The organism is Marinovum sp. (genome assembly GCF_048263515.1).
In the GTDB taxonomy this organism is placed as follows: domain Bacteria; phylum Pseudomonadota; class Alphaproteobacteria; order Rhodobacterales; family Rhodobacteraceae; genus Marinovum.
In genome coordinates this window covers 110,074-223,425 of sequence record NZ_JBLXEC010000001.1, presented here as the reverse complement: position 1 = coordinate 223,425, position 113,352 = coordinate 110,074, and the positions used below count along the sequence as shown (strand labels likewise).

General features: G+C 66.4%; 99 protein-coding genes and 2 pseudogenes (2 of these 101 cut by a window edge). 46 read left to right on the top strand and 55 right to left on the bottom strand.

The features are described from left to right. Nucleotides 1–1,208, top strand: the 3' portion of a protein-coding gene (locus ACN0SE_RS01080; RefSeq protein ID WP_417522616.1) for a trimethylamine methyltransferase family protein. Its footprint begins 313 nt before the window's first position; 1,208 of the gene's 1,521 nt are visible here — the last part of the coding sequence; its start codon lies beyond the left edge, outside the window; its stop codon occupies nucleotides 1,206–1,208. A gap of 6 nt (nucleotides 1,209–1,214) precedes the next feature. Here ACN0SE_RS01080 and ACN0SE_RS01075 read toward each other — a convergent pair whose 3' ends face one another. The 8 genes from ACN0SE_RS01075 to ACN0SE_RS01040 form a co-directional block, all read right to left on the bottom strand. Further along, complete coding sequence (locus ACN0SE_RS01075) at nucleotides 1,215–2,189, bottom strand: LysR family transcriptional regulator (protein WP_417522615.1); 975 nt, start codon at nucleotides 2,187–2,189, stop codon at nucleotides 1,215–1,217. A gap of 213 nt (nucleotides 2,190–2,402) precedes the next feature. Continuing rightward, nucleotides 2,403–3,140, bottom strand: a complete 738-nt coding sequence (locus tag ACN0SE_RS01070) for an amino acid ABC transporter ATP-binding protein (RefSeq protein ID WP_417522614.1) — start codon at nucleotides 3,138–3,140, stop codon at nucleotides 2,403–2,405. Further along, complete coding sequence (locus ACN0SE_RS01065) at nucleotides 3,137–3,502, bottom strand: RidA family protein (RefSeq protein ID WP_417522613.1); 366 nt, start codon at nucleotides 3,500–3,502, stop codon at nucleotides 3,137–3,139. Before ACN0SE_RS01065 ends, ACN0SE_RS01070 begins: the two co-directional genes overlap by 4 nt. Continuing rightward, nucleotides 3,499–5,412: an AMP-binding protein gene (locus tag ACN0SE_RS01060; RefSeq protein WP_417522612.1), complete on the bottom strand. Its 1,914-nt coding sequence runs from the start codon at nucleotides 5,410–5,412 to the stop codon at nucleotides 3,499–3,501. The genes ACN0SE_RS01065 and ACN0SE_RS01060 overlap by 4 nt, the downstream gene beginning before the upstream one ends. 14 nt (nucleotides 5,413–5,426) lie before the next feature. Further along, nucleotides 5,427–6,176, bottom strand: coding sequence for an SDR family NAD(P)-dependent oxidoreductase (locus tag ACN0SE_RS01055; protein WP_417522611.1), 750 nt, complete (start codon nucleotides 6,174–6,176; stop codon nucleotides 5,427–5,429). A 4-nt stretch (nucleotides 6,177–6,180) separates the two neighbouring features. Beyond that, entirely contained in the window at nucleotides 6,181–7,827 is a 1,647-nt protein-coding gene (locus ACN0SE_RS01050) for a hydantoinase B/oxoprolinase family protein (RefSeq protein WP_417522610.1), read from the bottom strand. Further along, nucleotides 7,824–9,911, bottom strand: a complete 2,088-nt coding sequence (locus tag ACN0SE_RS01045) for a hydantoinase/oxoprolinase family protein (RefSeq protein ID WP_417522609.1) — start codon at nucleotides 9,909–9,911, stop codon at nucleotides 7,824–7,826. Before ACN0SE_RS01045 ends, ACN0SE_RS01050 begins: the two co-directional genes overlap by 4 nt. A gap of 3 nt (nucleotides 9,912–9,914) precedes the next feature. Next, complete coding sequence (locus ACN0SE_RS01040) at nucleotides 9,915–11,189, bottom strand: NAD(P)/FAD-dependent oxidoreductase (RefSeq protein WP_417522608.1); 1,275 nt, start codon at nucleotides 11,187–11,189, stop codon at nucleotides 9,915–9,917. Between the two features lie 112 nt (nucleotides 11,190–11,301). On the opposite strand from ACN0SE_RS01040, the gene ACN0SE_RS01035 reads away from it, so the two are divergent. Next, nucleotides 11,302–11,706, top strand: coding sequence for a rhodanese-like domain-containing protein (locus ACN0SE_RS01035; RefSeq protein ID WP_417522607.1), 405 nt, complete (start codon nucleotides 11,302–11,304; stop codon nucleotides 11,704–11,706). A 91-nt stretch (nucleotides 11,707–11,797) separates the two neighbouring features. Here the strand turns inward: ACN0SE_RS01035 and ACN0SE_RS01030 are convergent, their stop codons facing one another. Then, nucleotides 11,798–12,568, bottom strand: coding sequence for an IclR family transcriptional regulator (locus ACN0SE_RS01030; protein ID WP_417522606.1), 771 nt, complete (start codon nucleotides 12,566–12,568; stop codon nucleotides 11,798–11,800). Nucleotides 12,569–12,603: 35 nt separating this feature from the next. Then, nucleotides 12,604–14,913 (bottom strand): molybdopterin-dependent oxidoreductase, encoded by a 2,310-nt coding sequence (locus tag ACN0SE_RS01025; RefSeq protein ID WP_417522605.1) that lies wholly within the window; start codon nucleotides 14,911–14,913, stop codon nucleotides 12,604–12,606. Between the two features lie 101 nt (nucleotides 14,914–15,014). Between ACN0SE_RS01025 and metC the strand changes: the two genes are divergently transcribed. Beyond that, nucleotides 15,015–16,199 carry a cystathionine beta-lyase gene (gene metC, locus ACN0SE_RS01020; protein WP_417522604.1) on the top strand — a complete coding sequence of 395 codons (1,185 nt, stop codon included), beginning with the start codon at nucleotides 15,015–15,017 and terminating at the stop codon, nucleotides 16,197–16,199. Nucleotides 16,200–16,201: 2 nt separating this feature from the next. Beyond that, a complete protein-coding gene (locus tag ACN0SE_RS01015; protein WP_417522603.1) occupies nucleotides 16,202–16,837 on the top strand; it encodes a VOC family protein in 636 nt (211 codons plus the stop codon). A gap of 76 nt (nucleotides 16,838–16,913) precedes the next feature. On the opposite strand, the gene ACN0SE_RS01010 is transcribed toward ACN0SE_RS01015, so the two are convergent. The 4 genes from ACN0SE_RS01010 to ACN0SE_RS00995 all read right to left on the bottom strand — a co-directional run bounded on the left by ACN0SE_RS01010 (nucleotide 16,914) and on the right by ACN0SE_RS00995 (nucleotide 23,781). Beyond that, nucleotides 16,914–17,993, bottom strand: a complete 1,080-nt coding sequence (locus tag ACN0SE_RS01010) for an amino acid ABC transporter permease (RefSeq protein WP_417522602.1) — start codon at nucleotides 17,991–17,993, stop codon at nucleotides 16,914–16,916. Between the two features lies 1 nt (nucleotide 17,994). Continuing rightward, a complete protein-coding gene (locus ACN0SE_RS01005; RefSeq protein ID WP_417522601.1) occupies nucleotides 17,995–19,071 on the bottom strand; it encodes an ABC transporter permease subunit in 1,077 nt (358 codons plus the stop codon). A 130-nt stretch (nucleotides 19,072–19,201) separates the two neighbouring features. Then, nucleotides 19,202–20,233 (bottom strand): transporter substrate-binding domain-containing protein, encoded by a 1,032-nt coding sequence (locus tag ACN0SE_RS01000; RefSeq protein ID WP_417522600.1) that lies wholly within the window; start codon nucleotides 20,231–20,233, stop codon nucleotides 19,202–19,204. 341 nt (nucleotides 20,234–20,574) lie between these two features. Beyond that, nucleotides 20,575–23,781, bottom strand: a complete 3,207-nt coding sequence (locus ACN0SE_RS00995; RefSeq protein ID WP_417522599.1) for a reductive dehalogenase — start codon at nucleotides 23,779–23,781, stop codon at nucleotides 20,575–20,577. 105 nt (nucleotides 23,782–23,886) lie between these two features. On the opposite strand from ACN0SE_RS00995, the gene ACN0SE_RS00990 reads away from it, so the two are divergent. Beyond that, nucleotides 23,887–24,372 carry a MarR family winged helix-turn-helix transcriptional regulator gene (locus ACN0SE_RS00990; protein WP_417522598.1) on the top strand — a complete coding sequence of 162 codons (486 nt, stop codon included), beginning with the start codon at nucleotides 23,887–23,889 and terminating at the stop codon, nucleotides 24,370–24,372. Nucleotides 24,373–24,475: 103 nt separating this feature from the next. Continuing rightward, entirely contained in the window at nucleotides 24,476–25,336 is an 861-nt protein-coding gene (locus ACN0SE_RS00985) for an alpha/beta fold hydrolase (protein ID WP_417522597.1), read from the top strand. A 7-nt stretch (nucleotides 25,337–25,343) separates the two neighbouring features. Here ACN0SE_RS00985 and ACN0SE_RS00980 read toward each other — a convergent pair whose 3' ends face one another. The 4 genes and pseudogenes from ACN0SE_RS00980 to ACN0SE_RS00965 form a co-directional block, all read right to left on the bottom strand. Beyond that, nucleotides 25,344–26,126, bottom strand: a complete 783-nt coding sequence (locus tag ACN0SE_RS00980) for an ABC transporter ATP-binding protein (RefSeq protein ID WP_417522596.1) — start codon at nucleotides 26,124–26,126, stop codon at nucleotides 25,344–25,346. Further along, nucleotides 26,123–26,725: a FecCD family ABC transporter permease gene (locus tag ACN0SE_RS00975; protein ID WP_417522879.1), complete on the bottom strand. Its 603-nt coding sequence runs from the start codon at nucleotides 26,723–26,725 to the stop codon at nucleotides 26,123–26,125. The genes ACN0SE_RS00980 and ACN0SE_RS00975 overlap by 4 nt, the downstream gene beginning before the upstream one ends. Nucleotides 26,726–26,778: 53 nt before the next feature. After that, nucleotides 26,779–27,537 (bottom strand): FecCD family ABC transporter permease, encoded by a 759-nt coding sequence (locus ACN0SE_RS00970; RefSeq protein ID WP_417522595.1) that lies wholly within the window; start codon nucleotides 27,535–27,537, stop codon nucleotides 26,779–26,781. After that, nucleotides 27,534–28,448, bottom strand: a pseudogene (locus ACN0SE_RS00965) (ABC transporter substrate-binding protein). The gene ACN0SE_RS00970 and the pseudogene ACN0SE_RS00965 overlap by 4 nt, the downstream one beginning before the upstream one ends. A gap of 248 nt (nucleotides 28,449–28,696) precedes the next feature. Here ACN0SE_RS00965 and ACN0SE_RS00960 point away from each other — a divergent pair. From ACN0SE_RS00960 to ACN0SE_RS00935, 6 genes are all read left to right on the top strand, one after another. Beyond that, nucleotides 28,697–29,533 (top strand): TolB family protein, encoded by an 837-nt coding sequence (locus tag ACN0SE_RS00960; protein WP_417522594.1) that lies wholly within the window; start codon nucleotides 28,697–28,699, stop codon nucleotides 29,531–29,533. A 93-nt stretch (nucleotides 29,534–29,626) separates the two neighbouring features. Beyond that, nucleotides 29,627–30,364, top strand: a complete 738-nt coding sequence (locus ACN0SE_RS00955) for a dienelactone hydrolase family protein (RefSeq protein WP_417522593.1) — start codon at nucleotides 29,627–29,629, stop codon at nucleotides 30,362–30,364. A gap of 201 nt (nucleotides 30,365–30,565) precedes the next feature. Continuing rightward, nucleotides 30,566–32,392 (top strand): cation:proton antiporter, encoded by a 1,827-nt coding sequence (locus ACN0SE_RS00950; protein ID WP_417522592.1) that lies wholly within the window; start codon nucleotides 30,566–30,568, stop codon nucleotides 32,390–32,392. An 88-nt stretch (nucleotides 32,393–32,480) separates the two neighbouring features. Further along, nucleotides 32,481–32,816: a hypothetical protein gene (locus tag ACN0SE_RS00945; protein ID WP_417522591.1), complete on the top strand. Its 336-nt coding sequence runs from the start codon at nucleotides 32,481–32,483 to the stop codon at nucleotides 32,814–32,816. Nucleotides 32,817–32,999: 183 nt separating this feature from the next. Continuing rightward, entirely contained in the window at nucleotides 33,000–33,284 is a 285-nt protein-coding gene (locus ACN0SE_RS00940; RefSeq protein WP_417522590.1) for a helix-turn-helix domain-containing protein, read from the top strand. After that, nucleotides 33,281–34,612: a type II toxin-antitoxin system HipA family toxin gene (locus ACN0SE_RS00935; RefSeq protein WP_417522589.1), complete on the top strand. Its 1,332-nt coding sequence runs from the start codon at nucleotides 33,281–33,283 to the stop codon at nucleotides 34,610–34,612. Before ACN0SE_RS00940 ends, ACN0SE_RS00935 begins: the two co-directional genes overlap by 4 nt. Before the next feature lie 51 nt (nucleotides 34,613–34,663). Here the strand turns inward: ACN0SE_RS00935 and ACN0SE_RS00930 are convergent, their stop codons facing one another. After that, nucleotides 34,664–35,572, bottom strand: a complete 909-nt coding sequence (locus ACN0SE_RS00930) for a LysR family transcriptional regulator (protein WP_417522588.1) — start codon at nucleotides 35,570–35,572, stop codon at nucleotides 34,664–34,666. A gap of 169 nt (nucleotides 35,573–35,741) precedes the next feature. On the opposite strand from ACN0SE_RS00930, the gene ACN0SE_RS00925 reads away from it, so the two are divergent. The 4 genes from ACN0SE_RS00925 to ACN0SE_RS00910 all read left to right on the top strand — a co-directional run bounded on the left by ACN0SE_RS00925 (nucleotide 35,742) and on the right by ACN0SE_RS00910 (nucleotide 42,257). Beyond that, nucleotides 35,742–37,406: a GMC family oxidoreductase gene (locus tag ACN0SE_RS00925; protein WP_417522587.1), complete on the top strand. Its 1,665-nt coding sequence runs from the start codon at nucleotides 35,742–35,744 to the stop codon at nucleotides 37,404–37,406. Nucleotides 37,407–37,432: 26 nt separating this feature from the next. After that, the gene (locus tag ACN0SE_RS00920; protein WP_417522586.1) at nucleotides 37,433–39,943 is read left to right on the top strand and encodes a CoA transferase; all 2,511 of its coding nucleotides are present in this window, start codon (nucleotides 37,433–37,435) and stop codon (nucleotides 39,941–39,943) included. Between the two features lie 142 nt (nucleotides 39,944–40,085). Beyond that, a complete protein-coding gene (locus tag ACN0SE_RS00915) occupies nucleotides 40,086–41,732 on the top strand; it encodes a BCCT family transporter (protein WP_417522585.1) in 1,647 nt (548 codons plus the stop codon). Nucleotides 41,733–41,927: 195 nt separating this feature from the next. Next, the gene (locus ACN0SE_RS00910) at nucleotides 41,928–42,257 is read left to right on the top strand and encodes a hypothetical protein (protein ID WP_417522584.1); all 330 of its coding nucleotides are present in this window, start codon (nucleotides 41,928–41,930) and stop codon (nucleotides 42,255–42,257) included. Nucleotides 42,258–42,425: 168 nt separating this feature from the next. On the opposite strand, the gene ACN0SE_RS00905 is transcribed toward ACN0SE_RS00910, so the two are convergent. Both ACN0SE_RS00905 and ACN0SE_RS00900 read right to left on the bottom strand, forming a co-directional pair. Then, complete coding sequence (locus ACN0SE_RS00905) at nucleotides 42,426–43,493, bottom strand: ParB/RepB/Spo0J family partition protein (protein WP_417522583.1); 1,068 nt, start codon at nucleotides 43,491–43,493, stop codon at nucleotides 42,426–42,428. A 14-nt stretch (nucleotides 43,494–43,507) separates the two neighbouring features. Beyond that, nucleotides 43,508–44,815 carry an AAA family ATPase gene (locus tag ACN0SE_RS00900; RefSeq protein ID WP_417522582.1) on the bottom strand — a complete coding sequence of 436 codons (1,308 nt, stop codon included), beginning with the start codon at nucleotides 44,813–44,815 and terminating at the stop codon, nucleotides 43,508–43,510. A 469-nt stretch (nucleotides 44,816–45,284) separates the two neighbouring features. Between ACN0SE_RS00900 and ACN0SE_RS00895 the strand changes: the two genes are divergently transcribed. The 9 genes from ACN0SE_RS00895 to ACN0SE_RS00855 all read left to right on the top strand — a co-directional run bounded on the left by ACN0SE_RS00895 (nucleotide 45,285) and on the right by ACN0SE_RS00855 (nucleotide 56,824). After that, complete coding sequence (locus tag ACN0SE_RS00895) at nucleotides 45,285–45,986, top strand: DnaA N-terminal domain-containing protein (RefSeq protein WP_417522581.1); 702 nt, start codon at nucleotides 45,285–45,287, stop codon at nucleotides 45,984–45,986. A 125-nt stretch (nucleotides 45,987–46,111) separates the two neighbouring features. Beyond that, nucleotides 46,112–47,143 carry a LacI family DNA-binding transcriptional regulator gene (locus ACN0SE_RS00890; protein WP_417522580.1) on the top strand — a complete coding sequence of 344 codons (1,032 nt, stop codon included), beginning with the start codon at nucleotides 46,112–46,114 and terminating at the stop codon, nucleotides 47,141–47,143. A gap of 128 nt (nucleotides 47,144–47,271) precedes the next feature. Continuing rightward, complete coding sequence (locus ACN0SE_RS00885; protein WP_417522579.1) at nucleotides 47,272–48,294, top strand: hydroxyacid dehydrogenase; 1,023 nt, start codon at nucleotides 47,272–47,274, stop codon at nucleotides 48,292–48,294. Continuing rightward, nucleotides 48,291–49,076: a sugar phosphate isomerase/epimerase family protein gene (locus ACN0SE_RS00880; protein ID WP_417522578.1), complete on the top strand. Its 786-nt coding sequence runs from the start codon at nucleotides 48,291–48,293 to the stop codon at nucleotides 49,074–49,076. The genes ACN0SE_RS00885 and ACN0SE_RS00880 overlap by 4 nt, the downstream gene beginning before the upstream one ends. Before the next feature lie 36 nt (nucleotides 49,077–49,112). Next, on the top strand, nucleotides 49,113–51,002 hold the full coding sequence (locus tag ACN0SE_RS00875) for an ABC transporter substrate-binding protein (protein ID WP_417522577.1): 1,890 nt from the start codon (nucleotides 49,113–49,115) through the stop codon (nucleotides 51,000–51,002). Nucleotides 51,003–51,071: 69 nt separating this feature from the next. After that, a complete protein-coding gene (locus tag ACN0SE_RS00870; protein ID WP_417522576.1) occupies nucleotides 51,072–52,070 on the top strand; it encodes an ABC transporter permease in 999 nt (332 codons plus the stop codon). Continuing rightward, the gene (locus ACN0SE_RS00865) at nucleotides 52,070–53,260 is read left to right on the top strand and encodes an ABC transporter permease (RefSeq protein ID WP_417522575.1); all 1,191 of its coding nucleotides are present in this window, start codon (nucleotides 52,070–52,072) and stop codon (nucleotides 53,258–53,260) included. The genes ACN0SE_RS00870 and ACN0SE_RS00865 overlap by 1 nt, the downstream gene beginning before the upstream one ends. 10 nt (nucleotides 53,261–53,270) lie before the next feature. Beyond that, nucleotides 53,271–54,944 carry a dipeptide ABC transporter ATP-binding protein gene (locus ACN0SE_RS00860; protein WP_417522574.1) on the top strand — a complete coding sequence of 558 codons (1,674 nt, stop codon included), beginning with the start codon at nucleotides 53,271–53,273 and terminating at the stop codon, nucleotides 54,942–54,944. Next, the gene (locus ACN0SE_RS00855; RefSeq protein WP_417522573.1) at nucleotides 54,944–56,824 is read left to right on the top strand and encodes a DUF2264 domain-containing protein; all 1,881 of its coding nucleotides are present in this window, start codon (nucleotides 54,944–54,946) and stop codon (nucleotides 56,822–56,824) included. The genes ACN0SE_RS00860 and ACN0SE_RS00855 overlap by 1 nt, the downstream gene beginning before the upstream one ends. 76 nt (nucleotides 56,825–56,900) lie before the next feature. Here the strand turns inward: ACN0SE_RS00855 and ACN0SE_RS00850 are convergent, their stop codons facing one another. Next, nucleotides 56,901–57,509 (bottom strand): glutathione S-transferase family protein, encoded by a 609-nt coding sequence (locus tag ACN0SE_RS00850; RefSeq protein WP_417522572.1) that lies wholly within the window; start codon nucleotides 57,507–57,509, stop codon nucleotides 56,901–56,903. Nucleotides 57,510–57,571: 62 nt separating this feature from the next. Between ACN0SE_RS00850 and ACN0SE_RS00845 the strand changes: the two genes are divergently transcribed. Beyond that, nucleotides 57,572–58,276, top strand: coding sequence for a helix-turn-helix transcriptional regulator (locus ACN0SE_RS00845; RefSeq protein WP_417522571.1), 705 nt, complete (start codon nucleotides 57,572–57,574; stop codon nucleotides 58,274–58,276). A 126-nt stretch (nucleotides 58,277–58,402) separates the two neighbouring features. On the opposite strand, the gene ACN0SE_RS00840 is transcribed toward ACN0SE_RS00845, so the two are convergent. From ACN0SE_RS00840 to ACN0SE_RS00800, 9 genes are read right to left on the bottom strand one after another with little or no spacing between them, the layout of a single operon-like run. After that, the gene (locus tag ACN0SE_RS00840) at nucleotides 58,403–59,245 is read right to left on the bottom strand and encodes a fumarylacetoacetate hydrolase family protein (protein ID WP_417522570.1); all 843 of its coding nucleotides are present in this window, start codon (nucleotides 59,243–59,245) and stop codon (nucleotides 58,403–58,405) included. Next, nucleotides 59,242–60,150 (bottom strand): dihydrodipicolinate synthase family protein, encoded by a 909-nt coding sequence (locus ACN0SE_RS00835; RefSeq protein ID WP_417522569.1) that lies wholly within the window; start codon nucleotides 60,148–60,150, stop codon nucleotides 59,242–59,244. Before ACN0SE_RS00835 ends, ACN0SE_RS00840 begins: the two co-directional genes overlap by 4 nt. After that, complete coding sequence (locus ACN0SE_RS00830) at nucleotides 60,147–60,488, bottom strand: L-rhamnose mutarotase (RefSeq protein WP_417522568.1); 342 nt, start codon at nucleotides 60,486–60,488, stop codon at nucleotides 60,147–60,149. Before ACN0SE_RS00830 ends, ACN0SE_RS00835 begins: the two co-directional genes overlap by 4 nt. Continuing rightward, entirely contained in the window at nucleotides 60,485–61,648 is a 1,164-nt protein-coding gene (locus ACN0SE_RS00825; protein ID WP_417522567.1) for an enolase C-terminal domain-like protein, read from the bottom strand. Before ACN0SE_RS00825 ends, ACN0SE_RS00830 begins: the two co-directional genes overlap by 4 nt. Further along, the gene (locus tag ACN0SE_RS00820) at nucleotides 61,645–62,715 is read right to left on the bottom strand and encodes an ABC transporter ATP-binding protein (protein ID WP_417522566.1); all 1,071 of its coding nucleotides are present in this window, start codon (nucleotides 62,713–62,715) and stop codon (nucleotides 61,645–61,647) included. The genes ACN0SE_RS00825 and ACN0SE_RS00820 overlap by 4 nt, the downstream gene beginning before the upstream one ends. Nucleotides 62,716–62,718: 3 nt before the next feature. Next, nucleotides 62,719–63,873 carry an enolase C-terminal domain-like protein gene (locus ACN0SE_RS00815; protein WP_417522565.1) on the bottom strand — a complete coding sequence of 385 codons (1,155 nt, stop codon included), beginning with the start codon at nucleotides 63,871–63,873 and terminating at the stop codon, nucleotides 62,719–62,721. Beyond that, on the bottom strand, nucleotides 63,870–64,727 hold the full coding sequence (locus tag ACN0SE_RS00810; protein ID WP_417522564.1) for a carbohydrate ABC transporter permease: 858 nt from the start codon (nucleotides 64,725–64,727) through the stop codon (nucleotides 63,870–63,872). The genes ACN0SE_RS00815 and ACN0SE_RS00810 overlap by 4 nt, the downstream gene beginning before the upstream one ends. Then, nucleotides 64,724–65,608, bottom strand: coding sequence for a carbohydrate ABC transporter permease (locus tag ACN0SE_RS00805; RefSeq protein ID WP_417522563.1), 885 nt, complete (start codon nucleotides 65,606–65,608; stop codon nucleotides 64,724–64,726). Before ACN0SE_RS00805 ends, ACN0SE_RS00810 begins: the two co-directional genes overlap by 4 nt. Nucleotides 65,609–65,642: 34 nt before the next feature. Beyond that, entirely contained in the window at nucleotides 65,643–66,962 is a 1,320-nt protein-coding gene (locus ACN0SE_RS00800; protein WP_417522562.1) for an ABC transporter substrate-binding protein, read from the bottom strand. Nucleotides 66,963–67,153: 191 nt separating this feature from the next. Here ACN0SE_RS00800 and ACN0SE_RS00795 point away from each other — a divergent pair, with 191 nt between their 5' ends. From ACN0SE_RS00795 to ACN0SE_RS00780, 4 genes are read left to right on the top strand one after another with little or no spacing between them, the layout of a single operon-like run. After that, nucleotides 67,154–68,173 (top strand): LacI family DNA-binding transcriptional regulator, encoded by a 1,020-nt coding sequence (locus tag ACN0SE_RS00795; protein ID WP_417522561.1) that lies wholly within the window; start codon nucleotides 67,154–67,156, stop codon nucleotides 68,171–68,173. Beyond that, complete coding sequence (locus ACN0SE_RS00790; protein ID WP_417522560.1) at nucleotides 68,170–69,243, top strand: Gfo/Idh/MocA family protein; 1,074 nt, start codon at nucleotides 68,170–68,172, stop codon at nucleotides 69,241–69,243. The genes ACN0SE_RS00795 and ACN0SE_RS00790 overlap by 4 nt, the downstream gene beginning before the upstream one ends. Continuing rightward, the gene (locus ACN0SE_RS00785) at nucleotides 69,240–69,983 is read left to right on the top strand and encodes an SDR family NAD(P)-dependent oxidoreductase (RefSeq protein ID WP_417522559.1); all 744 of its coding nucleotides are present in this window, start codon (nucleotides 69,240–69,242) and stop codon (nucleotides 69,981–69,983) included. Before ACN0SE_RS00790 ends, ACN0SE_RS00785 begins: the two co-directional genes overlap by 4 nt. Before the next feature lie 3 nt (nucleotides 69,984–69,986). Next, complete coding sequence (locus ACN0SE_RS00780) at nucleotides 69,987–70,901, top strand: amidohydrolase family protein (RefSeq protein ID WP_417522558.1); 915 nt, start codon at nucleotides 69,987–69,989, stop codon at nucleotides 70,899–70,901. Between the two features lie 61 nt (nucleotides 70,902–70,962). Here the strand turns inward: ACN0SE_RS00780 and ACN0SE_RS00775 are convergent, their stop codons facing one another. The 5 genes from ACN0SE_RS00775 to ACN0SE_RS00755 all read right to left on the bottom strand — a co-directional run bounded on the left by ACN0SE_RS00775 (nucleotide 70,963) and on the right by ACN0SE_RS00755 (nucleotide 75,911). Beyond that, complete coding sequence (locus ACN0SE_RS00775; RefSeq protein WP_417522557.1) at nucleotides 70,963–72,060, bottom strand: ABC transporter ATP-binding protein; 1,098 nt, start codon at nucleotides 72,058–72,060, stop codon at nucleotides 70,963–70,965. A 10-nt stretch (nucleotides 72,061–72,070) separates the two neighbouring features. Beyond that, nucleotides 72,071–72,895, bottom strand: a complete 825-nt coding sequence (locus ACN0SE_RS00770; protein WP_417522556.1) for a carbohydrate ABC transporter permease — start codon at nucleotides 72,893–72,895, stop codon at nucleotides 72,071–72,073. Nucleotides 72,896–72,899: 4 nt separating this feature from the next. Further along, nucleotides 72,900–73,784: a carbohydrate ABC transporter permease gene (locus ACN0SE_RS00765; RefSeq protein ID WP_417522555.1), complete on the bottom strand. Its 885-nt coding sequence runs from the start codon at nucleotides 73,782–73,784 to the stop codon at nucleotides 72,900–72,902. Nucleotides 73,785–73,862: 78 nt separating this feature from the next. Next, a complete protein-coding gene (locus ACN0SE_RS00760; protein ID WP_417522554.1) occupies nucleotides 73,863–75,119 on the bottom strand; it encodes an ABC transporter substrate-binding protein in 1,257 nt (418 codons plus the stop codon). Between the two features lie 36 nt (nucleotides 75,120–75,155). Continuing rightward, nucleotides 75,156–75,911 (bottom strand): helix-turn-helix domain-containing protein, encoded by a 756-nt coding sequence (locus tag ACN0SE_RS00755; protein ID WP_417522553.1) that lies wholly within the window; start codon nucleotides 75,909–75,911, stop codon nucleotides 75,156–75,158. A gap of 38 nt (nucleotides 75,912–75,949) precedes the next feature. On the opposite strand from ACN0SE_RS00755, the gene ACN0SE_RS00750 reads away from it, so the two are divergent. Both ACN0SE_RS00750 and ACN0SE_RS00745 read left to right on the top strand, forming a co-directional pair. Further along, on the top strand, nucleotides 75,950–77,539 hold the full coding sequence (locus ACN0SE_RS00750) for a sulfatase (RefSeq protein WP_417522552.1): 1,590 nt from the start codon (nucleotides 75,950–75,952) through the stop codon (nucleotides 77,537–77,539). Beyond that, the gene (locus ACN0SE_RS00745) at nucleotides 77,539–78,483 is read left to right on the top strand and encodes a DUF4432 family protein (protein WP_417522551.1); all 945 of its coding nucleotides are present in this window, start codon (nucleotides 77,539–77,541) and stop codon (nucleotides 78,481–78,483) included. The genes ACN0SE_RS00750 and ACN0SE_RS00745 overlap by 1 nt, the downstream gene beginning before the upstream one ends. A gap of 6 nt (nucleotides 78,484–78,489) precedes the next feature. Here the strand turns inward: ACN0SE_RS00745 and ACN0SE_RS00740 are convergent, their stop codons facing one another. From ACN0SE_RS00740 to ACN0SE_RS00720, 5 genes are all read right to left on the bottom strand, one after another. Beyond that, nucleotides 78,490–79,287, bottom strand: coding sequence for an N-acyl homoserine lactonase family protein (locus ACN0SE_RS00740; protein WP_417522550.1), 798 nt, complete (start codon nucleotides 79,285–79,287; stop codon nucleotides 78,490–78,492). Beyond that, nucleotides 79,284–79,568 (bottom strand): putative quinol monooxygenase, encoded by a 285-nt coding sequence (locus ACN0SE_RS00735; protein WP_417522549.1) that lies wholly within the window; start codon nucleotides 79,566–79,568, stop codon nucleotides 79,284–79,286. The genes ACN0SE_RS00740 and ACN0SE_RS00735 overlap by 4 nt, the downstream gene beginning before the upstream one ends. Next, nucleotides 79,568–81,079 (bottom strand): tripartite tricarboxylate transporter permease, encoded by a 1,512-nt coding sequence (locus ACN0SE_RS00730; RefSeq protein ID WP_417522548.1) that lies wholly within the window; start codon nucleotides 81,077–81,079, stop codon nucleotides 79,568–79,570. The genes ACN0SE_RS00735 and ACN0SE_RS00730 overlap by 1 nt, the downstream gene beginning before the upstream one ends. A gap of 1 nt (nucleotide 81,080) precedes the next feature. Further along, the gene (locus tag ACN0SE_RS00725) at nucleotides 81,081–81,845 is read right to left on the bottom strand and encodes a tripartite tricarboxylate transporter TctB family protein (protein WP_417522547.1); all 765 of its coding nucleotides are present in this window, start codon (nucleotides 81,843–81,845) and stop codon (nucleotides 81,081–81,083) included. An 80-nt stretch (nucleotides 81,846–81,925) separates the two neighbouring features. Further along, nucleotides 81,926–82,933: a Bug family tripartite tricarboxylate transporter substrate binding protein gene (locus tag ACN0SE_RS00720; RefSeq protein WP_417522546.1), complete on the bottom strand. Its 1,008-nt coding sequence runs from the start codon at nucleotides 82,931–82,933 to the stop codon at nucleotides 81,926–81,928. 129 nt (nucleotides 82,934–83,062) lie between these two features. Here ACN0SE_RS00720 and ACN0SE_RS00715 point away from each other — a divergent pair, with 129 nt between their 5' ends. Genes ACN0SE_RS00715 through ACN0SE_RS00705 form a run of 3 tightly spaced genes read left to right on the top strand, consistent with a single transcriptional unit; the run spans nucleotide 83,063 to nucleotide 85,880 of the window. Continuing rightward, entirely contained in the window at nucleotides 83,063–84,163 is a 1,101-nt protein-coding gene (locus ACN0SE_RS00715; protein ID WP_417522545.1) for an isocitrate/isopropylmalate dehydrogenase family protein, read from the top strand. Beyond that, nucleotides 84,160–85,206: a Gfo/Idh/MocA family protein gene (locus ACN0SE_RS00710; protein ID WP_417522544.1), complete on the top strand. Its 1,047-nt coding sequence runs from the start codon at nucleotides 84,160–84,162 to the stop codon at nucleotides 85,204–85,206. Before ACN0SE_RS00715 ends, ACN0SE_RS00710 begins: the two co-directional genes overlap by 4 nt. Further along, nucleotides 85,203–85,880, top strand: coding sequence for a GntR family transcriptional regulator (locus tag ACN0SE_RS00705; protein ID WP_417522543.1), 678 nt, complete (start codon nucleotides 85,203–85,205; stop codon nucleotides 85,878–85,880). Before ACN0SE_RS00710 ends, ACN0SE_RS00705 begins: the two co-directional genes overlap by 4 nt. Nucleotides 85,881–85,899: 19 nt before the next feature. On the opposite strand, the gene ACN0SE_RS00700 is transcribed toward ACN0SE_RS00705, so the two are convergent. From ACN0SE_RS00700 to ACN0SE_RS00670, 7 genes and pseudogenes are all read right to left on the bottom strand, one after another. Further along, a complete protein-coding gene (locus tag ACN0SE_RS00700) occupies nucleotides 85,900–86,661 on the bottom strand; it encodes a hydroxypyruvate isomerase family protein (RefSeq protein WP_417522542.1) in 762 nt (253 codons plus the stop codon). Beyond that, nucleotides 86,658–87,308, bottom strand: a complete 651-nt coding sequence (locus ACN0SE_RS00695; RefSeq protein ID WP_417522541.1) for an aldolase — start codon at nucleotides 87,306–87,308, stop codon at nucleotides 86,658–86,660. The genes ACN0SE_RS00700 and ACN0SE_RS00695 overlap by 4 nt, the downstream gene beginning before the upstream one ends. After that, nucleotides 87,305–88,573 carry a 3-oxo-tetronate kinase gene (otnK, locus tag ACN0SE_RS00690; protein ID WP_417522540.1) on the bottom strand — a complete coding sequence of 423 codons (1,269 nt, stop codon included), beginning with the start codon at nucleotides 88,571–88,573 and terminating at the stop codon, nucleotides 87,305–87,307. The genes ACN0SE_RS00695 and otnK overlap by 4 nt, the downstream gene beginning before the upstream one ends. Further along, the gene (gene ltnD, locus ACN0SE_RS00685) at nucleotides 88,570–89,478 is read right to left on the bottom strand and encodes an L-threonate dehydrogenase (RefSeq protein ID WP_417522539.1); all 909 of its coding nucleotides are present in this window, start codon (nucleotides 89,476–89,478) and stop codon (nucleotides 88,570–88,572) included. Before ltnD ends, otnK begins: the two co-directional genes overlap by 4 nt. 1 nt (nucleotide 89,479) lies before the next feature. Then, nucleotides 89,480–90,757 (bottom strand): TRAP transporter large permease, encoded by a 1,278-nt coding sequence (locus tag ACN0SE_RS00680; RefSeq protein WP_417522878.1) that lies wholly within the window; start codon nucleotides 90,755–90,757, stop codon nucleotides 89,480–89,482. A gap of 174 nt (nucleotides 90,758–90,931) precedes the next feature. Continuing rightward, nucleotides 90,932–91,474, bottom strand: a pseudogene (locus tag ACN0SE_RS00675) (TRAP transporter small permease subunit); the annotation flags it as partial. A 104-nt stretch (nucleotides 91,475–91,578) separates the two neighbouring features. After that, entirely contained in the window at nucleotides 91,579–92,613 is a 1,035-nt protein-coding gene (locus tag ACN0SE_RS00670) for a TRAP transporter substrate-binding protein (RefSeq protein WP_417522538.1), read from the bottom strand. Between the two features lie 250 nt (nucleotides 92,614–92,863). Between ACN0SE_RS00670 and ACN0SE_RS00665 the strand changes: the two genes are divergently transcribed. Further along, on the top strand, nucleotides 92,864–93,910 hold the full coding sequence (locus tag ACN0SE_RS00665) for a LacI family DNA-binding transcriptional regulator (protein ID WP_417522537.1): 1,047 nt from the start codon (nucleotides 92,864–92,866) through the stop codon (nucleotides 93,908–93,910). An 80-nt stretch (nucleotides 93,911–93,990) separates the two neighbouring features. Here ACN0SE_RS00665 and ACN0SE_RS00660 read toward each other — a convergent pair whose 3' ends face one another. Beyond that, a complete protein-coding gene (locus ACN0SE_RS00660; protein WP_417522536.1) occupies nucleotides 93,991–94,977 on the bottom strand; it encodes a zinc-dependent alcohol dehydrogenase family protein in 987 nt (328 codons plus the stop codon). Nucleotides 94,978–95,270: 293 nt separating this feature from the next. Next, on the bottom strand, nucleotides 95,271–96,080 hold the full coding sequence (locus ACN0SE_RS00655) for an SDR family NAD(P)-dependent oxidoreductase (protein ID WP_417522535.1): 810 nt from the start codon (nucleotides 96,078–96,080) through the stop codon (nucleotides 95,271–95,273). 160 nt (nucleotides 96,081–96,240) lie between these two features. Between ACN0SE_RS00655 and ACN0SE_RS00650 the strand changes: the two genes are divergently transcribed. Both ACN0SE_RS00650 and ACN0SE_RS00645 read left to right on the top strand, forming a co-directional pair. After that, nucleotides 96,241–97,137, top strand: coding sequence for a LysR substrate-binding domain-containing protein (locus ACN0SE_RS00650; protein WP_417522534.1), 897 nt, complete (start codon nucleotides 96,241–96,243; stop codon nucleotides 97,135–97,137). Between the two features lie 269 nt (nucleotides 97,138–97,406). After that, complete coding sequence (locus ACN0SE_RS00645; RefSeq protein WP_417522533.1) at nucleotides 97,407–98,168, top strand: SDR family NAD(P)-dependent oxidoreductase; 762 nt, start codon at nucleotides 97,407–97,409, stop codon at nucleotides 98,166–98,168. Nucleotides 98,169–98,212: 44 nt separating this feature from the next. On the opposite strand, the gene ACN0SE_RS00640 is transcribed toward ACN0SE_RS00645, so the two are convergent. From ACN0SE_RS00640 to ACN0SE_RS00625, 4 genes are all read right to left on the bottom strand, one after another. Then, entirely contained in the window at nucleotides 98,213–99,697 is a 1,485-nt protein-coding gene (locus ACN0SE_RS00640; RefSeq protein WP_417522532.1) for a sulfatase, read from the bottom strand. A gap of 19 nt (nucleotides 99,698–99,716) precedes the next feature. Next, nucleotides 99,717–100,394, bottom strand: a complete 678-nt coding sequence (locus tag ACN0SE_RS00635; RefSeq protein ID WP_417522531.1) for an HAD family hydrolase — start codon at nucleotides 100,392–100,394, stop codon at nucleotides 99,717–99,719. After that, entirely contained in the window at nucleotides 100,391–101,893 is a 1,503-nt protein-coding gene (locus tag ACN0SE_RS00630) for an FGGY-family carbohydrate kinase (protein ID WP_417522530.1), read from the bottom strand. The genes ACN0SE_RS00635 and ACN0SE_RS00630 overlap by 4 nt, the downstream gene beginning before the upstream one ends. A gap of 201 nt (nucleotides 101,894–102,094) precedes the next feature. After that, nucleotides 102,095–102,898 (bottom strand): BtpA/SgcQ family protein, encoded by an 804-nt coding sequence (locus ACN0SE_RS00625; RefSeq protein ID WP_417522529.1) that lies wholly within the window; start codon nucleotides 102,896–102,898, stop codon nucleotides 102,095–102,097. 161 nt (nucleotides 102,899–103,059) lie between these two features. Here ACN0SE_RS00625 and ACN0SE_RS00620 point away from each other — a divergent pair, with 161 nt between their 5' ends. From ACN0SE_RS00620 to tal, 8 genes are all read left to right on the top strand, one after another. Beyond that, nucleotides 103,060–104,424 (top strand): extracellular solute-binding protein, encoded by a 1,365-nt coding sequence (locus ACN0SE_RS00620; RefSeq protein ID WP_417522528.1) that lies wholly within the window; start codon nucleotides 103,060–103,062, stop codon nucleotides 104,422–104,424. A gap of 206 nt (nucleotides 104,425–104,630) precedes the next feature. Then, nucleotides 104,631–105,488 (top strand): carbohydrate ABC transporter permease, encoded by an 858-nt coding sequence (locus ACN0SE_RS00615; protein WP_417522527.1) that lies wholly within the window; start codon nucleotides 104,631–104,633, stop codon nucleotides 105,486–105,488. A 2-nt stretch (nucleotides 105,489–105,490) separates the two neighbouring features. Continuing rightward, nucleotides 105,491–106,378, top strand: coding sequence for a carbohydrate ABC transporter permease (locus ACN0SE_RS00610; protein WP_417522526.1), 888 nt, complete (start codon nucleotides 105,491–105,493; stop codon nucleotides 106,376–106,378). A gap of 4 nt (nucleotides 106,379–106,382) precedes the next feature. After that, entirely contained in the window at nucleotides 106,383–107,441 is a 1,059-nt protein-coding gene (locus ACN0SE_RS00605; protein ID WP_417522525.1) for an ABC transporter ATP-binding protein, read from the top strand. Nucleotides 107,442–107,444: 3 nt separating this feature from the next. Beyond that, entirely contained in the window at nucleotides 107,445–108,851 is a 1,407-nt protein-coding gene (locus tag ACN0SE_RS00600; protein ID WP_417522524.1) for an amidase, read from the top strand. 97 nt (nucleotides 108,852–108,948) lie between these two features. Then, nucleotides 108,949–109,737: a DeoR/GlpR family DNA-binding transcription regulator gene (locus ACN0SE_RS00595; protein ID WP_417522523.1), complete on the top strand. Its 789-nt coding sequence runs from the start codon at nucleotides 108,949–108,951 to the stop codon at nucleotides 109,735–109,737. A 133-nt stretch (nucleotides 109,738–109,870) separates the two neighbouring features. After that, nucleotides 109,871–111,391 (top strand): sulfatase, encoded by a 1,521-nt coding sequence (locus tag ACN0SE_RS00590; protein ID WP_417522522.1) that lies wholly within the window; start codon nucleotides 109,871–109,873, stop codon nucleotides 111,389–111,391. A gap of 110 nt (nucleotides 111,392–111,501) precedes the next feature. Then, nucleotides 111,502–112,449 (top strand): transaldolase, encoded by a 948-nt coding sequence (gene tal / locus ACN0SE_RS00585; RefSeq protein WP_417522521.1) that lies wholly within the window; start codon nucleotides 111,502–111,504, stop codon nucleotides 112,447–112,449. A gap of 46 nt (nucleotides 112,450–112,495) precedes the next feature. On the opposite strand, the gene ACN0SE_RS00580 is transcribed toward tal, so the two are convergent. After that, a protein-coding gene (locus tag ACN0SE_RS00580) for a LysR substrate-binding domain-containing protein (protein WP_417522520.1) crosses the window boundary here: on the bottom strand, nucleotides 112,496–113,352 show its 3' portion. The gene runs 40 nt beyond the window's last position; 857 of the gene's 897 nt are visible here — the last part of the coding sequence; the start codon falls outside the window, past its right edge; the stop codon is at nucleotides 112,496–112,498.

Sequence of the window (113,352 nt, the reverse complement as noted above, 5' to 3'; positions counted from 1 at the left end):
TGCACGGGCGTGACCCCGAACGGTCCATAGAGGTGGGCGGCGCCCGGGTCTATTTCGGAACCGGCGGCGCGGCGGTGCAGACGCTCGATCTGGACAGCGGGCTCTACCGGCCCTCGACCCTCGCGGATCTGCACGACTTCACCCGGCTTCAGGACACTCTGGCGAATGTGAGCTGGTTCACCCGCTGCTGCGTGGCGACCGACGTGCCGGACACGCTCGATCTGGACGTGAACACCGTCTATGCGCTGGTCCGCAACACCTCCAAGCCGGTGGCGACGTCGTTCACCCTGGCCCGACATGTCGCGCCGATCGTCGAGATGCTCGATATCGTCGCGGGTGGGCCCGGGGCGTTCGCGCAGCGGCCGTTCGTGAAGGCGCATATCAGCCCGGTGATCTCGCCGATGCGCTACGGGGCGGATGCGGTGGACGTGGTCTACGAATGCATCCGGCACAATATCCCGATGTCCTGCATCACCGCCGCGCAGGCCGGCGCCACGGCTCCTGCGACCCTGGCGGGGTTCCTTGCGCAATCGCTGGCCGAAACCCTGGCGAGCCTGGTGATGGTGCATGCCATCCGCCCGGGGCATCCGATGGTGTTTTCGAACTGGCCGCTGGTCGTCGACCTGCGGACCGGCGCCTTCTCGGGCGGGAGCGGCGAGACGGCGGTGCTCAACGCCGCCTCGGCGCAACTGTCGAACTGGCTCGGGCTGCCCTCGGGCGTGGCCTGTTCGATGACCGATGCCAAGGCGATCGACGCGCAGCACGGGATGGAGAAAGGCATCACCTCGCTGGCGGCGGCGCTGGCCGGGGGGAACCTGATCTACGAAAGCTCGGGCATGACGGCGTCGCTTCTGGGCGCCAGTTTCGAAGCCTTCGTGCTGGACGACGAAATGCATTCGCAGACCTACCGCGCCCTGCGCGGGATCGAGGTGAGCGACGAGAACCTCGGGTTCGAGGCGATCTGCAGCGCTGTGCTGGGCGAGGGCCATTTCCTCGGCACGCAGCAGACCTTTGCGGCGATGGAGCGGGATTATTTCTATCCCACCCTGGCCGACCGCGATGCGCCCCGGACCTGGGCCGAGAAAGGCGCCGCGGATGCCTGGACCCGGGCAAAGGCGCAGGCGCGCGCGATCCTGCGCGATCACCATCCCGCCTACCTCACCGAGGCGCAGGACCGCGAGATCCGCGCGCGGTTCAACATCCTCTGAGCGGCGTCAGTCGAGCAGGCGGAAGCTGTCCTGCAGCCATGGGTCGCTGTCATGAAGCGGCGCGATGGCATACTGGCGGATCAGGCTCCGGACCTTCCGGTCCACCAGCTCGATCACCGAGCGCGAACAGTCCGGCGTCGTCACCAGCGCCAGGGTCCGGGCAAAGGCCTTGCCGGGAAAGCGGTGCATCTGCAGTTGCGGATGGAACCCCTTGGCGCGGGAAAACAGCAATGGCGTGGTGATCGTCCAGCCGGCGCCAGCAGCAACCATCGCCATCAGCGTCTGGTTGTTGCTGCACTCGAAGCGATGCGGCGAGGTCACGCCGATCCGTCTCAGCTGCGACTCGATCTGGCGGGCAATCATCAGGTTGCCGGAAAACCGCAGGAACGGCAGTTTCGTCCTGCCTTCAACCACATCTGACAGCGATTGCGGCGTGAGGCGCGGCAGCACCACCACGAAGGGGTCGCGCAGCAGCGGGCGATCCTGCAGATCGCTCAACGGCTCGTCCGGAGCCGTGGTGATGCCGAGGTCGAGCTGGCGATTGCGCAGCATCTCGATCAGATCGTGGCTCGATCCGGTGTAATACATGAAGTCACAGGCCGGCATGGTCGACGACAGCGAGACGGCAAGCCCGGGGACGATATCGCTTTCGAAATCCTCGATGGAGCCGATCCGAAGGTAGGAGGCCTCGGCCACGCTGCCGGCAGAGGCCTCGGCCCGGGCCTTGCGGATCGCGCGCAGCGCGTCGTCGATATTGCGCAGAAAGGCCTGCCCCTTCGGGGTCAGCACCATGGGCCGTCGGGCATGGTTGAAAAGCTCGACGCCCAGCTGCTCTTCGAGGCCGCGCAGGTGATGCGAGACGGTGCTGACCGTCAGACCGGATTCACGCGCGGCGGCCTGAAGCGAGCCATTGACGGCGCAGATCTGGAACAGCTCGAGAGACTTGAGGCTGAGATCGCGGGAGCTTGTGGAACGGGCCATCGGAACGTCTCGGCGATTGCATCAACTCCGACAGGTTACTCTCGTTCGTTCAAAGTATGAATATCATATTTTCCAACTCTCGGTACGTCTGTCCGCTCCTGCGACGCGTTAAAAAAACGCGCCTTCTGTCGCCGCCCTTCCGGGAAATTCGTCAGGCCATGGCCATCGCCCGGGGGCCGCCCCGGGCGCGAAACGGCGCGGCGGGACGCTGTGTCAATGCGTCAGGACCTGGTCAAGGAAGGCCCTGGTGCGCGCGCTTTTCGGCGCCGAGAAGAAGGTTTCGGGGTCGTTCTCCTCGATGATCGCGCCGGCATCCATGAACAATACCCGGTCCGCCACCTTGCGGGCAAAGCCCATCTCGTGGGTCACGCAGACCATGGTCATGCCCTCCTGCGCCAGCGTCACCATGACGTCGAGCACCTCGCCGATCATCTCGGGGTCCAGCGCCGATGTCGGTTCGTCGAACAGCAGGATCTGCGGCTTCATGCAAAGCGCGCGGGCGATCGCCACGCGCTGCTGCTGGCCGCCGGACAACTGGCCGGGATACTTCTGCGCCTGGTTGCCGATCTGGACCTTGGTGAGGAACCGCATGGCTGTGTCCTCGGCTTCCGCCTGCGGCATCCGGCGCGCCAGCATCGGCGCGAGCGTGCAGTTCTCGAGGATGCTGAGATGCGGAAACAGGTTGAAGTGCTGAAAGCACATGCCCACCTCGCGGCGCATCGCCTCGATGTTGGGCGCATCGGCGCTGATCGGCTCGCCATTGACGAGGATTTCGCCGGACTGGTGCTCTTCGAGCTGGTTGATGGTGCGGATCATCGTCGACTTGCCCGACCCCGATGGGCCGCAGACAACGATCTTCTCGCCCCTGGCGACCTTCAGATTGACGTCCCGCAGCGCGTGGTAGGTGCCATACCACTTGTTGACGTTGCGCATTTCGACAGCCGGTGTCATTGGCGATCTCCCTCAAGGACGGGTGTCTCTGCCGCGGTGATGATGATCTCCACCTTCAGCGCATCCCGGGCCAGCCGTGCTTCGCCGCAGGCGCGCGCCGGGGCGTGGCCCTCGGGCACCCAGGCATCCCAGACCGCGTTCATCTCGGCGAAATCGGCCATGTCGGCCAGCCAGACGATGGCCTGCAGGATGTGGTTGCGGTCCGAGCCCGCCTCGGCCAGCAGGGCGTCGATCCGCGACAGGCAATCGCGGGTCTGCTCGGTGACGGTGTCGCCGGCACCGACCTGACCGCACAGATAGACGGTGCCGTTGTGCTTGACGATCTTGCTCATGCGGGTGCCGGTGTGAAGACGGTCGATCATGCGGGTTCTCCGATCAGGGCGCGCGCGCGCAGCGCCGCGGCGATTTCCTCGAGGATGGCGGGATCGTCGATCGCCGCCGGCATCTTGTAGCTGGCGCCATCGGCGATCTTCTGCACCGTGCCGCGCAGCACCTTGCCAGAGCGGGTCTTGGGCAGGCGTTTGACCTCGATGGCGGTCTTGAAGGCCGCCACAGCGCCGATCCGCGACCGCACCAGCGCCACCAGTTCGCGCTCGAGCTCGGCCGGGTCGCGGCGGGCGGCGTCGTTGGTCACGAAGAGCCCCAGCGGCATCTGCCCCTTGAGCGCATCGGCCTTGCCCACCACGGCGCATTCGGCGACGTCGGGATGGCTGGCGATGACCTCTTCCATCGCCCCGGTCGACAGCCGGTGGCCGGCCACGTTGATGATGTCGTCGGTGCGCGCCATGATGAAGACATAGCCGTCCTCGTCGACGATCCCGGCATCCGAAGTGGCGTAATAGCCCGGGAATTCGGCGAGGTAGGACGAGACAAACCGCTCGGGCGCATTCCACAGCGTCGGAAAGCCCGAGGGCGGCAGCGGCAGCTTGCAGACGATATTGCCCAGCGTGCCCGCCGGCACCTCATGGCCCGCGTCGTCGAGCACCCGGATGTCATAGCCCGGCATCGGCTTGCCGGGCGAGCCCGGCTTGACCGGAAAGGCGCCCAGGCCCACCGGGTTGCCAGACATCGGCCAGCCGGTCTCGGTCTGCCACCAATGGTCGATCACCGGGCGATCGAGCTTTTCCTGCGCCCATGCGATGGTGGCCGGGTCAGAGCGTTCGCCGGCCAGGAACAGCGTGCGGAAGCGGGAGAGGTCGTAATCCCCGATCAGCGCGCCGGTGGGGTCCTGCTTGCGCACCGCGCGCAGTGCGGTCGGCGCGGTGAACAGCGCCACAACCCCGTGATCCCGGATCACCCGCCAGAAGGCGCCGGCGTCGGGGGTGCCGACCGGCTTGCCCTCGTAGACCACGGTGGTCGCGCCAGCTAGCAGCGGGCCGTAGCAAATGTAGGAATGTCCCACGACCCAGCCCACATCGGACGCCGCCCAGAACACCTCGCCCGGCCGGACGTCGTAGTGATGCTGCATCGTCCATTTCAGCGCCACCATGTGGCCGCCGGTGTCGCGCACCACGCCCTTGGGCGCGCCGGTGGTGCCGGAGGTATAGAGGATGTAGAGCGGATCGGTGGCCGCGACGGAGACGCATTCGGTGCCTTCGCCCGCGGCCAGCGCGGCGCCAACCGCGGCGGCATAGTCCACGTCGCGACCCTCGGTCAGATCGCAGCGCAGGGTGTCACGCTGCAGGATCACGCAGACATCGGGCTTGTGCGGCGACAGCGCAATCGCCTCGTCCAGCAGCGGCTTGTAGGCGATCACCCGCCCCGGCTCGATCCCGCAGGAGGCCGAGATCACCGCCTTCGGGGCGGCGTCCTCGATCCGCGTGGCCAGCTCGGCGGCGGCAAAGCCGCCGAAGACCACCGAATGCACCGCCCCCAGCCGGGCGCAGGCCAGCATGGCAAAGAGCGCCTCGGCGACCATCGGCATGTAGATCACCACCCGGTCGCCTTTCCCCACGCCCCGGGCCCGCAGCACCGCGGCCAGGGCGCTGACCTTCGCCTGCACTTCGGCGTAGCTATGCCGCGTCACCTGCCCCGTCACCGGGCTGTCATGGATCACCGCCAGCCGGTCGCCATGACCGGCCGCCACATGGCGGTCGATGCAATTGTAACAGGTGTTGCATTCAGCGCCTTCGAACCAGCGGCCATAGGCGCCGCTTTCGGGGGAGAAGACGGCCGGCGCCGGGGTGAACCAGTCGATCTCGCGGGCTGCCTCGGCCCAGAAGCCCTCGGGGTCGGTCTGCCAGGCGGCATAGGTCTCTTCGTATCGGGACATGGGGGGAGGTGCCTCTAACAGGTGTAATTCAGGCCCAGCCGGCCACCGTCGACGTAGATCGTCTCGCCGGTGATGTAGCTGGCCTTCTTCGAGCAGAGAAAGGCCACCACATCGCCGATCTCGCGGGCGGTGCCGGGGCGGCCCAGGGGCGTGCGCGACATGGCGGTCTTGAAGGCCTCGGGGTTGGCATTGACGCCGGCCATCATCTCGGTGTCGATCGAGCCGGGGCCCACGGCGTTGACGCGGATGTTGTGCTTGGCCAAGGCCAGCGAGGCCACCTTGGTAAGCTGCATTACCCCGCCTTTCGAGGCGCAATAGGCCGGGATCGCCGGGATCGCCACCTGGGCGTTGATCGACGACATGTTGACGATGGCGCCTTCGATCTTGTGGTCGACCATGACCCGCGCCGCCATCTGGGTGGCGAGGAACACGCCGCGCAGGTTGATGTCGATCACCCGTTCCCAGGTCTCGAGATCGTAGCTCAGGAAATCGCCCGGCATGGCGACGCCGGCGTTGTTGACCAGCGCGCTCAGCGGGCCGTGATCGCTGGCGATCTGCGCGAACATCGCCTCGACCTGGGCGACTTCGCCCATGTCGCAGGTGAGGCTGGCCAGCGCGCCGAGCTTTTCGCCCGCCGCCTTGACGCCATCCTCCTGGATGTCGGCCAGGATCACCTCAAAGCCGTCTTCCTTCAGCGCCTCGGCAGAGGCATAGCCGATGCCCTGGGCGCCGCCGGTGATCAGTGCGATAGGTTTCTGGGTCATGTCTTCAGTCCTTCAATCCATAGTCCTGTTGGGCCTGCTCGGCCGTGATCAGCCCGGCGCGCAGATCCTCTGCCACGCGCTGCGGGTCGCGGTCCTGCGGCGCGCCATAGCCGCCGCCGCCGGGCAGGCTGAGCCGCAGCCGCTGGCCGTTTCTGACCAGTTGCCGGCCCTTGCTGCGCAGCGGCGTGCCATCGGCCAGTTCCACCCGGCCCGGCGCACCCGGACCGCCACCGTCGCGCCCGCGCGCGGGATGTTCAACCCGGTCGAACATGGCATTGAACCAGAAGTCATAGCCGGCGCGCGGTGCGATCTCGATCACCTGCCCCAGCCCGCCGCGCTGCGCCCCGGCGCCGCCGGAGCCTTCGCGCAGGTCCTTGCGCCAGACGGTGATCGGGCCGACATGCTCGGTGGCCTCGACGCTCATGGTCGAGACGCCCGAGGGAAAGGCGGTGGCCGAGAGCCCGTCGAGCGCCGGCCGCGCGCCGGTGCCGCCGGAGTTGAACATCAGCACCTCGCGGTTGGGCAGGCCGGCCTCCGGATCGCTGGGGCGGGCCGAGATCTGGATGTTCCACAGCGCGCTGGCGCCTTCCGCCGGCACGGTGCCCGGCAGCGCCTGATGCAGCGCACCCAGCACCACGTCGGGCACCAGGTGGCCCAGCACATGGCGCACCGAGACCGGCGCCGGGCGGCGGGCGGCCAGGATGCAGCCCTCGGGCGCGGTGATCTCGAACGGCTCCAGCGAGCCCGAGTTGTTGGGCACCTCCGGCGCGATGGCGCATTTCAGCCCGTAGCAGGCATAGGCGCGGGTATAGACCTCGGGGCAGTTCACCCCGAAACGGCTCATCCCCGAGGTGCCGTCGAAATCGGCCCTGAGCCGGTCGCCGTCGATGTCGAGCCGCACCTTCATCAGCACCGGCGCGTCATAGCCATCGACCTGCATCTCGTGGCGGAAGCTGCCGTCGGGCACCTTGGCAATGGCGGCATGGGTGGCCTTGCGGCTGGTCTCGATGATGAACTCCGACAGCCCCTCGAGATCGGCAATGCCGAACTCGCCCATCATCGCCTGCAGCCGCCTGTCGCCGGCCGCGTTGCAGGCCGCCAGCGAATAGAGATCGCCGACCACCTGGTCGGGCTCGCGCACGTTGGCGCGCACCAGCCGGATCAGATCGCGCGCCACCTCGCCGCGCTCGGCGAACTTCATGATCGGGATCAGCAGACCCTCCTCGTAGACCTCGCCGGCATCGGGACCGAAGCCGCGCCCGCCGATGTCGACCACATGCGCGGTGCAAGCGAAGAAGCCGATGTGCCGGCCGTCGCGGAACGCGGGCGAGACCACGGTGATGTCATGCAGGTGGCCGGTGCCCATCCAGGGATCATTGGTGATGAAGACATCCCCTTCGAGGATGTTCTGCGGCCCGATCTCGCGCACGAAATGGGTCACGCTCTCGGCCATGGCGTTGACGTGGCCCGGCGTGCCGGTCACCGCCTGGGCCATCATCCGGCCCTGCCGGTCGAACAGCCCGGCAGACAGGTCGCCGGCCTCGCGCACCGAGGTGGAAAAGGCGGTGCGGATCAGCGTCGTGGCCTGTTCCTCGACCACGGCAATCAGCCGGTTCCACATGATCTGATAGTCGATCGACGTCGGGCTCATGACTTGTCTCCCTTGCGGATCAGCCGCAGGCTGCCGTCGCCCTGGCCGACGCAGCGATAGGCCGAGGTGACGATGGTGGTGGTTTCGCGTTCGACGATGATCGCCGGGCCGTCGACGGCGCAACCCGGGGCCATGGCGCTGCGCTCGACCTCCGGGGCCTCGACGGTGCGGCGCAGGGCGGCGTCGTAGAACTGCCGTTTGCGGAGGCCTGCGACCGGCGTGCCGCAGTCGTGGCGGGTGACGGCGGGGGTGTCCGGCAGGACCGAGGCCACCACCAGCGACCAGTTGGTGACCTCGACCCCCAGCCCCTCGATCACCCGGCCGAAGAGCGTGCGATAGGCGGCATCGAAGGCGGCGAGGATCTCGTCGCGGTCACCATCGACAAAGGTCTTGTAGGGCAGCGGCACCGGGATCTCCCAGCCCTGCCCCGAGTAGCGCATGAAGGCGGTCAGCCGGGTCGTGGTTTCGGCGCTGGCGGCACCGGCCGCGACGAAGTCCCGCGCCTCGGTCTCGAGCTCGGCCAGCGTGGCATTGACCGCGGCGGCGTCGAAGCCGTCGAGCCGCTGGAACAGTCCGCGCGTCGCCTCGTAGCTGAAGGCCGCCTTGAGGAACCCGATGGCCGAACCGACGCCGGCGCCGGGCGGGATGATTAGCTCGGCAATGCCCAGCTTCTCGGCCAGCCGGCAGGCATGCAGCGGCGCGCCGCCGCCAAAGCCGATCATGGTGAAATGCTCGATGTCGCGGCCGTTCTCGACGGTGTGGACGCGGGCGGCATTGGCCATGTTCTCGTCGACCATCTCGGTCACGCCAAAGGCCGCCTCCGAGGCGTCGAGGCCCAGCGGCGTGGCGAGCGTGTCGGTCACCGCGGTCTCCGACGCCTCCGGCAACAGCGGGATGGCGCCGCCGGCGAAGTTGTCGGGATCGAGCCGTCCGAGCAGCAGGTTGGCATCGGTCACCGTCGGCGCACGGCCGCCGCGGCCGTAACAGGCCGGACCGGGTTCCGACCCGGCCGAGCGCGGGCCCACCTGGATGCGGCCGAGGCTGTCGATCGAGGCGATCGAGCCGCCCCCTGCCCCGATCTCGACCATCTCGACCACCGGGGTCGAGACCGTCATGCCCGAGCCTTTCTTGAAACGATAGGTCCGCGCCACCTCGAAGGTATTGGCGGTCTTGGGCTCGGCATTCTCGATCAGGCAGATCTTGGCGGTGGTGCCGCCCATGTCGAAGGACAGCACGCTGTCCAGCCCATGGCCCCGCGCGAAATCGGCAGCAAAGATCGCCCCGCCGGCCGGCCCGGATTCCAGCAGCCGCACCGGCTGTTCCGCCGCCACCTCGACCGAGATCAGACCGCCGCCGGAATGCAGCATGAAGACCGGCGCGCCGACCCCCGCCTCGCCCAGCCGTGTCACCAGACGACCGAGGTAATCGGCGACCTGCGGCTGCACATAGGCATTGGCAATAACCGTGTTGAACCGCGGCAGCTCGCGCATCTGCGGCGAGATCACCGAAGACAGCGAGATCGGCAGATCGGGGGCGGCCTTGCGCAGCGCCTCGGCCATTTGCACCTCATGCGCGTCATTGGCATAGGAATGCATGAGACCGATGGCCACCGCCTCGTAGCCGCCGTCGCGGATCGTCTGCACCATGCGCGCCACCTCGGCCGGGTCCAGCGGCAGCAGCACCTCGCCCGCAGGCCCCATGCGTTCGGCCAGCGTGTAGCGATGCTCGCGCGCCACCAGCGGCACCGGCAGCGAGAGGTTCAGGTCATATTGCTCGAAGCGGTTTTCCGAGCGCATCTCGATCACGTCGCGGAAGCCCTCGGTGGTGATGAAGGCCAGCTTCGCGCCGCGCCGCTCGATCAGCGCATTGGTCACCAGGGTGGTGCCGTGGATCACCTGGCCGATTTCGCCCAGGCCGATGCCGGCGGCCTCGGCGGCCTCGGCGATCCCGTCAAGGATCGCCTGTTCGGGCGCGGCGTAATTGGTCAGAACCTTGCAGGTCGCAAGCCCGCCCTCATGGGCAAGCGCGACATCGGTGAATGTGCCGCCGATATCGACACCGACGCGGATCAGGGGAGTGGTCATGGGTCAGATGGCCTTGAGTATCTGGTTTGCGGTAAAGGCGGACTGGTAGAGCCGCGACATGATCGGGGCCGACGGCACGGGTCTGGGGCTGGTCATCGGCAGGGGCAGATCGGCGCGGTCCATGCCGGTCAGAAGCCCGGCCATGGTGGCCCCGAACATCGTGCCCGTGGTGATGCCGCGACCGTTGTAGCCTATCGGGGTGAAGAGGTTGGTGTCCAGTTCGTGGATCCGCGGCAGGTGATCCGGCGTCATCGCGATCTGGCCGTGCCAGGCCTCTTCAAAGGCCACCGGGCCCAGCCGCGGGAACAGCCGCGCGATCTGCTTGCGCGCCCAGCGGTGCGACAGGCCGCTGTCCTTGGTGCCGATCACCTTGCCCATCGAGCCGATCAGCAGGCGGTCAAAGGCGTCACGCCGGAGGTTGAACATGATCTGCCCGGTATCCCAAAGACCCTGCCGCCCCGGCAGGATGTAATCGGCCTCGCGGCCCAGTGGCGTCGTCGCCAGCTGGAAGTAGTTGATGATGGTGAACTGGCGGTCGAGGTCGGGCCAGAGCCCGTCGGTATAGGCGTTGGTGCCCAGCACGACGGCCTTGGCGGTCAGCACGCCCCGGTCGGTCTCGACCTTCCACAAATCGCCGTCACGGCGCAGTTTCGTGGCGCGTGTCCCGGTGCTGATCGTGGCGCCGGCGGCCAGCGCCGCGCGTGCCAACCCGCGACAAAAGCCCATCGGGTTGATCGTGCCGCAGCGGTGATCCACCAGACCGCCGTGGAAATGGTCGGTGCCGATCAGCTCCGAGACCTCGCGGCGGCCCAACAGGTCCACCGGTTCGCCCAGACGCTGCCATTCCTCGTGGCGCGCCTGCAGGTCGGCAAAGCCCCTGGGCCCGTGGGCGGCGTGGATGGTGCCGGTGCGTGTCACCTCGCAGCGGATCTGGTGCTTCTCGATCAGCGAAAAGACATACTCGGGGCCGCTGCCGAACTTCTTGATGAACCTCGGGCCATAGGTCTGCCCCAGCTTCTCGCGCACCTGCTGCGGCGGCAGCCAGAGCGCGGCGTTGACCAGACCGCAGTTGCGCCCCGATCCGCCATAACCGATCTGCTCGGCCTCGAGCACATGCGCTCTCAGGCCGGTCTCGGCGCAATGCAACGCGGTCGACAGGCCGGTAAAGCCGCCGCCGACAATCACCACGTCGACCCGGGCCTCTTCGGTCAGCGGCGCGCGATAGTCGGCCTCCTGCGCGGAAGCGTCCCAGAGCGATATTGCGTCCCGTGCGGTCATTCTCGAATCTCCCGTGCCCGATGGTCGTGTGATGCAAGGGGGAGGTTGCACAATCGCGTTTAGTGTGTCAACATACGAAATAGATGTTCTATATAGCAACACGGAGTCCTTGATGACCAAGCTGAAAACCACCGCTGCGCAGATGGTCGCAGATGCCCGCGCGCGGATCGAAGAGATCGAAACCGCCGACCTGATCGCCATGCTGGACGATCCGAACCTGGTGATTGTCGACATCCGCGACGTGCGCGAACGCCAGCGCGCGGGATACATCCCGGGCAGCTTTCACGCGCCCCGCGGGATGATCGAATTCTGGGTCGATCCCGACAGCCCGTATTTCAAGGAAGTCTTCGGCCAGCCGGACAAGAAATTCGTGTTCCACTGCGCCTCGGGCTGGCGCTCGGCGCTGACCACGGCGACGTTGCAGGACATGGGATTCGAGGCCGCGCACCTGAAGGAAGGCTTCTCCACCTGGGAAAAGCAGGGCGGCCCGGTGGAGCATGCCGAACCGAAGGCCTGAGATCGGCCCGCGGGCGTCCCGGACCTGATCCGGGACCTCACCGCCGGCAGCCCCGGACCCCCTCCGGGGCCCGGCTCTCACGGCTGTCGCGTCAGTTGTTGCGCAGCTTGTCCGACACCGACCGCGCCGCATGCGCCACCAGCGCGCCGTATCTGTCCTCGCCGCCCTCCGGCAGGTTGATGTCGGGCAGCGAGATGCCCAGGGCGCCCACCGGCTCGCCGCCCGGCAGGGTGATGGCCGCACCGAAGCTGAGGATGCGGTCGCGGAATTCGCCGGTGTCGAAGGCAAAGCCGCGCTTGAGCGTGGCCGCGAGGTCTGCCTCCAGCGCCTCGAGATCGGTCAGGGTCCGGTCGGTGTGCTGCGTCAGCGCGCCGGTGATCTGGTCGCGCAGCCTGTCGTATTCCGCCGCGAGGATCGCCTTGCCGGTGCCGACGCAATGCAGCGGCGCGGTGCCGCCGATGGCATTCCACGACCGGATCGGCTTCTGGCTGTCGACCTTGTCGATATAGACCACCGACAGCGCTTCACGCACCGCCAGGTAGACCGTCTCGCCGGTTTCCTGCGACAGGAACGACAGTTCCGGCGCCGACAGTTCCCGCAGGTTCAGGTTCTCCACCGAGGCGCGCCCCACCCGCCATGTCTTGAGCGTGGCGGCATAGGTCTTGTCGGCCTGGTGCTGGACATAGCCCAGCGTGGTCAGCGTCTGCAGCAGGCGAAAGGTGTTGGACTTGGTCAGACCCAGCTCTTTGGACAGCTCGGTGACGCCCTTGCCCTGTTGCGAGGCAACCAGGTTTTCCAGGATGGCCAGCCCCTTGGACAGGGTCGAATCCACCTTGGGTTCTTTCGGGGCGTCGCTGCTCATGTCTCGTCCTGTCCTCTTTTGCGCCTTGGTAGCATCTACGCCCCCGCTTCGAAAGCCGGCGGGTCATGGGCCTCGACCGGCGGCGGCGGGGTCGCCTCGAAGCGCTGCACCTCGACCAGCGCGGAATGCGCCGCCGGGCTCTGGGTCAGTGACGAGGTGCGTTGGTCGTGGGTCAGCGCATTGGGGTTGCCGTGCCGGTCGCGCGCCTGCGGGGCGGCAAAGTCCGGATCCCACCACGCGCCGGTCCACAGGAAGACGCAGCCCCGCTGCACCTCGTCAGTGATCCGCGCGCCGGCAAGGCAGCGGCCACGGTCGTTGAACAGCTCCACCACCGTGCCCTCCTCGATGCCGCGCGCGCGGGCATCCTCGGGGTGGATCAGCACCGGCTCCCGCCCCGCCACCTTGTGGCTCAGGCTGAAGGCGCCGTTGTCGAGCTGGCTGTGCAGCCGGGTCTTCGGCTGGCCCGAGAGCAGCGCCAGCGGATAGGTCCCTGCCCGTCCCGCGGCCTGATCGCGCGGCGGAAACCATGTGGCATGGCCCTTGCAGTCCGGCAGGTCGAAGCCGGCGATGACCTCCGAGAACAGCTCGATACGGCCACTGGGGGTCGGCAGCCGGTTGGCCTCGGGGTCGGCCCGATACTCGGCCAGGAAGACCTGCTCCGGGCTCGGGTCAGGCAGGAAGATCACGTCGCCGGCGAGGAAGGTGTCCCAGTCCGGCAGGTCGATCCCGGTGTCGCGCGCACGGCCGCGCGTCACCTCCCAGATCTCGCGCAGCCAGTCGTCACAGGTCTTGCCCTCGGTAAAGGCCTCGGCCGTGCCCAGCCGGGCCGCCAGGTCGGCGTAGATGTCATACTCGATCCGCGCCTCGCCCTCGGGCGCCACAAGCTGCGGCATCGGCACCAGCGCATTGTCGGACTTGCCGGCGCCGAAATCCGTGCGCTCCTGCGCGGCCGCCACGGGCAGCACGATATCGGCGTGGCGGGCGGTGGCCGTCCAGTTCACTTCGTTGACGATGACCGTCTCGGGCGTCTGGAAGGCGCGGTGCAGGCGGTTCAGGTCCTGGTGGTGATGGAACGGATTGCCGCCCGCCCACCAGACCAGCCGCGCCTGCGGAAAGCGGCGCGTCTGCCCCTGATAGCTGTAGCTGCCGCCGGGGTTCAGAAGCATCTCGCTGATCATCGCCACGGGGATGAAGTCCTGCACCGGGTTGACGCCCTGGCCGAGGGTGCCCCAGCGGAACGGCCGTTCGATATTGCCGATATTGGCATTGACCCCGTAGCCCACGGTATAGCCGCCGCCGGGCAGGCCGATCTGGCCCAGCATCGCGGCGAGGGTCACCGCCATCCAGATCGGCTGTTCGCCATAATCAGTGCGTTGCACACCGGCGGCGAGGCTGATCATCGTCCGACCCCGCGCCATGCGCCGCGCGAGGGCGCGAATGCTGTTGGCGTCGACACCGGTCAGACCGGCGGCCCAGGCGGCGTCCTTGGGCTGGCCGTCGTCCTCGCCCAGCAGATGGCTGCGGACCCGGTCGAACCCGGTGGTGTACCGCGCCAGAAAGGCCGGGTCGTGCAGCCCCTCCGTCAGCAGCGTATGTGCCAGCCCCATCATCAGCGCGGTGTCGCTGCCGGGCCGGGCCGGCAGCCATTCGGCGTTCAGCACCTCTGCCGCATCGCTGCGCAGCGGGCTGACATTGACGAAGGACACGCCGTTGCCGACACAAGCCTCCAGATTGGCCGTCATGCGATGCCGGGCGACCCCGCCGTCGCTGACCTGGGTGTTGCGCAGCGCCATGCCGCCGAACATCACCACCAGGTCGGTATGCTGCGCGATCACCGGCCAGCGCGTGGCCTGGGCCACATGGGTGCGATACGACCCGACGATATGCGGCATCAGACCCAGCGCGGCGTTGTAGCTGTAGTTCCCGTCGGACCGCACGAAACCGCCGATGGTGTTCAGGAACCGCTTGAGCTGGCTTTGCGCATGGTGGAACCGCCCGGCGCTGGACCAGCCATAAGACCCGGCGTAGATGGCGGTATTGCCATGGGTCTCGCGGACGCGGGCCAGCGCGTCGGCGATCAGGTCGAGCGCCTTGTCCCAACTGACCTCGACAAAGCTGTCCTGCCCGCGCGGCACCGCGCCGGGGGTTCCGTTCAGCCAGCTCCTGCGCACCGCCGGGCGCCGCACCCGCGCCTTGCCGTGCAGGCTGCCGGGGATGTTGGCGTTGATCGCGGACGCCTCGGGATCAGTGGGATGGCCCTCGACGGCAACAACCTTGCCCCGCTCGATGGTGGCCAGCCCGACACCCCAGTGGCTGGCTGTCAACTTCCTGGTTTGCTCGCTCATTTGCCGACCCATGTGCTGCTATACAGTACGATTATTTCGTATATTGACACACGTCAGCGATACTGTCATCTCTAAAATGCACAAGTCATCGCGAGGCTCACATGGCGAAGTCTGCCCCCGGCATTGCCGACCAGCTGGTTCAGTCCGGACGTCCCGACCGCATCGAGGGGCGCCATGTCAACATGCCGCTCGAGCTTGGCTCGACCATGGTATTCGACACCCTGGCGGCGTTCGAGACCGCCCGCGATGCAAGGTACACCCCCGGCACGCTGTATTATGCCCGCTACGGCAATGCAGCTACCTTTCAGCTGGAAACGGCGCTCGCCGGGCTCGAAGGCGCCGATGGCGTGACGCTGACCTCGTCGGGCGTCGCCGCGATCACCCTGACGCTGATGCATTTCGTCCGCCCCGGCGCGCATCTGCTGGTGGCCGACCATGTCTACGGCAACACCCGCGCCTTCTGCGACACCGTGCTGGCGCGGATGGGGGTCGAGGTCGAGTATTTCGACCCGATGTGCGGTGCCGACATCGCAGCTCTGCTGCGCGACAGCACCTGCGCGGTGATGTTCGAGGCGCCGGGCTCGGGCACCTTCGAGGTGCCGGACATCCCGGCGATTGCCGCCGCGGCCAGGGCCGCCGGCGTGCCGTCGATCCTCGACGGCACATGGGCCACGCCGATCAACTGCCGCCCGCTCTCGCTGGGCGTCGATGTGGTGGTGGCCTCGCTGTCGAAATATCTCAGCGGCCATTCCGACTGCATGATGGGCATGATCGCCAGCACCTCTGACCACGCGACGGGCCTGCGCAAGACGGTCATGGCCGTGGGCGACAAGACCGGCGGACAGGAGGTCTTTCTGGCGCTGCGCGGCCTGCGGACGCTCAAGATCCGCATGGAGCACGTCGACCGCGCCGGCCGTGAGATCGCCGGCTGGCTGGGCCGCCAGCCGCAGGTCAGACGCCTGCTGCACCCCGCCTTTGCCTCCTGCCCCGGCCACGACCACTGGGCCCGTGATTTCACCGGCGCGGCGGGTCTTTTCGCGGTGGTTTTTCACCCCTGTTCCGACGATCAGGTCCGGGCCTTTGTCGACGCGCTGCATCACTTCGGCATCGGGGTCAGCTGGGGGGGCTACGAAAGCCTCGTGCTGCCGGTCAAACCGCAGCGCAGCGCCGGCACCTGGACCGAGGACGGCCAGCTTGTCCGCTTCAACATCGGGCTCGAGGAGACCGGGACACTCATTGCCGATCTCGCAGCCGCCCTGCCGCTTCTCAACACCGCACCGGAGTAACCATGCACAACAAGATCGACCATTTCGCCATCGGCGCCGAGACGCTCGAGCAGGGCGTCGCCGCGCTGCAGGAGACACTTGGCGTCACCGTGCCGCGCGGCGGCAAGCACGACGCGATGAGCACCCACAACTGCGTGATGCAGGCCGGAAACGAAAGCTTCCTCGAACTGATCGCCATCGACCCCGAGGCGCCGGCGCCCGGCCGGACCCGCTGGTTCACCCTCGACGATCCCGACACCCGGGCGCGGCTGGCCGACCGTCCGCGGGCGCTCTGCTGGGTGGTGGGCACCGATGATCTCGACGCGGTGATCGCCGCCAGCCCGGTCGACCTGGGCGAGGTGGTGCTCTTTACCCGCGGTGACCGCTCCTGGCGGTTGACCGTGCCCCGCGATGGCAGCCTGCCGATGGCGGGCCTCCTGCCCGCCTTCATCGAATGGTCCCCCGGCCCGCATCCCAGCACCGGCCAGCAGGACCTGGGCGTGCGGCTCGACAAGGTGCAGCTGTCCCACCCGGAGCCCGAGGCGCTGCGGTCGGTACTGCAAGCGCTGCAGGTGGATCATCTGGCCGAGGTCGGCCAGGGCGCGCCGGGCCTGTCCTTTGCCCTGTCGTCCCCCAAAGGCCACGTCGTCCTCGACTGAGCCCTCGTCCGTCTGAACACAAAGCGCCCGAAGTCCCGCATGGCACTTCGGGCGTTTGCTGTTCCGGGCGGCCGGATCAGCGCTCCGACAGCGCCATCCGGCCCTTGAGGTACTCGCCGTACTGACCGAGCGAGAAGATGAAGACCCAGTAGATCGCCGCAACGAAGAGGTAGACCTCGATGTAATAGGGCGCCCAGTCCGCCGTGCCGAAGGCAGTCTTGCCCGAGGCGAGGATGTCGAAGAAGCCGATGATCGTCACGATCGCGGTTTCCTTGAAGGTCACCACCACCATGTTGACCGTGCTGGGCAGCGCATGGCGGAAGACCTGCGGCAGGACGATCCGCCCGAGGATGCTCCAATAGCCCAGCCCCAGCGCACGGCCGGCCTCGAACTGGCCCTTGGGGATCGCCTGAAAGCCGCCGCGAAAGACCTCGGCCTGGTAGCAGGCAAAGAACAGCGCGAAGGCGAAGATCACCCGCCAAATCTTGTCGCCCTCCAGCCAGCTTGGCAGGAACAGCGGCACGACCACGGCGGCGGTAAAGAGCGTCGTCACCAGCGGCAGCGACCGGATCGTGTCGATGAGAAGGACCGCACCCCATCTGACCACCGGCATCCGTGACCGGCGCATCAGCGCCAGCCCCAGCCCCATCGGCATGCCCAGAAGCACCACCGCGGCAAACAGGAACAGGGTCAGCGACAGCCCGCCCCAGCCATCGGTCGTCACCTGCACCAGCCCCAGAAGGCTGCCCTCCATCAGCAGGTAATAGCTGGCAAAGCCCGCGATCCAGAGAAGCGCCAGCCGCCGCGCCGCCCACATCGCCGGCACGCAGGAGGCCACCACCGTCACCACGATGGCCAGCGCCGCCAGCGTCGAGCGCCAGTGCTGGTCGTAGGGATAGGTGCCGAACAGGATCAGCCGGTGCCTGGCATCGATCACCGCCCAGCAGGCGCCCCCATGGCCGCAGCTGTCGACATTCTCCTTGCTCCAGACCGCGCGGACCACCGCCCAGTCGAGAAAGCTCCAGGCGATCCAGCCCAGAACCGCGAAGACCAGCACCGAGATCGCGGTCGACAGCGGCGAGCCGAAGCCGCGTTTGACAAACAGTTTGCCCAGGGCCTCGAACCGGCCGGGCGGAATGGTTTCGGCGACGGCCATCTCAGTGCTCCTTCAGCTGCAGGCGCGCATTCAGCCAGTTGGTGAACAGGGCGATGGAATAGTTGATCGCCAGGAAGGTCAGCATCAGCAGCAGGATCAGTTCCAGCGTCTGGCCGGACTGGCTGATGGCGTTGACGGTGATGTAGAACAGATCGCTGAAGCCGATGGCGATCCCGATGGTGGTGGCCTTCATCATGAAGATCCACTGGTTGCCGAGCGGCGGAATGATGCTGCGCAGCGCCATCGGCACCTTGATCCGCAACCAGATCGACATCGGGCTCAGGCCCAGCGCCTGCCCGGCCTCGATCAGGCCACGCGGCACCTGTGACAGGCCGCCCCGGACGATCTCGGCCACATAGGCGCTGCCGTAGAGCGTGATCGAGGCGATCAGCGCGAACAGCTCGATCGGCACGGAGATGCCGCCGGCAAAGCGCAGGCCCTGCAGCACCGGGATCGACAGCAGGCCCTCGCCCTCCGGTCGCAGGGCCAGCGCCCCGAGCAGCGCGATCCCCAGGCTGCCGCCACACCAGATCGCCAGACCCCGCCACAACGACGTTTTCGCCACGATCAGCCCGAGGCCCAGGGCCAGCGAGGCCAGCAACAGCGCCACGGCACTGCCCGGACCGACGTTGAGCCCCGGCAGCATCAGGCCGCGCCCCGACAGAAAGGCGACATCGCCAAGGCTCATCGCCTGCCGCGGGCCGCCCAGGTGGATCAGGATCGCATAGAGAAAGATCGCCTGAAGGATCAGCGGAATGTTGCGGAAGATCTGCACATAGACGCTGGCCGCGAAGTTCAGCGCCGGGTGGCGGGCATCCCTCAGCGTGCCGATGAGAAAGCCGAAGACCGTCGTCGTGACGATGCAGGTGACGCCCACGAAAAGCGTGTTCAGAAGGCCGATGAACAGCGTGTAGGAATAGCGGTCATTGATCGATCGCTCCACCAGCGAGAAGGAATAGTCCCATCCCGTGCCGCGCTCGAGAAAGGCAAAGCCGCTGGTCATGTTCAGCCGCGTCAGGTTGTATTGCGCGTTGGACACCGCGCCCCAGACCGCCAGCGCCGCCACGATGAGGATCACCGCCTGAAGTCCGAGCCTGCGGTACCTGGCCCGTGCACGAAGTTGTTCTGCCGCCGTCATGTCGCGCCCCCACACTGCGCTGGAAGAAAGGCCGCCCCGCAGGGGGGCGGCGCAGGATCCTGCCCCGGGCTCAGTCGAGGATCGGCGCATAGAGCACGCCGCCATGGCTCCAGAGATTGTTGAGGCCACGCTCTAGCTTGTACGGGCTGTCCTTGCCGAGGTTGCGGTCGTAGATTTCGCCGAAATTGCCGACCGCCGCAATCATCTCGCGCGCCCAGGTGTCGCGCATGCCCAGGCGTTCGCCCATCCCCGGCTCGACGCCCAGCAGGCGGGCAACGCGCGGGTTCGGCGGGGTGGCGGCCATGTCCTCGACATTGGCCGCGGTGATGCCTTCCTCCTCGGCGATCAGCAGCGCCGCCAGCATCCAGTTCACCACGTCGACAAAACCCTCGTCGCCCTGGCGCATCGCCGCCGCGATCGGCTCGGCCGACAGCTGGTCGCCCAGGATCACATGCGCCTCGGGGTTGTCGATCTCGGTGGCCCGCAGAACCGCCAGAAAGGGGCCCCAGGCGGCAAAGGCATCACAGCGGTTGGCAAGATAGGCCGAGCGCAGTTCCGCCGCGCTCTCGTAAGAGACCATGCTGTGTTCGATGTTCTCGGTCTGCAGATAGTTCGCGACCAGACGCTCGATCGTCGTTCCGGCCTCGACGCAGATCGTGCCGCCGGCCAGCCCCGAGGCATCGGTCACGCCCAGGTCGCCATGCGCCATCAGCTGCGCCCCGCCGAAGAAATACGGCAGGCTGAACTGCAGGCCCTGCTCGGTGTCGCGCCCCATGGTCCAGCCGGTGGCCTTGATGATCACGTCGACGTCGCCGGACTGCAGCGCCGGAAACCGCTGCGCCCAGCTCAGCGGCACGATCTTGTTCTTGTCGGGATCGCCCAGGATGGCCGTGGTCAGAGCGCGGCAGAGGTCGATGTCGAGCCCCTTCCACTCGTTGTTGTCATTCACTTCGACGAAGCCGAAATAGCTGCCGTTGTGCCCCGAGCAGAGCAGCGTTCCGCGCTCTTCGATCTGCTTCACTGTCTCGCTTTGTGCCGCGGCCATCTGCGGCGCGGTCAGGCTTGCTGCCAGGATGGCGCCAACCGCCAGAAACTTGGTCATCGGTCATTTCCCTTTGTTCTATATAGCGGCACGTGTGTTCTGATATAAAATATGCGCTCATCCTGCGCCGCGAGTCAACAATTTTGATCGGACAGGTCCTCGTCGGCGCCGGAGACGCGTCGCTGTGCCGTGAAATCGGGCAGAAAACAGATGCATTTTTCAGGGGAGCGCAGACCGGGCGTCACGACTCGTCGTAAATGACCGCGCGGCGCAGCCCGAGGCCTGTCAGGCCAATGCCCGCAAAAAAAGATGCTGCTGGAACGCAACAACGGAGCGGCCGCCGCCGGCCGCCCGCGTCAAGGGCCCCCGGCGCGTCCCGCGCCGGAGCGATGGTCAGCCGCCTACAGGTCGAGCTCGATCACGCCGTCCGCCTCGGCGGCCCGCGACTGGCACAGGATGATCCCGGTCTCGCGCTGCTTCTTCGACAGCACGAAATCCCGGTGCTCCACCGCGCCTGAAACCAGCCCGCAGCGACAGACCCCGCAAATCCCGTCAGAGCACTTGATGTCGACGGGATAGCCCTTCTCCACCAGCACATCCGCGGCGGTCCTGTCAGCGGGCACGGTGAAGCTTTTGCCGGACTTGGCCAGCCTGATCTCGAAGGCGTGGTTCACGTAATCGGGCTGCTCCGGCACCGAGAAATACTCCAGGTGCCGCGCCTCTTCCGGGAAACCCGCCGCCTCGGCAGCCGCCATCACCGCGCTCATGTAGCGCTCGCCGCCGCAGGTGTAGACGTGCCAGCCGGGCTGGTAGCCCTGCAGGATGGACCCAAGATCGAGGCGGGTGCCTTCGTCAGAGACATGCAGCCGGACCTTGTCGGCCCAGGCAAAGCCCGCGATATCCGCCAGAAAGCCCATGCCGGCGCGCGACCGGCCCGAGTAATGCAGCTCGAAGCTTCGGCCCTGCGCGTGCAGCTCATGCGCCATGGCCAGCATCGGCGTGATGCCGATGCCGCCGCCCAGCAGCACCGTATGCGTGGCCTCGGGATCGAGCGGAAAGTGGTTGATCGGTTTCGAGACAAAGACACGCCGGCCCTCGGTGAAGATCCGGTGCATCAGCTTCGATCCGCCGCGGCCCTCGTCCTCGCGCAGCACGGCGATCTGGAACCGGTCGCGGTCGGCGGGATCGCCCGAGAGCGAATATTGCCGCAGGAAGTCCGGTGCCACCACGATATCGAGATGCGCCCCGGCCTGCCAGTCCGGCAACGGCTGGCCATCGACCGGCATGAACTCGTATTTCGTCACCCCCTCGGCCATCCGCTCGACCTTGGAGACGACCACCTGGATCACCGGGCTCTCGCCATCGGCGGTGTAGCGGTGCAGGAACGGCTCCAGCGTGCCCTCGGCGGCGCGGCGCTGGTATTCCTCGGCGGTGATCATCGCCTGATAGGCCTCGATCCCGGCCTCGCGGTCCATCGGGAAGGGATAGGGATGGGGCGGCGGCGCCAGCGGCGCGGGATAGACCGCCAGCGTCTGGTCCTCGTACTTCAGGTCGAGGTCCTTCTGCAGCGACCGCGCATTGACCGGCTTGTCAGTCGGGCGATAGGCGCCGTCGGCCTGAAGTTCGAGGTCCCACCACCATTTCTTGACCGGGTTGAGGGTGCCGTTGTCCACATAGTCGTCGAGCTTCGCCAGCAGCGGCGCGGCCCCCGGCATGTTCATCGCGGCCCAGCGAAACGGCTTTTCGGCGAACAGCCCCTCGAGGTTCCACGGGCAGGTCTTCATGCAGCGGCCGCACATCGCCCCGCCGGGGGTGGTGATGCGGTAGGTGGTGCATTTCTGGCTGTCGCTCTTCCAGATCTCGTAACCGTTGAACATCAGCTTCGGCCCGGCGGTGATCGCCCCCGAGGGGCATTCGCGGGCGCATTTGTTGCAGCTCTCGCAGAACTTCTGCAGGCCGAAATCAATCGGCTTGTCAGGTGTCATCGGCAGATCGGTGGTAACCACCCCGGATTTCAGCCGCGGACCGAGAAACGGGTTCAGGATCACCTCGCCGATGCGGGACACCTCGCCCAACCCGGCCAGCAACAGCAGCGGCGGCTGCAGCACCTCGCCATCCATGACCGAATGCGCCTTGGCCTTGTAGCCGAGGTTGCGGATCTGCCGCGCGATGACGCCGCCCAGCAGCGAAAACCGCAGGTAGGCGCGCATGGATTGCGCCACCGCGATCCAGTCATCGCCCGAGGAGCCTTCCATGGTCTCGTAGCCCTGGTCGACGATCATGCTGATGGCATGGCCATGCTCGGGCACGATGGGCTCGCCGCGGGCGTCGTGGCTGTACCAGGTCCACTCCGGGCAGCGCGAGATACCCACCGCGTCGAGCCCGAGGAAATAGCTGGTGGCCTTGACCAGTTCGGCCGCCCTGTCGGGGTCGAGCCGCACCTTCTCGGCCGCCGGATCCCCGTCCTGCAGCAGGGTAAAGGCGCCAAGCGCCCGGCGCTGCGCGGTCGAGGGCGCAGCCTTGAAGACGTATTTCCCGCCGCGCGCCCCATCCTGCACGTGCTTGCCGAGATCGCCGAAAACCGAACGCGCGAACATGTCGGCGCGCTTGGGCACCCGGGCCACGTTGGGCTCGTCGATATAGGTGGTGGGCCTGTCGACCCGTTTCAGCGTCTCGAAGGGATGCGCGCCGTCGACAAAGCGCCGCTTGCGGAAGGGCACGGCGTTCGAGGCCGACTTGGCAAACCCCCGACCCAGTTTCCAGGCGGTGCCGAAGGCGCTTTTGGGCTGCTGGCCCAGCGGCACCAGAGGCAGATCGGCGGCCAGATCAAAGCTCGTGGTGATGGCCGCAAGGCCGAAGCGCGTGCCGATATAGGGGTGTGTCAGCACGCCGTCCTCGACCGTCACCAGCCCCGCCGCCACGGCCAGCCGGTTCAGATCGACGTCCGAGCAGGACACCGTATGCGCCCGCGCCGGATGCCCCAGAACCCGCAGGTAATTCGCCAGAACCGTCGCCGTCTCCGCCGCCAGAAGCCCGGCGCGATGGGCATAGGCCTCGGCGAACCATTCGGTGCCGGGCTCGTCCGGCAGCGGATCGCGCGGGTTCTCGTAGAGGAAAACCACCGCGTGGGTATGGCCGTCGATCGAGGTGGGCGGCGCCTCGGCCGATTCCTTCAGATCGGCCATGATCTGATCGATCCCGGCGGCCAGCGTCTTGGTCTGGCGGGTCTTCAATTCCTCGGCCAGTCTTGCCACATCGGGGTTCAGGTGCGGCGCGTCCAGACGCGCGGCGGCGGGCAACAGGCAGACCCCGGTGACGGCGGCGTCGGAAAAGTAGGAAAACGCCTTGATGTGGTTGGCCCGCTCCAGGGGATCGGTCGGGCAGTCGGCCGTGGCCGGGTTGACGATCCCGTCGCGGATCACGTCCAGCATCGCCTGATGTTCGCGCATGGCGTTGACGATCGAGGCCGGCGTGTCGGACCGATCGAAGGACAGCGGCGCAAAGGGCGGTACCTCGCCCAGGTCCGGCGGGGTGGACGTCCGCGCCAGCAATTCCGAGGGATAGGGCCCCATGTGAACCGGACGGGTCTTGTCGGAGAACAGACGCATGGGAGCCTCGCATGTCGGATAGATGATTGCCTGAGTTTATAGTTGCCTGAGTTAATCAAATAAAGCAAACTGAAAACACTAGGGACCACAGGATGCGAGCAGATGATGACCGACATGGCAGACGACAGGGGCCGGCCGTCTCGCGACGCCGACTATGCCCTGCGGCAACAGACCGGCTTCAAGCTGAGCCGCGCCTCGCGGCTCATGCAGCAGCGGCTCGAGGCCGCTCTGGCGGCGCAGGGGGTTTCGCGGCTGACCTGGTGCGTGCTCGCCAGCATCGGGCTGGAGCGCATCTGCACCCCCTCGGGCATTGCCGACAACCTCGGCGTCACGCGGCCCATGCTCTCGCGGTTGATCAAGACCATGAGCGACGACGGGCTGATCACCGTCACGCTCGATCCCGACGACGGCCGCAACCGGCAGCTTCATCTGACCGACACCGGCCACAGGACGCTCGCCGCCTGTCAGCCGCTGGTGCGCGCCAACAACCGGCACTTCGCCGCCAAGCTGTCGCCCGCGCAGTTGCACCACCTGCATGACGTGCTGGACCTGCTGATCGATGGCGAAACACCTTATCTCGACGCCCTCTAGTCCCGCCGCACCCCATCACCGGCCGCCCGGACCCCGCCCGGCATCTTGACCGTGCCCCCGGCATCGGCAGGATGGACCCGCGCGCACCCCAGGGAGGACGATGGTGTTCAACGGCTTCGAGACGATCGACATCCCCCTTCCCGAAGCGACCATTCACGCCCGGGTCGGCGGCAGCGGCGCGCCGCTGCTGCTTCTGCACGGCTACCCGCAAACGCATGTGATGTGGCACGGCATCGCCGAGGACCTCGCGCAGACCCATCGCGTCATCGCCGCCGATCTGCGCGGCTATGGCGACTCGCTTGCCCATGACGGCGATTTCACCTTCCGGGCCATGGCCCGCGATCAGGTCGCGCTGATGCGGCAGCTGGGTCATGACAGCTTTCACGTCATCGCGCATGACAGGGGCGCGCGCACCGCGCACCGGATGGTGCTCGACCACCCTGATGCCGTGCGTTCGGTTGCCCTGATCGACATCCTGCCGACACTCGACGTCTGGCGTACGATGGATGACTGGCTGGCCAGGCGCTACTACCACTGGATGTTCCTGTCGCAGCCCGGCGACATGCCGCGCCGGCTGATCAACGGCAATCCGGTGCTGTTCCTGCAGGCGGCGCTGAGCGGTCTGTCTTCCGGCGAGTCTGCCTTTCACCCCGAGGCGATGCGCGCCTACGAGACCGCCGCGCGCAAGCCTTCGGTCATTGCGGCCTGGTGCGGCGATTACACCGCGGCAGCCACCACCGATCTCGACCATGACCGCGCAGACCTTGGACGGCAGAGCGATCTGCCCTGCCTCGTGCTCTGGGGCGCCAGGGGTGTGGTCGCGCATCATGTCGATCCGCTCTCGGCCTGGCAGGCCTGGTTCCCCGGGGCGACCGGTCGCGCCATCGACGCCGGGCATTTCCTTGTCGAGGAACGCCCGGGCGAGGTGCTCGGGCACCTCGCCGCGCATCTGGCCCGGAGCTGACGGGCGGTCAGCCCGAGAGCGCGACCCGCTCCACCGGCACCGGCATCGGGCTGCCTGTCACCGGGTCTGCATGGATCTCAACGGGCAGGTGCCAGACCCGCTCGACCAGATCCGCCGTCAGCACATCCCCCGGCCGCCCGGTGGCGACAATGCCGCCCCGGTCGAGGATCACCAGATTGTCCGCAAAGCGCGCCGCCTGGGCGATATCGTGCAGAACCGCGATGCAGGTCCGGCCTTCTGCGGCAAGGGCGCGGAGAAGGCGCAGAACCTGCACCTGGTGTTGCAGGTCGAGCCAGTTGGTCGGCTCGTCCAGCAGCAGCACCGGCGTGTCCTGCGCCAGCGCCATGGCGATGAAGCACCGCTGCCGCTGACCGCCCGAGAGCGCGCCGACCTCGCGGTCGGCAAACCCCTGCAGCTGCATCCGCGACAGCGCCCGCGCGACGTGGTGCCGGTCCTCCGAGGTGCGCAGGCCCAGCAGGTTCTGATGCGGCGCCCGGCCATAGCCCACCAGATCGGTGACAGTGATCCCCGGCGGCACGACGTTTTCCTGCGGCAGCAGCGTGACGCGCCGTGCCAGGGCCCGCGCCGAGAGCGTGGCGATGTCGCTGCCCTCGAGGAAAACCTCGCCGCGCGCAGGCCGAAGCTGCCGCGACATGAGCCGCAGCAGCGTCGATTTCCCGCACCCGTTGGGCCCGATCAGCGCGGTCACCTGCCCCGCGGGAAAGGCGAGGTCCCGGGCGGTCAGGCGAAAACCGCGATAGCCGGCCTCGATATCTCTCAATGCAATCATCGGTTGGCTCCGGTGGTGGGGCGCTGGCCGGCCAGCAGCCAGAGGAAGAAAGGCGCGCCCAGAAGCGCCGTGAGAATGCCGGCCGAGATCTCGAGCGGGGCCGCAACCCACCGCCCGGCCACATCGGCCCCCGTGCAGAGCAGGGCCCCGACCAGGGCCGCCACCGGCAGCAGGGCGCCGTGCCGCCCGCCGACCAGCCGCATGGCGATATGCGGCGCCATCAGCCCGACAAAGCCCATTACGCCCACCACGCTGACCGACAGCGCCGCCAGCAGCACGCCCACCAGCATCAGCACCCCGCGCTCGAGGCCGAGGTGCACCCCCAGCGTGGCGGCGCGCTGCGGGCCGAGGTGTTGCAGATCAAGCCGGAAGGCCAGCAGCAAGGCCAGCGCCATCAGCCCGATCAGCGCCGGCGCCACCGAGGCCAGATGGCTCCACCCCCGGCCCCAGAGACTGCCGGTCAGCCAGATCAGCGGCGCCGAGGCCTCCGGTCCGGTGCGGGTGACCAGCAGGAACTCGACACCGGCCTCCATGACAAAGCCCACGGCGATGCCCACAAGCGTCAGCCTCGCGGCGTCGACATCGGCCCGCCCCGCCAGAAGCCAGACGGTCCCGCCGGCCAGAATGCCTCCGACCGCGGCCGCATAGGGTGTCAGCTGCGCCGCCCCCGCCGGCGCGGATCGGCGCCAAGCCCGTGGCTCGCCGCCTGTCCCAGCGCCATCAGGTTCAGCCGCTGCGCCAGCGCCGCGCCGAGGCCAAGCCCGGCAAGCGCCATGGCCCCCAGCCGCAGCGCCTCGGGCATCCGCACGTCAGAGATGTCGCCGACGGTCCAGCGCACGACCTGCCGCGCCAGATCATCCTCGAGCGTATAGCCCAGCCGCACCGCCGCAAAGCCCAAGGCCCCCACCGCCACGCCGCCAAGCACCAGCCGCAGGCTGTCGATCCGGCCCGCGAAGGCCCCGGAGATCGCGAATGTCAGCGTCACCGCGAGCATGCCGGACAGCGCCGCCAGAAGCGCCTGCGGCAACAGGGCAAAGGCCGGCACGGTAAGGCCCAGGACAATGCCCAGGGCCGCCCCCTGGTTGATCCCCAGCAGGCCGGGCGAGGCCAGCATGTTGCGGGTGACCGCCTGAAGCATCAGCCCGGCCAGGCCGAGGTTGGCACCGAGAGCCATCGCCGTCAGGGTACGCGGCAGGCGGATCTCGCGCATGGTCTGCTGGGCGATGCTGGCGGTCTCGCCGGCCCAGAGGCCGGAGAGATCCGCCAATCCGACATCGCTGCGCCCGCCGGTGGCCAGCGACAGGGCCGCGCCCCCCAGCACCGCCAGCACCGCGCCGACCACAAGGCCGCGGCGCCGCCACGCGGAGCCGCCTGCGGCCCCCGGCGCGACATCCAGGGTCAGCGCCTTCATTGCAGCTCTTGCACGATGCCCCGGATGTCGGCGGCGGTGACCTCGGCGGTCAGCATCCCGCGCGACCGCGACCAGAGGTCCGACGAGACGTCGAAGACATGACCCTTCTGCACCGCGTCGATCTCCTGCCAGAGCGTCTCATCGGCCCAGGCCTCGTCCAGCGTCGGCGCGCCGCCGCTCTTGCCCAGGATCAGCAACCCCGGATCAAGCTCGGAAACCTGTTCCAGCGTGACCTGCTGGTAGAGATCGGCGTAACCGTCCTGCCCCGAGGCCGCGAGCACCGGCGAGAAGCCGAAGTAATCAAGCAGGCTGCCGACATAGGACTGCGGGCTGTGCAGTCACAGACCGTTGGCATTGATCACCCCGAACTGCGCCGCCTGCCCCTCTGCCACGGCGGCCACGTCCTCGCGGATCTCGGCCATTCTGGCGGCGTGGCCGGCCTGGAACTCCGCCATCTCCGCGGCCTTGCCCACCGCCGCGCCGATCCGGGTCGCTTCCTCGATCACCGCCGCGTAATCCCCGGTCAGGCTGTCATAGACCACGGTCGGCGCGATCTGCGACAGCGTCGGATAGATCGCCTCGTGCCGGGTCTTGTCGGCGATGATCAGGTCAGGCCGAAGCGCGGCGATCACCTCGAGGCTGGGCGTCTTGCGCGAGCCGACGCTGGTCCAGTCGTCGCCGATGATGTCCTGCAGGACCGGTTGGATGCGCGCGCGGTTGCCGTCATCGGCAATGCCCACGGGGGCAAGATCGACCGCCGCCAGCGCATCGGCAAAGGAAAACTCCAAGGCCACCACGCGGCTCGGAGCGTCAGGCACCTCGGTGGTGCCGATGGCATGGGTCACGTCGCGGGCAAGGCCCGCCGTGGCAGACAGGCTGGTGGCGACAAGAGCGCAGATCAGGAGGCGCATTCGGGGTCCCTTCGTATAGCTGAGTGTTTTTGTCGGCTTATAATCCGCGCCGCAGATAGTAAAGTGTTTTTGTCGGGAATAATCCGGACCGTCCGACCGCGTCTCCCGCAACCCCGCCGGCCCGGTAAATGTTTACACCCCCTCGGAAATTTGGTTACGCTGCCGGTCATGCGATCCCATGCCAAACCCGCCGCACCCCCGACACATGCCTGCCGGAGCCCGCTTGCCGGCCCGGGTGCCTTGCCCGCATGACCGCGATATTTGCCAGCGTCGAGATCCTCGACATCGACAGCGGCGCGGTCGAAACCGTCCTCGCCACCGACCGCCATGTCGAGGCGCCGAACTGGACACCGGACGGCGCGGCGCTGATCGTCAACGCCGACGGGCGGCTCTATCGCATCGCGCTGTCGGACCCTGCGCTGGAAGAGATCGACACCGGCGATCTCACCCGGCTCAACAACGATCACGGCATTTCCCCGGATGGCCGGCAGCTGGTCGTCTGCAACTCGCCCGGCCGCGGCACCGCGCTGATCCATGTGCTGCCGATCACCGGCGGCACGCCCACCCGGATCACTGATCAGGCGCCCAGCTGGTGGCATGGCTGGTCGCCTGACGGCGCGCGGATGGCCTATGCCTGCATCCGGGACGGCCAGTTCGGCATTGCCACCTGCCCGGCCGTCGGCGGCGCAGAGACGCTGCTGATCACCAGCCCGCACCACTACGACGGCCCGGATTACACGCCGGATGGCCGGTGGATCTGGTTCAACTCCGACCGCGGCGGCGCCATGAAGCTCTGGCGGATGGCCAGTGACGGCGGCACGCCCGAACAGATGACGACAGGAGACAGCGTCGACTGGTTCCCGCATCCTTCGCCGGATGGGCGCCACGTCTGCTATCTGGCCTATCCGCCGGGCACCGAGGGCCACCCCTTCGGCTGCGATGTCGAGCTGCGCCTGTTGCCGGCCGAGGGCGGGCCGCCGCGCCGGCTCCTGACGCTCTTTGGCGGGCAAGGCACGCTCAACGTGCCCTCCTGGGCGCCCGACAGCCGCCGGTTCGCCTTCGTGCGCTATGCCGACACCCGCTGAGGAGGCACGCCGCGCCCAGCCGCGACTGGCGCCGCGGCACGCTCTCTGGCAGGATCACGGCAGCCTCTTTCAGACCCAGCGCCGGAGCAGACCGTGATCATCACCAGGCACGACATCGACATCGAGACGCCCACCGGCCCCATGCGCACCGGCATCTGCCAGCCGGCCGCGCCGGGCCGCTACCCCGCCGTGCTGTTCTATTCCGAGATCTTCCAGCGCACCGCGCCGATCCTGCGGGCCGCGGCGACCATGGCCGGGCATGGCTTCATCGTGCTGGTGCCAGAGGTCTTTCACGAGCTCAATCCGATCGGCACCGTGCTGGGCTATGACGAGGCCGGCAAGGACAAGGGCAACAGCGACAAATGGACCAAACCGCTGGAGTCGCATGACAGCGACACCGCCGCGATGCTGGACCACCTGGCGACGATGGATGCGCACAACGGCCGCACCGGCAGCATGGGCGTCTGCATCGGCGGCCATCTGGCCTTTCGCGCGGCGCTCAACCCGGGGATTGCGGCGGCGGCCTGTCTCTATGCCACCGATCTGCACAGCGACACCCTGCCCGCCGCGCCCGGCAACGGCAGTCTCGAACGCTGCGGCGAGATCGGCGGCGAGGTGATGATGGTCTGGGGCCGTCAGGACCCGCATGTGCCGCTGGACGGGCGGCGAAAGGTCCACGACGCGCTGACCAAGGCCGATGTCAGCTTTGCCTGGCACGAGGTCAACGCCCAGCACGCCTTCATGCGCGACGAAGGCGACCGCCATGATCCCGAACTCGCGGCGCTGGTCTATCAGCAGTCGGTGGCCCTGTTCCGCCGCTGCCTGACCTGAGGCCACCGACGGCAGGGACCGGCCCCCGCACCACATCGCCCTGCCGCGCGGGGAACCGAACGGCCGCCGGGGCCGTTCGTCTGTGTCACCAGGCGGGGCGGCAGGCAGAGCCGCGACCGCAAGCGGGACACGAGAGGGGGTGACGGGCGTCCCCGTGGCAAGGTAGCATCGACCCCGAAACCGAGCGGTAAAGAAGAATTCATGGCAACAGCAGAGACTGCCGGGCTGGCCCCGGTCCTTGCATTCACCCTTGTGGGGGTTCTTGGCGTGGGCAGCCAGTGGCTGGCCTGGCGATTGCGCATGCCGTCGATCGTGCTGATGCTGCTGGCCGGGCTGATCGTCGGGCCGGTCCTGGGCCTGCTCGACCCCGCGGCGCAATTCGGTGACATGCTCAGGCCGATGATCGGCATCGCGGTGGCGATCATCCTGTTCGAAGGCGGCCTGACCCTGAACTTCCACAGCCTGCGCGACGCCGCGGTGGGGGTAAAGCGGCTGGTGGTCTTCGGCGCCCCGCTCGGCTGGCTCGCCTCGGCGCTGACGCTGCATTACGTGGCCGGTCTCAGCTGGGCCGCCTCGGCGGTCTTCGGCGGCATCATGATCGTCACCGGTCCCACGGTCATCGCGCCGCTGCTGCGCCAGGCCAAGCTGCAGAAACGCTCTGCCGCGCTGCTGCAATGGGAGGCGATCGTCAACGATCCGGTCGGCGCGCTTGCGGCGGTGCTGGCCTTCGAGGTCGTCGTGGTGCTCGAGACCGCCACCTCGGTGGGGGCGGCGGCGCAGGACCTGGTGATCGGCATCGGCCTCGCCACCCTGCTGGGCGTTGCCGGCGGCTGGGGCATCGCGCGGGCCTTCCGCCGCGCCTATGTGCCCGAGTTCATGAAGGTGCCGGTGCTCTTCGTGGTGCTGCTCGCGGTCTTTGCGCTGTCGGACTACGTGCTGCATGAATCCGGCCTGCTGGCGGTGACGATCATGGGCATCTGGATCGCCAACGTGCAGCTGCCCAGCTACGTCGAGCTGCGGCGCTTCAAGGAACATGCCACCGTCCTGCTGGTCTCCGGTGTCTTCATCCTTCTGGCGGCGGGCATGAGCCGCGAGGCGCTGGCCTCGCTGAACCTGACCGCGCTGTTCTTTGTCCTTGCGGTGGTCTTCATCGCCCGCCCGCTGCCAGTCCTGGCGGCGCTGTCGTTCTCGGACCTGCCCTGGCGCGAGCGCCTGCTGGTGGCCTTTACCGGGCCGCGCGGGGTGGTGCTGGTGGCGGTGGCGGGCCTCTTCGGCGAACGGCTGGTCGAGATCGGCATCAGCGACGCCGACCGTATCGCGCCGCTGGCCTTTGCGCTGGTCGCGGCGACCGTGGTGCTGCACGGCTTCACCCTGACGCCGATGGCGCGACTGCTCGGCCTCACCGCCTCGTCGAAGTCCGGCGTCCTGCTGCTGGGCGGGTCGCGCTGGTCGGTGGCCCTGGCCGAGGCGCTCAAGTCGATGGAGCTGCAGGTGATCATCGCCGATCCCAACCACGCCCATCTGCGCCGCGCCCGCGATGCCGGGGTGCAGACCTTCTTTGGCGACATCCTGTCAAAGGCCGCCGAGGAACAGCTCGATCTCGTGGCTTATGACAAGCTGATCTGCGCCACCGACAACGATGCCTACAACACCCTGGTGGCCACCGATCTGGCGCCGGAGTTCGGCCGCGAGAACGTGTTCCAGCTCAAACGCATGCGCGAGGCCAGTTCGCGCCACGCCCTGCCCGCGACCCTGGGCGGGCAGGAGATCGGCGACGGTCGGACCTATTCCGAGGCCAATGCCCTGATTGCCGAGGGCTGGAAATTCCGGGTGACCGGGCTGACCGAAGAGTTCACGCTGGACCAATGGCGCGAGATGAACCCCGAGGCGATCCTGATCGCGCAACTCGACAAGAGCGGCACGCTGCGGTTCCTGGGCCCCGAGGCCGAGCCGAAGGATGCCGTCAACGTCGAGCTTCTGTCGCTGCAGCCTCCCAGACCGGCCAAGGCAGACACCGTCGCCGCCTGAGCCGCCCCGTCCCGTTCGCGTGACCCGACCGCCGGCCGTCGCGCCTGCGGTTTTCTGTGGCGCGTGGTCCGGCTGCAGGCCCGGCGACGTGGCCTTCGAAGACACCATCATGTACCGGGAAGACACCTCGACGAATGCCTTCAATGTCGCGAGCAACGTCAGGTTCGGCGCGGTGGATTCCTGCGCTCCGGGCGGCAGCGCCATGTTCGTGACACGCGGCGGCATGAGCGTGGCCTCCGGCTTTGCCCTGCACGGCAGCGCGGCGGTGGCGGCCGGGCCGATCGACTTCGCCGCTCAGGCCGGAGACCTTGAAGGCGCCGTCGTGATCTCGGGCGACGAGTTGCGCGGCACGGCCAATTCCCGCTTCGGCACCTGCGATCAGGACCTGGGCCTGGGGGTCTACGCCTATCACATGGTGGATTGATCCACCCTCGGCCCTGCGCGCGCGCACCCCGCGTTCAGTGCAGGCCCCACCACCCTTTATCGTTTGCGGTAAAATGCCTCATCTTCTGCCCCCTGCGAGGTCACTTTTACCGCAAACGATAAAACGATTGCGAAACCCGGCCCGAACGGTTATATCTTATCGTATACGGTAAGGATATTGGCCATGACAGCCGGTGACCCCCCTGACATCCTCGCCCGGACCGGCGCCGGAATCCGCCGCCACCGTACGGCCGCACAGCTGAGCCTGCAGGAACTGGCGCGGCTGTCGGGGATCTCCAGCTCGGCGCTGTCGCTGATCGAGACCGGCAAGCGCGACGCCAGGCTCAGCACGCTCGACAGGATCGCCCGCGCCCTGAACACCGAGATCGCCGGCCTCGTCAGTCCATCGTCAGCCCCCAGCCCCAAGGCCGCCCACGGCCCCGGCTATGACCTGAGCGACCTGGAATGACCACGGTCGAGGTCTATTTCGCCCGCTTCCGCGTCGGCCGCATCGACGTGCGCCAGGACGGCGCGCTCGGCTTCACCTATGACCCCGCCTGGCTGGCCACCGAGGGGGCCTTTCCGATCTCGCTCTCCATGCCGCTCCGGCCCGAGGCCTATCCTTCGCAGATCATCTCGCCCTGGCTTGCCAACCTCCTGCCCGAGGAAGAGCAGCTCGACATGCTCACCCGCTCGCTGGGGCGGTCACGGGCGGATGTGCTGGGCCTTTTGTCGGACATCGGCGGCGATACCGCAGGCGCGCTGTCCTTCGGCACGCCAAGCGATCCCGCCGCCTGGCGCTGCACGCCGCTGACCGACTTCTACGACACCGACGATCCGGGCGAAGCGCTCGACCGGCATTTCGCCGACCTCGACCAACGCCCCTTCCTCGCCGGCGAGGACAGCGTGCGACTGTCCCTCGCCGGCGGCCAGAAAAAATCCGCTCTGGCGGTGCTCGATGCCCAGGGCACCCCGGTGCTGCGCCTGCCGCGCAAGGGCGACCAGCTGGCGATCCCGCAGGCCGGCGCGCCCTCGACGGTGATCCTCAAACCCGACAATCCGCGCCTGCCCGGCATCGCCGAGAACGAAGTCTATTGTCTGCGCCTTGCCGCGGCCATCGGCCTGCCCGCCGCCGAGGCCGCAACCCTCGTCACCCCGACCCGCACCGCGATCTGCGTGCTGCGCTATGATCGCCGGCTGGCCCGGTCCGGCAGTCTCCAGCGCATCCACCAGGAGGATTTCGCCCAGGCCAACAGCCTGCCGCCGGGGCGCAAGTACGAACACGGCACCGTGCCGGGCCTGTCGCTGCACCAGCTGCTCGAGACCGGCCGCCGCCTCGGCCCGCGCAGCGCTCTGGGGCTGCTCGACCAGGTGATCTTCAACATCCTCGTCGCCAACACCGACGGCCACGCCAAGAATTACTCGCTGCTGCTGCCGCTGCGCGACGGCCCCCGGCTCTCGCCGCTCTACGATGTCTCTACCGTGCTGATGTGGCCGCATGTGGTGCAGAAGTTCGCCCAGACCCTCGCCGGCAAACGCCGCAAGCCCGGCAAGATGGCCGCCCGCCACTGGGAGACCCTCGCCGAAACCTCGGGCTTCAGACCGGCCGACGTGATGGACCGGGTGCAGCAGCTGGTCGACCGGATGGTCGCGGCCCGCGTGGCCACCACCAAAGGCGTCAGCGCCGGCCCCGGGGTGACGCCGGGCTATGTCGAAGAGACCGCAAGGCTGATCGAGAAGAACGCCCTGCGCATTGCGGGCCGGTTGTCGCGCCCCGCCGCGCGCCTGCCCGACTAAGGCCGGAGCGGCAAGGGCCAGCGGTCTGACGGCGCGCCCGCGGCCGGTTCCTCAGCCCCAGACCGTGGCCAGTTGATCGAACAGCGCCACCACCACCGGCGCCCGCCGGCGCTCTTCCAGCGTCAGGATCACCAGGCTGGCCGGCACGCTCTGCGTCTCGCACAGGCTCAGGCCGTAGGAATGCCGCTGGTCGATGGCAATGGTCTCGCGGCACAGGCACAGGCCGACACCGGCGCGCACCATCTCCAGCATCGAGGCCTCGTGATCCACCCGCGCCACGACGTTTTGTTGGCAGCCGTGATCGTCGAATATCCGGCTCAGCAGCCGGTTGTGCACCGACACCGCCGTCGTCCCGATCCACGGCAGCGCGGCCAGCTCGGGCCAGCTGGCCCGGGCGACCCTGGCGTCCCAGCCGATGGGCGCGATCACCCGGTAATTGAACGTCGCCAGCACCCGCGCCTCGACCGGCTCTTCCGAGGCGATGTCGTCGACCGCGCCGGGATCGGTCAGGTAGAAACCGGCGTCGATCTGGCGGCGGCACAGCTTTTCCAGGATCTCGCCGCTGATGCCATGCACCAGCTCGGTGGTGATCCCCGGACAGGCCGCGCCAAGCTGGCTCAGCAGGCGCCCGAGGCGGATGAACTCCGGATCGACGATGGTCCCGATCCTGAGCGTGCCCGAGACCCGGCCCACCTGCCGGCTGGCGCTCTGCCGGAATTCGGCCATGGCGGCCAGCACGGCCTCGGCCTTGGGCAAGAGCGCCTGTCCGTCCGGTGTCAGGTCAAGCCCGTGCGGCGCGCGCTTGAAGAAGGTCACGCCGGTGTCCTGGCTCAGCCGCCGGATCTGATGGCTGATCGCCGGCTGCGTCAGGTTCAGCACCTCGGCGGCGCGCGACACGCTGCCCTCGCGGGCGACGGTCACGAAGGCCAGGATGCAGTTGGTATTGGCGAGTCTCTCCATATGACGGATTCTAATATCAGTCAGAGAGATAAGTCATTGGGATTATCCGTCCGGCGGCCCTAAACCGGACGGCATCGATGGGCAGGGAGGAGCCTTCGTCACGCCAGCGCCGGCATCGCCGGGGCGCGGCGCGGCGGTCTCCGGCCGCCCGAAAGCGCGAGGAGACGTCATGGCCGAGACCGCGACAGAGTTCGACTTCATCGTCATTGGCGGCGGCTCCGCCGGCTGCCTTCTGGCCAACCGGCTGAGCGCCGATCCGGGCCACCGCGTCCTGCTGCTCGAGGCAGGCAAGCCCGACACCTACCCGTGGATTCACGTGCCGGTGGGCTATCTCTACTGCATCGGCAATCCGCGCACCGACTGGATGTACAACACCGAGGCCGACCGGGGCCTGAACGGCCGCACCCTGCGCTATCCGCGCGGCAAGACGCTGGGCGGCTGTTCCTCGATCAACGGCATGATCTACATGCGCGGACAGGCGCGCGACTACGACAACTGGGCCGCGCTCACCGGCGAGGACGACTGGTCGTGGGACGGCGCGCTGCGCGATTTCAAGGCGCATGAGGATCACTACAAGCTCGACGGCGGCGCCGATCCGCAGACCGGCGACAACGAACGCTTTTCCGACATGCACGGCCATGGCGGCGAATGGCGGGTGGAAAAGCAGCGGCTGCGCTGGGACGTGCTCGACAGCTTTGCCGATGCCGCGGTCGAGGCCGGGATCCGCAAGACCGAGGATTTCAACGGCGGCGACAATGCCGGCGTCGGCTATTTCGACGTCAACCAGCGCTCGGGCTGGCGCTGGAACACCTCCAAGGCGTTCCTGAAACCGGCGAAATCGCGGCCCAACCTGACGATCTGGACCGAGGCGCAGGTCGAGAAGCTGACCTTCGAGACCGGCGCCGACGGCGCGCTGCGCTGCTCCGGTGCCCAAGTGGACCACAAGGGCCGCAGCCGCCGCGTCACGGCCCGGCGCGAGACGGTGCTCTCGGCCGGGGCGATCAACTCGCCGCAGATCCTGCAGCTCTCCGGCATCGGTCCGGCGGCCCTGTTGCGCGACCACGGCATCGAAGTGCTGCGCGATGCGCCGGTGGGCGAGAACCTGCAGGACCACCTGCAGATCCGCGCGGTCTACAAGGTCACCGGCACCCGCACGCTCAACGCGCTTGCCGGCACGCTCTTCGGCAAGGCGATGATCGGCGCCGAATATGCGCTCAGGCGCACCGGCCCGATGAGCATGGCGCCCAGCCAGCTTGGCGCCTTCACCCGCTCCGATCCGGGACGGCCGCATGCCAACCTCGAATATCACGTGCAGCCGCTCAGCCTCGAGGCCTTCGGCGAGCCGCTGCATGCCTTCCCGGCGATGACGGTCAGCGTCTGCAACCTGAACCCCACCAGCCGCGGCCATGTGCGCATCCGCTCGGCCAGTTTCCGCGATGCGCCGATGATCTCGCCCAACTACCTCGCCACCGAGGACGACCGCAAGGTCGCCGCCGACAGCCTGCGCCAGGTGCGCGAGATCATGTCCCGCCCGGCGATGGCGGCCTACAAGCCCGAGGAATTCAAGCCCGGCCCGCAGTACCAGAGCGACGCAGACCTCGCCAAGCTGGCCGGCGACATCGCCAACACGATCTTCCATCCCGTGGGCACCGTGAAGATGGGGCATGACGACGATGACAGCGCCGTGCTCGACCCGCATCTGCGGCTCAAGGGCGTGACCGGACTGCGGGTGGTCGATGCCAGCATCATGCCCGAGATCACCAGCGGCAACACCAATTCCCCGACCTTGATGATCGCCGAGAAAGCCGCGCGCTGGATCCTGGCCGGTCAATGACACGCGCGTCCGAACCAGGAGGAACCATGCGCAATTCGTTCTCCAACCTGCCCCTCACCGGGGTCAAAGTGGTCGATTTCGGTCAATATATCGCCGGCCCCGCCGTGGCGATGCTGCTGGGCGATCTGGGCGCCACGGTGGTCCACATCGACCCGCCCGGCGGCCCGATGTGGGACAGCCCGGCCAATGCGACCCTGATGCGCAACAAGCTGATCGTGACCCTCGACCTCAAGTCCGAAACGGGCCTCGCCCAGGCCCGCGCGCTCTGCGCCGAGGCCGACATCATCGTCGAGAACTTCCGCCCCGGCAAGCTCGCCGCGCTGGGGATCGACTTTGCCGCGATGCGCGCGGAGCGCCCCGAGCTCATCACCATCTCCCTGCCCGGCTTTGCCTCCAACGACCTCGAGCGCCGCGAACAGCGCGCCTTCGAAAGCGTCATCGCCGCCAGTTCCGGCGTCTTCACCGACATGGGGCTGAACCGCGTGCTGATGGGGCTGAACCCGTCGTTCTCGCCGCTGCCGCTGTCCTCGGCCTATGCCTCGCAGATCGCCGCCTCGGCCACGGTGCTGGCGCTGCAGTCGCGGCAGGTGACCGGCCTTGGCGACCAGATCGAGGTGCCGCTGGCGGCGGCGGTGATGGAGGGGCTGTGCTACAACTCCATCAAGGTGTCGGACATGCCCGAACGCTACCTGACCCAGCGCGAGATCGAGATCGAACGGCGCCGGGTCGAAGGCCTGCCGATGAACCTGCCCTACGAGGACCTGCAGGAACTGCTCGACCCCTTCTTCCGCAGCTACATGTGCAAGGACGGGCGGATGTTCTACGTGGTCTGCCCCAGCCACAAGCACCACGCCCGCCGCTGTCTCGAGGTGCTGGGCCTCTATGACGAGATGATCGCCGAGGGGCTGCAGGAAGAGGACGACACCTACAAGCCGCAGAGGGAATGGGTGTCGGACACTTCGCTCGGCGTCTACCCGATGCCCAAGCTCTGGGCCGACAAGCTCGCCGCGCGGATGAAGGAGGTCTTCATGACCCGCACCTCGCACGAGTGGAAGCGCATGTTCGGCCGCGCCGGCATCCCCGGCGCGCCGCAGCGCTGGCTGCAGGAATGGATCAACGACGAATACGCCGAGACCTCGGGGCTGATGATCGATGTCGTCGACCCGGAATACGGCGAGATGATCCAGCCCGGCCCGGTGGTCTGGATGGAGGAGAGCGGCGAAGAGGCGCTGAGCCCCGCGCCGCGCCGCTGGGTCGGTTTCGACGAGGCGCTCGCAACGCTGCGCAAGCTGCGGACCGAGATCCCCGACGCCCGGGACGGCCTTGACCAGGAAGGCTGGCTGTCGGGCGTGCGCGTTCTCGACATGTGCAACGTCATCGCCGGGCCGCATTCGGCCAGCTACCTCGCCCGCTTCGGCGCCGAGGTGATCAAGATCGACCCGGCCCAGCCGCTCTACGACAGCTGGAACACGGTGATCTACGGCCTCTCGCAGGGTCGCGGCAAACGCTCGATCCTCGCGGATGTGAAATCCGAACATGGCCGCAAGGTCTTCGAGGACCTTGTGAAATCCGTCGACGTGATCTTCTGGAACGCCCCCGACAGCCAGATCAGGCGGATGGGGCTGGACGCCGAGAACCTGCGCAAGCTCAACCCAGAGGCGATCTTCTGCAAGCTCGACTGCTTCAGCGGCGTGCGGCGCGGCACCCGCACCGACTACATCGGCTACGACGATCTGGTGCAGGCCACCACCGGCATCATGCTGCGCTTCGGCGGCGCCATGGACCGCCCCGAGGAACACGCCCATGTCGGCACCATCGACGTGATGTGCGGCTTTGGCGGCGCGCTGGCGGTGGCCTCGGCGCTCTATCAGAAGCGGCGCTTTGGTCGGATCGGCCGCGGCCGCACCTCGCTCTCGGCCAACAGCGGGCTGCTGCAGGTGCCCTTTGCCTATGACTTCCGCGGCCGCGGCCTGTTCGACGAACCCTCGGGCCCCGAGGTCAACGGCTGGGATTCCCTCAGCCGTTTCTACAGCACCGCCTCCGGCGTCTACATCCTGCTCAGCGCCTACCCGTCGGATCTGCCGCGGTTCCGCGATGTCGAAGAGCTCTCCGAACTGCCCGACCTGCCCGAGGACGAGCGCGCCGCCTATCTCGCGGGCGCCTTCCAGCGCCATCCCGCCACCGAGTGGATCGCCCGCCTGCGGGCCGCCGACATCGGCTGCGCCATCTGCAACAACATCGACGCCCTGCGCTCGGAGAACCTGCGCGAGCCCGACGGCACCCCGGGCACCGACCGCGGCAGCTACTCCTTCTCACGCTACGCCGATCACCCCAGCGGACACGAGGTCATCCAGCTCGACCCCTATGCGGTGCGCCCGACCCGCGGCAAGGTCTTTGCCCTGCCGCCCACCGAAAAGTTCGGCACCTCGACCCGGGCGATCCTGAGCGACCTCGGCTATTCCGAGGCAGCGATCGACAGGATGCTCGCCTCCGGTCAGCTCAGCGAAAGCTGGAGCGCCGAATACCTGCCCAGCTGAGGGCCTTTGCGGCGGGCTTGCCAGAGCCCGCCGTTTTTCTTGCGGTGCGCCGCATCCACCCCCCGCTCGGACCAGTCCTGTCGCGCAGCCTGCGCGGCAAACGGAGGAGGCTGGCCCGACATTGTGCCAGAACGGAGGAACCATGGCCAACAAACCCCCATTGATGGAACTGGACATAGAGACCGCGGATCGCGGTCTCTATTCCGGCTTTGCCAAGAGCGTCGCGATCCCGTCCAAGATACTGGTCTCGGCGCTGATCGTCTGGGCGATCTCGGTGCCCGACACCGCCGCGGCGGTGCTGAACGCGCTGAACGGCGCCCTGCTCAAGAGCTTTGCCAGCTGGTACATCTGGGTGGTGGCGCTGTTCCTCGTGGTCTGCCTGGTGCTGGCGCTGGTGCCGGCCACCGGACGGATCACCCTGGGCCGGCCCGAGGATCGCCCCGAGTTCTCGCGCTTTTCGTGGTTCTCGATGATGTTCGGCGCCGGGATCGGCATCGGCATGCTGACCTTTGCCACCGCCGAGCCGATGTACCACTTTGCCACCAACCCCAATGTCATCCTCGGCCAGACCAGCGCATCGGGCGCCGACAACGTGACCGCCGCCTATGTCTGGTCGTTCCTGCACTGGGGCTTTTCGGCCTGGGCCTGCTATGCGCTGGTCGGGCTGTCGCTGGCCTATTTCTCCTACCGCCGGAACCTGCCCTTGACCGTGCGCTCGGGCCTGATGCCGCTGTTCGGCAGACATCTCTCCGGGCCGCTGGGCCATGTGATCGACGTCGTCGCCGTCGTCGCCACCATCCTCGGGGTGGCGCAGACCCTGGGCTTCGGCGTCGAGCAGTTCGTGGCCGGCCTCAACCGCGTGGGGTTCGGCGACTGGATCATCGAGGCCGACGGCAAGCCCAGCACCGCCGGGATCGTCGTGGCGCTGGTGATGATCCTCGGCGCCTCGACGCTCTCGGCGCTCTCTGGCGTGGGCAAGGGCATCAAGTGGCTGTCGAACCTCAACATGGGGCTCAGCGTCTTCCTGCTGGCCTTCTTCCTGCTGTTCGGCTCCAGCCTCTTCGGGCTCGGCGCGCTGGCCTCGGGGCTGCTGGCCTATGTGACCGAACTGCCGGCGCTGCTGGTGACGGTCTGGCACGCCGACGGCACCGAGACAGGCGACGCCCTCGCCGCATGGCAAGGCGGCTGGTCGGTGTTCTACTGGGCGTGGTGGATCGCCTTTGCACCCTTCGTCGGTGTCTTCCTCGCCCGGATCTCGCGCGGGCGCAGCATCCGCGAATACGTGCTGGGCGCGATCGTGGTGCCGTCGCTGATGTGCTTTGTCTGGTTCACGCTTGTCGGCGGCACCGCCATCGACATGACCCTGAGCGGCACCGCCGGCGACGCGATCTCGGGTGCCGGCCAGGAGAGCCAGCTCTTTGCCACGCTTGACCTGATGCTGGGCAGCGGCCTGGCCTGGGCGATGGCCGCCGTGGTTGTCGTCCTGCTGTTGACCTATCTGGTGACAACCGCGGATTCGGCGATCCTGATCGTCAACACCATCAATGCCGCCGGCGAGGAAAGCCCCAAGGGCCGCGCCCATATCGTCTTCTGGGGGGTGGCGCTCAGCCTCGTGGTCGGCGGCCTGCTGCTGGTGGGCGGTCTGGGCGCCATCAAGACCGCCATGGTGATCGGCGCGCTGCCTTTCAGCCTGGTGATGTTCCTGATGTGCGTGGCGCTGACCAAGGCCGTCATCAAGGACGCGATCCGCGACCGCCGCGGCGTGCAGAACCGCCACCGCGAAGCCTGAGCCCTCGCACCGGCGGGGCAGGCCTGACCTGCCCCGCCCGCTTCGGATAACGCTTCCCCGGCTCTGGCTGCCTGTGGCCCCCTACCCCTTCAAATCCTGGAATATTCAGGTGGTCTCACAGCGACCGCCCGCATGACCTTCGCCCCTCGCCGCGCGGGGCGCCAAACCGTCCGGCCCCCTGCGAAGGGAAGGCCCATGGCAGCCGATGAAACCGCCGGTCCTGCGACGGCTCATTTCTTCGCGGCGCTTTTGGGAAATTTCTTACTGCAAAAGCGCCGCGCCCCGCTGTATGGGGTTATGTCCGATAATCTCAACATTTTGGAAGGTAACGGCCGCGGCCACGATCCCCTGCCGTCTGTCCCGGGAAACACGCCCGAGCGACCGCAAAATGGACCTGTGAACATCATCCAGGACCTCGCCCCGGGACGCAATGCCAAAGGTCACGCAATGGGCAATCAAACCACCCGGTGCGCCGTCCGGCCCACCGTCCGGCATGCCTCACCGAGGTTGCGGACCCCCGGCTGACCCCCGGCGCACAACCTGACCATCACCCACCGCCCCCGCCAGCCCCGACCCTGCCGCGCCGGCACCCGGAGTTCTTGCAGCGCGCGTCGCGGGCCCGGCCAAGGCACACAGGCGCCGCGTTTTACCCATGGATAAATCCCGTCGACAGGGGCCAGGCCCCCTGCCCGTTCACGCATCAAGCGCGGCGTAGAAAGCCTTGATCGCCTGTTCCAGCTTGCGCCGGTCGATGGCCGAGAAGTCGCGGTCCTCGCGCAGTTCCAGCCGGCCCTGCGACGCGCTGCATTTGGCAACCGCCTTGCCCTGCGACACCTGGAATGTCGTCTTGGCCTGGCGCTGCCGCGGCGGCTTCTGACCCGGGGTCTTACCCGTGGGTAAAACCGGACCTTCCTCGACAAAGCCGCGCAGGATCGCCACCTCGCGCTTGGCATCCCGCCCCGGCTCGGCCTTCAGCGCCTGGCTCACCCGCTGCACCAGCCCCGCGTCCCGATCAAGCGCGCGCTTCAGTTCGACCCCGACATTTCGCGGAATTTTCTGCGGATGCTCCAGCAGCTTTTCCAGCCGTGTCAGCAGCTCGGCAAAGGCGCGGATGTAGCTGCGCTTCTGGTCCGAGGCAGACTTGAACAACACCGATACCGCCTCAGACACCTCGGGGCATTGGTTCGCCGGGTCTTCGGCATAGCGCCGCGCCAGCGTCGCCATTTCCGCGAACGAGATATCCTTGCGGATCAGGTTCTCGTCCACCATCCGGCGATAGCTGGTGTGCAGCTCGTTCTCGGCCGGCACGATCCCCACCGGGATCGTGGCAAAGGCCGGATCGCCGGTTTCCGCGTGCAGCGCGCGAAAGGCCATCAGCCGGCGCATGCCCTGGATCAGCTCGTATTTGCCATCCTCCCGCGCCTCGACGCGCAGCGGATTGGACAGGCCGATCTCGCGGATCGACAGCATCAGCTCCTGCAGGTCCTCGTCGGCGCCGGGGGCGCGGTCGCGCATCAGCTTGTCGGCGACCACCGCCTCGAGCGGCACCCGGTCGGTGATCAGACCTTCGCGTTTCAGCCTGACAAACTCGGTGGCGAGACGGTCGTTCTCTTCGCGGATGGTCTCTTCCGCTGCCTTGCGGTCGCGCAGCGAATTGGCGTTTTCGTGAATCGCCGAGGCCATCGGCCCGCGTCGCAGCGCGCGCTCGGGTGTCTTGCCGACCTCCATGTCGCCCATTTCGGGCAGGTCGATGTCGAACATTCTCCGCTTCTTGCTCATTTGTCAGCCTCCATCTGCGCCCAGGCATCATGCACCGTCTGGCGGAACTCTTCATAGGCCGCATCGAATGTATGACGTGCTCTGCGCCAGGTCTCTCTGGTCATCTCCCGGTAATCCATCTCGTAGACCGAGTTCAGGAATCGCCCGGATTGTTCGACCGCGCGGGTCATCTCGACCGGGTTGTCGGTGACATGTTCGCCCCAGACCTTGCGAAAGGCCTCCTGCATGGCGCGGTGCAGATCGTTGCCGGCCTCGTAACGGGTCAGCAGGAAGCGGATGTCGTAGAACACCTTGGGCAAAGCGATTTTACCCGTGGGTAAAGTGCCGTCGAACCCGCCTGACAAATCCTCGAGCGCCTCCGAGAGCTGGCCGACGAAGGAGGTGGTGCTGTCGTATTCCCAGTAGCCGGGGCCAGAAGGGATATAGAGCACGTCGGCGGCAAAGACCGCGTTCATCGATTGGTAGCCGATGGCGGGCGGGCAGTCGAAGATAATGATGTCGTAGCTGTCGTCGGGGATCTGATCGAGATAACGCGACACCGCGGCAAAGAACGACCACTCGGGATTGAGGTGGCGATATTGTGCGCTGGCGAATTCGACAAAGGCGGCGTTGGCGCAAGAGGGGATGGCGTCGATCGTGGGCCAGGAGGTCGGCTTGATGAAATCACCGATGCGCAGATCGCCAAGGCCCAGCTCGGTGATCGAGGCGGGCAGGTGTCGGTGGGGCAGGGCGGCGCCGCTCTCGGCGCCCACCGGGCCCGCGTTCATCCGCTCGGTCTCGCGGATCAGGTCGCGCGCCATGATGCCCCAGACGGTGTGTTCCTCGGAGACGTCGGTCAGCCCCATGGAATGGCTGAGCGTGGCCTGCGGATCGAAGTCGACCACCAGCACCCGGTAGCCGTCGAGCGCGGCGGCATGGGCGAAGTGCAGCGCCACGGTGGATTTGCCGGCGCCGCCCTTGAAGTTGGCCACCGCTGCGCGCACCGCGCGTTGCCGCGCCGGGCGCACCGGCATCAGGCTGCGCTTGTTGACCTTGAGACGGCGGCGAAGCTCGTTGATCTCTTCGAGCGAGAACCAGCGCTGCCGGCCCTCCTGTTCGACCTCGCCCGACGGCAGCGAGGGATCGGCCGCCAGCTTGCCGCGGAAGGTCGACTGGTTGATGCGGAAGATCAGCTCGGCGACCTCCCAGCTCGAGAACCGGCGCAGGGTCTTTTCCAGGCCGGGGGAAAAGGTCTGCTGGCGGATCCAGCCTTGGAGTTTCAGGGAACGGTTCTGAAGAACGCTCAGGTCTTCGTGGGTATACATGCAGGGCCTCGCAGGACGGTTTTTGTCGCTTTTCCCCCATTTACGCTTAATTTGCCATTAGGGCAAAACCTATTATCATCTGAAGGCAAGGAAGCCGGTTTTTATCCACGGGTAAGAAAACCAAGGGGATCGGGCCCTGAAACCGATTCGGACGTCAGTCAGGGGCGAGAGGGCGATTCCCTTGATCCCGCTGCGATATATGGGGGGACACCATTGGCGGCTCCCCCACGGTTAGGGGGACATTTCCGGCAAATAGGGGGACGTACAGGATGTCCCCCTTCACCTTACACTTCACCAGATCTTTTTTTATTGGGGCAGAATTGCGGGACGAAACCGCCACGCTTCAGAGGATCGCTTGACAGAATCGCATCGTTGGACGCAAATTGGACAAAGTTCCGGAAAAGCGTTGGCAGGCGTTCACAAACCGGACAAAAGGGCCGGGACAGCCGGCAACGAGGCGGAGCAGGTCATGCAGGTGGCGAAACCGGTCGGGCGCAATGCCTCGGCCCAGAAATACGACATACTTTCGGCGCTGGGGGTCTCTGCTCTTTCGGGGGACAAGCACCGCCAGCGGCTGATCATGCGTCTGATGGTGCTGATCACCACCCGTTACAATTGGCAGAACAACGAGCTCTCGATCGGCCGGGCCGAGATCGCCCGGCTCTGGTCGGTGGATGAACGCACGGTCAAACGCGAGATGGCCAAGCTGCGCAGCGCCGGCTGGATTGAGGTCAAACGCGCCGGGGCCAAGGGCCGGGTGACGGTCTATGCGCTGAACCTCGCGAGCCTGCTGGGCGACACACGGCCGATCTGGGAGACGATCGGACCGGACTTCGTGGCCCGCATGCAGGAGCGTCAGGGCGGGGCAGGGGAGGCTTTGGTGCCGGATGACCCCAAGGTGATCCCGTTCCAGCCGCGGGGCAGCGCAGGGCCGGCCGAGGGGGCCTGGGGCCAGGTGCTGGCGCGGCTGCGTCAGGAGGCGCCGGCGCTGACCAATGCGTGGTTCGGGCAATTGTCGGAAATGTCGCGCGAGGGCGGGCGGGTGACGCTGGCCGCGCCGTCGCGCTTCGTGGCGGATTACGTCAGCACGCATTTCCTGCCGCAGTTGCTGACGACCTATGCCGGGATCGATCCGGGGGTGCGCCGGGTGGACGTTCTGGCGGTGGAGTGATGGTGCACGCAGGCCGGCTCTGCTGCAAATCGTTGTTGCAAGATCGTGCAAAAAACTTGCAATGCCCGGCCGATCCATGAAGAACGAACGGGAATGTGCAGGTCAGGGACGGGGCAGGGGGCAAGATGCGGCAATCGAGGGTCAGACAGGAAGACATCGCCAAGCTGGTCGGCGTGTCGGTTTCGACGGTGTCGCGGGTGCTGTCCGGCGCGCCGGGGATCAGCAGCGCCACCGCCGAACGGGTGCTCAAGGCCGCGGCCGATCTGGGCACGCCGGTGACCCTGCCGGCGGGGCAGGGGGCCCCGGCGGCCAGCCCGCGGATCAGGCGGGCGCTGCTGCTGCAGTCGCAGGCCGATCTGAACTCGGGCTCGGCCTCGATCTACCATTTCATCATGACGGGGCTGAAGAACGCTGCCGCCGAGGTCGGGCTGCGGGTCGAGCTGGCGCTGTTCGGCGATGACGGCGAGATTCCGTCGCAGATCCTTGGCGGCACCGAGACCGGGGTGCTCTTTGCCGGGGTCGACCCCGAGCCTGCGCTGTTGAAAAGCCTGCTGGATCAGGGGCATCCGACGGTCATGGTCAATGGGATCGACCTGACGATGACCCACGATCACGTGGCGCCGAACAATTATTTCGGCGGCTGGATGGCGGCGCAGCACCTGCTGGACATGGGCCATCGCCGCATTCTGCACCTCGGGACCCGGCGGCGCGAGACGCTGGCGGCGCGCGACACCGGCTTTCGCGCGGCGATCGATCAGCTGGGCGGCGCCGAGGTCGACTGCGATCATATCGAGATGGAGAGCGTCACCGAACAGGCGGCGCACCGGTTCCTGATGCCGATGCTGACGGAGGGGCGGTTTCCCTATACGGCGGTGTTCTGTGCGGCGGACACGGTGGCGCTGGGGGTGATGCAGGATTTGCGGATGCACGGGTATGATGTGCCGGCGGATGTGTCGATCCTCGGGTTCAACGGATTGCCGCTGGCAGAGTTCTCCTCGCCGCTGCTCAGCACCCTGCATGTGGACTGGGAACACCTGGGCACCGAGGCGATTCGTCTGCTGGCCGCGCGGAGTGCAAATCCGGAGGCGCCGACCCATCAAATTCTGACGCAGGTAAAGATGAAGCCGGGGGATTCCGTTCTCGATCTGAGAAAGTGACGGTATAACAGCGGGTTGCCGGGCGTTTCTGCCGCCAGTGCAAATTTATTGCATGAATGCACAAAAACTTGCGGCATTGCGCAAATCATGCAAGTATCTCTGCAAGTCACCGTTGCAGGGAGAACGGAATGCGCTTTTCATCGCTGATCCAGCTCGACACGCCAGAGTTCGAGATCCACTTTCCGGCCGCCTGCCGCGAGCGCAACATGGGCCGGTTGGGTACGCTGACCGACCTGCTGACGCCAGAGCCGATTGCCGATCTGCGCGACGACGAGGCGGCGCCGCTGCTGGCGGATGTCGAGATCCTGCTAACCGGCTGGCGGTCACGTCCGCTGGATGCCGAGCTGCGCCGGCGAATGCCGAAGCTGCGGATGGTGGCGCATCTGGCCGGGACGGTGAAAGGTGTGCTGTCGCCGGGCACCGCCGCCGAGGGGCTGACGGTGGTGAGCGCCGCCGACGCCAATGCCAAGCCGGTGGCGGAGTTCACCCTGGCGCATATCCTGCTGCATCTCAAACGCGTGCCGGAATGGCGCAAGGTCTATCGCGCCGAACGCTCGGCGATTGCCACCCGGCGCACGGTTCTTGCCGGGCCGGTGGGCAATTCCGGGCGCACCGTCGGCATCATCGGCGCGTCGCGCATCGGTCGGCTGGTGGCCGCCGACCTGCGCCATCACGGCATCGCGGTGCTGCTGCATGACCCCTTTGTCAGCGAAGAGGCCGCCGCCGCGATGGGCGCCCGCAAGGTCGAGATGGACGCGCTGCTGCGCGAGAGCGACGTGGTCAGCCTGCACCAGCCGCTGCTGCCATCGACCGAGCGCAGCTTTGGCGCGGCGGAGTTTGCCAAGATGCGCGACGGGGCGCTGCTGATCAACACCGCGCGCGGCCGGATCATCGACAACGACGCACTGGTGGCGGCGATGACGGAGGGGCGGATCTTTGCCGTGCTCGACGTCACCGACCCCGAGCCGCTGCCGGACGACTCGCCGCTCTGGTCGCTGCCCAATGTCACCGTCACGCCGCATATCGCCGGGTCCTTCGGCTGCGAGGTCTGCGACATGACCGCGATGGTGCTGGACGATATCGAGCGCTTCACCCGCAACGAGCCGCTTCAGCACGAGGTCATCATCGCCGACTGGGAGCGGGTGGCATGATCCGCGCCGGCCTCTGCTCGGTGACCTTTCGGGCGCTGACGCCCGAGGCGCTGGTCGACCTCGCGGCCGAGACCGGTGTCGAGGCGATCGAATGGGGGGGCGACAGGCATGTGCCGCCGGGCGATGTTGCCGTGGCGCAACAGGTCCGGGCGCTCTGCGAGGCGAAGGGCATCCTGCCCTCGTCCTACGGCTCTTACGTGCGGGCCGGGACGGAGGGCTGTCTGGAGGACTTCGCGGCGGTTCTGGTCTCGGCGCGGGCGCTTGGTGCCGGCAACATCCGCGTCTGGGCCGGCGACAGGATCCGCGCCGAGGCCGGTGTGGCGGGGTTCGAGGCCTGCGCCAAGGACCTGGCCGAGATGGCGCGCAGAGCCGCCGAACACGGGATCACCATCAGCGTCGAATACCACCGCAACACCTTGACCGAGGAGGCCGAGGATGCGCGCGACCTGCTGCGGACGGCGGATCACGCCAACCTCTTCAGCTACTGGCAGCCGGTGCCGGGGCGGGGGCGGGCGCGCTGGCTGGAGGAGCTGGCGCTGCTGCAGCCGTGGCTGGGCGATCTGCACGTCTTTTACTGGATCATGACCGAAAGCGGCCAGCAACGCCGGCCGCTGGCGGAGGGGCTGGACCATTGGCGCGCGCTTTTCGACGCCTGGCGCCCGGCACCGACCTGGCCGCATCCGCGCTGCGGATACCTCGAGTTCGTTCAGGACGATGACGCGGCCCGGTTCCTTGACGACATGCGCGACCTGCGGCGGCTTTGCCACCCGGTCGCGGCCTGACCTGACGAAAACAGCAATCCATTGGGAGGAGACAACATGCTGAGAACCAAATTCACCGGAGTGTCGCTGGCGGCGCTTGTCGCGCTGGCGGGGCCTGCCTTCGGGCAGGAGTATTCCGAGGCGCCGGACCTGAAGGCCGCGGTCGAGGCCGGCACGCTGGCGCCGGTCGACGAACGCCTGCCCAAGACCCCCTTCGTGGTCGAGCCGATCGAAGCGGTCGGCACCTATGGCGGCACCTGGCGCTCGGCGCTCAAGGGCACCTATGACACCGGCTGGATCCGCCGCACCGTGGGCTACCAGCCGCTGGTCGCCTATGACTACGAATGGACCAAGGTCGTGCCGAACGTGGCCGAACGCTTCGAGGTCAACGAGGATGCGACCGAGTTCACCTTCTACCTGCGCGAGGGCCACAAGTGGTCGGATGGCGAGCCCTTTACCGCCGAGGACCTGAAATTCGCCCTCGACGTGATGCGCAGCCCGGCCTACGGCGGGCGCAAGGCCAACGGCTTTGACTGGGAGGCGATCTCGAGCGAGGTGGTCGATTCGCTGACCTTCAAGATCACGCTGGATGCCCCCAACGGGTTGTTCCTCGAGCGGCTGGCGACGGTCGAAGGCCAGTTCATCGTCAATGCCGCCAAGCACTACTGCGGCAAGTATTTCCCCGAGGTGAGCCCTGACGCCAACGAGACCGCCAAGGCCGCCGGTTTCGACAGCTGGACCCAGGCGATCGAGCAGACCTGCTTCTTCAACTTCGTCGACGAGGACCGCCCGCTGCTCTTTGCCTGGCGCCAGGTCACGCCTTATGACGGGCTGAACCAGCTGATCGAATGGGAGCGCAATCCCTATTTCTTCAAAGTCGACCCCGAGGGCAACCAGCTGCCCTATATCGACAAGGTGCAGATGGTTCAGACCGAGAACGTCGAGGACATCGTGCTCAAGGTGGTCAACGGCGAGATCGATTTCTCCAACCGTCACTTTGCCACCGTCACCAACAAGCCGGTGATCTATGACGGCCAGGAAAACGGCGGCTATACGCTGAAATCCACCACCGATGCGCGGATGAACCACGCGATCTTTCAGCTCAACATGACCCATCAGGACCCGGAAAAGCGCAAGCTTTACAACGAAAAGGACTTCCGCGCCGCGCTGTCGCTGGGGATGGACCGGGAAGAGATCATCGACGTGGTCTTTGCCGGGCAGGGCGAGCCTTATCAGGCCGCGCCGCGCCCCTCGTCGCAGTTCTACAACGAGACTCTGGCCAAGCAGTTCACCGAATATGACCCGGACCGCGCCAACGAATTGCTTGACGGGCTGGGCCTGACCGAGCGTGACAGCGACGGCATTCGCCTGGGCTTTGACGGCGAACCGATCCGCATTCAGCTGTTCTCGCCTTCGGACCAGATCGAGTTCAACGACATCGCCCAGCTGGTGGCCGAGCAATGGCAGGAGATCGGCATCGACCTCGACGCCCGCAACGCCGAGCGCAGCCTGGTCTACGAGCGGATCCAGAACAACAGCCACGACATGCACATCTGGTGGGGTGACGGCGGGATGAGCGATGCGCTGCTCGATCCGCGCTACTACTTCCCGTTCAACCTGGAGTCCTCTTTCGCGCAGGGTTGGGCGCAGCACTTCATGAAGAGCGGCAGCACCATCGCCGAAACCCCGCCGCCGGTGGTTCAGAAGCAGATGGACCTGTACGAAGAGATGATCGCCACTGCTGACAAGGAAAAGCAGAAGGAGATCTTCGGCGAGATTCTCGATATCGCGGCAGAGCAGTTCTATGTGATCGGCACCGTGCTGCCGGCGGATGGCTATATCGTTGCCAACAAGAACCTCGGCAACGTGCCGGAGGGCCAGGTCTATACCTGGGTCTATCCGCAGCCCGGTCCGATGGAAACCTCGCAGCTCTACTACAAGAAGTAAGCGCATCCCGGGCGCGGGCCCTGTGCCCGCGCCCGATCTGCCGCGCTGTCTCAACGGGGGGAGAGACCCATGCTGACCTATCTGAGCCGCAGACTGGTGACGATGATCCTGACGCTTCTGGCCTTGTCGGTCGTGGTCTTCATCGTGATCCAGTTGCCACCGGGGGACTTCGTGACCTCCTATATCGCCGGGCTCTCGGCCTCGGGCGAGAGCGTCGATCAGGACACGATCATCGCGCTGCGCGAACGCTACAAGCTCGACTCGCCGGTGCTGGTGCAATACTGGGCCTGGCTGTCGGAAATCCTGCGCGGCAATTTCGGCTACAGCTTCGAGATGCAGCGCCCGGTGTCCGAGATCTTCTCGCAGCGGATCGGCATTTCGCTGGGCGTCGAGCTGACGGCGGTGGTGGTGATGTGGGCGGTGTCGATCCCGATCGGCATCTATTCCGCGGTCAACCAGTATTCGCTGGGCGACTACGCCGCGACGATCCTCGGCTTCCTCGGGCTCGCCATCCCCAACTTCCTGTTTGCGCTGGTGCTGATGTACATCTGCTACAACTGGTTCGGCGTGACCATCACCGGGCTCTTTTCGCCCGAATACATGAATGCGCGCTGGTCGCTTGACCGCGTCCTCGATTTCGCGAGCCACGTCTGGGCGCCGATCCTGGTGATCTCGACCGCAGGCGCGGCGCAGCTGGTGCGCGTGCTGCGCGCCAACCTGCTGGACGAGCTGAACAAACCCTATGTGCTGACTGCGCGCGCCAAGGGCCTGGCACGGCGCAAGCTGATCTGGCGCTATCCGGTGCGGGTGGCGATGAACCCGCTGGTCTCGACCATCGGCTGGGTGCTGCCGACGGTGATCTCGTCGTCCTTTGTCACCGCCATCGTGCTCAACCTGCCGACGCTGTCGCCGATCCTGCTGCGCGCGCTGCTCAGCCAGGACATGTACCTGGCGGGCGCGCTGATCATGTTCATGGGGCTGCTGACGCTGGTCGGCACCCTGATTTCCGATCTTCTGCTGGCCTGGATCGATCCGCGCATCCGGCTTGGCATGGTGGGAGCCAACTGATGACCCTCACAACCCCTGCAAATTCCCCCGACGCCCGCATCGGTGCGGTGCGCGACACGCCCGAGCCTTCGGTGGGCGAGGTCGATCCCCGCATCGACGCCAGCCACGGCACCGAGAGCCAGTGGCAGCTGATCCGGCGGCGCTTTGCCAAGCACCGGCTGGCCGTCATCAGCCTGTGGATCCTCGGGCTCTTCGTGCTGGTCGCGGTCTTTGCCGGCTTTGTCGCGCCGAACGATCCCGGCGACGTCAAGGCGCGCTACACCTATGCGCCGCCGCAGGCGCTGCATTTCATCGACCGGACCGAGGACGGCTGGTCGATCCGGCCGTATGTCTATGGCTACAAGGTGGAAATCGAGCCCGAGGCGCTGCGCCGGACCTTCGTGATCGACGAGGAGAAGAAGATCTATCTGACCTTCTTCAAGCGCAGCTGGGACTACAAGCTGTTCGGCCTGATCCCGACCGACATCCACCTCTTGGGGCCCGAGAAGACGCGCGATCCGTTCTATCTGTTCGGGGCTGACCGGCTGGGGCGGGACATGTTTTCGCGGCTGGTCTACGGCACGCAAATCTCGCTGTCGGTGGGCCTTGTCGGCGTGATCATGAGCCTGGTTCTGGGCGTGATCATCGGCGGCGCGGCGGGCTATTTCGGCGGCTGGTTCGATGCCGTCACGCAGCGCGCCATCGAGTTCCTGCGCTCGCTGCCCACCATCCCGTTGTGGATGGGGCTGGCCGCGGCGATGCCGTCGGATTGGTCGCCACTGCAGACCTATTTCGCCATCACCCTGATCCTGTCCTTCCTTGGCTGGACGGAACTGGCGCGGGTGGTGCGGGGCCGCTTTCTGGCGCTGAATGGCGAGGATTACGTGGCCGCCGCGCGCTATGACGGCTGTTCGCACCTGCGGGTGATCCTGCGCCACATGGTGCCGGCCTTCACCAGCCATATCATCACCGCCGCCTCGCTCGCCGTGCCGGCGATGATCCTGGCGGAAACCGCGCTGTCCTTCCTTGGGCTCGGGCTTCAAGCACCGGTGATTTCCTGGGGCGTGCTGCTGCAGGAGGCGCAGAACATCCGCACGCTCGCCACCGCGCCTTGGCTGCTGCTGCCCGGCGCGGCCATCGTGATCGCCGTTCTGGCGATGAACTTCATCGGCGACGGGCTGCGCGACGCCGCAGACCCCTATGCGAAGTGAGGAGACAGTCATGAACGATACGGTTCTCCAGGTCAGCGGCCTCTCGGTGGCCTTTCCGCACCGCAAGGGCGAGACGACGGCGATCTCTGACGTCAGCTTCGATCTGAAGCTGGGGCAGACCACCTGTTTCGTCGGTGAATCCGGCTCGGGCAAATCGGTGACCGCGCGGGCCGTCCTGAACATCGTCGAGCCGGCGGTGATCAAGTCGGGTGCGATCAACCTCGTCGACGTGAAGGCGGGGCAGAGGATCGAGCTCTCGGGGCTCGACCCTGACGGCGCCGAGATCCGGGCGGTGCGCGGCGCGCGCATCGCGATGATCTTTCAGGAGCCGATGTCCTCGCTGTCGCCGGTGCACACCATCGGCCAGCAGATCATCGAGGCGATCCTGCTGCACCAGGAGGTGACCCCGGCCGAGGCGCGCGCCAAGGCGATCGAGGCGCTGCGCGCGGTGCAGATCGCCAACCCGGAAGAGGCGATCGACAAGTACCCCTTCGAGTATTCCGGCGGCATGCGGCAGCGGGCGATGATTGCCATGGCGCTGGGCTGCGAGCCTGACATCCTGATCGCCGACGAGCCGACCACGGCACTGGACGTCACCACCCAGGCGGAGATCCTCAAGCTGTTGAAAGGCCTGCAGGAAAGCCGCGACATGGCGGTGATGTTCATCACCCATGACATGGGCGTTGTGGCCGAGATCGCCGATCAGGTGGTCGTCATGCTGCATGGCGCGGTGGTCGAGACCGGCCCGGTCGACCAGGTGTTCCACGCGCCTGCCCATGCCTATACGAAGAAGCTGCTCAAGGCCTCGATGGGGCTGGACGAGGCGCCGCATGGCCGCGCCAAGCCGGCCTCGGACGAGGTGCTGATCGAGACGCAGGACCTGTCGCTGGCCTTTCCCAACAAGAAGAAGCGGTTGTTGAAGAAACGCGTCGCCGGGGTGCAGGCGCTCGACCGGGTGTCGATCGAGCTGCGGCGCGGCGAGATCCTCGGCATCGTCGGCGAGAGCGGTTCCGGCAAGACGACGCTGGCGCGGGTGCTGATGGGCCGGTTCCAGCCGCAGGCGGGCAGGGCGGTCTATCACAGCCGCGACGGCGCGGTGAAGGACCTGACCGACAAGGCGAGCTTTCGCGACGGGCAGGTCTATCGCGAGATGCGGATGATCTTTCAGGACCCCTACGGGTCGCTCAATCCCCGGATGACGGTGGAGCAGATCATCGGCGAGCCGCTGCTGGTCAACGGGTTGCTCAAGGGCGCGGCGCTGCGCAAGCGCGTCGGCGAACTGCTGGAGCGTGTGGGCCTGCCGGCCAGCGCCATGGAGCGCTATCCGCATGCCTTCTCGGGCGGCCAGCGTCAGCGCATCGGCATTGCGCGGGCGATTGCGCTCGATCCGCGGGTGATCATCGCCGACGAGGCGACCTCGGCGCTGGATGGGTCGATCCGGGCGCAGATCCTCGATCTGCTGCTTGATCTGCGCGACGCGCTGGACCTGTCGATCCTGTTCATTGCCCATGACATCGGCGTGGTGCGCTATTTCTGCGACCGGGTGGCGGTGATGCACAAGGGCCGCGTGGTCGAGACCGGCACCGCCGTGCAGATCTGCGACGCCCCGCAGGAGCCTTATACCCAACGCCTGATTTCAGCGGTGCCGATCCCCGACCCGCGCAAACGACACCTGGTGGCCTGATGAAAGACCTTGTTTCCAACGCGCCGGCCAATCCGATGGCCGGCAACCCCTTTGCCACACGCGCCGATGCGGCGCGCGCCGTGGTCGATCTTGCCACGCCCTTGCTGGCGGCGGCCTCGCCGGGCTGCGCAAGGATCACTCTCGGGGCGACGGGGGCGCATTTCCATGTCGCTGCCGCCGATCTCGAAGGGCTGGTCCGACCGTTCTGGGGGCTGGCACCGCTCTTGGCCGGTGGCGGGCGGTTCGACGGGATCGAGACCTTTGTCACCGGGTTGGAGAACGGCGCCGACCCGGAACATCCGGAATACTGGGGGCCGGTCACCGACCGCGACCAGCGGATGGTCGAAAGCGCCGCCATCGGCTATGCGCTGGCGCTGGCGCCCGAGGTGTTCTGGGACGGGATGAGCCAGCGCGGCCGCGACTGCCTGCGCGACTGGCTGCTGAATTCTCTGCAGCAGACGCCGGCGCCCAACAACTGGAACTTCTTTCACGTGCTGGTGTCGCTCGGGCTGAGCCGGGTGGGGGTGGACCATGACCTGTCGATCATCGCGGCCAACCTCGACCGGCTGGAAGGCTGGGACATGGGCAACGGCTGGTACCGCGACGGATCGCAGCGTCAGGCCGATCACTACATCCCCTTTGCGATGCATTTCTACGGGCTGATCTATGCGCAATACGGCCCCGAGGCCGACAGCGCCCGGCGCGACAGGTTCCGCGAACGGGCACGCGCCTTTGCGCCGCAGATCGCCCATTGGTACGCCGCCGATGGCGCGGCGCTGCCTTATGGCCGGTCGCTGACCTATCGCTTTGCCCATGCCGGGTTCTGGGGCACCCTGGCGCTGGCCGACGAGGAGGCACTGCCCTGGGGCGAGATCCGCGGGCTCTGGGCACGCAACCTGCGCTGGTGGTCGACGCAGCCGATTGCCGATCCGCGCGGCGTGCTGAGCATCGGTTACGGCTATCCGCAGCTGAGCATGGCCGAGCGCTACAATTCGCCCGGATCGCCCTATTGGGCGATGAAGGCCTTTGCGCCGCTGGCCCTGCCAGAGGATCATCCGTTCTGGACCGCCGAGGAGACCGCCCCGGCGCCGCGCCCGCAGGTGGTGAGCCTGCCGGAGCCCGGCATGGTGAAATTCGAGCACAAGGGCGACGTGACGGTGCTGGCCGGCGGCCAGCAATCGCCGACCTTCGGGCGCACCGCCGAGAAGTACAACAAGTTCGCCTATTCCACCCGCTACGGCTTCAGCACCGAGACCGAGGGGCGGGCCTTTGCCAATGGCCCCTTCGACAACATGCTGGCGTTTTCCGAGGATGGCGAGCTGGCGATGGTGCGCTGCCGCGAGAGCATGGCGCGGATCGGGGCGGATTGGCTCTATTCCGCATGGTCGCCGATGCCGGAAGTCGAGGTGGAAACCTGGCTGCTGGCGCGGGCGCCCTGGCACTTGCGGCTGCACCGGATCGTTACGGCGCGGCCGGTGGACACGGTCGAGGGCGGCTTTGCCCTGCGCCGCGATGATCCGACGCCGGGGCCGGCGCTGGTGCCCGAGGCTACGGGAACGCTGGCGCGGATGGTGACGGCTGGAGACGTGAGCTGCATCGCCGATGTCGCGGCACCGCTGGCCGGGGCCCGGGCGCGCACGCCCCGGGTGATCGCGCCAGAGCCCAACACCAACCTGATCGCGCCGCGCACCTGGGTGCCGCAGCTGACCTGCGCGCTGGAGCCGGGCGCGTGGTCGTTCGGGGCCTGGGTCTTTGCCGGGCAATTGGCCGAGGGCGAGACGCCGCCGGAGGTGCCGGTCGGGCTGCCCTCGGCCGAGGATCTGGCGGCGATGCGCGAGGGCGGGCAGGTGATCCGGGTCTGGGACCTGCCGGGGGCCTGAGGGTTTTCGGGCCAATCTGAACGAGGGGTCGGATAGCCCCGAGGGGGCTATCCATGGCCTGTGCGGGTCGAAGGGGTTATGCGAGCATTCCCTCGGTTTCCCGCTCCACGACTTTCTTCAACGCCGGTCGATCGGCGCAGCGCTGGATCCAGGCCGCGATCGCCGGATCTTTGGGCGCGGCGTCGGGCAGCCACTGGAACGGGCTCGACAGCAGCAGGTCGGCGGCGGAATAGTCGTCTCCCAGAAGGTAGGGCTGGTCCTTGAGCGCGTCGGAGAGGCGGTCGGTCATGGCGCCGAGATCGCGGAAGGTCGTCTGCAGCGCGGGGTGCGCGATCTTGGCCCAGTCGAGCACCAGCACCGGCTCCATCACGCCCTGGTAGTAGAACAGCCAGCTGAGGTAGGCGCCGCGCTGCGGATGGCCGACCGGGCGGCCGAGCCCGGCCTCGGGGAACATGTCGGTCAGATAGGCGATGATGGCACCGCGCTCGCGCAGGTGGTCGGGGCCGTTGACCAGATAGGGCACCTTCTTTTCGGGATGCGGATTGCGGGCATCCGGCGCGCCGCTGCCATCCTGACGGGCGACGGTGACGTCGATCACCTCGACCCGGTCGGAGACGCCCATTTCCTCGAGCAGGACGAGGATCGAGGTCGAGCGGGAGCGGGGGGCATGATAAAGTGTGAGCATGGGTCCATCCTTGGTGTGTGAGGCCTTTTCTTAGCGCGGGTCTGCTGACAGAATGTGTCAGCATGGCCCGAACCGATCGCCTGATGCGCCTGATGGACGCGCTGCGCCGCCTGCCGGCGCCGGTCACCGCCGAGCGGCTGGCCGACGAGACCGGCGTGTCGCGGCGGCAACTTTACCGCGACATTGCCACCCTGCGCGCCGGCGGGGCGCTGATCGATGGCGAGGCCGGGGTGGGCTATCGGCTGACCGAAGACCCGGCGCTACCGCCGCAGAGCTTTTCGCAACTGGAGATCGAGGCGCTCGTGCTGGCGGTGGGGGACCTGTCGCGGACCGGCGATGCGGCGCTCGAAGCCGCCGGCCGCTCGGCGCTGGCGCGGATCATCGCGACGCTGGCCGACCGGCAGGCGCGGCAGGCGATGCACACCGTGCTGCGCAGTTTCCGGACGCCGGCCGACCGGGAGCCGCCGACCGTCGACATGGCGCTGCTGCGGCAGGCCTGCTGGGAGGAACTGGCGCTGAATGTGCGGTACCGTGACCTCAAGGGCCGGGTGACCGAGCGCGAGGTCTGGCCGCTTGGCATCAGCTATTCGGACCGCGCGCTGATGGTGCTGGTCTGGTGCTGCCTGCGGCAGGACTGGCGGGTGTTTCATGCCTCGGGCATCGAGACCGCCTGCCTCAGCGGTGGCAGCTTCCGGCCAAGGCGGGTAGGTCTGTTGCGGGAGTATGCGGCACGGTTTTCCGGTGCCGGAGGGGATGTGAAGGGCTAGCTGCGGGGGCGGCAGTGAAATCCGAGTATAAGCTCGTATTCAACGCCGCGCGTTCCTCGCAGGGTCTCGAATTGCAAAGGGGGGCCGTTGGCCCACCTTTTCCATGGATGGTGGACGCCGGGAGGATCAGCCCTGGGTCACCACCTGGTGCTGTTCGCCCAGGCCCTGGATCGACAGGCGCATCTCGTCGCCGGCCTTGAGGAACTTCGGCGGCGTCATGCCGAGACCCACGCCAGGGGGGGTGCCGGTCGAGATGATGTCGCCGGGTTGCAGCGACATGTAGCGCGACAGGTAGGAGACCACGTGTGCGACGCCGAAGACCATGGTCTTGGTCGAGCCGTCCTGCACCCGCTCGCCGTTCAGCTCGAGCCACATCGACAGGTTCGAGGGATCGGCCACCTCGTCACGGGTCACCAGCCAGGGGCCGGTGGGGCCGAAGGTGTCGGCGGACTTGCCCTTGACCCATTGGCCGCCGTGCTCCAGCTGGAAGGCGCGTTCCGAGACGTCGTTGATGACGCAATAGCCCGCCACGTGCTCCAGCGCCTCGGCCTCGGAGACGTTCTTGGCGGGTTTGCCGATGACGACGCCCAGCTCGACCTCCCAGTCGCCTTTCTCGGCACCCTGGGGCAGAACCACGTCGTCGTTCGGGCCGCAGATCGCCGAGGTGGCCTTCATGAAGATCACCGGCTCGGAGGGCACCGCCATGCCGCTTTCCTCGGCGTGGTCGGCGTAGTTGAGGCCGATGCAGATGAACTTGCCTGTCTGGCCGACGCAGGCGCCGATGCGGGTGTCGGCGGCAATCTCGGGCAGGGTGGCGGGATCGACGGCGCGCAGCTTGTCGAGGCCGTCGGGGGTCAGCGTGTCACCGGCGATATCGGGCACCACGTCCGACAGGTCGCGGTAGCTGCCGTCGCTGTGCAGCAGGGCGGGGCGTTCCTGACCGAGCGGGCCGAGGCGGAGAAGTTTCATGCGGTTTCCTTCAGTTTCGTGTCGGTGATCTTGATCCGGGCCAGCAGGCGCGCCAGCTCGGAGCGGGTTGTGGCGTCGGGCTCGGCGGTGGGCGGGCGTACCGCCGCGCGGCGGAAGATGCCGGCTTGGCAGAGCAGGGCCTTGTGGACGTGGTAGAACATGTCGCCGGACTGGAACCCGAGGCGGCTGACCGGCAGGATCTCGGTCTCGATCAGGGTGGCGGCGCGGGTCTCGTCGCCGGCTTCGAGCGCCTGCCAGACCTGCATGAACTCGGCCGCCTGGCTGGCAAAGGGCATGGTGCCGCGGGCGCCGCGACGGTATTCCTCGACCAGGGTGCCGCCGCCGGCGCCGCCCAGAACGGTGAGCTTGTCACCGACCGCCGCCACCATGGCGCCGACCTGGGCAACGGTGGGGTTGGTCTCGACCTTGATGGTGTCGACCTGGGGCACGGCCTCGGCGATGCGGAGCGCCAGCGCCGGAGAGATCGGCGCCTGCGGCACGTCCTGCAGGATGATCGGCAGGGGCGCGGCTTCGGCGATGCGCGAGAGATGTTCGATCACCGCGTCGGGGCCGAGCGCAAAGAAGTCCGGCGGCCAGATCATCAGGCGGGAGGCGCCGGCCTCGGCGGCCTCGGTGGCGAGTTCGACGGCGGGGGCGGTGCCGGGGGCCGAGGTGTTCATGATCACCGGCACGCGGCCTTCGACCTGATCGACCACGGCGCGCAGCATCTCGCGGCGCTCGCGCTGGGTGAGCTTGAAGATCTCGCTGCCGATGGCGATACCGATGCCGTGCACGCCGGTGGCGAGCGTGGCCTCGATCTCGAGCCGGAGGCTTTCGTAGTCGATGGTCAGGTCGGCGCGGAACGGGGTCAGCAGGATTGGCACGATGCCGGTGATGCCTGTCATGTCGGGGTCTCCGTGGTGGTGTCCAGCGCGAAGACCTCGCGCAGGTCGGTGTGGATGGGGCGATGGTCCGGGCCCTCGGTGCACATCAGCGGCGCCATCGCGCGCCACCAGCGGGCGGTGAGGCCCGAGGGCGCGGCGTGGGAGGTGTCGGGAAAGGGGCGGCTGCGTTCCTGGAAGGCAAAGATCGTGGTGCCAGAGCGGTAGAGAAAGAACCGCAGGATGCCGCTCTCGGCCATCTGCGCCTTTAGCTCGGGCCAGATCTCGGCATGCGCCGCCTCGTAGGCGGCTTCGGCGCCGTCGCGCAGCTGCATGGTCCAGGCTCGGCGATAGAGGGTCATGCCGCGAACCTGTTGTCGTCGATGTAGTCCCAGATCGGCTGGTAGCCGAGGCCGGGGGTCTGGGGCAGGGCGACGTAGCCCTCGGCATCCATCGGGTCGCAGTTGCGCTGCAGGTAGGGATGCGGCGCGTCATAGTCGACGCCGGGGGCCAGCAGGCCCTTTTCGTACCATTCGCTGGTGTCTTCCGAGGTCGCGCCCATGACCTGAAGGTTGCCCCAGCCGGCCATGTGGATCTCGCAGCGCTGGCCGAAGGCCTCGCAGACGACGGCGGTCTTGCGGCAGCCGGTGACGCCGCCGCGGCGGATGTCCATGCGGCTCATGTCCGAGGCGCCTTGCAGGATCCATTCGGCGCGGGTGAAGACGCCGCCGGCGGCGATCTCGGGCGCGAGGATCGGGATCGAAAGCTCGCGGCAGAGGCGGCGGTAGCTCTCGACCCGGTATTCCGGCATCGGGTGTTCGAACCAGTAGAAATCGAGCTTTTCCAGCTCGCGGCCGACTTTGATCGTCTCTTCGATCGTGTGGTAGGTGCCCCAGACGTCGTACATCAGCACCATGTCCGGGCCGACCGCTTCGCGCACGAGGTTGACCGTCTCGATATCGGCACGGATGTTCGAGGGGCGGCCGTTGGTGGGCAGGCCGGTGTCGGGGTTCCAGAAGTAGTGCGGGTGGATCTTGTAGGCCTTGTAGCCCTGCGCCTGACATTCGAGCGCATGTTCGGCATAGACCTGCGGCTGGCCGATGTTGGGATAGGTCGAGGCATAGGCCGGCACCTTGTCACGGGCGCCGCCCATCAGCTTGTAGACCGGCAGCTCCGCCGCGCGGCCCGCGAGATCCCAGAGCGCGCAGTCGATGACGCTTTGCGCCACCTCGGGGTAGTTGCGCACCCACATCCATTTCCAGATCAGTTCCCGGTCGAAGGGATCGGCGCCGAGGATCATGTCGCGCACCGGGCCTTCGATCATGCGCTGTTCATCCGGGGTCATGCCGTCCTGATCGCCGTGCTTGCCGCCGCCGAAGAAATAGCCGGTGAGCCCTGCATCGGTGTCGATGCAGGTCACGGTCTGGTGCACCTCGGCGCCGGGTTTCAGCCGGGCATGGCCGATGTCCCAGCGGTCGGCATGGGTGCGAAAGCGGATCACCCTGACGTCGGATATCTTCATTGCGGGCGGGTCCGGTTGGTGAGGCTGAGTTCGCTGGCAGCATCGAAGCAGTGCAGCTTTTCCGCCGGCACGCTGAAGTGCACGGTGTCGCCCACCGATTGCGTGACCCGGTCGCGGGTGGTCATGATGATCGAGGCCTCGCCGGTGCGCAGCGTCAGCTGGGTTTCCGCCCCGGTGGGTTCGATCAGCGCAACCCGCGCGCCGATGCCGGTGTCGGACAGGCGGATGTCCTCGGGGCGGAAGCCTGCGATGACTTCGCGGCCGTGCGAGACATCGGCGGCCACCGGGCCCAGGGTTTCGCCGGAGGCAAGGCGCAGCGCGCCGGCCTCGGCGGTGGCGGGGACGAAGTTCATTGCAGGCGAGCCGATGAAGCCGGCGACAAAGACGCTGGCGGGATTGTCGTAAAGTTCCAGCGGGGTGCCGATCTGTTCGACATGGCCGCCGCGCATGACGACGATCTTGTCGGCCATGGTCATGGCTTCGATCTGGTCGTGGGTGACGTAGATCGTGGTGGTCTTGAGCCGCTGGTGCAGCTCCTTGATTTCCGAGCGCATCTGCACCCGCAGCTTGGCGTCGAGGTTCGACAGCGGCTCGTCGAACAGGAACACCTTGGGGTCGCGCACGATGGCCCGGCCCATGGCGACGCGCTGGCGCTGACCGCCAGAGAGCTGGCGCGGGTAGCGGTCGAGCAGGGCGGTCAGGTCGAGGATCTCGGCGGCGGCGCGCACCTTGCGATCGATCTCGGCCTGCGATTCCTTGGCGAGGCGCAGCGAGAAGCCCATGTTTTTCGCCACGGTCATGTGGGGGTAGAGCGCGTAGTTCTGGAACACCATGGCGATGTCGCGGTCCTTGGGAACCAGCTGGTTGATCACCGCGTCGTCGATGGCGATGTCACCGCCCGAGATGGTTTCCAGCCCGGCGATCGAACGCAGCAGGGTGGATTTGCCACAGCCCGAGGGGCCGACCAGCACGGTGAATTCGCCGTCCTGAATGTCGAGATCGATGCCATGCAGCACCTCGACGGCGCCATATGACTTGCGGATGTTTCTGAGTGCGACGGATCCCATCGGTTAGCCTCCCTTGGTGTGGTTTGCGCCGGCGTCAAAGGCCGTGAGCGCGATCTGCGGCGGGCGGTTGCCCTCCGGGTCAAGCGGGACGGCCACGCGGCCGTCGGTGATGTCGGGGCGCGGCCCCATGAGTTCGTAAAGCGGCGAGGTCTCGCCCCGGTCGACGCATTCGACCAGCGCGTCGCCCTGACAGGCGGCGGCCAGCGCCAGCGCCCAGGGCTGTTCGCAGGTGTTGTGCAGGATGACCGGGGTTTGCGCTGCCTCGGCCATGGCGAGGATGCGGCGCACCTCGGTGATGCCACCGGCCCAAGCCACGTCGGGTTGCAGCACGCCCACCACGCCGGAGCGCAAGAGATCGGCGCAATCGGCGCGCGAGAAGGCGAAGTTGCCGAGCGCGAGGTCGATGCCGGGGTCCATCTCGCGGCGGATCTTCTGCAATCCGTCGATGTCCTGCGGGTGGATCGGATCTTCGATCCAGGCCAGCGGCAGGTCGGCGCAGGCCTCGGCAAAGCGCAGGGTGTAATCGGCGTCCCAGGCGAGGAAGGCGTCGATCATGATCGGCACGCCGTCGCCAGCGGCCTGAGCGAAGCGGCGCATCAGGGCGACGTTTTCTGCCAGACCCTCCTCACCGGCCTCTGGCCCGTAGGGCGCTGCGGCCTTCAATCCGGGCCAGCTTGTGCCGGCAAATGCCTCGGGGCGCGGGGTGGTGATGTACACGGGGAGCGTTTCACCCCCCGCGCCGCCGAGAACCTCGGCAAGGGGGAGGGACCTTGCCTTGGCTGTCAGATCCCAGAGGGCGATGTCGATGCCGGCCACCGCCATCATCGCAAAGCCCGACCGGTCGTTGGGCAGCAGCGCCGCTGCCATCATCTCGTTCAGCGCCGGGATCTCGCCGATCTCTTCGCCGACCAGCAGCCGGGAGAGATGGGCGTTGACGATCATCTCGACGATCTCGCCGCCATTGGTGCAGCCCCAGCCTGTCAGGCCGTCCTCGCCCGTCACCCGGACGAAGACCTTCTTGGTGGGCCACATCCAGCTTGCCCGTTGTTCGGCAAAGCGTGGAAAGCGCGACATGGGCGAGGCGACGCGGGAGGTCTGCAGCTTCTGCGAATTGAAGCCGCAATCGACCGCCCGGGCGCTGAGCGAGGTGATCTTCATCCCTTCACCGCCCCTGCCAGCAGGCCGCGGGTGAAGTAGCGCTGGCCGAAGAGGAAGATCAGCATGATCGGCAGGGCCACGATGGTGGCGGCGGCGCCGACGTACTGGAACTCCAGCGTGAAGAGCTCGACAAAGCTGGCAAGGCCGATGGTCACGGTCTTGTTGTCGTTGGATTCCAGCAGGATCGAGGCAAAGGCGAACTCGGACCAGGCGCCGACGAAGTGCCACATGGCGGCGGTGATCAGCGCGGGCGTGGCCAGCGGCAAGACCACCATGACCATCGACTGCAGCCGGCTGGCGCCGTCGATCATGGCGCTTTCCTCGAGCTCGCGGGGGATTTCGCGCAAGCTCGACGCAATGATCCAGGTGGCGAAGGGCAGGCCGAAGGCGGAGTAGAGCAGCACGAGGCCGATCAGGCTGTCCTGCAGGCCGATCATCGACATCAGCCGGTAGGTCGGCAGCAGCAGTGCCGCACCCTGGAACATCCGGCTGATCAGCAGCCCGCCGAGGATCAGGTCACGGCCGGGGAAGTTCAGCCGCGAGAAGGCGTAGCCGGCAAGCGTGCCGAAGACCAGAACGATGATCGTAGAGCTGATGGCGATGAAGAAGCTGTTGCCGATCAACTGCGGCCAGTCGAGCAGCTGGCCCTTCTGGTGAGTGGGCGAGAACAGCGCCTTGTAGGCGTCGAAGGTGGGTGCCTCGGGCCAGAAGGAGATCGGCAGCTGCGCCAGCTCGGCCTGCGTCTTGAACGACGCGAGGAACAGCCAGAAGACCGGAAACAGCACGTAGAGCGAGATCACCAGGCCGACGAGGCTGAGAAAGATCCAGTAGAGGGTGCGGGGTTGTTCGTTCATTTCGACGCCTCCGAGGCCCAGGAACGGCGGTTGACGTAGAGATACAGCGCGACGATCGAGACCAGCATGGCGAGGTTGATCACCGACATGGCCGAGGCGACGCCCCAGTTGAAGAATTCGAAGCTCTGTTGGTAGATGTAGGTTGCCATGATCTGGCTGGCGTTGGCGGGGCCACCACCGGTCATGATCCAGGGCAGGGCGAACTCGGCGGTGATCCAGATCATCGAGATCACGGTCACGGCGGTCAGCGAGAACGCGATGTTGGGCAGGGTCACGAAGCGGAAGCGCTCGATGGCATTGGCGCCGTCCATGCGCGCGGCCTCGACCTGATCATCGGGCACGGCGCGGATCGCGGCGCAGAGAATGAGCGCCACCAGCGGCATCTTGCGCCAGATCAGCACCACCACCAGCATCCACATCACCAGATCCGGATCGCCCATGAAGGAAATGGTACCCTCGGTCAGCCCGGTCTGTTGCAGGGTCTGGCCGATGATGCCGACCTGTCCGTGCAGCATCCACTTCCACGCCATGGCGGTCACGACGTCGGGCAGCACCCAAGGCAGCAGGATCAGCGCCCGGAGCCAGCCGGTCATCCGGCTGTCGATGGCGAGGAAGGTGCCGACCGCCAGACCGACCGAGACACAGAGCACCGTGCCGCCGAGGATCCAGATGGCGGTGTTCTTGAGCACGAGGCCGAAGACCGGATCGGCCGCAAGCGCCTTGAAATTGCCAAGGGTGCCAAAGCCGCGCTCCTGCCCCATCACCACCTGGGTGAGGCTGAGCGTGGCCACGTTGTAAGTGGGCCCGACGACAAACGCCAGAACGGCGGCCACCACGGGAAGAATTAGGGCATACGCCAGGAAACGATCGCTTCGCAGCATCGTCAGGCCCTCCTTTTTGGTCAGTTGGGTCGGATTAACCGCGGATCAGATCGATCTGCGTCTGTGCGGCAGAGGTGGCTTCGTCCAGCGCCTCCTGCGGGGTCTTCTGTCCGAGAACGGCCTGCTGAATCGCGGTGCCGAGCGCCGATTCAATGGCCGAGACGCCGATGAAACGCGGCATGGGCGCGGCCCCTTCAAAGAGCTTGCCGGCCTCGTAGGACTTGACCCAGTTCGGCCAGGCTTCGGCCAGTTCGGGGTTGTCCCAGGCGGCCTTGCCGGCCGGAATGCGCGCGATCTCGGGCTGGCCGCCCCAGATTTCGAGCTGTTCGTTCTGCGACCAGAAGTCGAGGTATTCGACCGCCGCTTCGGGGTTCTTCGACCGCGACGAGACCATCAGCATGGCGGTGCCGTCCATGATCGCGCTCACCGGCTCGTAACTGCCAGAGGGCGCATCCGGGCGCGGCATCGGCACGCCGGTCCAGCGCACGTCGTCGTTCACGCCCCAGGGTGTGTTGAGCCACGAAAGCCCGATCCACATCGCCGACCGGCCCTGACCGAAAAGCTGCGCGGTGTCGCGGAAGAAGGTCTCGGTCAGCGAGGTGGCGGCGGGGGTGGAACCGTCGGCGATCAGGTCGAGGTAGAACTGCAGCGCATCGACGACGCCGGCGTCGTTCAGCGTGACCTTGCCCGACTCCTCGTCGAAGACGCGGCCGCCGTTGGCATAGGCGAGACCTTCGAAGATGTTGATGTCGACCGGGGCGGTGGTCGCCGGGAAGGCGATGCCGGGGCGGTCGGGCTTGGTCATCGCCTTGGCGTATTCGCGCACTTCGGCCCAGGTTTCCGGCGGCCGGTCAAAGCCCGCCTCTTCCATCGCGTCGAGGTTGATCGCGAGGAAGCTTGCCATGTCGACATAGGTGGGCAGGGCGTAGAGCTTGCCATCGTGCATGCCGGATTCGTAGACCTCGGGAACGATGCGCTCTTTCCAGCCGGCCAGCTTGTCGCCGGCGATGTCGTCGAGCGGCTGCAACATGCCGAAGCCGGCGAATTCGGGGATGTCCTGGCCAAAGGCGATGATCACGTCGGCAAGGCGGTTGGTCTGGAAGCCCGCGAGGATCTTCTGCCGGCGGATCTGGCCGTTGAAGTAGGAGTAGTTCAGGCCGACATCGGGGTTGGCCGCGGTGAAGGCGTCATTGCGCAGCGCCCATTGCTCGACCTCCTGCGGCGTGCCGCCGAATTTCCAGACCGAGACATCGCCGGATGCGGCGCGCGCCGCGCCTGCCGGCAGAAACGCCGCGGTGCCCGCGGCGGCAGCGGTGGTGCCGAGAAACCTGCGGCGGCTGATTGAATGAGACATTGAGTCCTCCCTCTCTGATGGCCCGCGAGACGCGGATTTAGCAATGATGTACGTGTATCATTCGCTGTTGACGGAAGTTAGAGCCAATGATATTCGTATGTCAACGGTAATTTTGTTGCATTGCTTTCGCCAGCCCGCTCGCGCAGGTTCGGCAGATCACAGCAGCGGCGAGATGCCGAAAGGAGAATGCAATGGCGCAGACAGGCAACAAGAAGGTGACGTTGAAAGACGTGTCGAAGGCTTCCGGCCTGTCGCTGATCACCGTGTCGCGCGCGCTGCGCCAGCCGGAAACCGTGCACGCCGACACCCGCGCGAAGATCCAGCGCACGATCGAGGAGATCGGCTATATCCCCAACCTGACCGCGCGCTCGCTGGTATCGCAACGCTCCGACATGATCGGGGTGGTCGTGCCGATCCTTGCCAGCTCGCTGTTTGCAGATTTCGCCCAGGGGGTGAGCCATGTGCTCGAGCCGCGCAAGCAGCAGATGCTGCTGGCGGTCAGCGACTGGTCGCCCGCGAAGGAAGAGGAAGCGGTGCGCACCTTCATCGCGCGGCAGGCCGATGCGATCATCGTCACCGGCTTTTCCCACACCGAGATGACGCGCAAGCTGCTGTCGCAGTTTTCGGGCCCGGTGGTCGAGGCCTGGAACCTGCGCGACAGCGTGATGGACAGCGCGGTGGGCTTTGACAACTACGGCGCTTCGGTCGAGATGACCCGCTACCTGATCGGCCGCGGCTACGAAAATATCGTCATGGTCGGCGGATCCTCGGCGCACAACGACCAGGCCGAAGACCGGACGCGCGGCTTCATCGACGCGATGCGCGCTGCCGGGCGCAGCGTGAGCGGTGACACCATCGTCGAGTTCGACAATCCCGCCACTATCGAAGGCGGGGTGGCGCTGATCCAGACGCTGCTGGCGCGGAAGCAGAAGCCCGACGCGATCTTCTTCCTTGCCGAACTGCCGGCGCATGGCGCCATGCTCTGGTGCATGTCGAACGGCGTCAGCGTGCCGGATGACGTGGCCATCGCGGGCTTTGGTGATCTTTCGCTTTCGGCGCTTTTGCCGGTGCCGATGACCACCGTCCAGATCAAGGGCCGCGCCATTGGCGAGCGCTCGGCCGAGCTTGTCATGGCGCGGCTCGACGGGGCGAGCGACAGCCCGGCCAGCCATGACATCGGCTATCACCTTCAAATCAGGGAAAGTACATGACCCACTCCAAGGACGCCGTGAAGGCGGCGATCATCGGCGCCGGGCATTTCGCCTATCGCATGCATATCCCGGTGCTGGCGGGCCGCCCCGAGGTGGTGCTCGACTCCGTCTGCCGGCTTGGCCGCAAGGAGCTGGAGCTGATCCGCGACGAGTTCGGCTTTGCCTTTGCCACCGAGGACTGGCGCGAGGTGCTGGAGCGCGACATCGACATCGCGGTGATCGCCTCGCCGCACAACCTGCATTACGAGCAGGCAAAGGCCTTTCTTGAAAAGGGCTGCCACGTGCTGGTGGAAAAGCCGATGTGCCTTGACCCCGAAGAAGCCTGGGAACTGGTCGAGGTGGCCCGCCGCGCGGGGCGCGAATTGCTGGTGGCCTATGGCTGGAACTACAAGCCCGGGCTCGACGAGATGCGCGAGATGATCAGCCAGATCGGCGAGATCGAGCATGTGGTCTGCCACATGGCGTCCTTTACCCGGTCGATCTTTTCCGGCGGCGAGCTGGCCAACTGGCGCCACATCGCCATCCAGCCCGAGCGCAGCACATGGGAGGCGCCCGATCAGGGCGGCGGCTATGCCTATGGGCAGCTGTCGCATGCGCTCGGCATCCTGTTCTGGCTGACCGATCTGCGCTGCGCCGCCGTGCGCTCGATGCTGTTCGAGGCGCCGTCGACCATCGACCTGCACGACGCCGCGGCGGTGCGATTTGCCAATGGCGCTACCGGTGTCTTTTCCGGCAGCTGCGGCGTGCCGCAGGGCCATGGCTTCGAGGTCGACCTGAGGATTTACGGCAGCCACGGCTCTGTCCTGCTGGACATCGAGACCGAACGGCTGGTGCTGAAACTGCCCGATGGCGAGACCCGCGAGGCCCGCGTGCCCGCCGGCGCCTGGAAATACAGCTGCGAGGGCCCGGCCGACCGGCTGGTCGACATCGCGCTGGGGCAGGGCAGCAACGAAAGCCCCGGCCACGTCGGCGCCCGCGCCGTCGAGGCGCTTCACGCCATCGTCACCTCCGGTCAGGCCGGCGGGGCGGAACAGATCATATCACAGACACAGAAGGCAGCCGCAGAATGACCCAGCAGTTCGACAACCAGACCGCCATCGTCACGGGGGGCGCCCAGGGCATCGGCCGCGCCGTCGCCAATCGACTGGCCAAGGGCGGCGCGCGCCTCGCGCTCTGGGACCGGGACAAGGCCCTGGCCGACCAGGCCGCGCAGGAGATCGGCGGCGGTGCCTTTGCCTGCGAGGTCGACGTCTCGGACTGGGCCAGCGTCGAGGCCGCGATGGCGGCCACGCTCGAGACCACGGGCCGCGCCGACATCCTGGTGAACTCTGCCGGGATCGCCGGGTCGAACGGGCCGCTGGCCGAGTATCCGGTCGAGGAGTTTCGCGCCATCACCGAGATCAACCTCTTGGGCACCTTCCACGTCAACCGCGCCGTGGTGCCGGCAATGACCGCCCAGGGCTATGGCCGCATCGTCAACATCGCCTCGGTCGCCGGCAAGGAGGGCAATCCGAATGCCAGCGCCTATTCCGCGTCCAAGGCCGGGGTGATCGGGCTGACGAAATCGCTGGGCAAGGAGCTGGCCGACACCGACATCGCGGTGAACGCGGTGACGCCGGCGGCCGCGCGCACCCGGATCTTCGACCAGATGAAGCAGGAGCACATCGACTACATGCTGTCGAAGATCCCGCGCGGCCGGTTTCTCGAGCTTGACGAGGCGGCGGCGATGATTGCCTGGCTCTGCTCGTCCGAGAACAGCTTTACCACCGCGTCGGTCTTTGATCTGTCTGGTGGCCGGGCGACCTATTGAGCGATGGCGCATTGGCTTGACGGGATCGCGCTGGTCGACGGTCACCACCACTTTTGGGACCTCGGGCGCTTTCCCTATCGCTGGCTGGCGCCCGGGGCGCCGCCGGCGCGGTTCGGCGACAAGGCCACGATCAGCCGCAACTTCCTGCCAGAGGACTACCTGGCTGCATTCGGCGCGCTGCCGCTGGCGGCCAGCGTGCATGTCCAGGCCAATTGCGGCGCGGCGGATCCGGTCGAGGAGACCCGCTGGCTGCAGGAACTGTCGGAGGCCACCGGCTGGCCCACCGCCATCGTTGCCGAGGTCGACCTGACCGCGCCGGAGGCCGAGGCGCTGATCGGCAGGCACCTTGGCTCGCCCGCCCTGCGCGGAGTGCGCACGCCGGTGGCCTGGGACGCGGCCGGACGCTGGCGGGTGGCCGACCGGCCCGGGGTGCTGTCCGACGACAGGTTCCGTGCCGCGCTGGCGCTGCTCGAGGATCAGGGCCTGTGCCTAGAATGCGTGGTGGTGCCGGCGCAATTGCCCGAAGTACTGGAGCTGGCGCGGGCGCATCCCGGGCTGACCGTGGTGCTGAACCATTTCGCCACGCTCGAGCCGGATCAGCCGGGCAATCTGCAGGATTGGCACAGCGGGATCGCCGCGCTGGCCGAGGTGCCGAATGTCGTGGTCAAGCTTTCGGGTCTCTGGACCGTGGATCGGGGCTGGGACGCGGCGGTGCTGCGCCCGCATGTGCGGCACCTTCTGCAGAGCCTCGGGGCGTCCCGTGTGCTTTATGGCTCGAACCTGCCGGTCGAAGGCGTGAACTGCCCGCTGGCGCGGCAATTCGCGCAGTTGGAACAGGTGCTTGGCGATCAGCCGGGTGAGGTGCTGGCCGAGGTGTTTTCGGGCACCGCGCGGCGGGTCTATCGTCTGCCGGGGTGAGCGAGGGCCTTATGCAACAGCCTGCGCGGCGGGGAAGGAACCGCCGCGGAGGCCTCGGGGGCTAGGCCCCCGTTTCGGCGCGCGGGAGGGCGCGACCGGTCTCGATATCGAAGACATGCAGTTGCGAGGGCGACAGCCGGACCGTCAGGTCATCGCCCTGCACAGGATGGTCGGCGCCGCCGACGCGGGCCAGGAGCCGCGTCTCGCCGATGCCGAGGCTCAGGAGCGCGTCGGCGCCCAGCAGCTCCGCCAGCAGCACCCGCACCGGATAGGTCAGCGGGGCCGGGCCGTCGGCCCGGGGCAGCACCTCGATATGTTCGGGCCGCACGCCCAGACGCACCTGTCGCCGGCTGCCGGTGTCGGCGGGCAGCGCGGGCAGAGCGAGGTTGCCGCAGTCGCTGACCCAACGCCCGGTGTCGTCGCGGGTGAGGTCGAGAAAGTTCATCGCCGGGCTGCCGATGAAACCGGCGACGAATTCATCCGCCGGGTGGTCATAGACCTCGCGCGGGGTGCCGACCTGCGCCACCACGCCGCCGTTCATGATGACGATGCGGTCGGCGAGGGTCATCGCCTCGACCTGATCGTGGGTGACATAGACCGAGGTCGCGCCCAATCGGTCGTGCAGCTCCTGCAGCTCCATCCGCATCTTGACGCGCAGCTTGGCATCGAGGTTCGACAGCGGCTCGTCGAAGAGAAAGACCTTGGGCGTGCGTACGATGGCGCGGCCGATGGCGACGCGCTGGCGCTGGCCGCCCGACAGCGCGGCGGGCTTGCGTTGCAGGTAGTCGGTGAGGCCCAGAAGCTCGGCGGTGCGGCCGACGCGGTCGGCGATCTCGGCGGCGGGCACCTTCTGCAGCTTGAGCGCCATGGCCATGTTGTCGAAGACCGACTTGTGCGGATAAAGCGCGTAGTTCTGGAACACCATCGCCACGCCGCGATCCTTGGGATCGACGTCGTTCATCCGCGCGCCGCCGATCATCAGGTCGCCGCTGGTGATGCTTTCCAGCCCGGCGATCATCCGCAACGTCGTCGACTTGCCGCAGCCCGAGGGGCCCAGCAGCACCAGGAACTCGCCTTCGCGGATCGTCAGATCGAACTGCTGCACGGCCTCCACGGCGCCATATTTCTTGCCGATACGGTCCAGTTTCACTTCGGTCATGGTCAGGGTCTCACTTGCCTGCGCCAGCGGTCAGCCCGCCGACGATCTGTTTCTGGAAGATGGCGGTGATGATCAGCACGGGGATGATGGCGATCACCGTCGCGGTCGAGATCGTCTCCCACGGGAAGGCGTATTCGCCGGGGTAGAGCGAGATGCCGACCGGCGCGGTGCGCATGGCGTTCTGGGTCATCAGCACCAGCGCGAGGGGGAACTCGTTCCACGAAAAGATGAAGACGATCAGCCCGGTGGCCACGAAGCCGGGCCACGACAGCGGGATCACGATCGACCAGAAGATGCGGAAGAAGCCCATGCCGTCCATCCGCGCGGCCTCTTCGATCTCGGGCGGCAGCGTGGCGAAATAGCTGGCCAGCATCCAGACCGTGAAGGGCAGGAACAGCCCGGTGTGGGCGATGATCAGCCCGGTGTAGGTGTTGAGCAGCCCGAGGTTCAGGAAGGTCTGGAACAGCGACGGAAGGAGCGACACCGGCGGGAACATCGACACCGCGAGGATGAAGATCATCAGCACGCCGGCGCGCCGCATCCCCAGCCGCGACAGCGCATAACCCGCCATGCCGCCGAAGCTGAGCGCCACCACGGTGCAGCCCAAGGCCACGATGAAGGAGTTCAGCACATAGAGCAGCAGCTCCGGCGAATTGGTGAAGATGTTGATGTAGTTCTTCAGCGTGAAGGGATCGGGCAGGTACTGCGGCGGCCAGGCATAGATGCCCTCGGTCGTTTTCAACGAGGTCAGCACCAGCCAGATGATCGGCAGGAAGGAGATCACCACCGACAGGATCACCAGCGCATAGAGGCCGAAACGGGGACGTTTGGTCATGGCGTCAGTCCTTGTTCCGCAGGGTGAGGATGTAGAGCAGGCTCATGGCGAAGATCACCAGAAACTGCACCACGACGATGGCGGCGCCGTAGTTGAACTCGATGAAATCGAAGATCACCTTGTAGGCATAGAGCGACAGGCTCTCGGTGGCGGTCACCGGCCCGCCGTCGGTCAGGTTGAAGGGCAGCTCGAAGGTTCTGAGCGCGTCCATCGAGCGGACGATCAGCGCCACGAGGATCGGGCCTTTCAGAAGCGGCAGGGTGATCTCGCGGAACTCCTGCCAGCGGGTCATGCCGTCCATCCGGCCGGCCTCATAGAGGTCGCGGGGGATGGACTGCAGACCGGCGAGGATGATCAGGGCCATGAAGGACGAGGTCTTCCAGACCGCGACCACCACCATCGACAGCATCGCCAGCGTCTCGTCGCCCAGCCAGTTGATCGGGCGATCCACGATGCCGCTTTGCAATGCGGCGGCGTTGAACAGGCCGTAATCGGTGTTGTACATCCAGCGCCACATCAGCGTGTTGAGCGCGGTGGGCAGGGCCCAGGGAAACAGCACCGCCAGCCGGGCGATGCCCTTGAAGCGGAAGTGTTCGTTCAGAAGCACCGCAAGCCCGATGCCCATCGCCAGCTCGAGCGGGATGGAGATGGCGGTGAAGGTCAGTGTCACCCAGAGCGAATTCCAGAACCGGTCGTTGCCCGCCAGCGCGGCGTAGTGCTTGAGCCCGACGAAGGTGTAGGGCTCGGAGCCGTCGATGCTCGACTGGCCGAAGCTCAGCACGATGGACTGCAGGATCGGGTAGACGAGGATCGCGATGATCACGAGCATCGTCGGCGTGATGAAGGCCAGGCCCGTCAGGTGCCGGCGCCTGTCGAGCGGGGAAGTCATGGATGTCATGGGGCCACCGTTGGGGTGTCAAAGGGTCGCCCGGCGGGGGAGAGCCGCCGGGCGCATTCGCAGGATGGCTTATTCGGCCATCAGCGCGTCGAGCTGTTCCTGAGCGTCGTTCAGTGCCTCTTCGACGGTCTTCTGGCGGTGCAGCGCATTGGTGATCTCGAGCTGCATGATCTCGGAGACGCGGGGATACTTGCTGCCCGAGCCGGCCGAGGGGCGCACCACGCCGAAGTCGTAGTTGGAACCGAACTTGGCCAGAACCTCGTTCTCGGCCATCGAGGGGTCTTCGTAGACCGAGGGGATGGTCGGCGCGCGGTTGTCGTTGACCGCGGCGGCAAGCTGCTGCTCCCTGGCGGTGAAATGCGCGAGGAAGTCGGCGGCGGCTTCCTTGTTTTCCGAGTTCGGGTTGATGCCGAGGAACCAGCCGCCCATGGTGGTGGAGTCTGCATCCGCGTGGCCTTCGAAGGTCGGCACGCGGGTGAAATCGAACTTGCCGGCGACGGGGCTGTTGTCGGCGCTGAGCGGCGCATGCACGAAGTCCTGCACCATGAGGAAGGCGGCGCGGCCCTGCTGGAACAGGGTGCGGGCGTCGTCGGGGCGGGCGTTGAGGATTGAATCCGGTGCCATGCGGTGTTCGTGCAGCAGGTCGACCATGAACTGCGTCGCCTCGATGTTGGCCTGCGAGTTCACCGCGATGTTGCCGTCGGCGTCATAGAAGCCGCCGCCGTTGCCGTTGGTGAAGGCCAGCCAGTTCATGAACAAACCTTCGATCTTGGCCCACATCGAGACAAAGCCGTAGAGCTGCGGATTGCCTTCGCCCTCGGTGATGGTCTGCGCCGCGGCCAGCACCGCTTCCCAGGTCTGCGGCACGTCGAGGCCGTATTTCTCCAACAAGTCGGAGCGGTAGAAGAAGTGGATGCCGTCGGCATAAAGCGGCAGGGCATGCACCTTGTCGTCAACGGTCGAGGCCGCCAGCAGCGAGGGGTTGAAGGCGTTGATGGTGTCGTGGTCCAGCAACCCGTTCAGCGGCTCGAGCCAGCCGCGCTGCGCGAATTCGCCGGCCCAGATCACGTCGACGGCGTAGATATCCGGCGTCGGGCTCTTGGCGGTGAGGCCGGTGACGTAGAGCTTGCGTGTCTCGCCCGGCACGTCCGAGACCTTGTTCCACTCGATGCTGACATCGGGGTTGGCGGCGGTGTAGCTTTCGATGTTGCGCTCGACCGCCGGGCCGTAGCCGCGCGAGCCGATCGACAGGACAAGGTCCTGCGCGAGGGCGGGCAGGGCGGTCAGGGCCGCGGCTGTCGCCAGGGCTGAAATCGTGAACTTCATTGGTAATCCTCCCATGGATATGTGTTGTCAGCCCGGTCAGGCCGGCTTGGTGAAGGCGCTTTCGATCGTGGTCTTCCGGGCCATCAGATGCGCGCGCACATTGGCGACGTGCTGCGCCTCGTCGCGCACCGGGGTCGCGGCCTCGGCCACGGTCAGCAGGCAGACCATGTCGCCCCCCGGCGCGTGAATTGCGACGCAGTAGCGGCGGATGCCCTTGGCGTTGCCCATCATGTCGTATTGCATGTCGGCCGGATCGACAGCGGCGATCATCGCGCGCGCCTCGGCCCAGTCTAGCGACTGCCGGTCGACCCCGGCGGTATAGAAGGCACCGGTGTCCCAGGATTTCTCCAGCGTCTCGACCGGGCGGTGCGCCAGCGCCAGCCGCGAGATGCTGTCGAGTTCATAGGCGCCGCGCATGAAGCCCGGAAAGGCGCGCAGGCGGATGGCCTGTTCGGGGTGCTGCTCGACGATGTGCCAGAGCATGTTGTGACCGCTGAGCACAACGACCTCGGCGGCGGCGGTCAGATCGGCGCTGAGTTTGGCGCAGGCCTGGGCCAGTACTTCCGGCTCCAGCCCCGGGCAATGCAGCCGGCGCTGAAAGCTGAAGTTGGCGATCAGGCGCCGCTCGGCGCCGCGGTGCACCAGCCCCAGCTCCTGCAGTTCGGTCAGGATGCGATAGCCGGTCGAGGCCGGCAGGCCTGCCCGTTCGACAACCTCCTGCGCGGTCAGCCCACCGTCGGGGGTGCTGAGCGCGTCGAGGATCGCGATAACTCTGCTGGAGGCTCCGGACATTATCTTGCTTCCCATATCTGGTGCTGTTACTACCATATGTGAGAAGCAGGTCAACACTGGACCTGAGAAATCAGCAAGGGACGGAGCTGCACGTGAGACCGAACATTCTTTTCATCATGTCCGACGATCATGCGTCCAAGGCGATTTCCGCCTATGGCCACGGCATCAACCACACGCCGGGCATCGACCGCATCGCCAACGAGGGCATGCGGCTGGATCATTGCTACGTGACCAATTCGATCTGCACGCCGTCGCGCGCGGCGATTCTCACCGGCACCTACAACCACGTGAACGGCGTCACCACGCTGGACACCCATATCGACAACCGCTGGCCCAATGTCGCAAAGCACCTGCGCCAGTCGGGCTATCAGACCGCGATGGTGGGGAAGTGGCACCTGGGCGAGGGCAAGCCGCATGAGCCGACAGGTTTTGACTATTGGTCGGTGCTGCCGGGGCAGGGCGACTATTTCGATCCGCTGATGATCGAGATGGGCGAGGAGCGCACCGAGCCGGGCTATGTCACCGACATCATCACCGACAAGAGCCTGACCTGGCTGAAAGAGCGCGACCCCGAGCGCCCCTTCTTCCTGATGTGCCACCACAAGGCGCCGCACCGCAACTTCGAGCCCCACCCGCGTGATCGCGACATGTTCGAGGGGCAGGACATCAAGGTGCCCGAGACCTACAACGACGATTACGCCAACCGCGCCCGCGCCGCCGAGGCCGCGCGGATGCGGGTGCGGATGGACCTGAAATATGCCGATCTGGGCTTGATCCAGCCCGAGGGCGGCGCAGAGGTGGGCGAACGCTGCACCCCCGGTGACGTGGACCGCCGGGTGCCGCACCCCGAGGACCCGAAGGGGCTGGTGCTGATCGACCGGCACACTGGCGAGAACTTCACCTTCGAGACCGAGGAAGAGCTCGCGCTCTTCAAGTACCAGCGCTACATGAAGCGCTACCTGGCGACGATCCACGCGGTGGACGAGAACGTCGGGCGGTTGCTCGACTGGCTGGACGAAGAGGGTCTGGCCGAGAACACCATCGTCATCTACACCTCCGATCAGGGCTTTTTCCTTGGCGAACACGGCTGGTTCGACAAGCGGTTCATGTACGAGGAATCGCTGCAGATGCCCTTCCTGATCCGCTATCCCGCCGCCATCGCGCCGGGCAGCGTGGCCAAGGAGATCGCCACCAACGTCGATTTCGCGCCGACCTTCCTCGACTACGCCGGGCTGCCGGTGCCGAGTTACATGCAGGGCCGGTCGATGCGGCCGCTCCTGGAGCAGGACACGCCCGACGACTGGCCGCAAAGCGCCTATCACCGCTACTGGATGCACAAGGACGAGCATCATAACGCCTGGGCGCATTACGGGCTGCGCAGCCATCGCTACAAGCTGATCTATTGGTACAATTCCGACCTCGGACAGCCCGGCGCCCATGGTCCCGACGAGCCGCCGGAATGGGAGCTTTTCGATTGCGAAAACGACCCGCTGGAACTGGTCAATGTCGCCGACGATCCGGCCTATGCAGAGGTCTTCGACGACATGCTGGCGCAGCTGGATGCGCGCATGGCGGAGATCGGCGATGTGCCGGAGCATGACAGTTCCGCCGCGCGCCGGGCGGCCTGATGGGGCATTTCGTGCCGATGCCAGACATGCCGCGGGCGGCGCGGCACCGCCTGCCGGAGCAGGTGGGCGATCTGCGCCAGCTGGCCTTGGTGCAGCGGATCACGCTGAGCGACGGGCCGGACGCGGGGCAGAAGCTGATTGCGTTCTCCACCGGCGGCGGGCTGGATTTCCAGCTCAAGGAGGAGGGCTCGCTCGACATCTGCAGCCTGCATCTGCGCGGGCTGCCGGTGGGCTGGCGCCATCCGGCGGGCGACACGGGCAATCCGCAACGGGCGCTGACCGGCTTTCTGGTGACCTGCGGGTTGGAGAACGTGCGCGCGCCTCGGGATGGCCTGCCGCAGCATGGCAGCCTCGCGCTGTCGCCGGTGCGGGTGACCGAACTGGCGGCGGAGTGGGATGCAAAGGAGCCGCAGCTGGTGATGGCGGGCGAGATCACCCGGCCCATGCCCTGCGGCGCGGTGCTGCGGCTGACCCGGCGGATCACTGCGCCGATCGGCGGCAGGGAGCTGTCGATCGAGGACCGGGTGCAGAACGTCTCGGCGACGCCGGCCGAGATGATGATCCTGTATCACGTGAACTTCGGCTTTCCGGTCGTGGCACCGGGGTGCTCGGTGCATCTGGGAGAGGACCGGATTGCCTGCATTGATGAAGTGGGCCCTGCCGCTCTTCCCGGCGACCCCCGCTGTCATCCGGTGGGCGCGGGTACGCCGGTGATCCTCGAACGCCCCGCCGAGGGCTGTTGGCCGGGGATGCGGATGCGGCTGACTACCGACGCCGGGGCGCTGCCGTTCCTGCAGGTCTGGCGTGACGCGCGGGCGGGGCGCAACATCCTCGCGCTGGAGCCCTGCAACTGCGACCTGCGGCCCGACGGCACCAGTGCGCCGGGCACGCGGCTGGCGCCGGGCGAAAGCTGGCAATCGCGCCTCGGGCTGGCCTTCGACTGAGGGCGGTCAGGCGCGTGGGTCGGACATGGGCCCCCGATCGAGCCGGAAGATATGCGGCGCGACGCCTGCCGGGTAAAGCTCGCGCACCCGGGGGTCATGCCCCGGCACGATCAGCCGCGGGTCGGAGGCCAGCGCCTCGAGCCGGGCAAAGCCGTCGAGCATGTTCTGCAGGTCGACGACGATCGGGAAGGGCGTTCGCGCGTAGACATTCTCGTAGTAATGCGCGGCGTCGGAGGCCAGCACCATCCAGCCCGCCGCCGTGCGCACCCGCACGCATTGCAACCCGCGGGAATGGCCACCGATGCAATGCACGGTCACGCCATCGGCGATCTCGGCATCGCCGTCGTGAAACACCACCTTGCCGGAATAGAGCCGCTTGACGGCCTCGCAGACATGGCCCGCCGTGAAGGGCGCGCGCAGGGTGTCGTGGCACATGCAGGGGCCGGTGGCGAACTGCATCTCGGCGGCCTGCATGTGCAACGTCGCGTTGGGAAAGAGGTGCAGCCCGCCGGCGTGGTCATAATGCAGGTGGGTCACGATCACCCGGGTCACCGCCTCGGCCGCGAGGCCCAGCGGATTGAGCGCTTCGCGCGGGTCGAGCTGGATCGGCCGGCCGCGCAGCTGCGCCTCTGCGCTGTCATAGCCGGTGTCGACGAGGATCACCTCGTCCCCGCGGCGCAGTACCCAGATGTAGTAATCCATCGCATGCGGCGCATCGTGGTTGTCGTCGAAGAGAAAGCTGTCGGCGCGGGTGCGGGCATTGCGCTCGGCGTATTTGACGGCATGGACCTCCCAGGTGCTCATCGCAGCACCTCGGGATAGGTCTGCACCGTCTTCTCGGCGATCATCTCCTGCACCGCCGCATCGAAGCTCTTGAAATGCGCGCTTTGCAGATGCGCGTCGAAGGCCTCGGCGCTGTCGTAGATCTCGTAGAGGAAGACCCGCGCGCCGCCGTCGGTGCAGATGTCGAACTGCGCGCATCCCGGCTCGAGCTCGAGCGAGAGCTGGGCATTTTCGCGCATCAGCGGCAGGAAATCGTCGCGTGCGTCGGGGTAGAGGGTGAAGCTCACGGTCACGGCAAACATCAGGCGGGGCGTCCTTTCAGGCGTTGCAGGGCCCGTTTCGCCACCGGCATCTGGCCGAGGATCAGGGCAATGATAAGGGTCAGCAGGATCGCAGCACCGGGCCGCGAGACAAAGACCGAGAGATCCCCGTCAGACAGCAGCAGCGAGCGGCGGAAGGTCTCGTCGAACATGCCGCCGAGGATCACGCCGATCACCAGGGGTGCGATCGGATAGCGCAGCAGGTTCATCACATAGGCCACCAGCCCGACCCCCAGCATCAGGTAGAGATCGTTGAGCCCGCCGCCCACGCTGAACGAGCCGATGGTGGTCAGCACCATGACCAGCGGCAGAAAGACGGTCTGCGGGATGCGCAGCACCTTGATGAAGATGCGCGCGGTGAACAGCCCCATGATGAACATGGTGAAGCTGGCCAGCACCATGATGGCGACGACGCGCAGGATGATCTCGGGGTCGATGGTGGGGCCGGGGATGACGTTGTTGATCTTGAAGGCGCCCATCAGCGCGGCGGCGGGCGGCGAGCCGGGAATGCCCAGCACCAAGAGCGGGATCAGCGCGCCGCCGATGCAGGCATTGTTGGCGGTCTCGGAACAAAGCAGCCCTTCGAGCGAGCCCTTGCCGAACTGATCCCCCTCCTTCGAGACGGTCTTGCCGACGCCGTAGCTGACCCAGCCCGCCACATCCTCGCCCACGCCGGGCAGGGCGCCGACGCCGGTGCCGATCACCCCGGAGCGGCCGATGGTCGGCAGGAAGCGGCGCACCGCGGCCATGTTGGGCAGGATGCGCCCGGTCAGTTCGACCACGCGGCCGGTGTCCATGTGGCGCATGCCCTCGATGATCTGCGGCACCGCGAAGGCGCCCATCAGCACCGGCACCACCGCCACGCCGGACAAGAGGTAGGACCAGCCGAAGGTGTAGCGCGCCTCGCTCAGGATCGGGTCCATGCCGACCATCGCCAGCGCCAGACCGATCAGCCCGGCGATCCAGCCCTTGATCGGAAGGTCCTCGCTCATCAGGGTGCCTGACAGCAGGATGCCGAAGAGCGCCAGCAGCGCCTTTTCCGGGCTGGCGATGTTCTTGGAGATCAGGAGCAGCACCCAGACAAAGATCAGCAGCGCCGCCGTGCCGACCAGCGTGCCGATGAAGCTGGCGGTGGTGGTCAGGCCCAGCGCCTCGGCGCCGCGGCCCTGGCGGGCCAGCGGATAGCCGTCCATCGCGGTGGCGGCGCTGGCGGCGGTGCCGGGAATGTTGAGCAGGATCGACGGGTAGGAGCCGCCGTAGATCGCGCCGACATAAGCGCCGAGCAGGGCAATCAGGGCATAATCCAGCGGGATCTTGTTGCCGAAGAAGCCGGTCAGGATGGTCACCGCCAGCGTCGCCGTCAGGCCGGGCAGGGCGCCGAAGGTGATGCCGAGAAACACCGAGGCGATCAGGTAGGCATAGGTCAGCGGATCGCTGACCAGCGCGGCGAAGGCAAAGCCGAAGCCTGTCAGCTGGCTGAGGACGAACTCCATCTCAGGACCTCCAGATCGGGCGCAGGTGGACGTAATAGGTGTATTCGATCTTGGCAAAGATCAGCCCGGCGCGATTGGGCACGTTCTGCCGGAAGCCGAAGGCCATGACGCAGACCAGAAGCAGCGGCACGCCGAGCGCCAGCACCGGCGTCAGCCGCAGCGCCGGGCCGCGCCGCCCGGTGGCCTGATGCCAGAGAGTCAGCGCCACAAGCAGCGCCAGCGCGATCCAGTCGTCGCCATGCCGCCCCCATTCGGCCTGCGGGAAATGCAGGACCAGCGCCGCCAGTGCGGCCAGCGCGATGGCCAGCAGCGGCACCAGCGGGCGCGGTTGCGGCTGGCCGTGGAAGCTGGCGATCAGGGCAGTGATCAGCAGGGCCGAGGCAAGGATGAAATCGACCCGCGGCACCAGCCCCGCGATGTAGCTCAGCAGCATCAGACCCACCGCGACAAACCGCCAGACTTCGCGCCCGGACCAGCCAAGGCCGGTGGCGCTCAGCGCTTCGGCCGCGCCGCCGGCGCGGATCGAGATGCCCAGCAGCACGCAGGCCAGGAGCAGCAGCGCGCCGAAGATGCCCAGCGGCACGATGGCGGCCGAGGTGTACCAATCGGCGCTGGCCACGCCGGCGCCGTTGCTGCCCCCCAGCGGAATGTCGAGCGTCTTCCACAGGAAGAACAGCGAGACCGCGATGAGCGCCAGCGCGCTCCAGAAATCGCGGGCGCGCAGGCGGAGCAGCTCTGCCGCTGCGGGATCGGATGAAGTGTCCAAGGTCTGGTCTCCCGAATGCAGGGGCGGGCGCCGGGGCGCCCGCCATGTCATATCCCCCGGGTCCGCCGGGGCAAAGCGCCTCAGGGCTTTTCGATGCCGAGGTCTTCGGGCATGACCTTGGCCGCGCCGAGATCCTTTAGCGTATAGGCAAAGGTGCTTTCGAGCGTGGCAAAGAGCGCCTTGGCGTCGTCACCATGCTGGCCGCCGATGTCGTACTTGTTGACCTTGGCCCACTCGGCCACGGTGTCTGAGGCCATGGCTTTTTCGAAGGCGTCCGAAAGGGTTGCCTTGACGGTGTCGGAGGCGCTGTCATGCACGGCAAAGCCGATCGCCTGTTTCAGCGGCAGGACCTCCGACAGGCCGGCAAAGCTGTCGAAGGCGGAGGGCACGGTCTGGCCGGCGATCTCGACACTGTCGGCGGTGAGCATCGCCAGCGGCTTGAGCTGGCCGCCTTCGATCAGCGCCGCCTGTTCGGCCAGCGAGGTCACGACCAGCGCCACTTCACCGGCAATCGCCGCTTCCTGACCCGGGGCGGAGCCGCTGTAGGGCACGAACTTGAAGCTTGCCTCGGACCCCTGTTCGAGCGCCAGCAGGTTGAGGTGGTGGATCGAGCCGGCCCCGCCAGCGGCGGCGGGAATGGTGCCCGGCGCGGCCTTGGCGGCCTCGACCAGGTCGGTCAGGCTGGCATAGGGGCTGTCGGCCGGCACCGAGATCAGGTCAGGCGAGCCGCCGACGATGAAGGGATACCAGAAGTCGAACTTCTTGTCCCAGCCGCCCTGAACCGCGGCGGTGACGTTGGATTCCGACAGGCCGACCAGCGTGTAGCCGTCGTCAGGCTGGTTGGCGACATAGACCATGCCGTTCGACCCGGCGACGCCACCGGTCTGGTTGATCACGTTGATCGACACCGGCAGGTGCTTTTCCATCTCGGCCATGATCATGCGGTTGATCGTGTCGGTGCCGCCGCCGGCGCCCCAGACCACCGCGTTGGTGATGTCGCGGTAGGGATAGTCCTGCGCCGCGGCACCGCCGGCAATACCGCCGGCCAGCGCCAGCGCGGCCAGCGTTCTGGTGATCGAAACTTTCATCATAATCCTCCCAAAGGCATTTGCGTTTCATATTGCGTTTTTTTATGTATGCATTAAATAACACGCTGTCAACGCCGTTCGCACCGGGTGCGAGGCGTCACCCAACACACCGGAAAGGCGAGGCCAGAGATGACCCAGACTTATGACATTGCAGTATTCGAAGGTGACGGCATCGGGCCGGAGATCACCGCCCCCACCGTGGCCCTGCTCAAGGAGATGGCGGCCGGCTCGATCGGCTATGACCTGAGCTTCACCACCCTGCCCGCCGGCGCCGGCCACTACGTGAAAACCGGTGAATCGCTGCCGGCCGAGTCGCTGCGGGTGGCGGGCGAGGCGGATGCGATCCTGCTGTCGGCCATGGGCCTGCCCGACGTCCGCTACCCCGACGGCACCGAGATCTCGCCGCAGATCGAGCTGCGGATGGCGTTCGGCCTGTTTGCCGGGGTGCGCCCGGTGCGGGTGCGCCAGGGACAGGCCGGGCCGCTGACCCTGCCCGAAGGCCGCGAGATCGACTTCGTGCTGATCCGCGAGAGCACCGAGGGGCTGTTCTATTCGATGGGCAACGGCGAGGTCAGCGAGACCGAGGCCCGCGAGACCCTGCGCATCACCCGAGAGGTCTCGGAGCAGCTGTTCCGCTTTTCCTTCGATCTGGCGCGGAGCCGCAAGCAGGACGGGCGCGGCCCCGGCCGGGTGACCTGTGTCGACAAGGCCAACGTGTTCCGGGCCTTCGCCTTCTTTCGCGGCATCTTCGACGAGATTGCGGGGGAGTATCCCGATCTGACCGCCGATCATGCCTATGTCGACGCCACTGCGCTCTGGATGGTACAGAAGCCCTGGGATTTCGACGTGATGGTGACGGAAAACATGTTTGGCGACATTCTCTCGGACCTCGGCGCCGGTCTGATGGGGGGGCTGGGCCTTGCGCCCTCGGCCGATATCGGGCTGAAACAGGCGGTGTTCCAGCCCTGCCACGGCTCGGCGCCCGATATCGCCGGGCGGGGCGTGGCCAACCCGCATGCGATGATCCTCTCGGCGGCGATGATGCTGGACTGGCTGGGGATCAAGCATGACAACGCGGCGCTGCGCGCCGATGGCGACCGTCTGCGTCAGGCGGTCGAGGATGTGGTGGCCCGCGGCGTCAGCCTGACCCGCGATCTGGGCGGCAGTGCCAGCACCGAAGATGCCGCCGCCGCCGTGCGCGCGGTCCTGCAGGCGGCCCGGGCGGCATGAGCGACGCGCCGCTGACCGCCCCGATCCGGGTGGCCTGCATCGGCGCGGGCTACTTCAGCCGGTTCCACTATGGCAGCTGGGCGCGCATGACGCACGCCCGGCCAGTGGCCAGCTGCAACCGCGACATCTCCAAGGCGCAGGCGACCGGCCTGCCGGCCTATGACGATGTGGCGAAGATGCTGGCCGAGGTGCAGCCCGACCTGCTCGACATCATCCTGCCGCCGGAGGCCCATGCCGCGACCATCCGGCTGGCGCTTGCGGCGGGGGTGAAACACATGATCTGCCAGAAGCCCTTCTGCCGCGACCTCGACGAGGCCCGCGCGATCACCGCCGAGGCCGAGGCGCAGGGCGCGGTGATCGTGGTGCACGAGAACTTCCGCTTTCAGCCCTGGTACCGCAGGGTCAAGACGGCGCTGGAGGCGGGCGCGGTGGGCGATTTGCAGCAGGTGAGTTTCCGCCTGCGTCCCGGTGACGGGCAGGGGCCGCGCGCCTATCTCGACCGACAGCCGTATTTTCAGCAGATGGAGCGTTTCCTGATCCACGAAACGGCGGTGCATTGGGTCGACACCTTCCGCTGGCTGCTCGGCAATCCCAGCCATGTCTACGCCGATCTGCGCCGCATCAACCCGGCGATCCGTGGCGAGGATGCGGGCTTTGTGCTCTTCGATCACCCGGGCGGGGTGCGGGCGCTGTTCGACGGCAACCGGCATCTCGACCATGCCGCCGACAACCTGCGCCGCACCATGGGCGAGGCGCTGTTCGAGGGCACCGAGGCGGTGCTGAGCATTCACGGCGACGGTGCGGTGCGCCTGCGCCGCCATGGCGAGACCGCGCAGGAGGACGTGTCGCCGCCGGATGCGCATGACGGCTTTGGCGGCGATTGCGTCCATGCCTTGCAGAGCCACGTGGTTTCCGCTCTGTTGGGCGAGGGGCCACTGGAAAACACGGCGCGGGACTATCTGACGGTGATCGAGATCGAACAGGCCATCTATGCCTCTGCCGCCGAGGGGCGGAAAATCGCCCTGTCCGGGGCGGCGACGTGACCGGCAAGGCGCAGAAACCGGCGTCGAACGCGCAGCGCGCGGTGCAGCAGCTGCGCGAGATGATCTTTTCCGGCGAACTGCCGGCCGGGTCGGACCATCTGGAGACCGAGCTGGCCGCGCGGCTGGGCATGTCGCGCACCCCGGTGCGCGAGGCGGCGCTGATGCTGGAAAGCCAGGGGCTGGTGGAGATGCGGCCGCGCAAGGGCGTGCGCGTCCTGCCGGTCTCGCCTGCCGACATGCGCGAGATCTACGACGTTCTGACCGAGCTCGAGAGCCTGGCCGCCGAGCGCGCCGCCGAGGCCGGCCATTCCGAGCCGGAGCTGGCCGAACTGGCCGCCGCCATCAGCGACATGGACCGCGCGATCGAGGCCGAAGACCTGGAAGCCTGGGCCGAGGCCGATGACCGGTTTCACGCCGAGCTGGTGCGGCTGAGCGGCAATTCGCGGCTGCGGATGATCGTCGCGATGATGAGCGACCAGGTGCGCCGCGCCAAATCCTCGACGCTCTTTGTCCGCCCGCTGCCGGTGCAGTCGAACAAGGATCACCGCGAGGTCTATGCCGCGATCCTTGCCGGCGATCCGGACACGGCGCGCCGCGTGCACCGCGACCACCGTCGCCATGCCCGCGACGTGCTGACCGACCTGCTCGAGAAGATGCGCCTGCGCAGCCTCTGAGCCCCCCGCGGCAAAGCGCCTAGCGGAAGGTGCCCATCCAGCCGAGGGTCGCGTCGGTGTCGCCGCCGGGCTTGTATTCCGCGCCGAGCGGCGCGGTGTAGCCCAGGCCCGCGACATGCGCGAAGACATGACCGAAGGCCACCTCGCCATGATCCGGCGCGCCACGATCCGGGACCGAGGCGAACTGGATATGGCCGATCTGCGGCAGCAGCGCGGTCAGCCGGTGGGTCAGGTCGCCTTCCATCAGTTGCACGTGGTAGCAGTCGAACATCAGCTTGAGGTTGGGCGCGCCGACCTCCTCGATGATCGACAGGGCCTGGTCGGTGGTGGTGAGGAAATAGCCCGGCGCGTCGTATTTGTTGAGCGGCTCGATCAGGATTGTGATGTCCTGTTGCGCGGCTTGCGCGCAGGCATAAGCGAGGTTCTCGACAAAGGTCGTCCGCGCCTCGGGGCCCGAGGCGAAACCGGCCATGACATGGATGTTGGGCGTGCCGATGGCCTTGGCATAGGTGATGGCCTCGTCAATGGCGGCACGCGCCTCGGGCACGCGGTCGGGCAGGGCCGACAGGCCGTTGTCGCCCGCAGACACGTCGCCGCGGCGGGTGTTGAGGCCCAGCATCACGAGGCCGGTCTCGTCCAGCGCGGCCTTGGTCTCGGAGGCCGGCACGTCATAGGGCCAGTGGCATTCCACCGCGTCGAAGCCGGCGGCCCTGGCGGCGCGAATGGCCTCGGGCAGCGGGCGGTCGTTCCAGAGAAAGCCGAGATTGGCGGAAAATTTCATGCGTCCCACTCCACGTCGAATTTGGTGACTAGCGCCTGCACCTGATCCTCGGTCAGACCGCGCGGCTGCATGCCACGGGTCATCATCGCCAGCCTCGCGGTGTCTTCCAGCTCTTCGATGGCGTTGCAGGCGGCCTCGATATCCTTGCCGGCCACGACGGGGCCGTGATTGGCCAGCATCACCGCCGTGCGTTTGCCTGCCAGACCGCGCACCGCGTCGCCCATCGCCGGGTCGCCGGGCAGGAAGAAGGGCAGCAGCTTGACGCGGCCCAGCTTCATGATGCCGTAGGGCGTGAGCGGCGGCAGGAAATTGTCGTCGTCCACATCCGGCATCATCGACAGCGCGACCGAATGGCAGGAATGCAGGTGCACCACCGCGCCGGCGGTGCTGCGGGTGTCGTAGAAGGCGCTGTGCAGCGGCATTTCCTTGGTGGGCTTGTCACCGTCGACATGGGTGCCAGCGGCATCGAAGCGGCTGAGCCGGCCGGGATCGAGCCGGCCGAAGCTGGTGCCGGTGGGGCTGACCAGCAGCCCGCCATCCTCGGTCCGGGCCGAGATGTTGCCGGTGCTGCCGCCGGTCAGGCCACGGTCAAACATGGATTTCGCCAGCAGGCAGATCTGCTCGCGCAGGCGGGCCTCTGCGCTCATGACGCCAGCCTTTCCTGCGCGTCGGTAAAGAAGGTCTCGGTGCCGAAGTTTCCGGATTTCAGCGTCAGGGCGATCTGTTGGCCGTCGGACTGGCAATAGGTCCAGGGCACGCCCGGTGCGATCTCGGTGCCGATGTCGAGCTGGGTGACGCCGAGCGCCTTGGTGACGGCCCCCGAGGTCTCGCCGCCGGCGACGATCACCCGCCGGGCGCCCCGGTCGCGCGCCGCGATGGCACAGGCCGAGAGCGTCGCCTCGACAATCTCGCCCGCGCCGGCAACGCCGAGCTTCTCCTGCGCGGCGCGCACGCTGTCGGGGTTGGCGGTGGCGTAGATCAGCGGGGCCTTGTCCAGGTCCTGCTGTGCCAGCCAGTCGAGCGCCTTTTGCGGGCCGTTTTCGGCCAGCGACAGCGGGTCGAGCTGGAAGGCGGGGACGCCGCGGCTGGTATAATCCGCCACCTGCTTGTTGGTCATCGCCGAGCAGCTGCCCGAGAGTAAGATGGTGCCACGCCCGAGCGCCGGTGCCTCGGCCTTGGGCGCATCCGCCGAGAGCGTGCCATCGGCGAGATAAAGCGCCGGCAGCGGCATGGCGACGGCGCTGCCGCCGGTCATCAGCGGCATGTCGCGGCAGGCCTCGGCGATCACTTCGAGATCGGCATTCGCCACCGCGTCGACCACCACATGCGCCACGCCCTGCGCCTTGAGCGCGGCCAGCTCGGCCTGCAGCGCCTGCGGGCCGCGCGCGACGGTCAGCCGGTCGGCCAGCCCGACGGGTTTACTCACCTGCGGTTCGAGCAGGCGCATCAGGTTGCTGTCGCGCATCGGGGTCAGCGGGTGATCCTTCATCGGGCTTTCCGCCAAGGGCTGACGCCCGACAAAGAGGTTGCCCATGAAGATCGAGCGGCCATTTTCCGGAAAGGCCGGGCAATAGATCGTCTGGTCGGTGCCGAGATCTGCCATCAGCGCCTCGGCGACCGGGCCGATATTGCCCTGGGGCGTCGAGTCGAAGGTGGAGCAGTATTTCCAGAAGAACCGCTGCGCGCCGGCGGCCTGCAGCCAGCGCAGGGCGGCGCGGGTCTCGGCCAGGGCCTCGTCCACCGGGGCGGTGCGCGATTTCAGGGCGATCACCTCGAAGGCGGCGGTGTCGCCGGGTGGCTCGGAAGGCACCCCGATGCGCAGCGAGACGCGGACGCCGGAGCGGGCCAGCAGGCCGGCAAGGTCGGTGGCGCCGGTGAAATCGTCAGCGATACAGCCAAGAACGGTGGTCATGCGGTCTCTCCCGGAAGTGTGAGCCCGGCGTTGCGGGCATAGACCTTGGCGACGGCGGCGTCATCCTCGTGCCCGTGGCCCATGCCGGCGGCGGCGAGGAACTGTTGCAGCGCGGCGGCGGTGATCGGGGCGCTGAACTGCGCCGATTTGGCGATGTCGAGCACGATGCCCAGATCCTTGGGCCAGATGTTGACCGAGCTGCGCGGGGTGTAATCGCCGTCGACGATATGCGGTGCGCGGTTCTCCAGCATCCAGCTGGTGCCGGCGCATTTGCTGATCACCTCGACGAATTTATCGGGCGTGACGCCCTGGGTCATGCCGAAGGTCAGCGCTTCGGCCATGGTGGCGATATGCACCCCGGCGAGCAGCTGGTTGACCGCCTTCATCGCGCTGCCGGCGCCGGGCTCAGTGCCCAGCTCGAAGACCGTCTCGGCGATGCTGTCCAGAAGCGGGCGGGCAGCGTCAAAGGCCGCGGGCGCGCCGGAGGCCATGATCGAGAGCTGACCGTTGGCGGCCTTGGTGGCCCCGCCGGAGATCGGCGCATCGAGGTAGAGCACGCCGTGGGCCTCGCAGCGGGTGGCCATGTCGCGGGCAAACTCGGGCGGTACGGTGGCGCAGGCCAGGACAACCGCGCCTGACCTGAGCCGTGGCACGATGCCGGCCTCGCCGAAGAGCACGCTTTCGGTCTGGGCAGCGTTCAGCACCACCACCGCGACCGCGTCAAGCGTGTCGGCGGCCTCGGCCAGGGCGGTCGGTTGTCCGCCCTCGGCCTGAAATCTGGCGATCCGGTCGGCGTCGATGTCGACACCCCAGACCTTGTGGCCGCCGCGCAGGGCCGAGGCGGCCATGCCGTAGCCCATGGAGCCCAGGCCGATGACGGCTGCGTTGAGGGTCTCTTTGCTCATCTCAATTTCCTTTCAACCATTCCGGCAGCCAGAGAGCGACCTGCGGGAAGAACAACACGATGGCGAGCGCCACGACCTGGATGCAGATGAAGGGGATCAGCGCGCGGAAGATCTCCGACAGGCTCATGTCCTTGGGGGCCACGGATTTCAGGTAGAAGGCGGCCGGTCCGAAGGGCGGCGAGAGGTAGCTGACCTGCATGTTCATCGCGAAGAGGATGCCGAACCAGACCGGGTCCATCCCCAGCTTGATGATGATCGGCACGAAGATCGGCATGGTCAGCAGCGCGATGCCGATCCAGTCCATGAACAGGCCCAGCACCACGAGAATGCCCATCATGATCAGCACGATGACGATCGGCGAGGCGCCGCTGTCCAGGATCGTCGCCTCGATGAAGCGGTTGCCGCCCATGAGGTTGTAGACACCCACCAGCGCCGCCGCGCCGAGGCCGATCCAGATGATCATGCCGCAGGTCTCGAGCGTCTGCTTCAGGCTGTCGCGGATCAGCGTCCAGGTCACCTCGCGCCGGATCGCGGCCGAGAGGAACACGCCGACCACGCCCATGGCCGCGGCTTCTGTCACCGAAGCGATACCGCCGTAGATCGAACCCAGAACCGTCACCGCCACGCCGACCGGCAGGATCACGCCGCGCATCTTGCGCAGTTTCTCCGACATCGGGATGTCGAGCTCTGCGTCAGAGATCGGCGGGCCCATCTCGGGGTTCGCGTAGCAGCGGATGAGGATGTAGATGATGTAGAACGACGCCAGCATCAGGCCGGGGGTCACGGTGGCGAGGAACAAATCGCCAATCGAGACGCTGGCCGTGAGACCGTAGACGATCAGCACGATCGACGGCGGGATCATCGTGCCCAGCGAGCCGCCGGCGCAGACGGTGCCGATGGCCAGCGCCCGGTTGTAGCCGAGACGCAGCATCTGCGGCAGGGCAATCAGGCCCAGCAGGACGATCTCGCCACCGATAATGCCAGAGATCGCGGCAAGGAAGACCGCTGCCACCAGCGTCTGGACAGCGACGCCGCCCTTGATCCGACCGGCAATCAGCCGCATCGCATCATAGAGATCGCGCGCCATGCCCGAGCGGTCCAGCAGCGAGGCCATGAGCACGAACATCGGAATGGCGACCAGCACGTATTCGTTGACGAAGGAATAGATGCGGCTGGAGACCAGCGGCACGCCCATCGGCCCGAACCAGGCGATGGTGAAGAGGATCGCAATCAGCCCGGTCACGAAGGCCAGCGGGATGCCGGTCAGGATCAGGATCATAATCGAGACCACCAGCAGCAGGGACCCGGTCTCGATGCCGAGGTCACGGCCCTGGCTGAACAGCAGGTAGCCGCCGGCGAGGAGCAGTGCAAAGACCAGACCGATGCCGGCCACCGCATATTTGCTGGGGGCTTCGCCGGCGCTCTGACGATAGCCGGTGCCTTTCCAGGCGGTCCAGATGTGCCCCACCGACTGGATCGCCAGCACGATGGAGGTGATCAGCAGCAGCATCTTGATGATCGCCGGGGTGATCGGGTTCCACGCCGAGCCGGAGCGTTCGAGCCGGACGTCGCCCTGCGGGGTCCACCAGGACTTCTCGACCATGGTATAGGCCGCATAGGCAATCGCCAGCGCAAAGAACAGCGCCAGGAGCCCGTTGACCACGTCGAGCAGCCGCCGGGTGCCGCCGGAGGTGCCGAAATAGATCAGCCCGATGCGGATATGCTTGTCGGCGGCGAGGCACTGCATGCCGCCATAGAGATAACAGGCCGCGATCAGCGCGATCACCGTCTCATGTGCCCAGATCGTCGGCGCGTTGAAGAAATACCGCATGATGATCTCGTAGATCGAGATCACCGTCGCAATGGCAAACAGGAAGCTGAAGGCGGTGCCCACCGTCAGGATGCCGCGATCAAGCGCGTTCTGGGCACCGGCGCTGTCTTCTTCATGGGCGCGTTTGAGCGCCTCGAGCTGCGCTTCGATTTCGGCGTCTGTCATCGCCGCGTCTTGCTGTGCCATTGTCCCCTCCCGGAACGTGAGCTGGATGGTTTAAAGAGAAGGGGCCGTGGCCGGCCCCTTCCGGTCATGCCGTCAGGCGGCAATCACTCGGCCAGAAGGCCCTTTTCGGTGAGGTACGCGGTGACGCTCTCGTAGGCCTTGCCGGCCATCTCGGAACGTTCCGCCCAGTTCGCCCACTGCGACTTGGCAATGCCACGGAACTTGGCGCGCTCTTCGTCGGACCAGTCGATCACGGTGATCTCGGGATCGGCCTGCGCCTCGGCCACGGCGGCCTCGTTCTGCTCGTCGAGCTGGCTGATCATGTCCTTGGCAAAGACCGAGACGGAGTCGTTCAGGATGGTCTGCAGGTCTTCGGGCAGGCCGTCGTAGATCTCCTTGTTCAGCGAGACCTCGATCACCGGCATCGAGTGGAAGCCGGGATAGAGCGGGTACTTGGCAAACTCATGCATGCCCTGGGCGTGGTTGGTCGAGAACACGGTGTAATCGGCCGCGTCGATCACGCCTTTTTCCAGCGCGGTATAGACCTCGGAACCCGGCAGGTTCACCGGCGAGGCGCCGGCCGCTGCGAAGACTTCCTGCACCATGCCTTCGGGGGCGCGCATCTTGATGCCCTTGAGGTCATCGACGCCATAGAGCGGCTTGGTCGACAGGAAGGCCTCGACCCCGGTCGCCGAGGCGCCCAGGAATTGCAGCCCGTAGGGGTTCACCAGCTCGTTGAACAGCTCCTTGCCGCCGCCGTTTTCCATGTAGTCGAACATCTGCTCGGGCGCCGACCATGCGCCGACGAGGTTGCCCAGCATCGCAAACGCCGGGTCCTTGCCGGAGAAATACGACGGGTCGGTGATGTGGCCCTGCAGGATGCCGGCGCCCACGGCGTCGAGGGTTTCGTTGTGCGCCACCACGGTGCCGACCGGCACGACGGTGATCTCGATGCGACCGTCGGACAGTTCCTTGACGCGGTCGGCCCAGGCTTCCTCGATCGGGAAGAAGTTGTCGCCGGCCTGCGCCGAGGTCTGGAACGTCCACTGGTAGTCCTGCGCCAGAGCGGTGCTGGCCATCAAAGACGTGGCGGCGACGAGGCCGCCCAGAAGTGCGGATTTCAATGTGAAAGCAGTCATGTTTCCTCCCGTCAGAACCCCTCGGGGCCCTGGTTCCTTGTAAGGCGCGATCCTTGTCCGATCGCGCGGTCTTTCCGGCCTGAAAGGGGCCGGCATCGAAACCGGTATCGGTACCGGTATTGATACCAGTGCCATATTCTGCCTATTCTGTCAATGTCCCGACTGCATCATCGGGAGGCATCAGCACGCGGCGCGCCGGTCCGGCCGGCGGGTTCTGCGGCCCCACACCGGACCAAAGGGCGACAAGGCCATGAAAAAACGGAAAACCCTGGCTGACGTCGCCTCGGCGGCCGGCGTCAGCAAGATGACGGCCTCGCGCGCGCTGCGCGGCGACAAGGACGTCTCGCAGGCCAATGTCGACAAGGTGAAACGCGCCGCGCGCGAGATCGGCTACTACGGGAATCACCTTGCCGCGTCGCTGTCGAGCAAGCGCACCGACCTGATCGGGGTGGTGGTGCCCAGCCTGTCGAACATCGTCTTTCCGCAGGTCATGTGGGGGGTGACCGACGCGCTGAAGGGCACGGCGCTGCAACCGGTCTTCGGGGTGACGGATTACGACCCCGAGGTCGAATATCAGACCGTCCGCAACATGCTGTCATGGCGACCGGCCGGGCTGATTCTCACCGGTCTCGACCAGCCCGAGGACACCCGCCTGCTGCTGCGCGACGCCGGTGTTCCGGTGGTGCAGATCATGGACAGTGACGGCGATCCGGTGGATGCCTGCGTCGGGTTTTCCCACACCCGGGCGGGCCATGACATCGCCACGGCGCTGATCGGCGCGGGCCGGCGGCGTTTCGGCTATGTCGGGCGGAACCTCGACAAGGACCTGAGGGCCGGCAAGCGGAAACAGGGCTTCCGCGAGGCGCTGTGCCGCCACGGGCTTGAATTCATCGATACGATGGATGGGGCGCAGATGCAGCAGGGCGACATCCGCGATCCGGCCGTGGTCTGCGGCCGCCGCATGACGGCGGAGCTGCTGGCGCGGGCGCCCGATCTCGACTGCATCTATTTTTCGAACGACGACCTGGCGTTTGGCGGATTGTGCCATTGCCTGGCGGAGGGCATGGATGTGCCCGGCCGGGTCGCGCTGGCCGGTTTCAACGGTCTGGGGCTGATCGAAGGCTTCCCCGGCAAGATCGCCACATCGCGCACCGCCCGCCGAGAGATCGGCGAAGCCGCGGCGCGGATCATCCTCGATGCAGTGGAGACCCCGGAGGCGGGAGAGGCCAGGCGGCAAATCTTCACACCGACAATTTCGCTTGGCGATCTGGCTGAGACGGAGGAGGTCGTCGGGTGAGAGCCCGCAGCGCGCTGGCGGAAGCGAAGGGCGGAGCCTGATCGGCTCCGCCCGGGTCACGCTTCATCGGCGGGGGGCTGTCAGACCTCGACGACCACCTTGCCGATCGCCTGGCCGCTGCCAAGACAGGCATAGGCGGCGCCGACCTCGTCGAGGCCGAAGCGCTGTTCGTCCAGCAGCGGTGTCACGGCGCCAGCGTCCACCAGCTCGGCCAGTTTGGCCAGAATGTCGCCGTGGACCTGACGGTTTACGTTGGCCAGCATGGGCAGCAGCATGAAGACGATGTGCAGGGACAGGCCCTTGAAATGCGCCGGCGAGAGGTCGATTTCCAGCAGGCCCACGGTGGACACCACCTGCGCATTCAACGCGGCCGCTTCGAACGAATTGGTCATGTTGGCGCCGCCCACGGCGTCGAAGATCATGTCAAAGCCGGCGCCGCCGGTCTGCGCCGCGACATAGTCGGCAATCTTTTCCTTCATGAAGTCGATGGGTGTGGCACCATAGCCCTTGATCACCTCCATCTGTGCCGCGCCGGTGCCGGTGGCCGAGACCTCGGCGCCAAGATGTCTGGCGATCTGGATGGCGAGGTGGCCGACACCGCCGGCACCGCCCTGAACCAGGACCTTCTGACCGGCGGCAACGCCGGCCCGGGTCAGACCTTCGTAGGCGGTGATCCCGACCAGCGGGATGGCGGCGGCGTCGCGCATGGACAGCGACTTCGGCTTGTGGGCGATCAGTCGGGCATCGGCCAGCATGTATTCGGCCAGCGCGCCCTGCAGATCGGCCAGACCGCCGGCGCAGCCATAGACCTCGTCGCCCACGGCAAAGCCGGTGACGCCCTCGCCGACCTCTTCGATCACCCCGGCGAAATCCATGCCGAGGACGGCCGGCAGGGCAGGCGACAGCGGCAGGTCGGTGCCCATGTTGCGGATCATCGTGTCGACGGTGTTGACGCTGGTGGCATGGACGCGCAGCACGACGTGGCCGGCGGTGACCGCCGGACGCTCCAGCTCGGCGGGTTCAAAGGCGGCATCGGGGCCGTAGGTGGCAAGTGTCATGGCTTTCATCGGGGAAACTCCTGAAGGTGAATTGGCCTGCCACCCATCTATATCGACTTGGTAACCAGTTTAATCCGGCAAGTTGGATCATCAGTTTTTGGGTTTTGGATATAAATACGTGGCGTGCTTGGCGCGGCAAGGCGTCGGGCCCGCCCGGCGGCCGGGGCGGGCACATGCACATCTTTGACCCGGACGTGAAATTTGCCTGTTCGGGGATCATTGCCTACCGTCATCACCTGCGTCGCATCGAGGCGTTCGCCTGCGACGTGGCATGATTTCCCTGCCACGCCGCCCGAGCGGAGTCACGCGCCGGTCTGTGCCTTGCGGCGAAGATCGGCGGTGATCCGGTCCATCGCCTGCATGACCTGTGCGACGTGAGACGGATCAAGGGCCGCCGGATGCGGGTCGGAAAAGCGGCCGGCGTCATTGTCGAAGTATTTGCCCGAGGCGGTGGCAAAGCCGTCACCGGTGGCAGCCGCCGTCAGAATGTCGGCGCCGATCTGGATGTCGTTGCCGGCCACGCCAAAGCCTTCCTTGACCATCTTCGACGCCAGCAGCGACCCCGGGTTCACCGCGATGGCCACGGGGCCGTCCGGATGTCTGGCGGCAAAGTCGCGAGTCCAGATGGTGATCGCCAGCTTGCTTTGGGCATAGGCGGCGAAGTCGTCCAGCCGGGTCTTGCCGGCCATGGCGCTCACGTCCACCGGGGCCTGGGCGGCCGAAGACAGGTTCACGATCCGCCCGTCCGAGGGGAGGATCGGCAGCAGGGCGTTGGTCAGGACATAAGGCGCAAAGCTGTTGACCATGAACCGCAGGTCCAGCCCGTCGGGGGTGCGCGCGTCGGGCACCTTGTAGACGCCGGCATTGTTGATCAGCACGTCAAGCCGGTCATGGCGTGCGGTCACCTCGGCGGCCAGCCTTTCGACCTCGGCCATGCGGGACAGATCGGCGGCATAGGTCTCGATCCCGCCGCCCAGCTCTGCCGCGGCGGCCTCGAGCTTTGAGGAGCTGCGGCCGTGCAGCAGGATCCTGTGGCCAAGATCGGCCAGCGTTCTGGCGGTGCGGAGCCCGATGCCGTCAGTCGATCCGGTGATGAGAATGGTCTGGGACATGATGCGCTTCCTTGTCAGCGACGTCGGGCAGAAGATCGTCGGCCCGACGCTTCAACGTGGTTTCGATATCCGCATCTGGCACATCCTGCAAAATACATGTTGTGAAGTCTCTATAAATGCATGAATTTTCGATTCATAATTTAGGTTCGGGATATAAAAGATGGATACTGCCGGCTTGCGGCTGTTCGTTCTGGCGGCGGAAAAGCTCAACATCAGCGCCGCCGGGCGTGACCTCGGGCTTGCCCCGGCCGTGGCCGGCGCGCATCTGGCAAAGCTGGAGAATGCCATCGGGGCGGACCTGCTGCATCGCACGACGCGCAAGGTCTCGCTGTCGCTCGAGGGCGCGGAATTCCTGCCCTTTGCGCGCGAGATTCTGGCGCAGGAGGATGCCGCGCTGGCGGCGCTCGGCAAGGGGCGGGCCAGCCCGCGCGGCACCTTGCGGTTCACCGCGCCCAGCACCTTTGCCCAGCTCTACATTGCGCCGATCCTGCCGGAGTTTCTGCAGCGCTATCCCGATCTGACGCTGGACCTGCGGCTGTCAGACAGCGTCTTCGATCTGATCGAAGGCAGCTTCGACCTTGCGATCCGCAATTCGGCGCTCGAGGATTCAAGCCTCAAGGCGCGCAAGCTGGCGGATGACACCCGCATCCTGTGCGCATCGCCCGGCTACCTGGAGGCCAATGGCACGCCCAGCCATCCGCGCGACCTTGCGCAGCATCAGTTGATCGCCTTCCGGCACCAGTCGGCCCGCCCGCTGATCGGCCCCGACGGCCAGAGAGAGGTCTTTGATCCCGCCGCTGCCGCCTGCCGGCTGGTGCTGGATGACGGGTTGACCCAGAAGCTGGCAACGATCGCAGGGTCGGGCATTTCGATGAATTCGCGGTGGAGCGTCGGCAAGGAGCTGGCCTCGGGTGATCTGGTACAGGTCCTGCCCGACTACGAGGTGGCCGAGAAGACCGTGCTGTGGCTGGTCTATCCGAAATCGAATGTGCTGTCGCCCAAGGTCCGGGTGTTCATGGATTTTCTGATCAAGACCCTGGCCAGGCCAGCGCCGTGACGCTCGCGCCGTGACATCCGCGGCGTCAGGCCGCGGGTCAGGCGGAGGCGTCGCAGGGGCGCGCCTGCCGGTGTTCTGGCAGCCACTTGACGGCGCGACACTGCCGGGTGCGCCAACGGTTTGCTGTGCCCACATTTTCCGAAGGGAGAGCACCTTGGCCCGAGCGGTGCCGGACAATTGTCTGCGGCAACTCACATCTGGCGGTTTTAGTTCGAATCTGTTACATAAAGTGTGATTATGTTAGATGGGCACAAAGGACACCTCTCACGATGACACGTACAGTCTTCATCACCGGCGCAGCCAATGGCATTGGTCTGGCCTCGGCGCGAGCCTTCGCCGGGGCGGGGTACAATCTGGTCCTGTCCGACATCGACCTCGACCGCTGCAAGGCCGCAGCCGAGACGATCGATGCGCCGAAAACCTGCCACCAGGTCGACGTGCGGGACAAGGCCTCGATCGAGGCCGCCTTTGCGGCCGGGGCCGAGGTGTTCGGGCCGATCACCCACTGCCATGCCAATGCGGGGGTGTCGAACATGAAGCCGGCCCTCGCGTTGACCGAGGCGGACTGGGACTTCAACTTCGACGTCAACGCCAAGGGTGTCTTCTTTACCAATCAGGTCGCCGTGGCGCATTTCCTTGCGCATGGCACCAAGGGCGCGATCGTCAACACCGCCTCGCTCGCCTCCAAGGTCGGGGCCCCGCTGCTTGCGCATTACTCTGCGTCGAAGTTTGCCGTTCTGGGCTGGACCCAGGCGCTGGCGCGCGAACACGCCAGGGACGGGATCAGGGTCAATGCGGTCTGCCCCGGCTTCGTGCGCACACCGATGCAGGAGCGCGAAGTCGCCTGGGAGGCGGAGTTGCGCGGCATGACGCCGGAAGAAGTGCTGGCAGATTACGTCAGCCAGACGCCGCTCGGCCGGATCGAAACGCCCGAGGACGTGGCCGATGTGGTGGTGTTTCTGGCCTCCGACGGGGCGCGGTTCATGACCGGGCAGGGCGTGAACGTCACCGGCGGGGTCTACATGACCTGACCCCTGCGGCGACGCGGCGCCAATGGTGCCGCGCCGCCCTTGTCTCAGTAGTTTCCGGTCCGCTCGATGCCGGCGTCAGAGGTGGCCATGACCGCATCGAGATGATGTTTCAGAAGCCGGATCTGCTCGCGCTCGAACCCCGGCTTGTCCCAGAGGGACACGAACTCTCCCGGGTCTTCCTGCAGATCGAAGATCTCGGCCTTGCCGGCGTCGTGATACATGCAGGTCTTGTAGCGACCGTCGAACACCATCGTGCCGTGGCTCTGATAGGGCATTCCCGCCAGCGCCTCGTTGAATTCGCAGACGACGTGGGGTTTGTGCGTGGTGGTCCGGCCCTTGAGCAGGTCGGTCAGGGGTTTGCCTTGCATGTTGCCGGGCCTCTCGACGCCCGCGATGTCGAGAATCGTAGGCGCGAGATCGACCAGTTCCACCAGCGCATCGCTCTGCGCCCCCGGTTCGGTCACGCCGGGCCAGCGGATGATCAGCGGTACGTGCACCAGCCCTTCGAAGAACCGGCAGCCTTTGTAGAGCATGCCGTGGTCGCCCATCATCTCGCCATGGTCCGAGGTGAAGATGACGAGGGTGTTTTCGGCCTGGCCGCTGTCGTCCAGCGCCTTGAGCACCGCGCCGATCCGGTCGTCGACCATCTCGATCATCGCGTAGTAGCAGGCCTTGACCATGCGTGCGTCGTAGGTGTCGGGCGGAAAATCGAACAGGTTCCGGTCTTCCAGCGGCGTTTGCGACTGGTCGACATCCTCGGCCGGATCGTAGCGGCGCACGTCCTGGATTTTCGTCCACTGCTGGTCGATTTCCCGGAACTCCTCTTGCCGCGCAATGTCGCTTTCGCGAAACAGCGGCAGGGGCATGTCCTCGGGTTTGTACCTGTCGAGAAACTCCTGCGGCGGAAAGAACGGTGGATGTGGATCGACCGCATTGAGGTTCAGAAACCACGGGCCGTCCTTGTGATCCTCGATAAAGGCAGAGGCCCGCTCGGCCCACCAGGTCGATTGCTGAAGCGCCATCGGCAGTCCGGGGCCGTAATCGCGGGGCGCATTGGCCAGAAGCTCGGGGTAGAGCGCCAGCGGGTCGTCGACGCCGTGCTTGTGGGTCAGCCAGTCGTCATAGGCGCGCCCGATCGGCCAGCAATCGGAGAGCTCGGCCACGTCGTAGCCGTCTTCGGGGATCAGTTCGATCCGGTTCTCCGACCGCGACAGGTGGTGCTTGCCGATCAGGCCGGTGGTGTAATCCGTGGTATCTTTCAGGATCGCCGGCAGGATTGTCTCGGCCGGAGGCCAGTGATCGTTGCCGTTGCGGTGCACGTGATGCGACGCGGGGTAGCGCCCTGTCATGAAGGATGCGCGGCTTGGCGTGCATATCGGGGCCTGGCAATAGGTTCGCAGGAACGACATCCCCTCGGCGGCCAGCCGGTCGAGGTTCGGCGTGTGGATTGCCGCATTGCCATGTGCGTGGATGGTGTCAAACCGTTGCTGATCGGTGGTGATCCACAGGATGTTCGGTCTGTCTGTCATGTCGCCTCCCTCGGCCGTGTCAATGGTGCTGGCGGGCGTGTTCGCGCGTCACTTCGGGCGGACGGGCCAGTGCTGCGATGACATCGGGCAGCTCGGAGAGGGCGGAGATCGGGTATTGCGATCCTGGCACGGTGGTCCCGGTGCCGTGCAAAACGGCCACCGGCAGGCCGGCGGCCCTGGCGCTGGCGACGCCTGTGGCACTGTCTTCCACGGCCAGAACGCAGCCGGGGTCGAGCCCCAGCAGGTAGCAGGCATATCGATAGGGAAAGGGATCGGGCTTGCCTTCGCAGACGTCATCGAGGCTGAGGCTGAACTTCATCAAGCCGTCGACGCGGATTGCCGCCAGGTTGGCGTCCACCACGGTGCGGCCGGAATTGGACACTGCGACCTGCTGCAAGCCCTGCACGGCGAGATCCCGGACGACAGACGCGGCGCCGGCGATCTCGACCAGACGATCGGCATTGCCGGCAAATGCCCGGTTGATCCCTGCCGACCACGCCTCATAGGTCACCCCGGTCGGGAAGCGCGGTTGCAGCTCGCGCCAGACATTGCCGATGTGAACGCCCACGAAATGCGTGTCGGCGAGATCGGAAATGTCGACTTGATGCGCGCGGCACACCTCTTTCAGGGCAAAGAGATGCAGCGGTTCGCTGTCGACCAATGTGCCGTCGATATCCCAGGCAATCGCCTTGATCATTGTCGCTGTTCCCTCTGTCTCTCGTATGTCTCGCGGAAAAAGGCATAGCCTTCGTCATAACCGGCCTGTTGCGCGGGGTCGGGCCGGACCTCGCGGCCGTAGCTCACGCAGTTTGCGACGCCGCCCCAGTCATCGGTCGCCCCGGTGCCCATACCCGCCAGCCAGGCCGCGCCAAGGCAGGAGCCGGGGTGCCCGGTCAGCAGCTGCACCGGCGCCTGCAGGACGTCGGCGCAGATCTGCATCCAGAGCTGCGATTTCGAGCCGCCGTCAGAGGCCAGAAAGCGCGTGGTGGGAAAGCCCATCTCGTTGAAGACCTCGATATGATGGCGGAAGGCATAGGCATAGCCTTCGAGCAGGGCGCGCCAGAGATGGCGAATGTCGTGGTTCAGGCTGAGGCCGAGGATGGTGCCGCGGGCATCCGGGTCGTGGATCGGTGTCTTCTCGCCCAGGAGGTAGGGGATGAAGGTGACGCCATCGGCGCCGGGCGCGATCTCGGCGGCCAGTTCGTCGAGATACTGATGCGGGCTGATGCCGCGCCTTTCCGCTTCGGCCGCCTCGGCCTTGGCGAACTGGGCGATGAACCAGTTCAGGGCGGAGCCGCCGGTCGACATGCAGCCGTTGGGCATGAACAGCCCGGGAATGATGTGATAATCCAGAAACATGCGCGGGTCGGGGCGGGCGGTGTCCGTGGCAATCATGATATCGGCCGCGCCGCCGAACTTGAGCAGCACGTCCCCCGAGGCCAGCACCCCGGCGGCATAGGCCGAGGCGATGTGATCAGCGGCGCCGCCGACCACTGGCGTGCCTTCTGCCAGGCCCGACTGGGCTGCGGCCTCGGCGGACACCTGGCCGATGATCTCGGCCGAGCTTGCCTTGTCAGGCACCATGTCGCGCTTCAGATGGGCAAGGGCGATCAGGTCATCCGCGAGCGTGTCGGTGCCGAGGTCGACGAACCCGGCCTCCAGCGCCCAGTTCTGTTCCACCCTGCGCGCGCCCGTCAGGCGCCAGTTGATGTAGTCGTAAGAGCCAAGCACCGTGGCGATCCGGGCAAAGACCTCGGGCTCGTGTTCCTCGATCCAGCGAATGCGGCTGGCGACCAGTTGCTGGTTGATGCCGTTGCCGGCGCGCTGAACGAACTGATCTTCTGGAACTTCGGCGGCGATTTCCCTGACCTGCGCGCCGGTGCGCCCGTCGCTCTGCTGTATCGAGGGGCGCAGCACCGTGCCGTCGCGGTCCAGCAGCACTGTCGCCGGCAACATGCCGGTCGCGCCGATGGCCGAAATGTCGGTGTTCTTGAGGTTGGCCTGTTGCAGGAGCTCGGGGACGATGGCACAGACATTCGCCCACCATTCTGCCGGATCTTCCTCGGCCCAGCCCTGCTGCGGCGAGGACAGGGTCACCGGTCGTGTGGCCGACGCGAGGATCCTGGAGGAGGAAACGTCGAGCACGATGCCGATTGTGGAGGTTGTCCCGATGTCGAGACCGATGACGCAGCTCATGGAAACGCCCCTGTAGTTGCTGATCTTTTGTGCGGTTGTTCGTTTTCGAATTTGTTGCTTTGTGTTACTTTTGGTCGGCGCCTCGCGGGCCGCCCCAGGTCAGGGCCGCCGCCGCCGGAGCGCCCCGGCCCCGGGGAAGGGCGGCACATGAACGGCCCGGCGAGCCGCTCATGCAATGTCTCCGGCGAGAGGACCTCAGGCTTAACGCAGGGTGTTGACCTTATCCATGAACCGTTTGACCCGGTCACCGTCCACCGCGTTCCAGGTGTCGCCATCCACCTTGAAGTGCGAGCCGATGATGCAGCCGGAGGCAACCGACATGACGTCGGTCACGTTGTCGACGTTCACACCGGTGTTGGCAAAGACCGGGACCATCTCGCCCACAGCCTCGGCCACCTTGCGCAGGTCCGAGGCATCGGCCGGTTGGCCGGTGATCGGGCCTGACACAAGGATGGCGTCAGCCAGGGAGGAGAAGATGGCAGATTTCGCGCGCAGCTCGATCGGCCGTTGATCCAGCGAGTGGGCGAATTCTGCATTGATATTGAAGAACAATTTCAGGTCTCTGCGATCAAGGTCGCGCTTCATGCGGGCCGGGCGGGCGGCATTCGGGGCCCAGACACCCATGTCGGATGCAAAGACGCCGGTAAAGATTTCGCGCACCCACTTGGCCTGGGTGGCCACCGCGATCGCGATGGAAGCGGTCGGATCCCAGAGGTAGTTCACCCCGAACGGAACCTTCAGTTCGGGTTTGCAGGCCTGAACGACGGCGGTGTAGGCGGCGATGGATTCGGGCGTCGCCTCCAGCAGATAGGGGCGATCGTTCTCGTTGCCGAACATGATTGCGTCGACGCCGCCATCCTGAAGCTTGTGAATGTCGGACAGCGCGTCGTCGATCAGCTTGTTGATGCCGCCATCCGAATCATAGAGCGGCGAGCCGGGCAGGGCCCCCATATGGCACATGGAAACAACGGCGCGTTTCTTGTCCCCCAAAAAATCGAAAATCATGAGCTGAGACTCCTCGAAGCAAATTTCTACCGCTCAATAACTAACAGAAAAACACAAACAGGCAACAATTTTGTTTTGATCTGTCTGATTTTGTGCTATCAGACACTTGCACAAGCAAGAATGCGGCCGCAGCCTGGCGGCAGTCACAGGGAGAAAGACAGATGACAAAGGTTAAGACTTCACTGGAAGACGTGCTGATGGCGCGCCGGAATTTCCTCAAGGCGCTGGCCGCTGCGGGCGCTGCCGGTGCAGGCATGCTGCCCAACATGTCCTTCGCGCAGGAGGCCTATGCGGCCCGGCCCGACAAGGATGTGGATCAGGTCAACCTCGTCGTATGGCAGTACGGCAATATCTATGAAGAGATCGCGGCCAAGTTCGAAGCCGACTGGGGCATCCCGGTGGAAAAGGTCATCGAGCCGAATATCGAGCCGCAGATCGCCAAGCTGACGACGATGTTTGCCGCCGGAGAGGACATCGACGTCTTCGTTTCGATTCTCTCGACCATGGCAAGCTACATCGATCAGGGCATCGCGGCACCGCTGGACGGCCTGCCCGGGGTCGAGGCCTATATCGAAGACATGACACCGCTGGCGCGCTCGACCGCCACGGTCGACGGCAAACTCTGGGGTCTGCCCTATCTCTCGATCGCCTGGGCCTTTGCCTACAATGACGAGCTTCTGACCAAGGCCGGGTTCGAGGGCAAGCCCTTCCAGACCTGGGACGAGCTGACGGAGCAATGCCTGAAGGCCAAGGCCGACGGCGTCTCGAACTATCCGCTGCTCTGGGTCGGCGGTCCGGCGCTGGAAACCCTGCCGGGCACCTGGTTCAGCCAGGTCTGCAACCGGGGCGGCCGGATCTTCGACGAGGACATGAACCCGGAAATGGGCCCAGGCTCGATCGCCCGCGAAGCGCTGCAGTATTTCCAGGACAGCTTCCTGAAGCACGAGATCGCCGATCCGGATTCGCTCAACCTGAAATTCCTGCCGGCGGTGAAGGTCTTCAATACCGGCAAGCACCTCTACCTCGGCACCTTCCACAACTACTTCATGAACCAGATGAACGACCCGGCGCAGTCGCCGATTGCCGGCAAGGGCAGGATCCACGGTCTTCCCGGCGATGGCGCGACGCTTGTGGCCACCTGGTACTACATGATGTCCGACGCCACGCGCGACCGCGAATGGGCCTGGAAGATGCTGCAGTATCTCGGCGGCCGGACCAAGGATGGCGTCTATACCCAGGCGCTGAGCCTGGCGAAGAGCTCGATGCTCTATCCCGGCTTCACCTCGGTCGCGCAAAGCGACGAGGTGCGAGAGGCCTGGTCCGACCGGGTGGATGTCGATGTGCTGGCAGACATCTTCGACAGCGGCGTGAACTACGAGAAGGTCGTGCCGGCCGTCACCGAGCCCTGGTACAGCAAGTGGAACGAGCAGCTGAACCTCGAACTGACCGCCTGTCTCAAGGGCGAGATTTCGGTCGACGTCGCCTGTGACAACATCACCGCAGCCGCGATTGCAGGCAAGGGCTGAGGCGCCCGCAGGTCGATGGCTGCCTGCCGCGGGCCGGCAGCCACCGACCGGGCCGCCGGGTCACCGCGATACCGGCGCCCCGCACCAGACAATTGTAGGAATATTGGACATTTCTTATGACAGGACAGTCAGACACTGCAATCGGCAAGGGGAACACCACAAGACGGCGTTGGGGAGAGCTGGCACCGTCGTGGCTGGCCCTCGGGATGAACGTCCCGACCCTGTTGTGCTTCGTTCTCATCCTTGCCTATCCCATCTTCTTTGCCGGCTACCTGTCCTTCCACGAAGTGGGCGTGCGCGAGCTGCGCTCCGGCGAATATTCCTTCACGGGCTGGGCGAACTATGCCGAATTGTTCAGCGACCCGGTATTCTGGAAATCGTTGAAGAACACCGTGCTTTTCGTGGTCATCTCGGTCCTGCTCGAGGTGGTGATCGGGCTGGCGATCGCGCTGGTCATCAATGAACACCGCATCAAGCTGTCGAAGGTCACAAAGTTCCTGATCCTCGTGCCCTGGGCGGTACCGCCGATCGTCAACGGCTTTCTCTGGGCGTTCATCTTCAACACGCAGTTCGGCTATCTCAATCGCCTGCTCTACCAGCTCGGGTTGATCGAGGAGCAGGTGATCTGGCTGGGCAATCCTTCCACCGCCTTCATGGCGATCATCATTGCCTACGTCTGGCGCACGGTGCCCTTCAACATCCTGCTCTACCATGCGGCACTTCAGGGCATTCCCGATCACCTCTACGAGGCGGCCGAGCTTGACCGTGCCACGATGTGGGAGAAGTTCCGCTACATCACCCTGCCGCTGCTGCGCCCGATCATCGCCGTGACGCTGATCCTGCGGACCACCTTTGCCTTCATGATCTTCGACGAGATCTTTGCGATCACCCAGGGCGGGCCCGGCAACGATACCTGGGTTGCGGCCTGGTACACCTACAAGACCTCGTTCAATCCGCCGTTCAACATCGGGGTGGGGGCCGCCTCGGCCTATGTCCTGGCGATCATCGTCGGTGTCGTGGCCATCGCCTATGTCCGCTACGTCTACAAGAAAGTGGAGTACTGAGCATGAACAGGATGTCATGGCGCTATCGCGCCTTCATGAACCTCGCCAACGTGCTGGTGATCTGCTTTCTGATCCTGCCGCTGGTTCCGGTTGTCCTGGGCGCGCTCCAGTCCGAACGCACCCTGCACGAAGACGTCTGGGCGCTGCTGCCGGCGGAATACACGCTGGACAATTTCCGGCTGATCCTGTCCGGCGGCGAGAACAAGGGCGAGGCGTTTCAGGGCATCGACTATCTGCCCAACTCGGTCACCTGGTTCCGCAACGCCTTTCTCAACTCGGTCCTGGTGGCCGGCAGCGTGACCGTTCTCACCCTCACCCTGGCGACGCTGACCGCGCTGACCGTCACGCGGCTGAACCTGCGCTGGACCGGCTATCTGATGAATGCCACCGTGGTCAGCCGCATGGTGCCGCTGATCGTCCTGATGCTGCCGCTCTTCGTGGTGATGCGAAACCTCGGGCTGCTGAACTCGTTGCCGGGGATCATCATGACCGAGGTCGGGCTGCTGCTGCCCTATGCGATCATCATTCTGGTGCCGTATTTCCAGGCCTTCCCCAAGGAGCTGGAAGAATCCGCCAGGCTGGATGGCTGTACAAGGCTCGGCGCCTATGTGCGGATCGTCGTGCCGCTTTCGACACCGGCGCTCGCGGCCTGCGGCGTCATCATCTTCATCATCTCGTGGCATGAACTGCTGATCCCGCTGATCATCGCGTCCAAGCCCGAATTCATGACCTTGCCGGTGGTGCTGGCGGGACTGGTGTCCGACCAGTTCGTCTTCTTCACCGTGATGATGGCGATCTGCCTGATCGGTCTCGCTCCGACCCTGCTGTTGGTGCTTCTCCTGCAAAAATACCTTGTCAAAGGCCTGACGGCCGGCGCCGTAAAAGGATAATCTCATGGCCAATGTTTCAGTAGAAAACCTCAAGAAGAACTATGGGACCGTCGAGGTGATCCATGGCATCGACATCGACATCCAGGACGGCGAATTCGTTGCGCTTGTCGGTCCCTCCGGCTGCGGGAAGTCCACGCTGTTGCGCATGATTGCCGGTCTCGAGGATGTCACCGGTGGCACCGTCAGCATCGACAGTGACGTGATCAACGACATCGCACCCAGGGACCGCGACACCGCCATGGTGTTCCAGAGCTATGCGCTCTATCCGCACATGACGGTGGCGCAGAACATGGGATTTGCCCTCAAGCTGGCCAAGGTGCCCGCAGCCGAAATGGATGCCCGCATCAAGGAGGCGGCCGCGACGCTGAACCTGACCGACTATCTCGAACGCTTTCCGCGCGAATTGTCGGGCGGCCAGCGCCAGCGGGTCGCCATGGGCCGGGCCATCGTGCGCAGCCCCAAGGTGTTCCTGTTCGACGAGCCGCTGTCGAACCTCGATGCAAAGCTGCGCGTGCGCATGAGAACCGAAATCAAGTCGTTGCATCAACGGCTCGGCGCGACCTCGATCTATGTCACCCATGACCAGATCGAAGCGATGACCATGGCCGACCGGATCGTGGTGATGCGTGGGGGTCATATCGAACAGATCGGGTCGCCGCTGGAGCTTTATGATGCGCCGATCAACGAATTCGTGGCGACCTTCATCGGTTCGCCCTCGATCAACCTGCTGGAAGGCAGGATCAACGGTGCGCAATTCGAGCTGAGCGACGGCAGCACCTTGCCCTTGCCCGCTGCGGTTGCCGGTCCCGAAGGCCGGGCCGCGAAATACGGCATTCGCCCCGAGCATTTCGAGATCGTTCAGGGTGACGGCATGGCTGTCATGAAGGTCGACGTGGTCGAGCCGACCGGCAACGAGACGATCCTGAGCGGCACGATCGGCGGCCAGGTGGTGCAGATCACCCAGCAGGAGCGGCTCAACCTGCGACCGGGCCAGGAAATTCCGGTGTCGCTGCGATTGAATGCCGTGCATCTGTTCGATGGCCTGACCGGGCAGAGGATCTGACGGATGACGACCGAGGACCTGCACTGGATGGACGCCAGCGAAATTGCGGCGCGCGTCAGGGACAAGTCGCTGTCACCGGTCGAGGTGACCGACGCCTGCATCGCCCGGATCGAGAAACTGGACGGCGATCTGAACGCTTTCTGCCTGCCCATGTTCGAGATCGCGCGGGACAAGGCGAGACAGGCCGAAGCGGCGCAGATGCGTGGCGAGTTCTGGGGGCCGCTGCATGGGGTTCCCTATGCGATCAAGGATTCGGATGACTACAAGGGCCAGCTGACGACGGTCGGCTCTCTGACGAACAAGCACCATGTGGCGACCGGGTTTTCACCGATCATCGAACGGATGGAGAGGGCGGGGGCGATCCCGCTGGGCAAGACCACGACACCCGACATGGCGTGGATCGGGCTGACCTATTCCGAGCTTCACGGCATGACCCACAATCCGTGGGACAGAACGCGCAATCCCGGCGGCAGCTCGGGCGGGTCCGCAGTGGCGGTGGCGACCGGCATGGCGCCGCTGGCGACCGGCACCGATGGGGCCGGATCAATCCGCATTCCGGCGTCTTTCTGCGGCATCTACGGGCTGAAGCCCTCGCACGGCCGCATTCCGCTGATGTTGCCCAACACCAACCAGCACACGCATTACGGCCCGATGACCCGCTCGGTCACCGATGCCGCGCTGATGATGGAGGTCTGTGCCGGCCCGGACGACCGCGACCTCTATTCTCTGGAATGCCCGTCGCCCGGGTATCTGGACACCCTGGACAAGCCGCTGTCTGGGATGCGCATCGGGTGGAGCGCCGACCTCGGGTTCGTCGAGCGGATCGACCCGGAGGTTCTGGCCCTTTGCGAAGCTGCCGCCGAGCGCTTTGTCGAACTGGGGGCCGAGGTCGTGCCGGCCGATCTGGACCTCTCCGGATCGATGGAGATCGCCAAGCGCAACTGGCAGGCCATCATGTCGGCGATCGTGTTTCACCGCCTCGGCGATCACCTCGATGCGCTCGATCCGGCGCTCGTGGCCTGCGCGCGCGGGGCGCTGAGCCAGACCTCTGGCGAGCTTCTGTTCGACAAGGTGACGGCCTTTCCGATCTACCAGCGGCTGGTTGCCTGGTTCGAGCAACATGACCTGCTGCTGACGCCGGCGGTGGCCTGCCTGCCGGTCACCAACGGGCGCCTTCTGCCGGAGGACTATCCCGAGCACGCCTGGGACTGGATGGAGTGGGCGCCGTTCAGCTCGCCGTTCAACCTGTTCCACAATCCTGCGGCAAGTGTCCCGGCCGGGCTGTCCAGCACGGGTCTGCCCGTCGGGCTGCAGATCGTCGGGCCGCGCCATGCGGATGCACGGGTGCTTCAGGCATCGCGCGCCTTCGAGCGCGTGGCGCCCTGGGCGCACCAGCGACCGCCGGAGTGACGGGGTTCGGGGCGCGTCCATTGTCAATCGACAATACCTGTTCGGTTTTGGTAGATTTCATGTATGTTTGCCCCGAAGACAATTTAGAGTTGTTGCCATGAGCACGAAACGAATACCCGCCACCGTCCGGCTTGAAGCCATTCTGGCCGAGGTCGAAAACAACGGCCATGCCTCTGTCAGCGAGATCGCCGAGCGGCTTGGCGTGTCCGAAATGACCATCCGCAGGGACATGGACAAGCTCGGGGCCGAGGGCTACGTCGTCAGGACCCATGGCGGCGCACATTCCAAGGATGACCTGCGCAGCAAGGTGTTCGAAATGGTCGAACCCAGCGTGGAAAATCGCGCCACCCGCAACCGGCCCGAGAAAAAGCGTATTGCCGCCAGCGCCGTACGCCGCATCCAGCCGCGCTCGACCATTGCGATCGACGTCGGCACGACCTGCTACGAGCTTGCCTCGCTGATTTCCGACAGCAGTGTCCATATCGTCTGCGCTTCGCTGCCGATCCAGCGATTGCTGGCGAAGAACCAGATGCAGATCTACGCGCCCTGCGGCCGGATCGCAGGGGCGGATCCGTCGACCGTCGGGGCACAGACCGTCGCCTACCTTCGCGATTTCAGGTTCGAGATTGCCTTTCTCGCGGTGGCCGGGATCACCGAGGACGGTTTGTTCGATTATTCCTTCGAGGATGCGGAAATCAAGAAGACCCTCGCCGGCCAGTCGCAGTCGCGGGTTCTTCTGGTGGACAGTTCGAAGATCGGGAAATCCTCTGCGGTCCGGGTCATGGGCTTCGACAATATCGATGTTCTGATCACTGACGCCCCGCTGCCCAAGGAGATGGCGGCGATACTGGCGGACTTCGATGTCGAGGTCGTGGTCGCGGTGTGACGGCATGCGCCTCGGCGAGGTGACGAAACTCCGCAAAAATCAAACATATCCTCACAAATAAGTTTGAAAATGATGTTTGTTGGTGGTATTTGTTTGATGTCGCCACCCATTGCTTCCGACCCGAGAGGACCCCATGCGCATCATCTATATCGACGTCGATTCACTGCGTCCTGATCACACCTCGCCATATGGCTATGCGCGGAAGCTGACGCCGAACATCCAGTCGATCGCCGACAAGGGGGTGCGCTTCGACGAATATCATAGTTCCGACACGCCCTGCGTGCCCTCGCGCGGGGGGATGACCACGCAGCGTTTCGGGATCACCACGGGGCTGATCGGTCACCAGGGCAATGACGGCGACCTTTACCTGACCGAGTCCCGAAGCCAGCGCGCCACCGCGCCGTTTCTCGGCTTCCATCTTGCCAACACAGGCGGATATCACACCGTCGGCATGACCTGTTTCGCCGAGCGACACCAGGCCTATTGGTTCCATGGCAACTTCATGGAGTTTCTGCGCCCGAGCCTGTCGCTTGGCATCGACGAGGATGCGGCCGACGTCGCCGACACGGCGCTGGATTGGCTGGACCGTCGCGGCAAGGACGACAAATGGTTCCTGATGCTCAACTTCTGGGACGCCCACCGCGACTACCAGATCGACAAGGCCACCCTTGATCGCGCCGCCGCCAGCGGCCCGGCGCCGGACTGGCCGGACGCAGCGACGATCGCCGAGCACCAGAACCTGTACGGTGCCGCCACGGCCAAGGACCTGCATGGCGCCTATGGCGACCCGTCGCCCAACCCCGAGATCACGCCGCATGCGATTGCAGACCGGGCGGATTTCGAACAGCTGATCAACGGCTATGACGGCGCCATTTCCTATATCGACCATCATATCGGCCGCATTCTGGCAAAGCTCAGGGAGCTGGGCATCGAGGACGAAACCGCCATCGTCTTTACCGCGGACCATGGCGAGGCCTTTGGCGAACACGGGATCTACGGCGAGCACGCCTATGCCCACCCGGCCAACACGCGGGTGCCCCTGATCGTGCATTGGCCCGGCGTGACCGACACCCTGCCCGAGGAGAAACGGTCGCATGACGGGTTGTTCTATCATCTCGATTTCGGCCCGACGCTCTGCGACATGCTCGGCCTGCCCACGCCGGAGGGCTGGCACGGCAAATCCTTTGCGCCGGTCCTGCGGGGCGAGGAGTTTGCCGGGCGGGACCATCTGATCCTCAGCCAGGGTGTTCACACCTTCCAGCGCGCCGTGCGCAAGGGCGATCTGCTCTATATCCGGACGCTGCATCCGGGCACCTACAAGGCGGACCCCGAGGCGCTATACGACCTGGCCAAAGACCCGCATATGACCCGCGATCTGATGCCGGATCATCCCGAGCTTGCAGCGCCCCTCAAGGCGGATCTGGCCGACTGGTGGTTCGAATATGCCGGGCGGCCCACGTCGGAGCCCGACAAGATGCAACAAAACCTCACACGCGGACCGGTTCTCTACTCCGATCCGGAGCTTTATCTCGAGCGGCTCGAAACCTCGGGGCGGAGCGATCTTGCCGCCGACTATCGAAAGCGGCTGGGGGGGTTCCTGAAAGACCCCCACGCCGTTCCCGCCCATGAAAAGGCAAAGCCCACGCCGATCTGAGGCCTGTCTCGCGCCAGTCCGCCTGGGACCGGCGGCGCGCCGCATCGAAAGCTTCAGGCAACATTGCAAGACGGAGGACCTGCCTCCGATCCCCGGAGAGGAGGGTGGTCATGGGCGACGTGCTGACCCAGTTGAAAGAGATGACGGTCGTGGTGGCCGATACCGGCGATGTCGAGGCGGTGCGGAAATATCGCCCCGTGGATTGCACCACAAATCCCTCGCTGGTGCTGAAGGCGCTGGAAGATCCGCAATCGGAAGAGCTGATCGCAGGCGAGATCGAGGCCGGTCGCACGGCGGGCAGCGACGCGGCCCAGGTGGCCGACGCCCTGACGGTGGCACTCGGCGCACGGCTGTGCGGGCTGGTGCCGGGGCGGGTCTCGACCGAGGTGGAGGCGCATCTGTCTTTCGACACGGATGCTTCGGTGGCGCGGGCGCGAGAGATCATCGCCGATTATGCCGCGCGGGGCATCGGCGCTGACCGCATCCTGATCAAGCTGGCCGCGACATGGGAGGGGATCCGCGCGGCGGAGATCCTGCAGCGCGACGGAATCGACTGCAACCTGACGCTGGTGTTCTGTCTGGCCCAGGCGGTGGCCTGTGCCGATGCCGGCGTCTTCCTGATTTCACCTTTTGTCGGGCGGATCACGGATTGGCACAAGGCCAGAGCGGGCGTGGCGGAGTTTTCGCCAGAGGAGGATCCCGGCGTGATCTCCGTGCACCGGATTTACGACTACTACAAATCGAACGGCATCAAGACAGTGGTCATGGGGGCGTCGTTTCGCAGCACCGATCAGATCAAGGCGCTGGCCGGCTGTGACAACCTGACGATCGCGCCCGGCCTGCTGGAAGCCCTGGCAGGCGACGCAACCGAACTGACCCGCGTGCTGGCGCCGGAGACGGCCAGTGGCGTCGCCGTCCTCCCGATGGACGAGGCGCGGTTTCGTTGGCAGATGAACGCGGATGCCATGGCGACCGAGAAACTGGCCGAGGGCATTCGCAATTTCGACGCGGATCACAAGCGGTTGGTCGCGTTGGTCGCCGCACGTCTCGCGGCGTGAGCGAGACCTCTGTGAATTGAGTCCTGCGGCTTCGCCGCTGCGATGGTCAGGTCCTGCTCCCCCGGTCGCACGCCTTGGCGAGCATCCAGTCGCGCACACGCAGGGACGCGCCGGACGCGCCCTGCCGCGGCGTGAGAAGGTGGAAATCCAGCCCGCCGTCGAGAGCGCTGTCAATCGGCTGAACCAACCGCCCTGCGTCGAGGTCGCGCTGAACGAGAAACCGGCTGGCCAGCGCGATGCCCTGACCGGCCAGGGCGGCGTCGAGGCTCAGCGTGGTCTGGTTGAATCGGAGCCCACGGGTCTGCCCTGTGATGTCCCCGAATGCCGCTGCGATGAACGCAGGCCAGAGATCGTGCGTGTCGTGCAGCAGCGTCATGCGCGCCACCTCTGCCGCATCGAGCGGCAGGTCGCGGTCCGCGACCAGATGCGGTGCGCAGACCGCGATGACCTCCTGCGGGAACAGCAGATCGGCGCGCAGGCTGGCGCCGAAGGGCGGCCGTCCCTGGCGCACCGCAAGGTCAATCCCGTCACCATGAAAGCTCGAGACGCGCTCCGTGGCGGTGATGCGCAGGTCGATGTCCGGATGGGCCTCGGTAAAGTCCGCAAGCCGCGGGATCAGCCATTTCGAGGCAAAGGTGGGGGTCACGCTGATGGTTACCCGCGAGGGCGCGGAGCGGAGCGCCGCAGTGGCATCGGCGAGCTGGGTGAAGGCGCGTGACACCGCCGCGTGGTAGGCACGACCCTCCTCGGTAAAGGCCAGACCGCGCGGCTCTCTCAGGAACAGGCGGAGACCGAGATGCTCTTCCAGCCCGCGCACCTGCTGGGCCACCGCGCCCTGGGTCACGCCCAGGTCCTCGGCCGCGGCGCGGAAGGTCAGATGCCGGCCCGCCGCGGCAAAGGCGC

Coding starts and splice junctions, on each gene's coding strand:
- ACN0SE_RS00665 (WP_417522537.1), top strand. CDS start 92,864: ATGAAAAAACGGAAAACCCTGGCTGACGTCGCCTCGGCGGCCGGCGTC.
- ACN0SE_RS00915 (WP_417522585.1), top strand. CDS start 40,086: ATGGCCAACAAACCCCCATTGATGGAACTGGACATAGAGACCGCGGAT.
- ACN0SE_RS00800 (WP_417522562.1), bottom strand. CDS start 66,962: ATGTCTCATTCAATCAGCCGCCGCAGGTTTCTCGGCACCACCGCTGCC.
- ACN0SE_RS00930 (WP_417522588.1), bottom strand. CDS start 35,572: ATGGAGAGACTCGCCAATACCAACTGCATCCTGGCCTTCGTGACCGTC.
- ACN0SE_RS00905 (WP_417522583.1), bottom strand. CDS start 43,493: ATGTTCGACATCGACCTGCCCGAAATGGGCGACATGGAGGTCGGCAAG.
- ACN0SE_RS00720 (WP_417522546.1), bottom strand. CDS start 82,933: ATGAAAGTTTCGATCACCAGAACGCTGGCCGCGCTGGCGCTGGCCGGC.
- ACN0SE_RS00855 (WP_417522573.1), top strand. CDS start 54,944: ATGAAAGACCTTGTTTCCAACGCGCCGGCCAATCCGATGGCCGGCAAC.
- ACN0SE_RS01050 (WP_417522610.1), bottom strand. CDS start 7,827: ATGAGCCCGACGTCGATCGACTATCAGATCATGTGGAACCGGCTGATT.
- ACN0SE_RS01010 (WP_417522602.1), bottom strand. CDS start 17,993: ATGGCCGTCGCCGAAACCATTCCGCCCGGCCGGTTCGAGGCCCTGGGC.
- ACN0SE_RS01025 (WP_417522605.1), bottom strand. CDS start 14,913: ATGAGCGAGCAAACCAGGAAGTTGACAGCCAGCCACTGGGGTGTCGGG.
- ACN0SE_RS00830 (WP_417522568.1), bottom strand. CDS start 60,488: ATGACCCTCTATCGCCGAGCCTGGACCATGCAGCTGCGCGACGGCGCC.
- ltnD (WP_417522539.1), bottom strand. CDS start 89,478: ATGAGCAAAGAGACCCTCAACGCAGCCGTCATCGGCCTGGGCTCCATG.
- ACN0SE_RS00785 (WP_417522559.1), top strand. CDS start 69,240: ATGACCCAGCAGTTCGACAACCAGACCGCCATCGTCACGGGGGGCGCC.
- ACN0SE_RS00820 (WP_417522566.1), bottom strand. CDS start 62,715: ATGGGATCCGTCGCACTCAGAAACATCCGCAAGTCATATGGCGCCGTC.
- ACN0SE_RS01015 (WP_417522603.1), top strand. CDS start 16,202: ATGCACAACAAGATCGACCATTTCGCCATCGGCGCCGAGACGCTCGAG.
- ACN0SE_RS01055 (WP_417522611.1), bottom strand. CDS start 6,176: ATGACCCAGAAACCTATCGCACTGATCACCGGCGGCGCCCAGGGCATC.
- ACN0SE_RS00890 (WP_417522580.1), top strand. CDS start 46,112: ATGCGGCAATCGAGGGTCAGACAGGAAGACATCGCCAAGCTGGTCGGC.
- ACN0SE_RS00885 (WP_417522579.1), top strand. CDS start 47,272: ATGCGCTTTTCATCGCTGATCCAGCTCGACACGCCAGAGTTCGAGATC.
- ACN0SE_RS00895 (WP_417522581.1), top strand. CDS start 45,285: ATGCAGGTGGCGAAACCGGTCGGGCGCAATGCCTCGGCCCAGAAATAC.
- ACN0SE_RS00680 (WP_417522878.1), bottom strand. CDS start 90,757: ATGATCCTGATCCTGACCGGCATCCCGCTGGCCTTCGTGACCGGGCTG.
- ACN0SE_RS00805 (WP_417522563.1), bottom strand. CDS start 65,608: ATGCTGCGAAGCGATCGTTTCCTGGCGTATGCCCTAATTCTTCCCGTG.
- ACN0SE_RS00590 (WP_417522522.1), top strand. CDS start 109,871: ATGCGCATCATCTATATCGACGTCGATTCACTGCGTCCTGATCACACC.
- ACN0SE_RS00940 (WP_417522590.1), top strand. CDS start 33,000: ATGACAGCCGGTGACCCCCCTGACATCCTCGCCCGGACCGGCGCCGGA.
- ACN0SE_RS00880 (WP_417522578.1), top strand. CDS start 48,291: ATGATCCGCGCCGGCCTCTGCTCGGTGACCTTTCGGGCGCTGACGCCC.
- ACN0SE_RS00695 (WP_417522541.1), bottom strand. CDS start 87,308: ATGAGCGCAGAGGCCCGCCTGCGCGAGCAGATCTGCCTGCTGGCGAAA.
- ACN0SE_RS00775 (WP_417522557.1), bottom strand. CDS start 72,060: ATGACCGAAGTGAAACTGGACCGTATCGGCAAGAAATATGGCGCCGTG.
- ACN0SE_RS00815 (WP_417522565.1), bottom strand. CDS start 63,873: ATGAAGATCACCTCGCTCAGCGCCCGGGCGGTCGATTGCGGCTTCAAT.
- ACN0SE_RS00655 (WP_417522535.1), bottom strand. CDS start 96,080: ATGTCCCAGACCATTCTCATCACCGGATCGACTGACGGCATCGGGCTC.
- ACN0SE_RS00995 (WP_417522599.1), bottom strand. CDS start 23,781: ATGCGTCTGTTCTCCGACAAGACCCGTCCGGTTCACATGGGGCCCTAT.
- ACN0SE_RS00935 (WP_417522589.1), top strand. CDS start 33,281: ATGACCACGGTCGAGGTCTATTTCGCCCGCTTCCGCGTCGGCCGCATC.
- ACN0SE_RS01035 (WP_417522607.1), top strand. CDS start 11,302: ATGACCAAGCTGAAAACCACCGCTGCGCAGATGGTCGCAGATGCCCGC.
- ACN0SE_RS00765 (WP_417522555.1), bottom strand. CDS start 73,784: ATGACTTCCCCGCTCGACAGGCGCCGGCACCTGACGGGCCTGGCCTTC.
- otnK (WP_417522540.1), bottom strand. CDS start 88,573: ATGACCACCGTTCTTGGCTGTATCGCTGACGATTTCACCGGCGCCACC.
- ACN0SE_RS00850 (WP_417522572.1), bottom strand. CDS start 57,509: ATGCTCACACTTTATCATGCCCCCCGCTCCCGCTCGACCTCGATCCTC.
- ACN0SE_RS01060 (WP_417522612.1), bottom strand. CDS start 5,412: ATGTCCCGATACGAAGAGACCTATGCCGCCTGGCAGACCGACCCCGAG.
- ACN0SE_RS00645 (WP_417522533.1), top strand. CDS start 97,407: ATGACACGTACAGTCTTCATCACCGGCGCAGCCAATGGCATTGGTCTG.
- metC (WP_417522604.1), top strand. CDS start 15,015: ATGGCGAAGTCTGCCCCCGGCATTGCCGACCAGCTGGTTCAGTCCGGA.
- ACN0SE_RS00755 (WP_417522553.1), bottom strand. CDS start 75,911: ATGTCCGGAGCCTCCAGCAGAGTTATCGCGATCCTCGACGCGCTCAGC.
- ACN0SE_RS01045 (WP_417522609.1), bottom strand. CDS start 9,911: ATGACCACTCCCCTGATCCGCGTCGGTGTCGATATCGGCGGCACATTC.
- ACN0SE_RS00875 (WP_417522577.1), top strand. CDS start 49,113: ATGCTGAGAACCAAATTCACCGGAGTGTCGCTGGCGGCGCTTGTCGCG.
- ACN0SE_RS00715 (WP_417522545.1), top strand. CDS start 83,063: ATGACCCAGACTTATGACATTGCAGTATTCGAAGGTGACGGCATCGGG.
- ACN0SE_RS00980 (WP_417522596.1), bottom strand. CDS start 26,126: ATGATTGCATTGAGAGATATCGAGGCCGGCTATCGCGGTTTTCGCCTG.
- ACN0SE_RS00600 (WP_417522524.1), top strand. CDS start 107,445: ATGACGACCGAGGACCTGCACTGGATGGACGCCAGCGAAATTGCGGCG.
- tal (WP_417522521.1), top strand. CDS start 111,502: ATGGGCGACGTGCTGACCCAGTTGAAAGAGATGACGGTCGTGGTGGCC.
- ACN0SE_RS00745 (WP_417522551.1), top strand. CDS start 77,539: ATGGGGCATTTCGTGCCGATGCCAGACATGCCGCGGGCGGCGCGGCAC.
- ACN0SE_RS00925 (WP_417522587.1), top strand. CDS start 35,742: ATGGCCGAGACCGCGACAGAGTTCGACTTCATCGTCATTGGCGGCGGC.
- ACN0SE_RS00730 (WP_417522548.1), bottom strand. CDS start 81,079: ATGGAGTTCGTCCTCAGCCAGCTGACAGGCTTCGGCTTTGCCTTCGCC.
- ACN0SE_RS00615 (WP_417522527.1), top strand. CDS start 104,631: ATGAACGTCCCGACCCTGTTGTGCTTCGTTCTCATCCTTGCCTATCCC.
- ACN0SE_RS01000 (WP_417522600.1), bottom strand. CDS start 20,233: ATGACCAAGTTTCTGGCGGTTGGCGCCATCCTGGCAGCAAGCCTGACC.
- ACN0SE_RS00660 (WP_417522536.1), bottom strand. CDS start 94,977: ATGAAAGCCATGACACTTGCCACCTACGGCCCCGATGCCGCCTTTGAA.
- ACN0SE_RS00735 (WP_417522549.1), bottom strand. CDS start 79,568: ATGTTTGCCGTGACCGTGAGCTTCACCCTCTACCCCGACGCACGCGAC.
- ACN0SE_RS00650 (WP_417522534.1), top strand. CDS start 96,241: ATGGATACTGCCGGCTTGCGGCTGTTCGTTCTGGCGGCGGAAAAGCTC.
- ACN0SE_RS00640 (WP_417522532.1), bottom strand. CDS start 99,697: ATGACAGACAGACCGAACATCCTGTGGATCACCACCGATCAGCAACGG.
- ACN0SE_RS00670 (WP_417522538.1), bottom strand. CDS start 92,613: ATGACTGCTTTCACATTGAAATCCGCACTTCTGGGCGGCCTCGTCGCC.
- ACN0SE_RS01040 (WP_417522608.1), bottom strand. CDS start 11,189: ATGACCGCACGGGACGCAATATCGCTCTGGGACGCTTCCGCGCAGGAG.
- ACN0SE_RS00795 (WP_417522561.1), top strand. CDS start 67,154: ATGGCGCAGACAGGCAACAAGAAGGTGACGTTGAAAGACGTGTCGAAG.
- ACN0SE_RS00625 (WP_417522529.1), bottom strand. CDS start 102,898: ATGATTTTCGATTTTTTGGGGGACAAGAAACGCGCCGTTGTTTCCATG.
- ACN0SE_RS00610 (WP_417522526.1), top strand. CDS start 105,491: ATGAACAGGATGTCATGGCGCTATCGCGCCTTCATGAACCTCGCCAAC.
- ACN0SE_RS00790 (WP_417522560.1), top strand. CDS start 68,170: ATGACCCACTCCAAGGACGCCGTGAAGGCGGCGATCATCGGCGCCGGG.
- ACN0SE_RS00825 (WP_417522567.1), bottom strand. CDS start 61,648: ATGAAGATATCCGACGTCAGGGTGATCCGCTTTCGCACCCATGCCGAC.
- ACN0SE_RS00810 (WP_417522564.1), bottom strand. CDS start 64,727: ATGAACGAACAACCCCGCACCCTCTACTGGATCTTTCTCAGCCTCGTC.
- ACN0SE_RS00740 (WP_417522550.1), bottom strand. CDS start 79,287: ATGAGCACCTGGGAGGTCCATGCCGTCAAATACGCCGAGCGCAATGCC.
- ACN0SE_RS00860 (WP_417522574.1), top strand. CDS start 53,271: ATGAACGATACGGTTCTCCAGGTCAGCGGCCTCTCGGTGGCCTTTCCG.
- ACN0SE_RS00605 (WP_417522525.1), top strand. CDS start 106,383: ATGGCCAATGTTTCAGTAGAAAACCTCAAGAAGAACTATGGGACCGTC.
- ACN0SE_RS00835 (WP_417522569.1), bottom strand. CDS start 60,150: ATGACAGGCATCACCGGCATCGTGCCAATCCTGCTGACCCCGTTCCGC.
- ACN0SE_RS00595 (WP_417522523.1), top strand. CDS start 108,949: ATGAGCACGAAACGAATACCCGCCACCGTCCGGCTTGAAGCCATTCTG.
- ACN0SE_RS00900 (WP_417522582.1), bottom strand. CDS start 44,815: ATGTATACCCACGAAGACCTGAGCGTTCTTCAGAACCGTTCCCTGAAA.
- ACN0SE_RS00780 (WP_417522558.1), top strand. CDS start 69,987: ATGGCGCATTGGCTTGACGGGATCGCGCTGGTCGACGGTCACCACCAC.
- ACN0SE_RS00840 (WP_417522570.1), bottom strand. CDS start 59,245: ATGAAACTTCTCCGCCTCGGCCCGCTCGGTCAGGAACGCCCCGCCCTG.
- ACN0SE_RS00710 (WP_417522544.1), top strand. CDS start 84,160: ATGAGCGACGCGCCGCTGACCGCCCCGATCCGGGTGGCCTGCATCGGC.
- ACN0SE_RS00760 (WP_417522554.1), bottom strand. CDS start 75,119: ATGAAGTTCACGATTTCAGCCCTGGCGACAGCCGCGGCCCTGACCGCC.
- ACN0SE_RS00635 (WP_417522531.1), bottom strand. CDS start 100,394: ATGATCAAGGCGATTGCCTGGGATATCGACGGCACATTGGTCGACAGC.
- ACN0SE_RS00700 (WP_417522542.1), bottom strand. CDS start 86,661: ATGAAATTTTCCGCCAATCTCGGCTTTCTCTGGAACGACCGCCCGCTG.
- ACN0SE_RS00960 (WP_417522594.1), top strand. CDS start 28,697: ATGACCGCGATATTTGCCAGCGTCGAGATCCTCGACATCGACAGCGGC.
- ACN0SE_RS00620 (WP_417522528.1), top strand. CDS start 103,060: ATGACAAAGGTTAAGACTTCACTGGAAGACGTGCTGATGGCGCGCCGG.
- ACN0SE_RS00910 (WP_417522584.1), top strand. CDS start 41,928: ATGGCAGCCGATGAAACCGCCGGTCCTGCGACGGCTCATTTCTTCGCG.
- ACN0SE_RS00920 (WP_417522586.1), top strand. CDS start 37,433: ATGCGCAATTCGTTCTCCAACCTGCCCCTCACCGGGGTCAAAGTGGTC.
- ACN0SE_RS00990 (WP_417522598.1), top strand. CDS start 23,887: ATGACCGACATGGCAGACGACAGGGGCCGGCCGTCTCGCGACGCCGAC.
- ACN0SE_RS00865 (WP_417522575.1), top strand. CDS start 52,070: ATGACCCTCACAACCCCTGCAAATTCCCCCGACGCCCGCATCGGTGCG.
- ACN0SE_RS00630 (WP_417522530.1), bottom strand. CDS start 101,893: ATGAGCTGCGTCATCGGTCTCGACATCGGGACAACCTCCACAATCGGC.
- ACN0SE_RS01070 (WP_417522614.1), bottom strand. CDS start 3,140: ATGACACCGGCTGTCGAAATGCGCAACGTCAACAAGTGGTATGGCACC.
- ACN0SE_RS00770 (WP_417522556.1), bottom strand. CDS start 72,895: ATGACCAAACGTCCCCGTTTCGGCCTCTATGCGCTGGTGATCCTGTCG.
- ACN0SE_RS01075 (WP_417522615.1), bottom strand. CDS start 2,189: ATGGCCCGTTCCACAAGCTCCCGCGATCTCAGCCTCAAGTCTCTCGAG.
- ACN0SE_RS01065 (WP_417522613.1), bottom strand. CDS start 3,502: ATGATCGACCGTCTTCACACCGGCACCCGCATGAGCAAGATCGTCAAG.
- ACN0SE_RS00845 (WP_417522571.1), top strand. CDS start 57,572: ATGGCCCGAACCGATCGCCTGATGCGCCTGATGGACGCGCTGCGCCGC.
- ACN0SE_RS01030 (WP_417522606.1), bottom strand. CDS start 12,568: ATGAGCAGCGACGCCCCGAAAGAACCCAAGGTGGATTCGACCCTGTCC.
- ACN0SE_RS00970 (WP_417522595.1), bottom strand. CDS start 27,537: ATGAAGGCGCTGACCCTGGATGTCGCGCCGGGGGCCGCAGGCGGCTCC.
- ACN0SE_RS00950 (WP_417522592.1), top strand. CDS start 30,566: ATGGCAACAGCAGAGACTGCCGGGCTGGCCCCGGTCCTTGCATTCACC.
- ACN0SE_RS00870 (WP_417522576.1), top strand. CDS start 51,072: ATGCTGACCTATCTGAGCCGCAGACTGGTGACGATGATCCTGACGCTT.